Origin of the sequence: Ferribacterium limneticum, assembly GCF_020510565.1 — a bacterium.
Classification (GTDB): Bacteria; Pseudomonadota; Gammaproteobacteria; order Burkholderiales; family Rhodocyclaceae; genus Azonexus; species Azonexus limneticus_B.
The window spans coordinates 1-115,343 of sequence record NZ_CP075189.1 but is presented as its reverse complement, the minus strand read 5'-3'; the positions used below and the strand labels follow the sequence as shown (position 1 = coordinate 115,343).

Genomic DNA, 115,343 nt, shown 5'->3' with positions numbered 1-115,343 from the left:
TGCACGAGCTGATGCGCGCCTTTCCGCTCGCCACGGTCGTCACGCAGGGTGCGGAGGGGCTGGAGGCTAACCACATCCCGTTGCATCTGGACGCGAGCGCTGGCCCGAACGGCACCTTGCGCGGCCACGTTGCGCGGGCCAATCCGCTGGCCGCTGATGCCACGGTCAACCGGAAAATTCTCGTTATTTTCAAAGGTCCGGATTGCTACATCAGCCCGTCCGGCTACGCCACCAAGGCCGAGCACGGCAAGGTGGTGCCAACCTGGAATTACACGGCGGTGCATGCCTACGGCGAGTTGCGCCTGATCGACGATGCTGAGTGGCTTTTGGCCCAGTTGCATGCGCTGACCGCTGAGCACGAAGCCGGGTTACCACGTCCGTGGGCGGTTGATGATGCGCCGGCTGATTACATCGGGAAGATGCTGGGGGCGATTGTCGGGATTGAGATTGCCATCGACCGCTTGGTCGGGAAATGGAAGGTTAGCCAGAATCAGCCGGCGGCTAATCAGGCGAGTTTGATTGCGGCGTTGGATGGGCAGCCGATGGCTGGGTTGATTCGGGGGAGGGGGGTTTCTAAATGATTGTTTCCTCGAATTGGCTTGGGGTTCCGTTGAATGAGCTTGGGGTTCCGCCTTGTTGGCGGGCGTACTTTCTTTTGCTTCGCCAAAAGAAAGTAGCCAAAGAAAAGGCGACCCCAGGGTCGGCGCCCTTCGGGTTCCTTGCGCTACTCGGCAGGCCGGGCGGCTTGCTAAACTCGCCTGCGGCTCAGACAACGCAAGCCGACTGCCCCCGGCCCGCCTGCGTTGCTCAGCGCCTTCCACGGGGGCCCCAAAAACGTCCATGTTCAAGCGTTTTGCCCCAAAAAACAGATTCCCACGGTCAACCGGAAAAAAAGCCCAAAAATGAAATCCACTGGCTCAGCGTGGACGCCTTACCGGGCCCCTTGAGAGGTGCCGAGCAACGCAGGGGCTGGCGGAAAAAGGGCGAGGACTGTCTGAGGGCGAAGCCCGAGTTCCGCAGCCCCCGCCAGTCCCGAGTAGCGCAGGGAACCGGCGTAGCCGGCACCGACCCAGGGTCGCCTTCTTCTTTGCTTACTTTCTTCTTGGCGAAGCAAGAAGAAAGTAAGACGCGCCTCAAGCGCGGAAAACAACGCCAATTCAGCAAAACCAAATAACAAAACCGAGACAAACAAAATGCCCTTCCAAGCCCTGGAAATACAACTCACCGGCCCGGTCGCCACCATCTGGATGAACCGCCCCGACCTCCACAATGCCTTCGACGAAACCCTCATCGCCGAACTCACCGCCGCCTGCATCGCCCTCGACGAAGACAAAGATGTCCGCGTCGTCATCCTGGCCGGCCGCGGCAAGAGCTTCTCCGCCGGCGCCGACCTCAACTGGATGAAGCGCGCCGCCAACAACGGCCTCGACGACAACCTCAACGACGCCCGCGCCCTCGCCCGCATGCTCCGCGTGCTGGCCGAGATGAAGAAGCCGACCATCGCCCGCGTCCAGGGTGCCGCGCTCGGTGGCGGCATGGGTCTGGCTGCCGCCTGCGACATCGCCGTCGCCTCGACCAAGGCCGTCTTCGCCACTTCCGAAGTCAAGTTCGGCATCATCCCCTCGGCCATTTCGCCGTACGTGCTGCGCGCCATCGGCGCCCGGCAGGCTTACCGCTACTTCCAGTCGGCCGAACGCATCGATGCCACCCGCGCCCGCGAAATCGGCCTCGTTCATGAAGCCGTCGAGCCGGAACAGCTCGATGCCAAGGTGCAGGAAATCGTCGCCTCGCTGCTGCAAGGTGGCCCGCTTTCCCACGCCGCCGCCAAGGACCTGATCCGCGCTGTCAACGGCCGGCCGATCAACGACACGCTGGTCGATGACACCGCCCACCGCATCGCCCACCTCCGCGCCACGCCGGAAGCCCGCGAAGGCATTGCCGCCTTTTTGGATAAACGTCAGCCCAACTGGATTGGGGAATAAGCCATGTTTAACAAGATCCTCATTGCTAACCGCGGAGAAATAGCCTGCCGCGTCATCAAGACCGCTCGCCGCATGGGCATCCGCACCGTCGCCGTCTATTCCGAAGCCGATGCCAACGCCCGCCATGTCCGCCTCGCCGACGAAGCTGTCTTGCTCGGCCCGGCCGCCGCCCGCGAGTCCTACCTCGTCGCCGACAAGATCGTCGACGCCTGCAAGCGCACCGGCGCCCAGGCTGTCCATCCCGGCTACGGTTTCCTGTCCGAAAACGCCGATTTTGCCGATGCGCTGGCCGCCAACGGCATCGCCTTCATCGGCCCGCCAGCCTCGGCCATTCGCGCCATGGGCTCGAAATCCGAAGCCAAGAAACTGATGGGCAAGGCCGCCGTACCGCTCACCCCGGGCTACCACGGCGACGACCAGACGCCGGAACTGCTGCACAAGGAAGCCGACGCCATCGGCTACCCGGTGCTGATCAAGGCGGCAGCGGGCGGCGGCGGCAAGGGCATGCGCCTCGTCGAAAAGAGCGAGGATTTCCCCGACTCCCTCGCCTCGTGCAAACGCGAAGCCGCCTCCAGCTTCGGCAACGAGCACGTGCTCATCGAGAAATACATCACCAAGCCGCGCCACATCGAAATCCAGGTCTTCGCCGACACGCAGGGCGATTGCGTCTATCTCTTCGAACGCGACTGCTCGGTGCAACGCCGCCACCAGAAGGTGCTCGAAGAAGCCCCCGCCCCCGGCATGACCGATGCGCGCCGCCATGAGATGGGCAAGGCCGCCGTCGCCGCCGCCAAAGCCGTCGGTTACGTCGGCGCCGGTACGGTCGAATTCATCGCCAATCAGGACGGTTCGTTCTATTTCATGGAAATGAACACCCGCCTGCAGGTCGAGCACCCGGTCACCGAAATGATCACCGGGCAGGACCTCGTCGAATGGCAATTGCGCGTCGCCGCCGGCCAGCCGCTACCGCTCGCCCAGGAACAGCTGCAGATTCGCGGCCACGCCCTCGAAGCCCGCATCTACGCAGAGGACACCAACAAGGGCTTCCTGCCGTCGACCGGCAAGCTCGTCCGTCTGTCGCCGCCGGCCGAAAGCCTCAATGTCCGCGTCGATACCGGCGTCGAGGAAGGCGACGAAATCACGCCTTTCTACGACCCGATGATCGCCAAGCTCATCGTCTGGGACGAGCATCGCGACGCCGCCCTGGCCCGCATGCGCAAGGCGCTGGCCGACTATCAGGTGGCCGGCGTCACCACCAACGTCGATTTCCTCTCCCGCCTCGTCGCCTGTCCGGCCTTTGCTAGTGCCGACCTCGACACCGGGCTGATCGAACGCCAGAAGGAATTCCTTTTCCCCGCCGCCCAGGCCGTGCCGCGCGATGCCCTGCTCGTCGCCACGGTCGGCGAACTACTCTGGGAACAGCACGAAGCCAAACAAGCAGCCAAAAACAGCGGCGACCCCTGCTCGCCGTGGCATGCCCGCGACGGCTGGCGCATGAACCTGTCGGCCGCCCGCCTGATCGGCTTCCGCGACGGCGACAGCCTGATCGAAGCCATGGTGCGCTACCAAGGCGACAAATGGCAGATCACCATCAACGGCCAGACCACGCTGGCCCGTGGCAAGAAACTCGAAGGCGACCGCTTTGCCGTCGAACTCGACGACCGTCGCCTGATGGCCAGCGTTGTCGCCGTCGATGAAAAACGCAGCATCTTCCTCAACGGAAGCACGTACTCACTTCTCCGCGACGATCCACTACACCTGGTCGAAGCCGGCGGTGCCCAAGGCGGCGGCCTGACCGCACCGATGCCCGGCAAGGTCGTCGCCCTGCTCGCCCAGCCCGGCCAGAAGGTCGAAAAAGGCGCACCGCTGCTCATCCTCGAAGCCATGAAAATGGAGCACACCATCACCGCCCCCGCCGCCGGAACCGTCAAGACTTTCTGCTACGCTGCCGGCGAGCAGGTGGCCGATGGAGCCGAACTGGTCGAATTCGAGCCGAACTAAACCAAGTTCCCTCCCCTTGAAGGGGAGGGAGTTAACGAGGTACCCCCATGAAGCTGCCCAGCAAGGTAAAAATCGTCGAAGTCGGCCCGCGCGACGGGTTGCAGAATGAGGCGCAGGTGGTCCCGACGGCGATCAAGATCGAACTGATCGAACGCCTGGCCGATGTCGGCCTGCGCGTCATCGAGTCGACCTCCTTCGTCTCGCCAAAATGGGTGCCGCAGATGGGCGACAACGCGGCGGTCATGCGCGGCATCAAACGCCACGCTGCTACGGTCTACCCGGTTTTAACGCCAAATTTGCAAGGTTTTGATGCGGCCATTGAAGCCGGCGCGACCGAAGTCGCCATTTTCGGCGCTGCCTCCGAGATTTTTTCCCAAAAAAACATCAATTGCTCGATTGCCGAGAGCCTGAAACGCTTCGAACCCATCGTTTCGGCTGCCTCGGCACTGGAAATTCCGGTCCGCGGCTACGTTTCCTGCGTCGTCGGCTGTCCGTATGAAGGCGCCATCGACCCGAAAAAAGCTGCCGAAGTCGCCAAAACCCTGTTCGACATGGGTTGTTACGAAGTCTCGCTCGGCGACACCATCGGCGTCGGCAATCCGGCTTCCATCAAACGCCTGATCGAAGCCTGCGCCAAACTCCTCCCCATCGAAAAACTGGCCGGCCATTACCACGACACCTACGGCATGGCTGTCGCCAACATCTACGCCTCACTGCAGATGGGCATGGCCGTCTTCGACAGCTCGATCGCCGGCCTCGGCGGCTGTCCCTACGCCAAAGGCGCCTCCGGCAACGTGGCGACTGAGGACGTTGTTTATCTATTGCAAGGCATGGGCATTGAAACCGGCATCGATCTGGCTAAACTGGCAATTGTCGGCGACTGGATTTCCAGCGCCATCAACCGCCCGAATGGCGCCAAAGCCGGCCGGGCCCTTTGTGCCAGGTCCGAGTGAGCCTTCTTTCCACCGTAGCCGATTTTCTCAAGCCCGCGCCGCCGCTCGACCCGTCCTTGCGCAAGGCGCTCGACCGGGTGGCCGAGATGGTGGACCCGATGCTCAAGGCTGCCCCCGGTTTCGAAAAGCACCTGAGCGGCCCGGTTGAATACGCGCTGGGTTACTGCGACGGGCTGGTCGCCTCGCTGCCCGGCCCGATCGACATCAACCGCAAGGCCTTCGCCAACGATCCGCTGGTGCACGCGCTGTTCGCCACGGCCGGCGACATCGACCAGATGCTCGGCCGCAGCCAGGCCGTGCGCGATTTTCTCGCCGAGCCATGCAGCTGGGAAAACGAGTATTTCTACGCCATGTTCGCCGCCCGCCGGCAACAGAAAAAGCAGCTCGGCATGGCGCAACAAGGCGATGTCATCCGCAACGACGTCCCCCAGCTCGTGCTCTTTTTCTCCGGCCAGACGCTGATCGAGCCGAGCTGCCAGCTCGACGCCACCCGACACGGCCTGCGCTGCAAGGCGCTCGAAAGCCTGCTCCATACCTTCCACGCCCATGTGAAAGCCCTGCGCGACGAGCGCGAAGGCCTGCGTGCCGATGTCTCGGTCGAACGCGCCCACCTCACCATCCTGCGCGGCACCTCGGGCGACCATGCCCTGGAAGTCGGCACCCGTCACCTCGCCGAGCTCGACACCAAACTGCGCCACACCGCCGAATCGCTGATGCCCGAGCATCTGGTCCACGCGCTGGCCGACTACCTCAAGTCGCCCGAAGAGGCCCTGCACCTGACGCCGGTCAGCATCACGGTCGACCGTCAGGGCATTGTTTCCGACGACGGCAACGAGGATATCAACGCCCATACGCTCAACTTCCCGGAACTAACTGCCCGTGACCGCCGTCTTCATCTGGCCATGCTGGCCAGAATCAGTCGCGACGAAGCCCTCGAAGCCGTTGAAATGGTCCGCGACCAGCAACACCGCTTCATGCTCATTTAAATGACCACCTCACCCTGCATCAACATCTGCAAGATGGATGCGAGCAACGGCCTGTGCCAAGGTTGCTTGCGCACTATCGATGAAATCACGGCCTGGTCGCGCCTCGACGACGCCGGGCAGCAGCACATCCTGGCCAACGTCGCCCGGCGACGCCACGAACAGGCTCCGCAGGAATGCAATAGTCGCAGCAACACCAACACAAAATGAACGACGAAGAACTCTACCAATGCGTCGGCATCTGCATGGCCGACCCCGATTCCGGCTATTGCCTCGGCTGCGGCCGGCCGCCGCTGAGCGCACCGGACATCGTCGCCGAGCTGGTCGTGCCAACGACAACGCAGCCGGCCAATCGTGATGGCAGCCCGGAAAAGCCGGAATGAACCCGGACCTCCCGGCCAGCCTGCTCGTCCTTGAGCGCGGCTGGCTGTCGGCCAACAACATCCTGTTTTTCGATGGCGATCAGGCCACCCTGGTCGATAGTGGCTACGTCACGCATGCCGAACAGACGGTCCAACTGGTCCATCACGCCCTGGCCGGCCGCCAACTGACTCGGCTGATCAACACCCACTCGCATTCCGACCACATCGGCGGCAATGCCGCGCTCAAGGCCGCCTTTGACTGCGAGATCATCGTCCCGGCCGGCCTGCACGCGGCCATTGCCGAGTGGGACAAGGATGCTCTGCTGCTCTCCCCTCTCGGCCAGCAAAGCGCCCGCTTCCAGCACGACAGCCTGATCGACGCCAACCACGAAATCGAAATGGGCGGCCTCAACTGGCAGGCACTGGCCGTTCCCGGCCACGACATGGAGGCGCTGGCCTATTACAACCCGGAAAAGCGCATCCTGATTTCCGGCGATGCCCTCTGGGAAAACGGCTTCGGCGTCATCTTCCCGGAACTGCTCGGCGAAGCCGACGGCCTGGCCAGCACGCAGGAAACCCTCGAAATGCTCGCCCGGCTGCCCATCGACATCGTCATTCCCGGCCACGGCAAGCCGTTTTCCACGGTGGACGCCGCTTTTGAACGGGCTTTCCGGCGCCTTGGCAACTTCCGCAGCAATATCGGGCAACTGGCCTGGCATGCCATCAAGGTCATCGTCTCCTTCGCGATGATGGAAAAACGCCAGTTGCCGAAAGCCGACTTTCCCGCCTTCGTGCTCTCGCTACCGTTCGCCGTCGACGTCAACGCCCGCTTTCTGAATCTCTCCGACGAGCGCCTGGTCGCCGGCCTCGAACGCGAACTGCTGCTGGTCAATGCCCTCAGGCTCAACGATGGAATGATCACCGCCGGCTAAACTGGCTGGCTGTTGCAAAACGGTGGCCGTACAATGAAACCCTAATATTACAAAAGGGGTAGGGCCATGAGTTTCCGTAACCGACTGTTGCTTGGCATGGCCTTGATCATGGCCGCTTTCATTGCCGCCGTTGTTGTCGCCAACAGCGGCCTGCGCAGCACATCGGCCCGCTTCGGCAGCTTCCTCGATGGCATCGGTGCCCTGCAGCACGGCTATCAGGATATGTACAGCCAGGGGCTGCAAATGGGCCAGGCGTTGCGCAACATTGTCCTCGACCCGAGCAATCCCAAGGCTTTCGACAATCTCGAAAAAGCCCGCAAGGACTTCGCCGCGGCGCGCGAACGCGCCACCAGCGCCGCCGCGTCCGTCGACGGCTTCAGCACTTCGCTGGCCCGCCTCGGACCCCTCGCCAAAGCCCAGGCCGATGCCCAGACTGAAGTTCTCGCCGCCATCAAGGCGGGCCGCACGGATGACGCGAAGACCCTGATCAACAGCAAGGAAACGCCCGCCTGGCGGGCCTTGAAGAAGGCCCTGCTTGATGACCTCGAGGTCATCGACAAGGCCACCGATGCCCAGCGCCACGAAGTGGCCGCCAAGGCCGAACAGGCCGGCAACATCGTGCTGGCGCTGTCGGCGTTGGCCATTCTGGTCGGCATCGCCAGCGTCATCACCACGCTGGCCTATGTTCGCCGCCAACTCGGCGGCGAGCCGGGCTACGCCCGTCAGGTGGCCAACGCGATCGCCACCGGCGACCTGACGCAACCGATCGCCATTGCCGATGACGACCGTAACAGTCTGCTGGCCGGGTTGGCTGCCATGCAGGTGCACCTGCGCGAACTGGTCAGCACGCTGGCCAGGCATGCGAGCGACGTCGCCCAGACGGCGACCCAGATGGCGTCGGCCACCTCGCAGGTAGCCAGCGGCAGCGATCAGCAACTGGATGTCGCCCGCAACATGGTCAGCAATGGCGAAGTGCTCTCCGAAAGCCTCGGCCAGGTGATGAATGCCGTCAGGGAAGCCGAGCAGATCGTTCAGGGGTCGAGCAAAATCTCGGGCAGCGGCGCGGCGCTAGCCAGCAAGGCCGCCGAAGAAACCAAATCGATGGCCAGTTCGGTGCAGGTCACGGCCACCCACATCCGCGAACTGGGCACGCTGTCCGCCCAGATCAATTCGATCCTCGGCGTCATCTCCGACATCGCCAGCCAGACCAACCTGCTCGCCCTCAATGCCGCCATCGAAGCGGCACGCGCCGGCGAACAGGGGCGCGGCTTTGCCGTGGTCGCCGACGAAGTGCGCAAGCTGGCCGAACGCACGACAAAATCGACCGCCGAAATTTCCGCCATGGTCGATAGCATCCACACCGGCACGGCACGCGCCGTCGATGCCATGGAATCCGGCATGCGGCAGGTCGATGGCAGTGTCCAGCTATCCAACCAGGCGCGCGACGCCTTCGACCAGATGAACACCAGTTCGCTCGAGGTGACACAGGTGGTGGCGCGCATCACCGATGCCATCAGCGTCGAGTATCAGAACGAAGGAACGATGCAGACCCACATTGGCGTAGTGCGCAACCTGATCGAAGAAGGGGCCCGCGCCATGCGCGACGTCGTCGCTTCGGCCGAACGCCTGAAAGGCATGGCCGGCGAGTTGAACCAGCAGGTTTCCCGCTTCAAGCTCTAGACGGGGCGGCGCCCATTGCTAAAAAGCGGCGTTGAACGCCGCTTTTTTTCGCCTGCAAAACCGGCTCAGGCCGCTGGTTTTACCGGCAGATAACGCTGAACGAGGCGCACCCAGTAGCTGGCGCCCAGCGTCAGCAACTCGTCGTTGAAATCGTAGTGCGGGTTGTGCAGCGTGCAGCCGCCGGTGCCCGGGCCGTTGCCGAGCCAGACGTAGCAACCCGGCTTTTCGTTGAGCATGTAAGCGAAATCCTCGGCGCCCATCGAAGGCAGGATGTCGGTCAGCACACGTTCCGGTTTGAAGACTTCGCCGGCGACTTCGCGGCAGAATTTGGCCTCGTTGACGCTGTTGACCGTAGGTGGATAGCGGTGGTCGAACTGGACGCTGATCTGCGCCCCGTTGGCCGCCGCGATGCCGCTGCACAGCCGTTCGACGGCGCGTTCGATGTTTTCCTGGACCTCCGGCTTGAAGCTGCGGATGGTGCCGCGCAAAATCACCTCTTCGGGAATGATGTTCCACGCCTCGCCGGCATGAAATTGCGTGACGCTGACGACGGCCGATTCGCACGGGTGCAGCGTACGGCTGACCACGGTTTGCAGGGCCAGCACCAACTGCGAGCCGGCGACGATGGAATCGACACCCTGATGCGGCATGGCGGCGTGGCAGCCGTGGCCGCGTACGATGATCTCGAAGGCGCAGGTGCCGGCCATGACCGGCCCGGGCATAACAGCCATTTCGCCGACCGGGATGCCCGGCCAGTTGTGCAGGCCGAACACCGCCTCGACCGGGAAACGCTCGAACAGGCCATCCTCGATCATCACCGCGGCGCCACCTTCGGATTCCTCGGCCGGCTGGAAGATGAAGACCGCGACGCCATCGAAATCGGGGTGCTGCGCCAGGTGGCGGGCGGCACCGAGCAGCATGGCGGTGTGGCCGTCATGGCCGCAGGCGTGCATCTTTCCGGCGTGCTTGGAGTGATGCGGAAATTCGTTCATTTCGGCCAGCGGCAGCGCATCCATGTCGGCGCGCAGGCCGACCATCTTGGACGAGGTACCGGCGCGCAAGACGCCAACGACGCCGGTTTTGGCGATGCCGCGATGGACTTCGAGGCCGTAGCGCTCGAGTTCGCGGGCGACGATGTCGGCCGTCCGGTTCTCGTTGAAAGCCAGCTCGGGATGGGCGTGAATGTCGCGGCGCAGCGCCGTCAGTTCAGCCAGGAATGGCAGGTCGAGCAATGGAATTGTCGGGGTCATGTTGATCTCCTGTTTTTCTGTTCGCCGGCAACCTGATTCGTCACGCCCGCGAAAGCGGGAGTCCATGCTTGAACCGGATTCCCGCTTCGCCCGCCGCGAAGCGGAGTCCCGGGTGTGTCGAGGCCGCGGGAATGACGTGCAGCTCGTACAAAGACTGCCGGCTTTATATTATGCCGCGGGTTGATACCGTGCGCCGCCTTGATTATGCTCTGCCTCCATGGAACTCATACTGATCAGCGGACTTTCCGGGTCCGGCAAGTCCGTCGCCCTGAACCTGCTCGAAGACGCCGGCTATTACTGCGTGGACAACCTGCCGGTGATCATGTTGACGGTCCTCGCCGGGATGCTCAAGGAAGAAAATGTCGGCAAGGTGGCTGTCGCCATCGACGCCCGCTCCGGCCACGGCATCGAGCTGCTGCCAGCCAAGCTCGACAAATTGAAGGAAGACGGCGTCAAAATCACCTTCCTCTTTCTCTTTTCGCACGAGGAAACGCTGCTCAAGCGCTATTCCGAATCGCGGCGCCGTCACCCGCTGGCCACCGCCGGACAGACGCTGGAAGAAGCGATCCGGGCCGAAAACAAATTGCTCGAGCCGATTTCCACCCTCGGCCACCGCATCGACACCAGCGGCATGAAAGCCAGCGGCCTGCGCGAATGGGTCCGCCAGTTCATCGAGGCCGAGCCGGGCCAGGGCCTGACCCTGATGTTCGAGTCCTTCGGCTTCAAGCACGGCATTCCGCTCGATGCCGATCTCGTCTTCGACGTCCGCTGCCTGCCCAACCCGCACTACGACCCCGAACTGCGCCCGCTGACCGGCCGCGACCAGCCAGTCGTCGATTTCCTCGAAGCCGAGGAAGAAGTCCGCCGCATGCGCGACGACATCTGCCGTTTCGTCGCCACCTGGCTGCCCTGCTACATCCGCGACAACCGCAATTACCTGACCGTCGCCATCGGCTGCACGGGCGGCCAGCACCGCTCGGTTTACATGGCCGAATGGCTGGCCAACGAATTCGCCACGCGGGCCCGGGTCCTGGTCCGCCATCGTACGCTGGCTGGCGGCTGAGGGTGCTGCAGGCAGCCAATTCCACGGTCAACCGGAAATAATGGCCAAAATCGAAATGCCCCGGCGCCGGGCAAGGCCATGAGCTGGCTGCCCTTGATCCGCCCCGGCGACTGGCTGATCATGCTGCTCAGCGCCGCCGCAGTCGGCGCCAGCATCCCGATTTTCTGGCAAGGCGGGCTGGCTGACCGCGCCATCATCCGGCAGGAAGGCAAGGTCTTCGCCGAAGTCGACCTCAAGGCCCGCAAGCAATACGCAGTCGCCGGCCCGCTCGGCACCACGCTGATCGCCGTCGAACCGGGCCGTGCCCGCGTCGTCTCCGACCCCAGCCCGCGCCAGTATTGCGTCAAGCAGGGCTGGCTCATGCGCCCCGGCGAAATCGCCATCTGCGCCCCGAATCGCGTCAGCGTCCAGATCGCCGGGCGGACCAAGGTCTATGACTCGATCAGTTATTGAACTCACCGTGACCGCCGAGGACCGCCGCGTCGCCTGGCTGGCCACGGCGGCGGTCGGCCTCTCGCTGGTCGACGCCGCCATCCCGTCGCCGCTGCCCGGCGTCAAGCCGGGGCTGGCCAACATCGTCACCCTCGTTGTCCTGGCCCGCTACGGCTGGGGCACGGCGGTCTGGGTCAGCGCCCTGCGGGTTTTGGCCGGCAGCCTGCTGCTCGGCTTCTTCCTCGCCCCCGGCTTCTTCCTGTCGCTCATCGGGACGACGCTCAGCCTGCTCACCCTCGGTCTCGCCCGTCATCTGCCTGCCCGCTGGTTCGGCCCGGTCAGCCTGTCCATCCTCGCCGCCTTCGCCCACATCGGCGGCCAGTTGCTGCTCGCCCGCGTCTGGCTCATTCCGCACGACGGGGTCTTTCTGCTCACCCCGGTTTTCGCCGCCGCGGCACTGGTTTTCGGCACCATCAACGGCCTGATCGCGGCTAAACTGCTGGCTGAACCTGCGCCTCCGGAAGTTTCCAATGCCTAAAACGATTTGCCTCGCGCTGACCGGTGCCTCTGGCATGCCCTACGGCCTGCGCCTGCTCGAATGCCTGCTTGACGCCGGCTGCAAGGTGCAGTTGCTCTATTCGCAGGCATCGCAAGTCGTCGCCAAACAGGAACTGGATTTCGAGCTGCCGTCGCGCCCGTCCGAGGCCAAAGCCGCCCTGCTCGCCCGCTTTCCCACGGTCAACCCGGAAAACCTCGCCGTTTTCGGCCGCGAAGAATGGTTCGCCCCGGTCGCCTCCGGCTCCAACCCGCCCGACGCCATGGTCGTCTGCCCGTGCTCGATGGGCACCCTGGCCGCCATCGCCCAGGGCCTGGCCGACAACCTCATCGAACGCGCTGCCGACGTCGTCATGAAAGAAGGCCGCAAGCTCGTGCTGGTGCCGCGCGAAACGCCGTTCTCGGCCATCCACCTCGAAAACATGCTGCGCCTCTCCCGCGCCGGCGTCGTCATCCTGCCACCCAGCCCGGGCTTCTACCACCATCCGCAAAACGTCCAGGACATCGTCAATTTCGTCGTCGCCCGCATCCTCGACCAGATCGGCGTGCCGCACACGCTGATGCAGCGCTGGGGCGAATGATGGGCTGGTTCGACTTCGTCCGCTCGCCGACCGGCAACGCCGTCGAAACGATGCGCATCCCGCTCTTCCCGCTCAACACCGTGCTTTTCCCGGGTAGCGTGCTGCCGCTCAAGATCTTCGAGCAACGCTACCTCGACATGGCCGCCGCCTGCATGAAAGACGGCTCGCCCTTCGGCGTCTGCCTCATCGAAAAAGGCAGCGAAGTCGGTGCCACCGCCGAACCGCACGCCGTCGGCACGCTGGCCACCATCGGCGACTGGGAGATGGAACAGCTCGGCATCCTGATGATCACCGCCCACGGCAGCCGCCGCTTCCGCATCATCGAAACCAGCGTCGGCGCCAACAACCAGCTTGAAGCCAGCGTGGAACTGCTCGCCGAAAGCGGCCCGACACCGCTACCGCCCGAACGCCAGCGCCTGGTCCCGCTGCTCCGCCGCGTCGTCGACGACCTCGGCAACGAACGCCTGCCCGAACCGCACCGCTACGACGAGGCCGAATGGGTCGGCTTTCGCATCACCGAAGTCCTGCCCATCCAGAACCTCGCCAAGCAAAAACTGCTCGAACTCGACGACCCGCTCGCCCGCCTCGAAATCCTCGAAAAATACCTCGACCAGCGGAAACTGCTCGGCTGAAAACCAATTGCTTTGGTTACACCCCCCGACAGCTTGCCGGGGGGGAATGTCTGAAATAAAAACTCAGCCCGGCATTCTCTCGAAGCTGGGAAGGCCCTCGGGAATCATGTGGAACGCTTGCTTGTCCACCGTAAAAATCGCGACCTTGGGGACAAAACGGGCCGGCTCATCCATCGTGCCAACCTTCACCGCCATCAACCCACCCGGAATCTCAGTGCCAATCGCCGTGCCACAGTTCGGGCAAAACCGGCGCGTCACCGCATTGGGCACATCGCTGCGCGTAAATGAGGCCGGATTGCCCTTGGTGTAGGCAAAGCCGCTCGACGGGACAGCGATGAACGTATTCGGCTCGCCCCCCGTGATGTACTGACACTGGCGACAGTGACACTGCCCCTCCAGGACCGGCTCGCCTTCGACCCGATAACGCACCTCGCCGCAATAGCAACCACCTTCAAAAATCATGATGTCTCCTTTTTATATGAAGAGAAAAGCCCCCTGAAATAGCTGGCTCCGGAACAACGCTGCCAGATCGCCTGAGCGACCATTTCGACCATTTCGACCATTCCAGGAAACCTCATTATTACCTCGAACCCTCCTGAATTTCGCTCGGCTAAACCATTGTCTAATCGCCAGTGACTCGCAAACAACCCCAGATGTGACAACAGTCGCCAGCCACAGACTTATCGTATGTTGAACAAACTTTGAACCCCCAATCGCTTTGAAAAAATTCGCCAAATTTCTTTCAAAGCATATAATCCGATACAAATATTTTTCAAATCCTTTTTCCGCTTTGAAAAAAAACACCCACTTTCTTTCAAAGCAAAAAATACTTTGAAAGAAACTTTCGGTTAACGGGGTAACACCGTGAATAAAAACGATTTTTCAGACAGACCTAGCGGCCGTTTGATCGATACCCCAAAGGGCTACACGGCCTTTGTTCCCAATCCACTTCCACCTCCTATCGAATTCGACATGGGCCTGGCCCTTGCCTTGTCGAAGGCCGATTCCGCGCTATCTGAACTTTCCGGGCTAGGAGGGCAACTACCGAACCCGCATCTGTTGATTTCACCCTACATCAAAAGGGAAGCGGTTCTATCGTCTCGAATCGAAGGGACCAAAGCCAGCCTCTCCGACCTCCTCATCGACGAAATCGAGGATGGCAACACCAAGCGCACGGCCACGGACGACATCAAGGAAGTCCGGAATTACGTTACTGCGCTGGAGCATGGCGTCAATCTACTGAACGAATTGCCGCTTTCCCTCCGGTTGATTCGCGAAATTCACGCCAAGTTGATGCAAGGCGTGCGCGGTGACAAGGCGACGCCTGGAGAATTCCGCAAAACGCAAAACTGGATAGGCCCCGCCGGTAGTACCCCGATGACCGCCGCGTTCGTCCCACCACCGGTTGACGACATGAATGATTGCCTTGGAGATTGGGAGAAATTCCTGCATCTCCACGACGTCATTCCTGATCTCATCCAGTGCGCGATGATGCATGTCCAGTTCGAGACCATCCACCCATTCCTGGATGGAAACGGCCGGGTAGGCCGTCTGCTCGTCACCTTCTTCCTTCTCGAAAGGAAACGGCTGTCCCAGCCCCTGCTCTATCTATCGGCATTCATCGACGCCCACAAAGGCGACTACTATGACTTGCTTCAGCGGGTTCGTACCCATGGCGAGTGGAATCCCTGGTTCCATTACTTCCTCCAGGGAGTAACCGAGATCGCAACGGAAGCCGGGCAGCAAGCAAAGGAACTGCACTCACTCAGGGAACAATACCGAGCCAGACTGCGGGATAAGCCGAACGCGCTAGGTTTGGTCGATGAACTGTTCGTTAACCCTTACATGACAATTGCCCGTGCCGTAAAAATCCTGGGCAAGACCCATCCAACGGCCAATGCAGCGATAAAGGCCCTTGAAGGCAATGGGATATTGAAAGAGGTCAGTGGGCGACAATGGGGACGGTACTATGTGTGTCCACCTATCCTGGAAGCATTGGAAAAGCCATTTGTTTGACCGAAGCAACCACCAGAAAACAAAAAGCCAACCTCTCTCGGTTGGCTTTTTTGCAGATAAACGACCTGTATGAATTCGATGTGGAGCGGGCGATGGGAATCGAACCCACGGCTCTAGCTTGGGAAGCTAGGGTATTACCATTATACGACGCCCGCTCAGGACAGCAGGCCGCCATTCTATGCGCAGAAGGCGGCCGGTTCAATGTTCCTGTGCGGGGTCGGTCGGGTTGCCTAGGCGGTCACTGAGAGCAGCGTGGCAATCCCGCTGTTTTCCTGATCCTGGCCGGGGCCGTAGGCGTGCATCAGTTGCATGATTTTCATCATCACCTCGGCATCGCTGTTGTTTGCCGTGGTCGTCGCGGTGGCCGTGCCGGTGTCGGAGGCGGAGGTCGACTCGGTTGATTTGTCGTAGGCCATGGCTTCCTTGAAGCTGACCTTGCCGTCGCTATCGGTGTCCGCTGCTTCAAAATTCTCGACGATCTTGTTGATCAGCTCGGTTCGTTTCGTATCGCTGCTGTCGACGGATTCGAGCTGGCTGGTCAGTTCTTCCTTGGTGAAGCCGGCGTCGTCGGCTGGCGGCGGGGGTGGCATGCCGCCGGGGCCTTGCATCGGGCCGCCGAACTGGCTGCTGACAGATTCCTGCAGCTTGGCGAGAACGGTGGCGAATTCGTCTTTGGTGACCTTGCCGTCGCTGTTGCTGTCGAGCGCCGTGAAGACGTCTTCGGCGCTCGTGCTGCTGGTGCTTTGACTGGCGTTGCTGGTGATCTGGCTGAAGGCTGCGGCCAGATCGCTTTTTTCGAGATAGCCCTGGCTCTTGGTGTCCAGCTTCGAGAACAGCATGCTTGCCATTTGAGATGCCTGGTTGATTCCGCTCAACATGATTCGCTCCTTGGATGAAATTGACGAGATGCCTGGCCTTTGGCCAAGTAGCTTTCCTAGTGCAAGTTATCGGCCTAAACCGAGGTGTTTTGACGGCGCTTTGGGTTAATCCGGGTAAAAGAATGTTAAGAAAAACTGTATTCGTGGCGTTTTATTAGGAATAACACCGGCAAAAGCCGGAATTTTTGGGCTATTGGCGGCAAAAACCGCTCGCCGGCAATATTTGCCGATCGTTACCCGACCAGAGCAATCGGGAATGAGGTAAATCTCTGTAAATCAAGCGCTCGCAGTCGCCACCCTTGGCTATGATTCAACCGGATAATTTTGTGGGTGAATAAGCGATGGCGGCAGTTTTGCTGGTGGACGACGACGTTGAACTGGCCGAGATGCTGGGCGACTACCTGGCCCAGGACGGCTTTGTGGTGACCACGTTGCACGATGGCCTGAGCGGTGCCGAGGCGGCGCTCTCGGGGCAGTACGCCATTGCCGTGCTCGATGTGATGATGCCGGGCCTTTCCGGTGTCGAGGTCTTGCGCCGGATTCGGGCGGTCAGCGCGATGCCGGTGCTCATGCTGACGGCCAAGGGTGACGACATGGATCGCATCGTTGGCCTTGAACTGGGCGCTGACGATTACGTCCCCAAGCCCTGCCAGCCGCGCGAGCTGGCCGCCCGCCTGCGCGCCATCCTGCGTCGCGCGGCGCCGTCGGCCGAGCCGAGCAACGTCCCACTGGTGGTTGGCGAACTGTGCATTCGGCCGGAACAACGTCTGGCCGAATGGTCTGGCGTCGCTGTGGACCTGACCAGCACGGAATTCAATTTGCTTGAAGTGCTGGCCCGCAATGCCGGGCGGCCGGTGAGCAAGAGCGATCTGTCGGAACAGGCGCTGGGCCGGGCGCTGGTCCGTTTTGACCGGAGCATCGACGTCCATTTGTCGAGCATTCGCCACAAGCTGGGCACGCTGGCCGACGGGCGCTCGTGCATCCAGACGGTTTATCGGCAGGGTTACCAGTTGATCCGGTCCTGAGATGGGACGCCTGTTCTGGAAGTTCTTTCTCTTCATCTGGCTCGGCCAGGTGGCAGCCGTGGTCGGCACCGGAACATTCTTCTGGTTCGAGCGCCAGCAGTCGCCGATGCGGGCTGATCGCCCACCTCCGCCGCGGCCTGATTTTGACGAGCACCGGCCGCCGCCGATGGAGTTCGATCGAGGCGGACCGCCCCATCGCCCGCCGTCGCCCGACGACAAGCGACCGGGTGGCCGGCTGCCGCTATTTCCCATGATCGCTGCCCTGATCGCCAGCCTGCTCTGTGCGGCCGGCGTGGCCTGGTATTTCGCCAAGCCGATTCGCCACCTGCGCAATGCCTTCGCCACGGCGGCCGAGGGTGATCTCGATACCCGGGTGGGCGGCGCCATGGGCGGCCGGCGCGACGAACTGGCCGATCTGGGCCAGGATTTCGACCGCATGGCCGAGCGCCTGCAGGCCTTGATGGCGGCTCAGAAACACCTGCTGCATGATGTTTCGCACGAAATGCGCTCGCCGCTGGCCCGCCTGCAGGCGGCCATTGGCCTGGCCCGCCAGCAGCCGGGGCGGGTTGAGGATACGCTGGCGCGCATCGAGCGCGAGGGCGAACGCATGAACGGGCTGATCGGCGAGTTGCTGACGCTGTCCCGGCTGGAGGCGGGCGTTTCAGGCCCGTTGGAGAAGCTTGATCTGGGCGAATTGCTGGCGGGGATCGTCGAGGATGCGCGCTTTGAGGGCGTGGCCGAGCAGGTTGGCGTCGACTTCGTGGCGGCGCCGGGGCTGTTCGTGCAGGCCAATCCGGAGTTGCTGCACCGGGCCATCGAGAACGTGGTGCGCAACGGGCTACGCTTTTCGCCGGCCGGAACAAGCCTGCAGATCGCGGCGAAACGGGAAGCTGACGGCTTGATCCACCTGGGCATCGCCGATCAGGGCATCGGTGTGCCGGAAGCCGAACTGGAGGCGATTTTCACCCCGTTTTATCGCGGGCGGAATCTGGCGACGGGCGACGGCTATGGTCTGGGGCTGGCGATTGCCCGGCAGGTGATTGCTACGGTCAACGGGAAAATTACTGCAAAAATGAAATCCGACGGCAGCCCCGGGCTGCTCGTCGAGATCGTTCTGCCGGCAGCCGGCTGAGGCGGGAACTCAGGCGAGTTCGGCCAATTCCCGGTAGCGGCCGGCGTGGAACAGCAGCGGCGCGAGGTCCGGCGTTTCGCTGAAGCGTTCGACGCTGCCGACGAAAATGGTGTGATCGCCGGCGGCGTGTTCGGTGACCTTGGCCATTTCAAAGGTCGCGCAGCATCCCGGAAACACCGGGGCGCCACCGGCTCCGGCGTGCCACGGCAGGCCGGCAAAGCGGTCGGCCGGCCAGGTAGCGAAGCGATTCGACAGATCCTGCTGGTCGGCGGCCAGCACGTTGATGGCGTGATGCGTGGCCTGGCGGAAGGCTTCGAGGTTGTGCGACTTGTTGTCGAGGCACCAGAGGACGAGCGCCGGCTCGAGCGAGACGGCGGCGAAGGAATTGACGGTCAGGCCGATGGGGTGGCCGTCCGGGTCGATGGCCGTGACGATGGTGACGCCGGTGGCATAGCGCCCCAGTGCGTTGCGCAGGGCGCGGCTGTCGTTTTGCGGTTGGGTCATCGGGCAGGGCCGGTAGGCCGGAAGAAAAAGAGGCCGTATTATCCGTGCTCCCGCAGCCCGCGTCGAGGCAGAATTTGGCCGCCCAAAACCGTTTTACCGCACACCTGATCGCCTGGCAGAAGACCGCCGGCCGCCACGACCTGCCCTGGCAGAAGACGCAAGACCCTTACCGTATCTGGCTGTCCGAGATCATGCTGCAGCAGACCCAGGTCAGCACGGTGATCCCCTATTACGCCCGCTTTCTGGCCAGTTTTCCTGATGTACTGGCCCTCGCCGCAGCGCCGATCGAGCTGGTCATCGAGCACTGGGCCGGCCTCGGCTATTACGCCCGGGCCCGCAATCTGCACCGCTGCGCGCAGCAGATTGCCACGGTCCACGCCGGAAAATTCCCGGAAACCGAAGCGCAACTGGAGGAATTGCCGGGCATTGGCCGGTCGACCGCGGCGGCTATTGCGGCCTTCGCCTTCGGGCGCCGGGCGGCGATTCTCGATGGCAACGTCAAGCGCGTGCTGTGCCGGCAATTCGGCATCGCGGGTTTTCCCGGCGCCAAGGCCGTGCATGACCGCCTTTGGCTGCTGGCCGAAAGCCTGCTGCCGGAGAACGACATCGAGGTTTACACGCAGGGGCTGATGGACCTTGGCGCCACGCTGTGCACACGCAGCCGGCCGCGCTGTGGCGACTGCCCGGTAGCGGACGGCTGCGTCGCCAAACGTGATGGCCGGCAGGGCGAATTGCCGGAAGCAAAACCGCGGGCGGCGGTGCCGGAACGCACCTCGACTTTTGTTCTGCTCACCGATGGCCAGCGCCTGCTGCTCGAACGACGCCCCCCTTCAGGGCTGTGGGGCGGCCTGCTGGTGCCGCCGGAAGGCGAGCCGGCTGCGGTGGCGGCGCGCTTCGGGCTGGCGCTCGGCGAAACGACGAAGTTGCCACCGTTCAAACATGTCTTCACGCATTTCCGGCTGACGCTGGAGCCCGTGCTGTGCCGGATCGACGCCCGGTTTCAGGCGGCCGAGCCGGGGCTGGAATGGGTGGATATCGAACGTGCAGCCGATGCCGGTGTGCCGGCGCCGATCAAGAAACTGATCAGGCAGGTTGCCAGCGCAAGGGGCTGATGCCCCAGCGCTCGAAGGTTTCGGCCCGGACGATCTGGCCGTAGTGGTTGCCGATCTTGCGTGAGAGGTCGACATCGACCGGCGTGGTGACGTATTGCTGCCGGCCGGTGTGGTAAATGACGCGGACGGTAGGCGTCAGCATATTGTCGGCGTGCAGTTGGCCGACCACGGCGAGATGCCCGCTTTCGAGCAGGACCAGCGTGCCGACCGGGTAGATGCCGACGGTCTTGACGAAGGCGGTCACGAGCGCCGGATCGTACTGAAAACCGGCCTCGTCGTAGAGCTGGCGCAGCGTGTGCGATGGCGACATGGCGGCCCGGTAGGGGCGGTCGGAAGTCATCGCGTCGTAGGTATCGACGATGGCCGCCATGCGCCCGGCCACGGAGATTTCGTCGCCAGCCATCCGGTACGGGTAGCCACAGCCGTTGTATCGCTCGTGGTGTTCGAGGACGACAGCGACTGAGGTTTCGGACAACCGCGTTGTCGCGTCGAGCACGGCCAGCCCTTCTTCGACATGGCTCTGCACAATCGAGAACTCGGCCTGGGAGAGCTGGCCCGGCTTGGCTGTCAGCTTGGCATCGAGAGCGGCGTGACCGATGTCCTTGACCATGGTGCCGAGTGCCAGCTTTTCGATTTCCGGCTCGGGCAGGCCTTGATGCCGACCGAAGGCGATGATCAGCGCCGCCGTCGCCACGGCGTGTTCGGTGGCGTAGGCGTCGAGGCGCTTGAGGCGGGCCAGCGGCACGAGGGCGTCGGGATTGCGGATGACCGAGGCGATCATCTTGCTGACGATCGGTTCAAGATAGGCGGCATCGACATTGCTGCCGGCCTTGGCGGCGAGCATCAACCCGCTCACCGTATTGCTCGCTTCATGCAGCAGCCGGCCGGCCCGCCGCCGCTCCTCGCCGAGCGACACCGTGGGCGGCGTGGCCGCCCGGATTTCGGCCAGCGACTTGAGTTTCTGTTCGATCTGGTTGATGCGCGCAATCGGCGTCGGCGGCAGATCGGCACCCTTGTCGGTATCGATGCTGATTTCGCTGATGCCTTCTTCCCTGATCTTCGAGACATGCGCCTCGTCGCGCACCTTGAATTTCGACTGCCACAGGGAATGGTCGAACCAGCGCTTGTGCAGGTCCACGACATACATGCCGGGCAACAACTGGTCGATGCTTATCTTGCGGATCATGCCGGTAGTTTCGCTTATTTTTTCTCGGCGGCCTCGGCGGCACGCTGCTCCGCTTCGCGCACTTTTTTGGCGACGCGGGCGTCGTGATCGGCTTGCTTCTTGCGCTGTTTTTCAGCCTCGGCGAGCTTGCGTTTTTCGCCTTCGGCCGCCTTGGCGGCCTTGGCGGCGCGCGTCGCGGCTATCTTGTCCTCGGCCACCTGACGGGCGTTCATCGATTCGGCCTGACGCAATTCGAGCTCGGCAGCACGCCGTGGCGCATCTTCGGCCTGCACCCGGTTCCGGTCGCCCAACTGCTCGCGCTTCACTTCGCGCTCGATCGCCTTGCCGTCAATTTCCAGCCGGCGGGCCTCGCGCGTCGTTTTGAGGTGCTCCCGGGCGGCGGCATTGCGGCAATCGTTGATGAGGAATTTGGTCGCGCACACCTCGTTCTTCTGCACCAGCAAGGCGTCGGCTTCATCCTGGCGCGCCCTGCTCTCGGCCTGCAGCGCCGCCGCCTTGTCGAGGCGCGTCTGCCAGGCCGCCTGGCGCTCGGCACTCACCTCGCCATCGGCCGCCAGCGCGGCAAACGGCAGGGCGAGCAGGACGATCAGGCCGGCAACCACTGGTAGGGATCGATTTTCCATTTTTCGTAACTCTCAAAACTGGCGATGCGGTCCGGCACCTTGGCGAGATCGACGATCTCGGGCGGAACGTAGTGTTGTTGGCCGGCATGGTAAAAAATGCGGACGACGGGTTCGAGCAGTTTGCCTTCATTTTGTTCGATGACGACGCCCATGCGACTGCTTTCGAGGCGAACCAGCGAGCCGGTCGGATAGATGCCGATGGCGCGGATGAAAGCCTGCACGAGTTGCGGATCGAAATGGTGATTGCTCCATTCGAGCAGCTTCTTGAGCGCCTGCGTCGGCGGCATGCCGCGGTTGTAGACCTTCTCCGAGGTGATGGCGTCGTAAACATCGACGATGGCGGCCATCTGGCCGTAGAGGGAAATGCCCTCGCCGACCCGCTTGTGCGGATAACCGGTGCCATCGAAGCGTTCGTGGTGTTCGCCGACCACCTGCAGTGTGGCGAGGCTGATCCCCGGCACGTCTTCGAGCAGGTGCAGGCTCTCGGCAACGTGCGACTGCATGCGGGCGAATTCGTCGTCGGTCAGCTTGGCCGGCTTGTTGAGGATGGAATCGGGAATCTGCGCCTTGCCGATATCGTGGAGCAGGCCGCCGAGGGCGACTTCCCGGATTGTTTCCCTGGGCAGCTTCATGCTGCGGCCGAAAGCGACGAGGAGGGCGCTGACGCCAACCGAATGTTCGAAGGTGTAGTCGTCGAGGTTCTTTAGGCGGGCCAGCGGCAACAGCGCATCCTGATTGCGGAAAACCGAATCGACCATGCTGTCGATGAGCGGCTCGACGCGCGCCACCTGGATTTTCTGGCCGAAGCGGATGTCGTCGAGCACATGCCGGATCACCTTGTTGGCCTCGCCATGCAGGCGCCGGGCGCGCACCGCTTCATTCTTGAGGTCGGCGACCACCGGCTTGTCGACGGGCTTTTCGGCAATCTCCTGCAGGCGGCGCTCGAGGTCGGCATTGACCTCGCTCTGCGGGCGCGCCTCGCGGACATCCGCCCCCTTGACCGTGTCGATGTAGAGCTCGCGGATGCCGATCTCGACGATCTTGTCCACGGTCGCCTGATCGCGCACATGGAAGGTGCTGGACATGAAGGGATGATCGAGCCAGCCGCAATTGAGGTCATGAATGAACATGCCCGGCTTGAGCTGGTCGGTGCGGATCTGCTTGATCATGCGGTGATTCTAGCAGGCTGTCGCAAAGCGTAGCCAAAATGACTGAAAGGCGCGGCAAGCCTTTGTAATGTTTCAAATTTTGCCGATTTTTCCGGTTGACCGTGGAATTCGGAAAATGTGCCGGAAAATCGGTATCTCGATCCCGCCTCGTTATAATCGTCCCCCTCATGATCGCCCTCCGCCAAGTCACCTTCGCCCGCGCCGGCCGTCCGCTCGTCATCGACGCCTCTGTTCAACTGCACCCCGGCTGGAAAGTCGGCGTTGTCGGCGCCAACGGCTGCGGCAAATCCAGCCTCTTCGCGCTGCTCGCCAACGAACTCCACGCCGAGTCGGGCAACGTCGAAATCCCGGCCAGCTGGCACATCGCCCGCGTCGCGCAGGAAACCCCGGCCCTGCCCGACGCCGCCATCGATTTCGTCCTCGACGGCGACGTCGAACTGCGCCGCATCGAGCGCGAACTGGTCGATGCCGAAGCCAGCGGCGACGGTGTCGCCATCGGCCACCTGCACGCTCGCTATGCCGACATCGGCGGCTACTCGGCCAAGGCCCGCGTCGCCGAAGTGCTGCACGGGCTGGGCTTCACCGACGCCGATTTTCAGCGTTCGGTCGCTGAATTCTCCGGCGGCTGGCGCGTCCGCCTCAATCTCGCCCGCGCCCTCTCCTGCCGCGCCGACCTCCTGCTGCTCGACGAACCGACCAACCACCTCGACCTCGACGCCGTCTTCTGGCTCGAAAACTGGCTCAAGAACACGCCGGCCACGCTGCTGTTGATCTCCCACGACCGCGACTTCCTCGACGCCGTTGTCGGCCAGATCATCGCCATCGACCTCCAGCGCCTGACGCTGACCAGCGGCGGCTACAGCGACTACGAACGCGCCCGCGCCGCCCGACTCGCCACCCAGCAGTCGTCCTACGAAGCCCAGCAGCGCGAAATCGCCCACCTGTCGAGCTTCATCGAACGCTTCAAAGCTAAAGCCACCAAGGCCCGCCAGGCGCAAAGCCGGATCAAGACGCTGGAGCGCATGGAAATGGTCGCCGCCGCCCACGTCGACTCGCCCTTCCATTTCGCCTTCCGCCAGCCGACCGCCCTGCCCGACCCGCTGCTGAGCATCGAAAAAGCCTCGGCCGGCTATGCCGATCACAAAATCATCGACCACGTCACCATGACGCTGCGCCCCGGCTGCCGGATCGGCCTCCTCGGCCGCAACGGCGCCGGAAAATCGACGCTGATCAAACTGCTGGCCAATTCAATTCCCCAGCAAGGCGGCGAGCGCAAGGAAGCCAAGGCCCTCAACATCGGCTACTTCGCCCAGCACCAGCTCGAACAACTGCGCCCCGACGAATCGCCGCTGCAACACCTCGTCCGCCTCGACCCGATGGCCACCGAACAGGAACTGCGCGACTACATCGGCGGCTTCGATTTCCGTGGCGACATGGCCACCCGCGCCATCGAACCCTTCTCCGGCGGCGAAAAATCCCGCCTGGCGCTGGCCCTGCTCATTCGCACCAAGCCCAACCTGCTGCTGCTCGACGAACCGACCAACCACCTCGACCTCGAAATGCGCGAAGCCCTGACCTTCGCCATGCAGGATTTCGAAGGCGGCGTCGTCTTCGTCTCGCACGACCGCCACCTGCTGCGCACCTGCGCCGACGAACTGCTGCTGGTTGCGGACGGCAAGGTCACGGAATTCGAAGGCGACCTCGACGACTACGCCGCCTGGCTGGCCGCCCAGCGCAATGCCGAAAAGGCGCCGGAGGCGGACGTTGCTGCCGAGAAGTCGGAACGACTGGCACTACGCGCCGATGCCAAAGCCAACCGGCAGGCCCTGCTGGCCCAACGCCGGCCGCTGATCAAGGAGATCGAGCAGCTGGAGCGCAAGCTGGCGAAGTGGAATGAGGAAAAAGCGGCGCTCGACGCGCAGTTCGCCGACCCGGACTTCTATGCCACGGTCGACCGGGTAAAAAGCGAGGAAATGCACAAGCAGGCCGGCCTGCTCGGCGAGCAGATCGACGAAGCCGAAATGCGCTGGCTCGAAGTGCATGAGGCGCTTGAGGCCTTGCCATCGGCCGATTGAGCCGAGCGCGAAAGCCTTCGGGGTTTTCCGGAAGCATCACCGCTTGGCAATGCTTCCGTCTGGCCGCCCTGGCCTATCTACGTCCGATCAGCATGCCGAGCACCAAGCCGACACTGGCCGCGATCCCGACCGACTGCCACGGATTCTTCCGAATACAGGCATCCGTCGCCGCGGCAGCAGCCTTGCTCTTTTCCAGAACAGCGGCCTCGGCATTCGCAACCCGCACCTTGGCGGCGCCCAGACGCTCGCTGATGCGCTGACGCACGTCGAGCATCTTGTCGCCAGCAACGCCGGCAGTCTCGCGAAAAATATCTTCCGCATCGGAGACAACCGCTTTCATGTCGGCAACAATTTTCTGGCTGTTGTTCAGATCAGTCACATTGGACATATTTCACCTCGGCAAATAAAAAGTAGTCAAACCTGCGCCGGCATGGCGCATCACACACCATGCAACGCCCCAGCCCACCAGTTGACGTTTTCGGCCTACCGGATCGCCGGTTTGGGTTGCGGTTTCTTACCCTTTGATTCCTTCTTCTTGTCTTTGCTGCCCATGAGCTTTTCTCCTGAACGGGTTGCCTGAAAATGAGTCAATTCACTCGTACATCCTAGTCCGGATATTCAATCTTGGCCAAAAGAAAGTAGTACCCCGGCTCAACAGCGGAATACATTGCCCTATCCCACGGTCAACCGGAAAAAATGCCCGAAAACAAAATCTCGGATCAGGCAAAATGGCATTTCCCCGCTCAGCCCCCCGGAGCCAAGCCGTGCACATCGACGCAGCGAAAATACGCTTCATGGAATTCCATGAAATCAAACAGCTACGGGCACGGCTCGCCACCTTTGCTCCTATAATGACCTTTTATCCACCAAGGTCTTGGAGCGGCATATGAAGATCCTTCATTTTCTGCTGTTGTCCTGCTGCCTGAGCGTGTTTTCGCCACTGGTGCCAGCCCAGGAAAAGACCACGGTCCGGCCGCTGACCGTCGGGCTCATGCCCTACCTCAGCACCCGCACGCTGCTGGCCAATTACCAGCCAATTGCCGTCGCCCTCGAACAGGAGCTGCAGCAGCCCGTCCAGCTGGTCACCGCCCCCGATTTCGACACTTACGTCAAGCGCGTGCTCGATGGCGAATACGACGTGGCGCTGCTCGCCCCCCACTTTGCCCGGCTGGCCATCCGCGATTTCGGCTATAGCGCCCTGCTCATGCACAAGGCGCCAATTCGCGGCGTCATCGTGACCGCCCGCAACAAGCCGCTGACCAGCGTTGACGAACTGCGCGGACAAAGCATCGCCATCGTCGACCGCAGCGCGCTGCTCGTCATCGTCGGCGCCGTCACGCTGGCCGATGAAGGGCTCAAGGAAGGCAGCGATTACACCTTTGTCGAGACCGTTTCTCATTCCAGCGCGCTGTACAACGCCGCCTCCGGCAAATCGCGGGCGGCGCTGATTTCCTATTCGACGCTGATCCTCGCCTCGCCGGAACTGCAGCGCGACGCCGTCATCTGGCGCGAATTGAGCAGCATCCCCGGACAGTTCTACATCGCCCATAACCGCGTGCCGGCGGCCCGGCAGAAGCAGGTCAAGGCGGCGCTGCTGGCTTTCGAAAAATCAGCGGACGGCCAACAGTTTTTCGAAAAAACCAAGCATGGCGGTTTCGCCGAACCGGGCCGCGCCGAGGCCGATTTCCTCGATCGTCTGCTGCCGGAGACCCGCCGCCAGCTCGGGGCAACCATCCGCTAAATGGGCTTCTTCCGTTTCCTGCAGTCCTTGCGCGGCCGGCTCATCACGCTGACGGTGGTGGCCGAGATCGTGATGATTTCGGCCATCCTGTGGAACAGCCAGCGCCTGGCCGAGGAACACCTGATCCGTCAGTTCGAACTGCGCCGCGCTGAAATCAGCAGCCTGCTCCAGGCCGCCCTGGCCCCGGCCATGGTCCAGCGCGACTACGCCGCGGTCAGCGAAATCCTGGACAGTGCGCAGCAGTTGCAAGGCATGACTTATCTGGTCATGTTCGATGAGGACAAGCAGCGGGTGGCCAGCAGCAATATCGACAGCGCCGGCGCGATACCTGCGGTCGACGCCGGAAACGAGCCGATTTTCCGCTTGCAGAACCTCAACGTCCGCATTCCGATCCGTCTTGAGCAGCGCAGTTACGGCGAATTGCAGATTGGCATCGATCTGCGTTTCCTCAATGAAGCCCGTCAAGAAATCCTGCTGCAAAACTTCGTGCTGGCGATACTCGGCATCCTGTTGTCGACCTTCGTCCTGATCGCCATCGCCCTCTGGCTGACCCGCCGTCTGGCCGCACTCAGCGCCGCCAGCAATGACCTGGCGGCCGGCCGCCCGTTCCAGCCGCTGCATGCCCCGGTAAATGACGACATTGGCGTCGTCGTCAATGCCTTCAATGGCATGGCTGCCGCGCTCGAACGACGGATGCTCGATCTCCAGCGTTCCGAATCCGAGCAACGCGCCCTGGCCGAAATCCTCGCCACCGAACGCGGCCGCCTCGACGCCCTGCTCGCCGCCATGCGCCTGGGCCTCGTCTTCGTTGCCGGTGACGGCCGGATTTCCTACCTCAACCCGGCTTTTCTCAAACTGTGGGGCATCACCCCGGCGCATCAACTGATCGACCAGCCGGTGAGCCAGCTCCGTCAGGAACTGCAACGACAGATGCCGGTTGCCGGTTCCCGGCAGTGTTTCGATGGCGACGGTTCGCTACGCGAATACGGCCTGCCGGATGGCCGGACGATTACCGAACACAGCGTCGCCGTGACCAGCCCGACTGCCGTCGAGGGCGGACGCTTGTGGATTTTCGAGGACATCACGAGCCAGCGCCAGATTGCCGAGCGCCTGGTTTTCATGGCCGAGCGCGACTCGCTGACCTCCCTCGCCAACCGCGCCCGCTTCGATGCCGAACTGGATCGCCTGCTGACCCAGGCCGGGCGCGACCCCGGCTTGTTCGGGGCGCTGATCTATTTCGATATCGACGAGTTCAAGACGATCAACGATACCTTTGGCCACCGGGCCGGGGACCACGTGCTGATCCGCACCGCCGATACGGTCAGCAAGCTGGTCCGCACCACCGAACTGTTCGCCCGCCTCGGTGGCGACGAGTTCGCCATCATCGCCCCCAACGCCAGCCTGGCTGGCGCCCAGAGCCTGGCTGAACGCCTGCTCAGCGCGGTTGCTGCCATGCAATTCGAGTTCGAGAACCGCCGGCTCAGCCTGACCATCAGCGTCGGTATCGCCCTTTTCCCCGAACATGCCGGCAGCGCTGAAGAGCTCGTTTCGCGCGCCGATGCGGCGATGTACCAGGCCAAGCGGGGCGGCAAGAACGGCTGGCGCCTCTACCGCCCTGATCTCGACCAGTCGGAAGCCATGCTGGTGCACCTCGGCTGGAACGAAAAAATTCAGGCGGCGTTGACGACCGGACGCTTCCTGCTGCATTTCCAGGGCATTCATTCGACCGGCAGCAGCGCGATTTCCCACTACGAAGCACTGGTCCGCATGCGCGACCCCGAGCATCCGGACGAACTGGTGCTGCCCGGCCGCTTCATTCCGGCGGCCGAACGGACCGGCCGGATTGTCGATATCGACCGCTGGGTGATGCGCGCGGCGATCGCCAAACTGGCCGAAAACCCGACGCTGCCCGCCCTGGCCATCAACATATCTGCCCGCTCCTTCGACGATCCGACCCTGGCGCGGAGCATCAGTTCGCTGCTCGCCGAGTTCCAGGTCGAACCGCGGCGCCTCATCGTCGAACTGACCGAAACCTCGGCACTGGCCAACATGCACGATTCCGAGCAGTTCATCCGCGATATCCGCGCCCTCGGCTGCACCGTCTGCCTCGATGATTTCGGCGTCGGCTTTTCGTCCTTCGCCTATCTCAAGCACCTGTCGGCCGATGTGCTGAAGATCGATGGCATGTTCATCAGCAACCTGCCGACCAGCCGCGAAGACCAGGTTTTCGTCCGCGCCATCGTCGACGTGGCGCGCGGCCTGGGCAAGAAAACCGTGGCCGAATTCGTCGGCGATGCCGAAACCCTGCGGCTGCTCGCCGAGATCGGCGTCGATTACGTGCAGGGCTACTATCTTTCGCGCCCTGAGGCCGATATAAGCGTGCCCTGATCGGGTAAAATCGCGATTTTCCCGAACGCCGCTGGAGCCAAACCGTGCAAATCGTCTGCCTAGACCTCGAAGGGGTCCTCGTCCCCGAAATCTGGATCGAATTCTCCAAGCGCACGGGCATTCCCGAGCTCATGCGCACGACGCGCGACGAGCCGGATTACGACAAGCTCATGACCTACCGCCTGAACATCCTGCGCGAGCACAAGCTCGGCCTGCCGGACATCCAGAAGGTGATCGGCGAAATGGGCCCGATGGCCGGCGCCCGCGCCTTCCTCGACAAACTGCGCGAGGATTACCAGGTCGTCATCCTGTCCGATACCTTCTACGAATTCGCTCATCCGCTGATGCGCCAACTGGGCTGGCCGACGCTGTTCTGCCATTCGCTCGAAGACGACGCCGACGGCATGCTGGTCAACTACCATTTGCGCATGCCGGACCAGAAGCGCGAGGCGGTCAAGCGCTTCAAGGAACTGAATTTCAAGATCGTCGCCGCCGGCGATTCGTACAACGATACAGCCATGCTCGGCGAAGCCCACGGCGGCATCCTGTTCCACCCGCCCGAGAACGTCATCCGCGAATTCCCGCAGTACCCGGTTGTGCTGAATTACGACGACTTGCGCAGCGAGATCGACAAGGCTTTCGCCAAGGCCGCCTAGGCCCAGGATCATGCATAGCGACCGTTTCTACACGCTGTCCGCTTCCTGTCCCGATCAGGTCGGCATCATCGCCCGCGTTTCCGGCTTCATCGCCGGCAACGGCGGCTGGATTCTCGAATCGAGTTTCCATTCGGACGTGCTGACCAGCCGCTATTTCATGCGCATCGAGATCAAGGCCGATTCGCTGCCTTTCCTGCTCGCCGAGTTCCGCGAACGTTTCCGCACCGAGGTTGCCGAACCGCTGGCCATGACCTGGCAGATCAACGACAGCGCGGTCAAGAAACGCGTCGTCGTCATGGTTTCCAAGCAGGAGCATTGCCTCTACGACCTGCTCGCACGCTGGCAGGCCAAGGAACTCGACATCGAAATTCCCTGCGTTATTTCCAACCACGATACTTTCCGCGGCTTCGTCGAATGGCACGGCATCCCCTTCCATCACGTGCCGGTGACTGCCGACAACAAGGCCGCCGCCTACGCCGAAATTCAGCGCATCTTCGACGATGTGCGCGGCGATACGATGGTCCTCGCCCGCTACATGCAGGTGCTGTCGCCGGAACTATGTGCGGCGCTGGCCGGCAAGATCATCAACATCCATCACAGCTTCCTGCCCAGCTTCGCCGGCGCCAAGCCTTACCACCAGGCTTACACGCGCGGCGTCAAACTGATCGGCGCGACCTGCCACTTCGTCACTGCTGAACTCGACGCCGGCCCGATCATCGAGCAGGACGTCATCCGCATCGACCATTCCGATTCGCCGGAAGACATGGTGCGCTACGGCAAGGACATCGAGAAAACCGTGCTCGCCCGCGGCCTGCGCTACCACCTTGAGGACCGGGTGTTGGTGCATGGCAACAAGACCGTGGTTTTCCGTTAAGCCATGTTGATCCGCCGCGCCGATTCGCTGCTCCTCATCGTCGATATCCAGCAAAAGCTGGCGCCGGCGATTCACGACAGCGAACGCGTCGTCGCCAATTCGGTTCGCCTGCTCGAAGGCGCCAAGCTGCTTGGCGTGCCGGCTTTCATTTCGGAGCAATACGTCAAGGGCCTCGGCCCCAGTCTCGACGTCATCCGGACGGCTGCGGTCGACGCCCAGTTTTTCGAAAAGACGCATTTTTCCTGCGCCGCCGAACCCGGCGTCATCGATCTGCTGCACGCCGCCAAGCGGCCGCAGATCGTGCTGACCGGTACCGAAACGCATGTTTGCGTCCTGCAGACCGCTTTCGGGTTGCAGGCTGCCGGCTTCGAGGTCTATCTCGTCGCCGATGCGGCCTCGTCACGGACGCCGGAAAACCGCAGCGCGGCCATCGAGCGCATGCGGGCGGCCGGTATCGGCATCGTAACGACTGAAATGGTGCTCTTCGAGTGGCTGCATCAGGCCGGCACCGATGACTTCCGCAAATTGCTGCCGCTGATCAAGTAAGCGACGGCCGGCTCCGCGTTGAGCCAAATCCCACGGTCAACCGGAAAAAACCGCCAAAACTGAAATGCCTCCCAAAAAAAACGGGCACCCGAAGGTGCCCGAAGGGAGAGAGACTACAGAGATTAATCTTAGTGGTGGTAGGCGGTTTCGCCGTGCGAGGTGAGGTCGAGACCTTCACGCTCTTCGTCTTCCGGTACACGCAGGCCGATGACGATATCCACCAGTTTGTAGGCCACCAGGGAAACCACGCCGGACCAGACAACCACGGTACCGACACCCCACAGCTGGCTGATCACCTGGGTGGTCATGTCGAACGGGGCAACAGCGTTGGCCACGTAGTCATAGACACCCGTGCCGCCAAGGGCCGGATCAACGAAGACACCGGTCAGGATGGCACCGGTGATACCACCGATACCATGGACGCCGAAGACGTCGAGGGAGTCGTCAGCACCGAGCATCTTCTTGAGGCCATTGACGCCCCACAGACAGATCACGCCAGCCACCAGGCCGATGATGATGCCGCCCATGACGCCGACGAAGCCGGCCGCCGGGGTGATCGCAACCAGACCGGCAACGGCGCCGGAAGCAGCGCCCAGCATGGAAGGCTTGCCCTTCAACATCCATTCGGCAAACATCCAGGACAGCGCGGCACAGGCCGTTGCAACCCAGGTATTGACCATGGCCAGAGCAGCGCCACCGGAGGCTTCGAGGGCGGAACCGGCGTTGAAGCCGAACCAGCCGAACCACAGCAGGGATGCACCGATCATCGTGAAGGTCAGGGAGTGCGGGGCCATCGAGACGTTACCGAGGCCGGTACGCTTGCCAACCATGTAGGCACCAACCAGACCAGCGATAGCGGCGTTGATATGCACAACGGTACCGCCGGCGAAGTCGAGCGCGCCCTTCTGGAACAGGAAGCCTGCCGTCTTGCCGGCAGCTTCGCCAGCAGCAGCATCGATGTAGGCGTCAGGACCGGCCCAGTACCAGACCATGTGTGCCATCGGGATGTAGGACAGCGTGAACCAGATGACCATGAAGACCAGGACTGCGGAGAACTTCGCACGCTCAGCGAAGGCACCGACGATCAGGCCGCAGGTGATGGCAGCGAAAGCGCCCTGGAAGATCACGAAGGCCAGTTCGGAGATGACGACACCCTTGGAGAAGGTCGCGCCAACCGATTCGATCGTGACACCCTTGAGGAAGAGCTTGTCGAGCACACCGAAGAATTCGTTACCCTCGGTGAAGGCGGCCGAGTAGCCGTAGATCACCCAGAGAACCGAAATCAGCGAGAAGGTCACGAAGACCTGCATGAGCACCGACAACATGTTCTTGGTGCGCACCAGACCGCCGTAGAACAGCGCCAGGCCGGGGATGGACATCAGGATGACGAGAGCGGCACAGACCATCACCCAGGCGTTGTCGGCCTTGTTGGCAACGAGCGGTGCAGCGGCCGGGGCAGCTTCAGCCGGAGCGGCTTCAACAGCAGCAGCGGGGGCGGCGGCCGGCGCGGTGGCAACGGCAGCTTCAGGGGCGGCAGCCTTTTCTTCGGCCCAGGCCGGAGCGCCGAAACCGACGGCACCGACCAGAGCCAGCAATGCAAATAGACGTTTCATGGTTTGTGGCTCCTTAGAGGGCATCGGTACCGGTTTCACCGGTCCGGATACGAATAACCTGCTCGACATCGAAAACGAAGATTTTGCCGTCACCGATCTTGCCGGTGCTGGCGGATTTTTCGATGGCTTCGATGATCTGATCCAGCTGCTCAGCCTTGACGGCAGCTTCGATCTTGACCTTGGGCAGGAAATCGACGACATACTCGGCGCCCCGATAGAGCTCGGTATGGCCCTTCTGCCGGCCGAAACCTTTCACTTCAGTGACCGTGATGCCTTGCACGCCGATGGCGGACAACGCTTCACGCACTTCGTCAAGCTTGAACGGCTTGATGATGGCGGTAACGAATTTCATGATGAGTGTTCCCCTGGTAGTTGAGACTTTTAATTCCCCCGCCGGCGCCGGCCGGTGCACAAGCGGGGGAGGTTTTAAGCTTGCTTAGAAGGACTTGGATACGGAGAGGACGGCAGTTGCCTTGCCAGCGTAGATCTGCTTGCCAGTAGTCGGCTTGGTCCAGGTGTAGGAGCTCTTGGCAGCATCGGTGTCGATATAGGCCAGACCAAATACGTAGCCGCCGATGTCCTTGGTCACGCCCAGTTTCCAGTCGGTGTAATCCAGATCATCACGGTTTTTAACATCGGTGTAACCGACGTGGCCATTGACGCCCCAGCCACCGCCCAGGTCATAGCTGGCAGCCAGATCGAAATACCCGGTGTTCTTGGTATCAGCGATATCAAAATAGTTGGACAGTGCATGTGAGTACTTGAAGGTCACAAACTTCCAGCTGGCGCCCAGATAAACTTCGAAGTTGTCGACAGCCTTACCAAAGCCATTGGTCGAACCCGGGTAGTAGTAATACAGGGCACCAACATCAATACCGAAGTCACCGAAAGCGTGTTTGTAACCGCCGTAGACGTCCATTTCGAGGTTGCCCTCCGGGAACCCGGCGTACTCGCTAACGTTCGAGTTCCAGTTGCCGAGATAAACGCCGCTCGAATGTGAGTAATCGAAGCCGCCTTGCAGGGCCGGCTTGCCGAAGGTCTGGTCGATACCACGGAAACGGTAGCTGGAGAACAGACCAATGTTACCGGTCAGGGTGTGATCGCTGGCCGGAGCTGCTTCTTCGGCAAAAGCCGGAGCGGTAAAGGCGCTAACAAGAGCCAGAGCGATTAGTGACTTCTTCATGTTTTCTCTCCTACGGATTGATTAAAGTAAAAAAAGAATTTTGTGCAGTACAGCAATAGCAGAAGGCGTGCCAGGGTGTTTTTTTGATCGGAATCAAAGGATTGCCCGCTGCTAGCCAGATGATGCACCAACTTGTCGCACCATTACAGTGCAGTTACAGAACGTTACGCACCACGGGTGAGCGGCTAGCCAAAACCCTAATAATTCCGCTGTGTTAAACTCAAAACCTCCACGGAGGACAACATGCTCGACCCCAAGACACTCGAAGAATTCGGCGCCAAGATCAGCGCCCTGCTGGCCAACTCCCCGGCCAAGGACATCGAAAAGAACGCCAAGATGGTGATGAGCGGCTTTTTCTCGAAGCTCGATCTCGTGACTCGCGAAGAATTCGACGTTCAGGCGCAAGTGCTGGCCCGTACCCGCGAAAAGCTCAAGGATCTCGAAGCCCGCGTCGACGCGCTGGAAAAATCCCGCTCGGGCGTGTAGCCGAGTGGCACTGGCCATCGCGCACAGTCGAGGACTGGATGGCCTGAACGCGCCGCCGGTGACTGTCGAGGCTCATCTGGCCAGTGGCCTGCCCAGCTTCACCCTCGTCGGCTTGCCGGATACCGAAGTCAAGGAAGCGCGTGACCGCGTTCGCGCCGCCATCGTCAATTCCGGCTTCGAGTTTCCGTCCAAACGAATTACGGTAAATCTGGCACCAGCCGACCTACCGAAAGAATCCGGCCGTTTTGACCTGCCCATCGCCCTCGGCATCCTCGCTGCCAGCGGGCAGATTCCCGGCAAGCATCTGGCCGATTATGAATTTGCCGGCGAGTTGTCGCTGTCCGGCGAACTGCGCCCGATTCGCGGTGCACTCGCCATGGCCTTGCAAACGGCAGGGCACGGCAAGCATTTCATCCTGCCCGAAGCCAGCGCCCGCGAAGCTGCGCTGATCGGCAGCAATGAAATACTCTCCGCCCGCTCGCTGCTCGATGTCTGCGCCCACCTCGCCGAGCGTGAGTCGTTGCCGCAGGCGATTGCCACGGTCAACCCGGAAAATCAGCCAATTTTCGCAGACCTTGCTGAGGTTCGCGGCCAGTCGCAGGCCAAGCGGGCGCTGGAAATCGCTGCCGCTGGCAACCATTCCTTATTGATGGTCGGCCCGCCCGGCTCCGGCAAATCCATGCTCGCCGCCCGTCTGCCCGGCCTCATGCCGGCCTTGCAGGGCGAAGCGGCCAAATCGTCGGCTGCCGTGCTGTCGCTGGTCGGCCAGTTCCGACCGGAAGCCTTCGGCGTTCGCCCTTACCGCCAGCCGCACCACACCGCCTCCGCCGTAGCGCTGGTCGGTGGCGGCAACCCGCCACGGCCCGGCGAAATCAGCCTGGCGCATCAAGGCATTCTGTTTTTGGATGAACTGCCCGAGTTTGACCGGAAAGTCCTCGAAACCCTGCGCGAACCGCTCGAATCCGGGCGCGTCCATATCGCCCGCGCCGCCCGGCAGGCCGAGTTTCCGGCCGAATTCCAGCTCATCGCGGCAATGAATCCGTGTCCATGTGGGCATCATGGATCGTCGAAAGGCAAATGCCGCTGCTCGCCGGACCAGATTGCCCGCTATCGCGGCAAGCTCTCCGGACCCTTCCTCGACCGCATCGACCTGATCATCGAAGTTCCCGCGCTGCTTGCCGAAAGCCTCGCCGGCAAGGCCGATGGCGAATCGTCAGCGACCGTTCGCGCCCGCGTCGAGCATGCCCAGAATCGCCAGCAGGCCCGGCAACAGAAACCAAACGCCCGGCTGAGCACCAAGGAAGTCGATGCCGACTGCCAACCCGACGCAACCGGCAACAAGTTGCTGCAACAGGCAACGACCCAGCTCGACCTGTCGGCCCGCGCCTGGCACCGCATCCTCAAAGTCGCGCGAACCATTGCCGACCTGGCCGCCTGCGACGACATTCGCGCCGCCCACGTCGCCGAAGCCATCCAGTATCGACGTTTCGCCCGTGGGTGAGCACCAGACCCGGCGCGAGACGCGCGGCATCGCCATTCTGCTCGCCTCGCTGGCGGCGCTCGGGCCGTTTTCGATCGACACCTACCTGCCGTCTTTCCCTGAAATAGCCGAGAAGCTGCACGCCACGCCGCTCGAAGTTCAGCAGACGCTGTCCATTTACCTGCTCTCGTTCGCCGTCATGACGCTATGGCACGGCGCGATTGCCGACCGCTTCGGCCGGCGCAACGTGATTCTCGTCGCCGTTGGCCTGTTCGCCGTCGCCTCTGCCGGCTGCACGCTGGCGACGCGCATCGAGCACCTGTGGTTCTGGCGGGCCATGCAGGGCATGACGGCTGGTGCCGGCATCGTCATCAGTCGCGCCATCGTCCGCGATCTGTACGACGGCGCCCCGGCCCAGCGCCTGATGTCGCAGATCACCATGATGTTCGCGCTGGCGCCGGCCATCGCGCCAGTCATCGGCGGCTGGCTGCAAAGCTGGTTTGGCTGGCGTTCGGTTTTTGCCTTTTTGGTCGTGTCGACCGCAGCATTGTGGCTGGCCTGCTGGAAACTGCTGCCCGAAACCCTGCCCCCGGAAAAACGCCAGTCGCTACGCCCGGCCTACCTCGGCGCCACCTACCTGAAGGTCATGACCTCGCCGCCCTTCCTGTTTGCCTGCGCCGCGGTGTCGCTCAATTTCGGTGGATTTTTCATCTACGTGCTGTCGGCACCGGTCTTTCTGATGACCCATCTCGGCGTCCCGGAAACCGGCTTTCTCTGGCTGTTCGGTCCTGCCATGGCCGGCATGGTAGTCGGGGCCGGGCTATCCGGCCGGCTGGCCGGCAAGATCACGCCGAGCCGGACGATATTGCTCGGCTACCTGGTCATGGGCAGCGCCGCCTGCTTCAACCTGATCCTCAACCTGACGCTGCCACCGGGGTTGCCATGGAGCGTCATGCCGATCTTTGTCTACACGACCGGCATGTCGCTGGCCATGCCAAGTCTGACCCTGTTTGCCCTCGACCCTTTTCCTGCCCAGCGCGGCCTCGCTGCCTCCTGCCAGACTTTCTTCCAGTCCGGCTTCAACAGCCTGTCCGCCGCACTGATCGTCCCGGCCCTGTGGGGTTCGACCCTGACCATGGCGTTCGGCATGGCAGGTCTGCTCCTGCTTGGCGGCCTGGCCGCCCTGCTCCACCAGCGTTTACGTTTGAAACCAAGGTAGTCCGCGGAAGCGCCAGCCGCCCAGCGTGCCGCGGTGATAGTCCTCGTCGAGCGGCCCTTCGAAACCTTCAAGAACGTTGATGACTTGGGTAAAACCAGCCGTTTCGAGCGCGTCACCGGCATGGATGGAACGCTGGCCGCTGCGGCAGATGATCAATACCGGCCGGTCCAGGTCGTTGCGCACGAGATGTTTGACCTTGTCGGTGAATTCCGGATCGATCTCCCAGTCCGGACCTTCCTGCCAGGCGACATGCTCGGCACCGGCCGGGTGGCCGACGTACATGTGCTCGATTTCCGTCCGGCAATCGACGAGCACGGCTTGCGGGTTTTCCTGAAGCAGGGCGTGGGCGGCGAGAGGATCGAGATGCAGCATCGGCATATCCGAAAATTAGGGTAGTCCGATATTATGAAAGCAAGCAGCGCAAAGCGACAACTTGATCGAACCGTTCTATCGGAGCCCGCATGAAACTTCCCGCCTGGATCACCACGGCCACGACGGCCATCATCGCTGCCCTGCCCGGCTGCGACTACGTCAACATGCAGGAAATGAAGCCGGGCATCACGACCCAGGCCGAAGTTCGCACCCGCATGGGCGAACCGGGTTTCGTTCATCACAACGACGACGGCACGGCGACCTGGGAATACGCCCGGCAGCCGAACGGCACCCACTGCTACATGATCACCTTCGGCAGCAATCTGGTGATCAGCAAGATCGAACAGGTGCTCAACGAAGCCAACTACGGCAAGGTCCGCGTCGGCATGAGCAAGGACGACATCCGCCGCCTGTTCGGCGCCCCGGCCACCAAGCAGGTTTTTGCCAACCTGCGCGAGGAAATCTGGGAATGGCGCGTCGAGGGCATCCCGTCGACCGAGGAAACCTATTTCATGGTGCATTTCGATACCGAAAACGGCGGCGTCAAGAAAACCTCCAGCCGCATCCAGCCCAAGGGCTGATTCAGGTTCAGTAAGTCAGCGTCCGCCACGCGGGATCAAGCCCGCGGACGACAAACGCCGTCGCCCCGGCGTGACGGCAGCCAACCAGCAGGCTTTCCCCTGCATTCACCCACTGCGCCTGCGCCATGCCGCAGGCGTAGAGCGTGACGCCTTCCTGCTGCACTTCACGCAGAAAATCGCCGATCGACTTTTCCTTGTCACGGGTGGCGTAAGCGGCATCGGCGACGCCATCGACCAGCCAGCGCACGGCCGGCCCGGCAAAGTGGATTTCGACCTCGGCATCGAGCGCCCGCGCCGCCAGCGCGTGGATCAGCGGCGTAACGACCAGTTCGGGATGATCGGGCGTCGCCGCCCAGATCAGGAGCGCCAGTTTGTCAGCCAAAGCTCGCCTCCGGTTCGATCTTGAGAATGTGCTGGCGATAGGTAGCCGCATCGATCAGCGTCAGCTTCTCCTCGGCCCAGCGCGTCGGTCGGGCCCGCGCCATCCAGCCGGCGCCGTAGGGATCTACGTTGACCAGCTTCGGCCGCTCCTCGGCCTCGTCGTTGCCTTCGAGCAAGACAAAAGACACCGGTGCATGCACCGCGAGCACCGTCTTGCGGCACTCCACCGTACCCATTCCCCGCCCGATCTCCACCTCCGCCCCCTTCGGCTTGCTGGTGAAGGCGATGATCTCGCCAGCCAGAAAAATGCCAAAACTGGTGGCGCCGATCAGCACTTCGCCGTCCGCGGTTTCCTGAACCCACATGTCGTAGCGCAGGCAGTAGAGGCGGTCGTCGGGGATGGTACCGGTGAAGGGGGTGTGGGCCATGTCGAACGTTTGAGAAATGGGCTACGTTTGCATTGCATTCAGGACGCGAAGACGAGCCGAAGGCAGTGCTATTGCACGACGAGGCGAAGTCGACAAAGTCATGGATGCAATGCAAACGATAGCTGGCGGAAGGAAGCAGGAGTCGAACCTACCCAAACCTGTTTGACAGGTCCTGACGGTTTTGAAGACCGTCCGTCCCACCGGGGAACGATTCCTTCCGTTGTTCATGAGCCGAATTGCTCCGGAGACCCGCGCAAAACATGGGTATCGCGCACGCGGCGAGTGTAGCCGATGCGGTCGAAGAATTCGAGGATGTGGATGGCGACTTTGCGGCCGCCGCCAATCCCGTCGCGCAGGCTGGCAGCGCGGGCGCAGCCGTCGCGCTCATTGAGGGCGGCGACCTTCCGGGCCAGTTCGGCGACGGCTTCGGCGGTGAAAAAATGGTCGTGCGCCACCGGCCAGGCGTCGCCGTGGCGGGCGATGCGTTTGAACAGGTTGCGCACGCTGTCTTCGCCGACGCCGCTGGCCTTGGCGATATCGCGGACGCGGGGTGGGGCGTAGGGTTCGGCGGCGAGCAAGGGCTTGAGCGTTTGCCATAGCTCGCGGTCGGCGGCGGCGAGTTGGACGCGATGTTCGGGCAGGTGCAGCCAGGCGTTGGTCTGGGCGATGCGGCCATCGGCCAGCGGTGCGGCGAGCAGCGCGTCGAAGGCCGGGCGGGAGAGCGTTGGCAAGGTCAGGCGGCGCAAGCGGTCGCGTTCGACGCCGGTGAGGTCCGGGGCGCGCTCGTGTTCGGCGGCGATGGCGGCGAGCAGGCGGACTTCGAGTTCCTGCCAGCGGCTCGGGGCGAAGGCGGTGGCGCCGACAACTTTGAGCTTCAGTTGCTGGCACAGCGTTTTGAGCGTGCTGGCGTCGAGATTGCGGTTCAGGGCGTGGGTAGCGAGGTCAACACCGGCCGGCTGTTGCTCGGCGGCCAATTGCAGTGCCGTCGCCGGGTTGGCGTCGGCCAGCGCGGCAAGCATGGCCAGGCGTTCCGGGCTGCTTTTCTTGCGGCTGGGCGGGAAGATGTCGAGGACGATACCGCCGCCGATGGTGTGGCGGGCGCCGGCGTCGCGCAGGATGAAGCGGTCGCCGGCCAGCGCGCCGATCTCACGGTCAACGGCAATTTGCGCCCAATTTTCAAATCCCGGGGCGATCTCGTCGGCGCCGAGCAGGGCGATGCGGGCCGGGACATCTTCGGCGCCAAGGTGGAGGTGGACCTGCGTCCAGTGCTTGAGCGCCGGCTGGCCGGAGAGGACGCGGATTCTGGCATCGAAGCGGCGGGCCGGGGCGTGCAGACCGGGCGCGACGATCCACTGGCCGCGTTCGACCTCGGCCTTTTCGACGCCACTCAACGCCAGCGCGATGCGCTGCCCGGCGTGGCCGGATTCGGCCGGGGCATCCTGGACGCGCAGGCTGCGCACGCGGACGGGCTTGTTGGGCGGCGAGAGAATTAACTGATCGCCGACTTTGACGGCGCCGGCGAAGGCCGTGCCGGTGACGACGGTGCCGGCGCCGGACAGCGTGAAGCAACGGTCGATGGCGAGGCGGAAGCCGCCGGCTGCTAGGCGCTCGCCCTGCTCCGCCGCGGCGGCTTCGAGGTGGGCGCGCAACTCGGCGATGCCGTCGCCGCTGACGGCAGCGACCGGGAAGATCGGTGCATCAGCCAGCGCGGTACCAGCGAGCAGTTCGGCAATTTCCGTTTTTGCCTCATTTTTCCGGTTGACCGTAGCAACGTCGATTTTGGTCAGCGCCACCGCGCCACGCCGGATACCGAGCAGTTCGATGATTTCCAGATGCTCGCGGGTCTGCGGCATCGGGCCGTCGTCGGCGGCGATGACGAGCAGGGCGAAATCGATGCCGGTGGCGCCAGCCAGCATGTTGTGGATGAGCTTTTCATGACCGGGGACGTCGATGAAACCGAGCTTTTCGGTGTAGGCGTAGCCGAGGTCGACGGTGATGCCGCGCGCCTTCTCTTCCTTCAGGCGGTCGCAGTCGACGCCGGTCAGGGCTTTGACCAGCGTGGTTTTGCCGTGGTCGATGTGGCCGGCGGTGCCGATGATCATGGAGCGCCTTCCCCGGCTTCGATCAGGGTCAGCGTATCGCCACAGGCCACATGGCCGGAAATGAGCACATTGGCGCGCAGCCCGCCGCGACCGAGCCAGTATTTGACGACCTCGGGCGCTGACAGGGTTTCGTTGGCCAGCCGCCGGCCCAGTGTGCGGCAGGGTTCACAGGTTTCGACGCCGACCAGCAAGCAGGCGCCGAGGCGGAACTGACGGCCGACCAGCTGGTTCAGCCGGATGCCGCGCGTCACGACATTGCGGCGGGTGAGCGACAGGTCGTCGGGGCGTCCGGTGTGGGCGCAGAAACGCTCGATTTCCTCGGCCTCGACCAGCGTCAATTGCTGACCGGCCCAGCTCTCCTTGGCGAAATGCCGGTCGCCAAGCACGCCCTGCCCGGCCAGCAACTCAAGCTGCCGGCATTCGCGCTGTGTTTCACCGCGAGCGGGGCTGAGGAAAAGGCGTTCGACGACCATCTACGCTGGCAGACCCGAAAAATAGCCGACCGCCGCGGCCAGCGCCTCGCCATCGGCGAGCACCGCATCCGGCGCCCCGCCCTTGCCCCACAGCGGGGTCTGCCATTGCATGCCGAGGAATTCGGCGCACAGGCGATAGCTGTCCAACATCGGCTGAGCCTTTTCGCGGTTGCCGCTGGTGGCGATGACCCACAGGCGCTTGCCGACCATCGCTTCCTTGAAATCGAGGCCTGGAACGCGCAACCAGGCGCTCCAGTTGTCGAGATAGGTTTTCAATGGCGACGGGATCGAGAACCAGTAAACGGGCGAGACGAAGACCAGGTCGGTGGCGGCCAGCGTGGCGTCGAGCATGGACTTGGCGTCGGCCATCGGCATCGGGTAGGTGCCGGCGGTATGGCGCAGATCGACGAAGGGCGGCAGTTCCAGATCGGCCAGTTTGCACCAGGTTTGCTTGGTGTCGGCGGGCAGGCCGGCGGCAGCACGACGGGCCAGGGTTTCACTGTTGCCGATATGTCCCGGTTCGCGGGTACTGGCATTGAGGAAGAGGAAGTGGGACATGGCAGGAGTCTGATTGGATAACGGGCCTATTCTGGCATGCCCGACCCGGGATGCGGGCCGGGTAATTGCCGATCAACCGAACATGTCCTCATACATTCTTCCGGCCCATGCGAAGTCTTCGGTGACGACTTCCTCGCGGCGCAGGTTGTCGTCGTCCTGGTCCTGGACGATGACGCCCTTGTCGTTGACCCAGTACTTGAAGCGCACGGCGATGTCTTCGCGCGGCTCGGTGTTGACCATCATGAAGCACAGGTTGTCGGGCAGCGCGTACTTCGGCTCGCGGCCCTTGACCCGCTCGCTGATGTATTTGGCGACGATCTTGGCGTGCGCGTTGGCGACGTGACCGGCCTTCGGATAGAAGCGGAAAAGCGGCGAGACCATGCCGACCGAGTCGCCGATCACGTAGGTGTCCGGGTCGTCCTTCATGTTCAGCATGAAGGGATCGACGCCGGCCCAACCGGTCGGCTTTCCTTCCTCGTTCTTGCCGATCACCCCGGCCTTCCAGGCCATGTCGCCGGCCTGATGCGGGGCCATCAGGATGGAGTGGTCGAAGGTGAAATCGCCGGCGGCGGTCTTGATCTTCTTGTTGAACGGGTCGACTTCCTGGATGACCGCCTTCGGCACGTAGACGATCTGGTCCTTGTACAGATTGGCGAAGGCTTCCTGGAAACCACCGGTGATTGGCGCCGGACTCGGTTTCGGGTCGAGGATGATGACCTTGCCCTTGATCTTGCGCTGCTTGAAGAGGCCGGCGATCAGGCAGGCGCGCTCGTACGGCGACGGCGGGCAGCGGTGCGGCGGCGGCGGCAGGGTCATGACCAGGTCGCCGCCCCTGAAATTCTGGATGCTCTGCTTGAGGCGGAAATGCTCGGCGTTCGGGATGTAGGCGGCCGGGAACATGGCCTTGGTGTAGTCGGCGGCCTTGCGGTCATTGCCGAACCAGGCCTCGTAGTTGTAGCGGATGCCCGAGCCGATGATCAGGTAGTCATAATCGAGCCAGCCCTGGGCGGTGATGACACGTTTCCTGTCGCGCTCGAAGGCGGTGACTTCGGTCTGGATGAATTTGTAGTCGTATTTCTGGGCAACTTCGAGGTAGCTGAAAGTCAGGAAGTTGGTGTCGACGACATCAACCAGCCACTTGTTGCTCATCGGGCACGAGAAAAAGACCGGGTTGCGTTCGAGGACAACCACCTCGAGGCTGGCATCGAGCTTCTTCAGATGCTTGGCGGCGCTGATACCGCCCCAGCCGCCACCACAGATAACGACGCGCTTGCCAGTCGCCTTGGGCAACAGGGGATCAGACTGCATGTTGATGAGGAAAGGCAGCGGGCTGGTCGGCTGGGCGATGGCCGTCGTGGCCCCCAGCGCTGCGCCAGCCGCCAGGAATTGCCGGCGATTGAAGGTCATGCTCTCTTCTCCATTATGTGAACCACCCGGACACGGAGATGCCCGGATTTACAGGGGCGCCCTGACGGGCGCGGAAGAAAACAGCAGGCGGTACGCAGACCGCCCAGCGAGGCTGTTTTCAAAATTTCAGATACTGCAATTGCTCGACGAAGCGGGCTTCATCCTTCGCTTCGAGACAGCGCAGATCGAGATGATAGGCATCGTCGCGGATGTAGCCGATGACCGGCGTCGGCAGGCTGCGGAAGGCGGCTTCCACGGTCAACAGGAATTTTCCGGCTTTTTTGAAATTGGGCCGGATGACCAGCGCCGCCGAGGGCAGGCGTTCGACCGGCAAGGCGCCGCTGCCGATCTGGCTGCTGCACGCTTCGACGCTGACCGTGGCCTGTTGGCCGATGACGGCTTGCACGGCGGGCTGGATGCGCTCGGCCAGCGCGGTGATCTCGGCGACGGAACGGGTCAGCAGGCGCAAGGTCGGCAGGCGTTCGGCCAGGCGGTCCGGGTCGCGGTACAGGCGCAAGGTCGCTTCGAGCGCCGCCAGCGTCGTCTTGCCGACACGCAGGGCGCGTTTGAGCGGGTTCTTCTTGATCTTCGCGATCAAGTCCTTGCGGCCGACGATGAGCCCGGCCTGCGGGCCGCCGAGCAGCTTGTCGCCGGAGAAGGTAACGATGTCGGCGCCGGCGGCCAGTGCCTGCTGCGGCGTCGGCTCGGCCGGCAGACCGTGAGCGGCGAAATCGCACAGCGTGCCGCTGCCGAGGTCGATGACGAAAGGCAGGCCGGCGGCGTGGGCGATGTCGGCGATGACTTTCTCGTCGACTGCCGCCGTGAAGCCGGTGACGGCGTAATTGCTGGTGTGGATCTTCATGAGCAGCGCGGTTTTGGCGTTGATCGCTTCCTGAAAATCCTTGGCGTGGGTGCGGTTGGTCGTGCCGATTTCGTGGAGCTTGACCTGCGCCCGACGCATTACGTCAGGAATGCGGAAAGCGCCGCCGATCTCGACGAGTTCACCGCGGGAAACGACAGCCTCCTTGCCCTGGGCCAGCGCGTTGAGGGTCAGCAGCACGGCGGCGGCGTTGTTGTTGACGATGGTGGCGGCGACATTCGGATCACCGCCAGCGATCAACTCGGCGAGCAGACCGGACACCAGATCATCGCGGTCGCCGCGCCCGCCGGAGGCCAGGTCGTATTCCAGCGCACACGGTGAGCGGGCGGCTTCGACCATGGCGGCGATGGCCTCTTCGGCCAGTTGGGCGCGGCCGAGGTTGGTGTGCAGGACCGTGCCGGTCAGGTTGAAGACGGCGCGCAAATTGGCCCGGCCGGCATCGTCGGCACGGCGGCGGATAGCCGCAAGCAGGGCTGCTTCTTCCGGCAATGGCAGGCCATGTTTCAAGCCTTCACGGGCGGCGGCCAGTTCGGCGCGAACGCAGCCGGTGACAAGCTGACGGCCGTAGATTTCAATGGCTGCGGAAAGTTGCTGCAGGACGCGGTCGACCGCGGGAAGTCGTTTGTTTTCGTTCATGGCTTTCACCCGGACCGGGCAGAAAGGTTGATCAAAGGCGGTTAGCCGCTATACGCGCCAATTAAAAGCAGATTCGGGCCGGAGCGCTCGTAACCGGCTTCGTCGACCAGCATGTCGAGGGCCAGCGTGGCGAGGTCGTCGGCCACCGGGTCAACGCGCGGGTCTTTCTCCTGATAGACGATTTTCAGGTAGCTCTTGCAGGCATCGCAGGTCTCGGCGCGGACGGCGCCTTTCGAGCCGTCGACTTCATGCAACGCAACCTCCTTGTCGGTATCGCAGGCCGTGCAGGTGGCGCGCGGCACGTTCCATTCGCTGTTGCACAGGCTGCAATGCAGGTAGCGCAGGTTGTTGATGGCAGCGCCGAGACGAACGACGCTGGCCACCGCCGGGCTGCCGCAGCACGGGCAAATGCCGTGGGCGTCGAGTTTTTGCAGCTGGCTAGCGTCGAGCTGGCTGGCCAGCTTGGTGAAAACCACCTGCAGGGCGGCGGCGATGAAGGGCAGTTCGGCCGCATCGCCGGCTTCGAGTTCGCCGCTCAGCAGCGTGTCGGCGAGCTTGTCGAGCCAGGCGTCGTCGGCGGCAAGCAGCGCATCGAGTGCCTGGCGGGCGCCATCGGGCGATGTCTTGCCCAGTTCGTGGGCGATCTGGCGCAGCACGCCACGCCAGGCAGCCGGGCGAAGCGCTAGATTCAGCGGCGGCATGCCGTGCGCGCGCGCCTGTTCCAGCCTCGTCGCATCGGGCAGTGGCAGCGCCTGCAGGGTTTTCAGGGCTTCGTGCTGGGCCCGGCTCAACTGGCCGAGAAACGCCAGCCAGTCGCCAAGGCTGTGGCCGGTGGCCAGCGCAGCGAAGCGGTCGGCGCGGTCGGCGAACAACGTGGCGGTTACCGGCAGCAGAATCGGTGCGGCTTCTTCGACTGGCGGATGGAAATCGATCACTTGGGATTGCATGCGGGGTGTCTCGTCTGTTGTTTTGACCCGGATGAGCATTGCTATCCCCCAAGGGGACTTCCTTCGGGGCGCGCTCAACCGGAAATTTTGCCCAAAATTGAAAAAACGGGGGTTGCAGAATGTTCTCTGCAGAGCCCCCTAAACGCAAGGTAAAACGGTTGTTGCCATCACCCCGGCCGAAACCCGGGTGGTGGCATTGCTTCAATTACTTCCCAGTCACCTGACGGTACCAGCCACGATGATGCTGCTTGGCCCAGCCGCGGGTCACCGTGCCGTACCACATGGCGCGGATGGTGCCCTTGACCCAGATGGCGGCATAAACGTGGACCATGATCAGGCCGATGATGACAGCGCCCGCCGCGGCGTGCACCACGGCGCCCATGCGGACGAGCGTGATGTCAAAGCCGAACCAGGCGCGCCAGATGAACAAGCCCGACACCGTCATGAGCAGCATGCAGATGGCCATCGCCCAGAACATGACTTTCTGGCCACCGTTGTACTTGCCCTGCTCCGGCATGTTGTGGTCGTCGCCATCCACCATCTGCCCGACCTTGTTCAGCCAGTCCTTGTCCGCCGGCGTCATCTTGTTGAGATGCTTGAAGCGGAAGAACATGGCCAGGAAGGACAGCGCCATCAACACCCCGAGGTAGGGGTGAATGATGCGCGTCCAGGTCGGCCCGCCGAACAGCTGCGTCAGCGGGAAGAACGCCGGGTGGAAGAAGGCCAGACCGGAGAGGGCGAGCAGGATGAAGCTGATGCCCACCACCCAGTGATTGGCCCGTTCCTGGGGCTCGTAGCGCTTGAGGTCTTTCGGATCGCGGATCATTTTGCGTCCTCCTTTTCGATCTCGTCCTCGATCTCTTTCGAGACCTCGTTCGGACCCTTGGTCACGTAATGGAACAGGCTGCCCAGTGCGACGCCAGCCAGAGCCAGCGTGGCGAGCGGCTTGGCGAAGCCCTTCCACAGCGAGACCAGCGGGCTGATCGACGGATTGGCCGGCAGGCCGGCGTAGAGATCGGGCTTGTCGGCATGGTGCAGCACGTACATGACGTGCGTGCCGCCAACGCCTTGCGGGTCGTACAGCCCGGCCTGATCGTAGCCACGTTCCTTGAGGTCGGTGACGCGCTTGGCCGCGTAGTCCTTCATGTCCTCCTTGCTACCGAACTGGATCGCTCCGGTCGGGCAGGATTTCACGCAGGCCGGCGCCTGGTTGACAGCCACGCGGTCGGAACACAACGAGCACTTGTAAGCCTTGTTGTCTTCCTTCGACATGCGCGGAACGTCGAACGGGCAGCCGGTGACGCAGTAGCCGCAGCCGATGCAGTTTTCCTGATGGAAATCGACGATGCCGTTGCTGTACTGGATGATCGCGCCCGGAGCCGGACAGGCCTTCAGGCAACCGGGGTCGGCGCAGTGCATGCACCCGTCCTTGCGGATCAGCCATTCGAGCTTGTTGTTCTGCTCGACCTCGGTGAAGCGCATCACCGTCCACGACTTCGCCGTCAGATCCATCGGGTTGTCGTAGACGCCATGGCAGTTGCCGACTTCGTCGCGGATGTCATTCCACTCCGAGCAGGCCACCTGACACGCCTTGCAGCCGATGCAGGCGGATACGTCGATAAGCTTGGCGATTTCGATGGTTTCCCGCACTTGCGTGGAGGGCGTCGTCGTCGCGGAGCGCTGTTTGATGTCTAGCGATTGCAGTGCCATATCAGCTCTCCTTTACGCTTTCTCGATGTTGACCAGGAACGCCTTGTACTCCGGCGTCTGCGTATTGGCGTCACCGACGAACGGGGTCAGGGTGTTGGTGATGAAGCCAGGCTTCGTCGCCCCCTTGAATCCGTAGTGGATCGGGATGCCGATGGTGTGCACCTTCTTGCCGTCGATGTCGAAAGCCTTGATGCGCTTGGTCACCACCGCCACGGCCTTGATGAAGCCTCGGTTGGAGCGGACCTTGACCTTGTCGCCGAGCGAAATGCCCTTCTCCTTGGCCAGTTCCTCGCCGATTTCCACGAACTGTTCCGGCTGCGTGATCGCGTTGATCTTGGAGTACTTGGTCCAGTAGTGGAAATGCTCGGTCAGACGGTAGGTCGTCGCCACATACGGGAAATCCTTGGCCTTGCCGAACGCCTCCATGTCGCCCTTGTACACGCGGGCGGCCGGGTTGCTGGTCGCCTTCGGGTTCTTCGGGTGCATCGGATTGTTGTCGAGCGGGGTTTCGAACGGCTCGTAGTGCTCGGGGAACGGACCTTCGGCCATCAGCTCGCGGCTGAACAGACGGGCCACACCTTCCGGATTCATGATGAAAGGCATGACGTTCTGATCAGGCGCCGCATCCGGACGCATGTCGGGCACGTCGTTGCCGCCCCACTTGTCGCCCACCCACTTCAACACGGTCCGCTTCGGATCCCACGGTTTACCCGCGAGGTCGGCCGAGGCCCGGTTGTAGATGATGCGGCGATTGACCGGCCAGGCGAAGCCCCAGTTCAGGGTTTGACCGAGACCGGACGGATCGGCGTTGTCACGCCGCGCCGAGTTGTTGCCGGCCTGCGACCAGACACCGCAGTAGATCCAGTTGCCGCAGGTGGTCGACCCGTCGTCGCGTAGCTGGGCAAAGGAAGCCAGTTGCTCGCCGGCCTTGACCAGCACCTTGGTCGGGTCTTTCGGATCGAGCACGTCAGCCAGCGCCTTGCCGTTGATTTCGCGCAGCAGTTCTTCCGGCGACGGCTTGGTCGGCTGGTTGTAGGCCCAGGTGAGCTTCAAGATCGGATCGGGGAAAGCACCGCCGTCCTTGGCGTACATTTCCTTGAGCTTCAGGAAAAGCGCCGCCATGATTTCGGTGTCGTCCTTGGCATCGCCCGGACCATCCGCTGCCTTCCAGCGCCATTGAATAACGCGGCCGGAGTTGGTGAAGGTACCGGCGGTTTCGGCGAACAGCGTGGTCGGCAGGCGGAAGACCTCAGTCGGGATCTTGGCCGGATCGACTTCGTTGAACTCGCCGTGCGGTTTCCAGTACTCGGAGGTATCGGTTGCCAGCGGGTCCATGACGACCATGTACTTGAGCTTGGACAGGCCGTCGCTGACCTTCTTCTTGTTGGCTACGGAAGCCAACGGGTTGAAGCCCTGACAGAAGAAGCCGTTAACCTTGCCTTCGTACATCGCGTTGAAGATCGACAGCACGTCCGACGCCCCACCCAGTTTCGGGAAGTAGTCGTAGGCGAAGTCGTTGTCCTTGTTCGCCGCGTCGCCCCACCAAGCTTTCGCCAGGCTGGTATGCCATTTCGGGAAGTTCTGCGCGAAGTTCATCTGGCCCGGGCGCAGTGCCTTGGGCGTGCGCTTGCCCAGATAAGTCGTGCGGTCCGGATCGGCATCGGTCGGCGCCGAAACGTAGCCCGGCAGGTTCTGCGCGTAGAGGGCGAAGTCGGTGATGCCCTGAACGTTGGCGTGACCGCGCAGCGCGTTGATGCCGCCCCCGGCCATGCCCATGTTGCCGAGCAATTGCTGGATGATCGCCATGCAGCGGATGTTCTGGGAGCCGACAGAGTGCTCGGTCCAGCCCAGCGCGTAGAGGCTGGTCATCGTCTTGTTCGGCGCCGCGGTCTCGGCAATCATCTCGCAAACCTTGATGAATGCATCCTTCGGCGTGCCGCAGACCTTGCTCACCATTTCCGGCGTGTAGCGCGAATAGTGGGTCTTCATGAGTTGCCAGACGCAGTTCGGATCCTGCATGGTCTCGTCGACCTTGGCGAAACCGTCTTCGCCCATCTGGTACTTCCAGGTCGTCTTGTCGTAACTGCGCTTCTCCTCGTTGTAGCCGGAGAAAATGCCGTCGTCGAACTTGAAGTTCGGGTCGATCAGGAAGGTCGAATTGGTGTACGACTTGACGTATTCGTGATGAATCTTGTCGCTCGAAACGAGGTAATTGATGACGCCGCCGAGGAAGGCGATGTCGGTACCGGAACGTAGCGGGGTATAGAAATCGGCCACGGAAGCGGTGCGGTTGAAGCGCGGGTCAACGACCACGAGCTTGGCCTTGCGCGTCTTCTTGGCTTCGATCACCCACTTGAAGCCGCACGGGTGCGCTTCGGCGGGGTTGCCGCCCATTACCAGAATCAGATCAGCGTTCTTGATGTCCACCCAGTGGTTGGTCATCGCACCACGCCCAAAACTCGGAGCCAGACTGGCCACCGTGGGAGCGTGTCAAATACGTGCCTGGGTATCGATCGAGGTCATGCCCATCGCGCGAATCGTCTTCACGGTCAGGTAGCCGGCCTCATTCGGTGCTGCCGATGATGCAAGGAATCCAGTAGTCGTCCAGCGATTGACGGTCACGCCGTCCTTGTTCTGCGCCATGAAGTTCGCGTCGCGGTCGGCCTTCATGTGCTTGGCGATACGCTCGATGGCTTCCTGCCAGGAAATCTTCTTCCATTCATTCGTGCCGGCTTCACGCACTTCCGGCCACTTCAGGCGATTGGTGCTCTGCACCATGTCGCGCAGGCCGGCGCCCTTCGGGCACAAGGTGCCGCGATTGACCGGATTATCCGGGTCGCCTTCGATGTGGATGATCTCGGCCTGCGAATTCTTGGATTTATCGCCGGTCGAGTAGATCAGCACGCCGCAGGACACCGAGCAGTACGGACAAATATTCCGTGTCTCGGTGGCGCGGGCGAGCTTGAAGGTGCGTACTTCCGCCTGGGCTGCAGTCGGTGAGAAACCCATCAACGCGATGGATGACCCACTGAGCCCGGCGGAGCAGACCTTGAAGAACTGCCGCCTGTTCATGTTCATTTGAGTTTTTCCCTCTTATATGCGACCCCGTGTCGCAAGGGGGAAACAGTGCAATGAATGTGCCATTCGGCATAAGTCATTGAACGATGAGGAATCAGGGTTTGGGGGCGGGGTGAAAAACCGGGACATTTTGTCCATGGTCGGCGAAGGTGGGACATTTTGTCCCACCGAAACATCCCGAAAAGCCCTTCCTGCCAGCAGATTGGACGGCTACGAAAGCGAGGCTATTCCCACGGTCAACCGGAAAAAACGCCAAAAAATGAAATGCTCGCCCAGGAGAAATCAGAAGGTGATCACCTTGTCCGCCGCCAGCGTCGCCTCGGCCAGCTCGACCAACGTGCCGATGGAAGTACCGGGAATCAACGGCAACTCGCCAAGACCACGGGCCAGCGCGCAGGTCCGGCACAGACGGATGTCGACGCCCTGCCCGACCAGCCCTTCGACCATACCCTGCAGCCCATTGCCGGCGCCGTCGATCTGGTTCGGCAAACCAAGCACCGTGGCGTCGGACATCAGAAAAATGCGCACCGCCGGCTTGGCGTCGCTACCGGCCAAGGCCGTGGCCAGACGCAGGGCGGACAGACAGCGTTCGCTGCCATAGGGGGCGGCGTTGATGATGATCAGGATGTTTTGCATGATAAATCTCCGAGGTTCAGTGCATTTTTCGCCGCAACCACGCACTGGCCTGATCGACGGCAATCGACAGCAGCAACATGGCGATGATCACCGTCGATGCCTGGGCGTGGTGGAACAGCGAGAGTTCGAAATAAAGCAGTTGGCCGAGCCCGCCGGCGCCGACGAAGCCGAGGATGGCGGCCATGCGGATGTTCATTTCCCAGCGGTAGAGCGTGTAGGCGATGAGCTGCGGGGCGGCGCCGGGCAAGGTGCCGTAGAGGAAGGCGAAGCCGCCCGGAGCGCCGGCCAGACGCAGGGCCAGGCCGGGGGTCGGCGGGGCGTTGTCGAGGGCTTCGGCGTAGAGGCGACCGAGGACGCCGGTTGTGTGCAGGGCCAAGGCCAGCGCGCCGGCGAAAGGGCCGAGGCCGACGGCCAGCGCGGTGATGGTGGCCCAGACGAGTTCCGGCACCGAGCGCAGGGTGTTGAGCAGGAAGCTGAACGGCGCCCGCCATTTCGGTAGCGCCAGCAGCAGGCCGGCGACGGCGGCGAGCAAGGTGCCGACAACCGAGATGGCAAGCGTTTCCCAGATGCCCTTGCCGACCTTGGCCAGCCACTCGGCCGACAAATCGGGCGGAAAGAAGCCGGCGACGAATTCGCCAATGCTGCGGGCGGCTTCCACGGTCAACAGGGATTTCAGGCCAATTTCCAAATAATTGAAGCTGGCGACGATGCTGACGACCAGCACCAGCCCGAGCCCGCCGCTACGCCAGCCGAAGGGCGAGGCGCGGTTGGCCGGCGGTGTGTCGAGGGCCCGGCGCAGCCAGCCCGAGAAACCGTCGGCGGCGAAAACGAGGACCATGAAGGCAAACAGGATGGTCGCCGCTTCGCCGCCGTTGAGCATTTTCATGGCCTGATCCATGAGCTGGCCGAGGCCGCCGGCGCCGACGAAGCCCATCACCACCGAGGCGCGGATGGCGCATTCCCAGCGATAGACCGTATACGAGGCCAGCTCCTTCGAGGCCTGCGGGATCAGCCCATAGAGGATGGCCAGCGGCCGGCCGGCGCCGTTGTGGCGGAGCGCCCGGGCTGGGGCGGCATCGACCGATTCGAGAATTTCGGCATAGACCTTGGCCAGCATGCCGCCGTAAGTCAGGCCCAGCGCCAGCACGCCGGCCGCCGGGCCGAGGCCGAAGACGCGGACGAAAACGAGGGCCCAGACCAGCTCGGGGATGCCGCGCAGGATAGTCAGCAGGCTGCGCGTGACGGGGTTGAGCGTCGGCTGCTCGCGCCCGGCGCCGGTCGCCAGATAGCCCATCGGCACGGCGATCAGGAAGGCCAGCGCCATGCCGGCCGTGGCGATGGCCAGGGTTTCGAGCGTTGCCTTGGCCAGATAGCCCATGAACTCGGCGCCGGTTTCGGGCGGCAGGAAGCCGGCCAGGAAGTTGCCGATGACCTTGAGGTTGCCCGGATCGAACAACACACCGGGCTTGACCTCGGCAGCCTGAAAGAGCGGCCAGAGGACGACCAGCGTGGCCAGCGCGCCGATCAGGCGGCTGCGGGCGGCGGGGTCGCGCTCGGCAGGGTTCAACAACATGCGGCGCGCGTCGCCGCGTCGTTGGCGGCAGATTGCGACAGGAAATGCGGTTCGTGCGCCTGCACCGGCAGTTCATCGCCTTCGCTGGCGTAGAGGTAATGCAGCAGCGGCACGCTGACGTCGCCGGCCGGCAGGTCGAAGGCAATCTGCCCGGCCCTGACACCGACGATGCGCGAGAAATTGCCGAGCGCCAGATCGACGGCGTGCAGGCTGGCGACCAGCGTTGCGCCGCGCGCTGCGGCGTCGGCGATGAGCAAGCGGATGGTGGCCAGGGCCAGCGTCGGGTCGAGGGCGGAGACCGGTTCGTCGGCGAGGATCAGTTCAGGCTGCTGGTAGAGCACGCGGGCGATGCCAACGCGCTGCAACTGGCCGCCGGAGAGCTGGTCGCAACGGGCGAACAGCTTGTCGGCGAGGTCGACGCGTTCGAGCGCGGCGCGGGCTCCCGGGATGTCGAGCGGGTAGAGCAGCGAGGCCAGCGACTTCCAGGCCGGCCATTGGCCGAGCTTGCCGGCCAGTACGGCGGTCACGACGCGTTGCCGGCCGGGAATCGGCGGCGCTTGATGGACGGTGCCGATGCGGGCGCGCAGTTTGGCGGTTGCTACGGTCAACCCGAAATTTTGGCCAAATTCCAAAATGTCGGCCGTGCCAGCCGTCGGCGCCAGCGCCGTGCCGAGCACCGAGAGCAGCGAGGTCTTGCCAGCGCCTGAGGGGCCGATCAGGGCGATGCGCTCGCCCTTTTCCGCCTTGAGCGTGATGCCATCCAGCGCGGCAAAGCCATTGGCGTGGGTCAGCCCCACGCCGTTCAAGCAAAAACTCACTTCAACAAGCCGGCAGCGTGGGCTGCCTTTTCGATACCGTCGTAGTTCTCCTTTTTGGTCGGAATGAACTTGGCGGCGCGTTGCAGGGCGAGGATTTCCTTGTGTTCCGGGTTGGCCGGGTCGAGTTTGAGGAAGGCGTCGGTCAGCTTCTTGACGACGACCGGATCGAGATCGCCGCGCACCGTCCAGTTGTAATCGAAGTAAGGCGGCGTCGTCGAGAAGACGCGAACCTTGTCGGTATCGACCTTCTTCGCTTCAACCAGCTTGTCCCAGACCGAGGCGTTGAGCACGCCAGCTTCGGCCTTGCCGGCGGCGACGAAGGCGACGGTCGCGTCATGGGCGCCCGAGTAGGCGACGTTCTTGAAATCCTTTTCCGGATTGAGGCCGGCTTGCTGCAGGAAGAAACGCGGCATCAGGCTGCCCGAGGTCGACGACGGCGCGCCGAAGGCGAAGGTCTTGCCCTTGAGGTCGGCCACCGTCTTGATGCTCGGGTCGGCGGTGATGAACTTGGAAGTGAAGCGGGCATCCTCCTCGCGCTGGGCGATGGGGATGGCCGTGCCGTTGGTGCGGATCTTGGCCTGCACGAAGGTGAAGCCGCCGAGCCAGGCGAGGTCGATCTTCCTGGTGGCCAGCGATTCGACGACGGCGGCGTAGTCGGTCACCGGGGTGAACACGACCTTCATGCCGGTCTGCGCTTCGAGGTATTTGCCGAGCGGAGCGAACTTGCGTTGCAGCTCGGTCGGTGCTTCGTCGGGAATGGCCGAGACGCGCAGGATGGCTTCGTCGGCAAAGGCCGGCAAGCCGGCGGTAAGTGAGGCAGCGAAAGCGCAGGCGACCGCGCCCTTGAGCGCCGCGCGGCGCAGTGGGGAAAAGCTCATGTTGTACTCCGATTTATACAGCAACCGCCGCCGTGCGGATGTCACGGCAGCTTACAAGGCACCGGGGTGCCACCATTTCAATGCGGTACGCAGACCGCGCGCCGGCATTATAGCCGGCGCTTGGTCGCAGCAATTTCGGTGCCTGCTACGGTCGACCGGAAAAAACGGCCAAAATCGAAATAGCCGGCCCGGCATTGCGACATTTCGGCGCACCGGGCAGACAAAATGACCCGCCACCCGGCTGCCGAGGCATGCGAAAATCAGCCGGAAATCACCAAAATAACGATCATGGACGAGACAAATCCAAGCCATCACGACGCCCCCTGGCAGCAATATTCGGTGCTCATCGTCGACGACGAGCCGGGCATGCAGAGCTTCATGCAGCGGGCGCTCAGCACGCGTTGCGGCGTTGCCGACTGCGCCGGCAGCGTCGAGCAGGCGCGGCCGATGGTCAGCCGCAGCCATTACGACCTGATCGTCCTCGACATCGCCCTGCCCGGCCTGTCCGGTATCGACTGGCTGCATGAGCTGCGCGACGAAGGCTATGTCGGCGACGTCGTGCTGATGACCGCCTACGCCGACCTCGACACCGCCATCGACGCCCTGCGCGCCGGCGCCGCCGACTTCCTGCTCAAGCCGTTCTCGCTGGCCCAGGTGCTCAATGCCATCCAGCGCTGTTTCGAACGTTCCAGCCTGGCCCGCGAAAACTTCGTTCTGCGCCGCGAAGTAAGCACTAACTCGGCTGACATCGAAGGCGTCATCGGTCAGTCGGAAGCCATGTTCAGAGTCTGCGAACGCCTCAAGCGCATCGCCCCGACGCCGGCCACCGTGCTGCTCAGCGGCGAATCCGGCACGGGCAAGGAAGTCGCCGCCCGCGCCCTGCACCGCATGAGCCCGCGCGCCGGCGGCCCCTTCGTGCCGGTCAATTGCGCGGCGATTTCGGCCGAACTCATCGAGTCCGAACTGTTCGGCCACGTCAAGGGCGCCTACACCGGCGCCGCGCAAAGCCGCGAAGGCCTCTTCTACTACGCCCGCGGCGGCACGCTGTTCCTCGATGAAATCTCCGAACTGCCGCTTGCCGCGCAGGCCAAGCTGCTCCGCGCGCTGGAGGAAAGACGCATCCGGCCGGTCGGCTCGGAACAGGAAATCGCCGTCGACGTGCGCGTCATCGCCGCCACCAACCGCGACCTCAAAGCCGAAGTCGCCGCCCAGCGCTTCCGGCCCGATCTCTACTACCGGCTGCAGGTGCTCGAAGTCACGCTGCCGCCGCTGCGCGACCGGCCGGAGGACATCCCGCTGCTCGTCGAGCATTTCATGGCCCTGCTTACCCCCAGCCTCGGCGTCCCGCCGCTCAGCCTCGACCCGCGCACCCAGGCCCGGATGGCCGATTACGACTGGCCGGGCAATGTGCGCGAACTGCGCAATCTGGTCGAACGCTCACTGATCCTCGGCTGGTTTGACATCGGCAGCGAACCGGAAATTGGCATCACGGCCATTTCGAGCAATGCCGAAACCCTCGAAGCCGTCGAAAAACGCCACATTCTCGCCGTGCTCGCCGCCAGCGACGGCAACAAGTCCGAAGCCAGCCGCCGGCTCGGCATCTCGCGCAAAACGATGGACCGCAAGTGCCAGGCCTGGGGGATCTGACCCCCCCGGAGACCCCGCCGATCCGGCGCTCCATCCGCGCCCGGCTCCTGCTGCTGGCACTGATCCCGCTCGGCATCGTGCTGCCGCTGACGATGGCCGCGCTGGCCTATTGGGGTGGAGACTATCTCGACCGTCTGCTCGTCACCAAAGTGCGCTCCGACCTCGCCGTCGCCCACGGCTATTTCGAACGGGTGACCGATGGCGTCGGCCGTTCGGTGGCCAGCCTGGCCGCCTCCGAACGGCTGGCGCGGGCGCTGCGCAACACCGCCAGCCGCCAGGAAATGGCCGTGGCCAAGCTGCTCGACTCGACGCAGCTCGAATACAAACTTGATTTTTTGCACTTTTTTGACGTTGACCGTAGCAAACAGGATGCCGCTACCTGGTCAGTCATCGCCGCGGCGCTGGCCGGCAAGGCGAGCACCGAAACGGAAGTCTTCTCCGCCGCGCAACTGATTTCGATCAAACCCGAACTGGCGGCCCGCGCCCACACCACCATCGTTACCACGGCGAATGCCCGGCCCGACCCGCGTACAGCCGAAACGCGCGGCCTGGTCATCCACTCGGCCGCTCCGGTGCACGATGCCAATGGCCGACTGGTCGGCGTGCTGGCTGGCGGCGTGCTACTCAACAAGAATCTCGATTTCATCGACCACCTCAACGCCATCGTTTACCCCGAGGGGGCCCTGCCCTTCGGCAGTCTCGGCACGGCAACGCTGTTCCTCGGCGACGTGCGCGTCGCCACCAACGTCCGGCTGTTTGGCGACACCCGGGCCATCGGCACTCGCGTTTCCCAAGCGGTCTACGACACCGTGCTCGGCGCCGGCCAGACCTGGCTCGATCGCGCCTTCGTCGTCAGCGACTGGTACGTCTCGGCCTACGAACCGCTGCTCGACAGCCGCCAGCAACGCATCGGCATGCTCTATGTCGGCTTCCTCGAAGGCCCCTTCGTCGATGCCCGCAAACAGGCCTTCGCCGGCCTAATCGTGCTCTTCGCGCTGGCCATGCTGATCGCCGGCATCTTTGCCGTGCTTTGGGCGCGCCGCGTCTTCAAGCCGATCGAGCGCATGCACGCCACCATGCATGCCATCGAAAACGGCCAGGACGAAGCCCGCGTCGGCGCAGTGGCCAGCCAGGATGAGCTCGGCGTCGTCGCCGCCCACTTCGACCGCATGCTCGACCGCCTGCAGGCCCAGGCCACCTCGCTCAAGCGCTGGGGCGCCTCGCTCGACGCCAAGGTGGCGGAACGCACGGCCGAATTGGAGCAGGCCGTGGCGGACCTCAAGGCCGCCCAGTCGCAACTTGTCATGAATGAAAAACTCGCCGCCATCGGCCAGCTGACGGCCGGCATCGCCCACGAAATCAACAACCCGATCGCCGTCATCCAGGGCAACCTCGACGTCCTGCGCGACCTGCTCGGCCCGCAGGCCGAACCCGTCGCGCCGGAAATCAGGCTGATCCACGAGCAGGTCCAGCGCATCCGGCTGATTGTCGCCAAACTACTGCAATTCGCCCGGCCGCAGGATTACGTCGGCTATCTCGAACCGACCGATCCGGCCCAGCTGATCCAGGACAGCCTGCTCCTCGTTCGTCACCTGTTGAAGACCGGCAACATCGCCATCGAACAGCACGTCGAGTCGACCCGCCAGATCATCTGCAACAAGAACGAGCTGCAGCAGGTCGTCATCAACCTGCTGGTCAACGCCATCCAGGCCATGCCCGAGGGCGGCGTATTGAGAATTACCGTCGACGACTGGGACGAGGCCGACATGCCGGTCGGCATCCAGCTCTATGTCGAGGACTCCGGCCCGGGCATCAGCAAGGCCGACCTCGAGCACCTGTTCGAACCCTTCTTCACGGCCAAGAAACCCGGCGGCAACGGCCTCGGCCTGTGGGTCAGCAAGAACCTCATCGAACGCTACGGCGGCCACCTGACGGCAAGCAGCGCCCCCGGCGCCGGCGCCCGTTTTACCGTCTGGCTGCGCTGCGAACCGCTGGCTTGAGCCGTGCCGCCTGCGATCCGACAGGCCCTAGGGTAATCCAGAGGGGATATTTACAGCGCCGAAGGTCAATGAGACATTCGAGAAAATTGCGGATTTCATCATGTCTCGCCCACGCTTTCGCCCCACACTTCTGATCCTGCTCGCCGCCTGGCTGGGCACCATCGCCATCGTCACGCACACGCTGTTGTCGGCGGAAATCAACCGCTGGGAGGCGAAATTCGACGTCGATGCCAGGCTGCTGGTCAGCGACATCAAACACAAGCTCGATACCAACGAAGCCGTTCTCGCCGGGTTTTCGGCGTTTCTGCAGGCGGTGGACCGCAGCGATACTGACGCAACCATGCGCTACGCCGCCTCGGCCGCCTCCGCCTATCCCCACATTTACATGATCGAAGTCGCCCGCAAGCTCGACCTCGACGACGAAGCGGCTTTTCAGGCCTCGTTGCGCAAAATATGGCGAGCCGATTTCTCGATCAAGGATTTCGCCGAAATCACCGGACGAACGTTTCAGGAAGATCCCCGGAAGAGGGTGACCTGGCCCATCCTCTTCATGTATCCGGCGCTCCCCGAAGCCCGGGCGATTTACGGCGTACGCCTCGAAACGGTCGACTATTTGTCGCGGACGGTGGCCCTTGCCCAGCGCAACATCAAGCCCGTCGTCTCGCCTGTGTTCAGCCTGTACGAAGGCGGCGGCGCCTACATCCTGCTCCAGGAAGTGAATCGCCCCGCCGGCAAGGTGCCGTCCGAACTCAATTTCTTCGGCGACACGATGATGGCCTTGCTACTCGTCAAGACCCAGGCCCTGATCCCGGCCAGAAGCAGGGAGCCCGATTACGCCAACATCAGCATTTCGGCCTCCATCGTTTCACCCGGTAATCCGGAAACGCTTCTCTTCGAGCAAAACGCCCCGGAAGCCGGCGGTCTCGAGCACCTGATCCTGCCGAATTTCGCGCGCCAGCTGGGCATCGACAATTCGTCGCAGCCGACGCAGATACGCTTTGCCCGCCAGTTGTTGTGGGGCGATTTCCTGCAGCCCGAGAAGCTCATGATCCTGCTCCTGCTCGGCGGTGCCCTGCTCGTCGTCCCCTGGGTCACCATCCGCCACTACCTGAGCCTCGACCGCGCCGAAGTCGAGCAGGAGCGCTCGGCCTACCTGGCCACGCATGACCTGCTGACCAGCCTGCCCAACCGTTTCCTTTTCACCGATCGATTCGAACACGCCTTGCGCAACTGGCAACGCAACGGCCATTCGTTTGCCCTGATGCTGGCCGATCTCGACTACTTCAAGGAAATCAACGACCGGCACGGCCACGACGTCGGCGACCAGGTGCTGGTTGCCTGCGCCAGCCGGATGGCCGGCGAACTCCGTAGCTGCGACACGGTGGCGCGCCATGGCGGGGACGAATTCGTCATCCTGCTGGCCAACGTGCAAAGTCCGGAAGATGCCGAAAATGTCGGCAAGAAAGTGCTGGCCGCCGTTTCAGAGCCCATCGAGACGACAGCCGGCGTGGTCCGCCTATCGTGCAGCATCGGCATTGCCATTTGCCCGACGCACGGCACCAATCTCGACGTGCTACGCAAGGCAGCGGACATCGCCATGTATGAGGGAAAGGATCACGGGCGCAGCACAGTGTCCGTCTTTTCCGGCAAAGTGACCTGAGTTGCCAGGCCGATAGCCGCCAGTGATGCGGGCCTTTTCCACTAAATCAGTCGCTTAACTTGGCATCCGGCAGCATGGCCGGTAAACTGTGCACTCTGCCGAGGAGCGCTGCGACCCTTTTCACGCTGTTTGTGAATTACGGGGCCAGGCTCGGCAATGTTCAACGGCGCTCGCAAACCTTACTCCCAAGCCGGTTTGCGACGCCGTTTGTCTTTTGCGGCGTCCCTGGTGTTATTTGCTTTGCCGAGGTGATCCATGCAGCCTGACCGTACCGCCGAACTTTCCGCCCTGCTCGCTCAAAAAATGCTCGTCCTCGACGGCGCCATGGGCACCATGATCCAGCGCCACGGATTGCAGGAAGCCGACTATCGCGGCGAACGCTTCAAGGATCACGGACATGATCTCAAGGGCAACAACGACCTGCTGGTCCTCACCCAGCCCGACATCATCGCCGGCATTCACCGCGAATACCTCGAGGCCGGAGCCGACATTCTCGAGACCTGCACCTTCAACTCGACCGCCCTGTCGCAGGCCGACTACAAGCTCGAATCCATCGTCTATGAACTGAACCATGCCGGCGCCACGCTGGCCCGCGAGCTGTGCGACGAATTCACTGCCGCCAACCGGGCCAAGCCGCGCTTCGTCGCCGGCGTTCTCGGCCCGACGAGCCGCACGGCATCGATCTCGCCGGACGTCAACGACCCCGGCTACCGCAACGTCAGCTTCGACGCCCTGGTCACCGATTACCTTGAGGCCATCCGTGGCCTGACCGACGGCGGTGTCGACATCCTGCTCGTCGAAACCGTCTTCGACACGCTCAACGCCAAGGCCGCGCTGTTCGCCATCGAAAAGTTCTTCGACGCCACCGGCCGTCGCTGGCCGGTGATGATTTCCGGCACGATTACCGACGCCTCCGGCCGCACGCTGTCCGGCCAGACCGCCGAAGCCTTCTGGAACTCGCTGTCGCACATCAAGCCCGTGTCGTTCGGCCTTAACTGTGCGCTCGGCGCCAAGGAACTGCGCCAGTACGTCGAGGAACTGTCGCGCGTCTGCGACTGCTACGTCTCGGCCCACCCCAACGCCGGCCTGCCCAACGCATTCGGCGGCTACGACGAGACGGCCGACATGCTGGCCGATGAAATCGAGAGCTGGGCCAAGGCCGGCATCGTCAATATCGTCGGCGGCTGCTGCGGCACCTCGCCCGAGCACATCAAGGCCATCGCCGAACGGGTTGCTACGGTCAACCCGAGAAAAGTGCCGAAAATCGAAAAGAAGCTGCGCCTTTCCGGGCTGGAGCCGTTCAACGTCGGCGCCGATTCGCTCTACGTAAACGTCGGCGAGCGGACCAACGTCACTGGCTCGAAGGCTTTCGCGCGCATGATTTTGGAGGGACGCTTCGACGACGCGCTGGCCGTCGCCCGCCAGCAGGTCGAAAACGGTGCGCAGGTCATCGACATCAACATGGACGAGGCGATGCTTGATTCCATCGCCGCCATGGATCGCTTCCTCAAACTGATCGCCTCGGAACCGGACATTTCGCGCGTGCCGATCATGATCGACTCGTCGAAATGGGAAGTCATCGAAGCCGGCCTCAAGTGCATCCAGGGCAAGGGCATCGTCAATTCGATCTCGATGAAGGAAGGCGAAGCCAAGTTCATCGAACACGCCCGCCTCGCCCGCCGCTACGGCGCCGCGGTCATCGTCATGGCCTTCGACGAAAAGGGTCAGGCCGATACCTTTGCCCGCAAGACCGAGATTTCGAAGCGCGCCTACGACCTGCTGCTGGGCATCGGCTTCCCGGCCGAAGACATCATTTTCGACCCGAACATTTTCGCCATCGCCACCGGCATTCCGGAACACGACAACTACGCCGTCGATTTCATCAATTCGGTGCGCTGGATCAAGCAGAATCTGCCGCACGCCCACATTTCCGGCGGCGTTTCCAACGTCTCGTTTTCTTTCCGCGGCAACGATGCCGTGCGCGAAGCGATCCACACCGTCTTCCTCTACCACGCCATCAAGGCCGGCATGACCATGGGCATCGTCAATGCCGGCATGCTCGGCATCTACGACGATCTCGAGCCGGAACTGCGCCAGAAGGTCGAGGACGTGGTGCTCAACCGCAATCCTGAAGCCGGTGAAGCGCTGGTCGATTTCGCCCAGACCGTGAAAGAAGGCAAGGCCAAGGACACCGGCCCCGACCTGAGCTGGCGCGAGCAGTCCGTGGAAAAACGTCTGGAACACGCCTTGATCAAGGGCATCACCGATTTCGTCGTGGCCGATACCGAAGAAGTGCGCGCCCAGCTCGAAGCCGAAGGCAAGCCGCCGCTTTCCGTCATCGAAGGCCCGCTCATGAACGGCATGAACCACGTCGGCGACCTGTTCGGCGCCGGCAAGATGTTCCTGCCGCAGGTCGTCAAATCGGCCCGCGTCATGAAACAGGCGGTTGCCCACCTGCTGCCCTACATCGAAGCGGAAAAGACCCGCACCGGCCTGGGCAGCAAGGGCAAGATCCTCATGGCGACGGTCAAGGGCGACGTGCACGACATCGGCAAAAACATCGTCGGCGTCGTCCTCGGTTGCAACGGCTACGACGTGGTCGACCTCGGCGTCATGGTCTCCTGCGACAACATCCTGAAAGCGGCGCTTGAGCATCGCGTCGACATCATCGGCCTGTCCGGCCTGATCACGCCATCGCTCGAAGAAATGGCCCACGTCGCCAGCGAAATGCAGCGCCTGAACATGAAGCAGCCGCTGTTGATCGGCGGCGCGACGACCAGCCGCGCCCACACCGCAATCAAAATCGCCCCCAACACCGATGGCGCCGTCGTTTACGTGCCGGACGCCTCGCGTGCCGTCGGCGTCGCCACCAAGCTGCTCTCGGTCGATCAGCGCGACGGCTACATCGCCGAAATCGTTGCCGAGTACAAGGCCGTGCGTAGCGAACACGCCGGCCGCAAGGGCGCCACCATGGTGACGCTGGAAGAAGCCCGCGCCAACCGTTTCACGTGGAACCTGCCGTTCACGCCGACCATTCCGAAACAGCTCGGGCTGCAAACGCTCAACCCGAGTCTGGCCGACCTGGCGCTGCTCATCGACTGGACGCCGTTCTTCCAGAGCTGGGATCTGGCCGGCCGCTATCCGGCCATCCTCGAAAACGAAACGGTCGGTGAAACGGCCCGCCAGTTGTTCGACGACGCCAAGAAAATGCTGGCCAGAATCGTCAGTGAAAACTGGCTGTCGGCCCGTGCCGTCTTCGGCCTCTACCCGGCCAGCAGCGAAAATGAAGACATCATCATCTACGCTGACGAATCACGGACCACCGAACTCACCCGCTGGGTTGGCCTGCGTCAGCAGCACAAACAGCCGAAGGGCCGCTTCAACGTCGCGCTGGCCGATTACATCGGCGAACGCGACTACGTCGGCGCCTTTGCCGTCACCGCCGGCCATCGCATCGAAGAGCGCGTCGCCGCCTTCGAGGCAGCCAACGACGACTACTCGGCGATCATGCTCAAGTCGCTGGCCGACCGTCTGGCCGAAGCCGCTGCCGAATGGCTGCATCTGCAAATCCGCACCCAATACTGGGGCTATGCCAATGATGAATCGCTCACCAACAATGAGCTGATCAACGAGCAATACCAAGGCATCCGCCCCGCCCCCGGCTACCCGGCCTGCCCGGACCACACCGCCAAGCGCGAACTGTTCGCCCTGCTCGACGCACCGGCCAACGCCGGCATGGAACTAACCGAATCCTGCGCCATGACACCGGCCGCCGCGGTATCCGGGTTCTACATCGGGCATCCGGGCGCGGCATATTTCGCCATTCCGAAGATCGGGCGCGACCAGCTCGAAGACTGGGCCAAGCGCAAGAACATGTCGATCAAGGATGCCGAGTACTGGCTGGCGCCGCTGCTGTAATTCTCAAACGGACGACGCCTGGTTATCGGTGTCGTCCGCCTTGAAACAATAGGCTTCGGCTTCGTAGAACTGCCATTGGCTATCGCCCACCAGCTCCAGCACCTGCTTGTGGTACTGGAGGATGGCCGGACGATGGGCGACGCTGATCAGCGTCGTGTTCATCTGCTGCAGTTGCTGGTAAAGCGCCGTCTCATTGGCGCTGTCGAGGGCGCTGGTCGCTTCGTCGAGAATGGCGAAGCGCGGTTTGCTGAGCAGGATGCGGGCAAAGGCCAGGCGCTGCTGCTCGCCGACCGAGAGCACTTTCTGCCAGTCCATCTCGGTATCGAGCCCGCCAAAACGGGTGGCCAGATCCGGCAGGTTCACCCTTTCCAGCACCTTGAGCAGTTGGGCGTCGGGAAACGAGCGCCCTTTGTGCGGGTAGAGCAACTGGCTGCGCAGCGTGCCGAGCAGCATGTAGGGCTGCTGGGGCAGGAACAGGATGTCGTTGGGCTGCGGCCGGAAAATGGTGCCGCTGCCGGCGTACCAGATGCCGGCAATGGCGCGCAGCAGCGAGCTCTTGCCGCTGCCACTCTGGCCGACGATCATCAGGTTTTGCCCGGGCCGGATGTCAATGGACAGATTCCGGATCAAGGTTCGCTCGTAATTCGGCGTCTGCAGGGTGACGTTGTCGAGGGTCACGTGAGCGGCATCGACCGACAGGATGGTATTGGCACTGCCGACGTGCCCGGCCGGATGGCCGGGAAGGAAACGAGCCAGGGCATCGAGCCGGTCGATGCCGGCGGCGAAGCGGCTCAGGGTTTCGAAATTCTCGACGATCAGCGAGAAGGCAGCGAGCACGGCGGCAAAGGCGCCAGCCGCCTGGATAGCCCGGCCGACTTCGAGCTCGCCCGAAATCACCCGGGAGGCGATGATGGCGCTGGGCAAAACGATGGTCAGCAAACCGTAGGCGTGCTGGAAGAAATTGAGCCCGAGCTGGCTGCGGATCAGGCGCTTGAAATTCTTGAAGGCGGCGGCGAAACGTTGCCTGACCTGTTGCAACTCCTGCGCCTCGCCGCGATACAGGGCAATCGATTCGGCGTTCTCGCGGATGCGGACGAGGCTGAAACGAAAATCGGCCTCGCGGCGTAACTGGTGAAAATTCAGAGTCATGAGCCGGTTGCCGAAGACGAAAATGGTCACCAGCGTGCCGGCCGTGGCGTAGAAAACCAGGAAATAGACCAGTTCCCGCGAAATCGACCAGAGAACGGTGCTGAAGGCGACCAGTTGCAGCACCGAGCCAATGAAAATGAGCAGGAAATAGAGCGAACGCTGGGTGAAGGTGTTGATGTCTTCGGCGACGCGCTGATCAGGATTGTCGATGCCGGCATTGGCATTCAGTTCGTAGAAATGCCGGTGACTGAAATAGCTATCGAGAAAGCGGTGGGTCAGCCAGCGCCGCCAGTGGATGCCGAGCGTGTCGCGAACGAAATAATAAAGGGCGTAGATCGGTACGGCAGCGATCAGCAACCACAGACAAAACTTGATCGACGTCCAGAAACGCTCCTCGTCGCGCGCCGCCAGCGCCGAGGTGAATTCCCCGGTCTGCTCGTTAAAGAGCACGGCAAAACGGGTCTGGCCAAGCAGCAGCAGAACAAGCAGGGTGAGCAAACCCCATGCCTTGAACTTTTCGTCCAGACGCCAATAAGGCGAGGCTATGGCCCAGAATCGTTGCCAGAGATGCCGGTCAGGAGGCTTCATTTTGATCGCCGCGGTCTGTCCAGGCGGGCCGGAAATCGGTCCCCATCTGTTGATCCTGTTTTACTCTCAGGAAGATGTCGGGGTCAAGCCGGCAAGCAAACTTCAACCGGGGCGCGAAATCGACGAAAATCCCGCCTATGAATTCCGTCCACAACGTCGACCTGACCCCCTTCAACACGCTGGCCCTGCCCGGCAAGGCGGCCGCCTACCGAAAAATCACCGCCCCCGAACAATTGACGGCGCCGGAGCTGGCCGGCCAAACCCGCTTCATCCTCGGCGGTGGCAGCAACCTCGTGCTGACCGGCGATTTCGCCGGCCTCGTCCTGCACATGGCGATCCCCGGCAAGCGCTTGTTGAAGGAAGACAGCGAGGCTTTCTACATCGAAGCCGGGGCCGGCGAGAACTGGCATGACTTCGTGCAATGGACCTTGCAGCAGGGCTGGCCAGGGCTGGAAAACCTGAGCCTGATTCCCGGCACGGTCGGCGCGGCACCGATCCAGAATATCGGCGCCTACGGGCTGGAAGTCGGGGAATGCTTCCATTCGCTGACGGCCTGGGACTTTGAAAAACAGGCGTTTTTTCCGGTTGACCGTGACAACTGCCGTTTCGGCTACCGCGACAGCGTTTTCAAGCAGGAAGGCTGGCATTTGAACGGGCGAATGGCGATCACCTCAGTCATTTTCCGACACCCGAAAGCATGGACGCCCAACCTACGTTATGCCGACGTCAATCAGGAACTGGCGGCACAAAACATCACCACGCCGACGGCGCAGGATGTCGCCAAGGCCATCGTCGCCGTGCGCCAGCGCAAGTTGCCGGACCCGGTGGTGATTCCGAACACGGGCAGTTTTTTCCACAATCCGGTGGTCGAAGCGGCGCAGGCCGAAGCGCTCAAGGCCAGTCACCCAACCCTGCCCTGCTACCCGCAGCCCGATGGCCGGGTCAAACTGGCGGCCGGCTGGCTCATCGAACAGGCTGGCTGGAAAGGGAAAAACCTCGGCCCGGTCGGCATGTATGAAAAGCAGGCGCTCGTGCTGGTCAATCGCGGCGGGGCAACGGGTGACGACGTGAAACGCACGATGGCTGCGGTTCAGGCCGATGTGCAGGCCAGGTTCGGCGTGGCCCTCACTCCGGAGCCGATTTTCCTGTAACGAACAGGCAGCCGGCGATGCCGGTCGCCAACGCGTCGGCCATGCGGGCCTGGCGCTCGGGGTCGGCCAGTTCGATTTCCTCATCCCGATGTTTGATGACACCGGCCTCGAAGAGCACGGCCGGCAGGGTCGTCCGGTAGAGCACAACGAGGTTGTCGTAATACCAGACGCCGTTTTCGGCATCGGCCGCCAGATGCTTGCGACCATGCCAGGTCGACGGCACGAATCCGGCCCGACGCAGCATGGCGCCGATGCTCGATGCACAACGCAAACTGGTTTCCGGATCGGGATTCTGGGCCGAGACGAAGATCCCGTAGCCGCGCTTGACCTCGGTGTAGGTCTGCTCGGTTCCTTCCCAGAGCCACGGTTTGAGCCAGGCTTCGCCGATCGAGTCGTGGTGGATGGAGATGAAAAAGTCGCTGCCCGCCGCCGCCACTGGCCGGGCGATCAGGCTGCCGATGTCGCCGGCAAAATTTATTTCACGGACGTCCTGGCCGCGCTCGCGCATGACCCCGGCGAGTACCCCGGCAAATTCCTGGTTGAAAGCGAATTCGGGAAGGCCACGGGCGCTCGTCGCCCCGCCGTCTTTCCCGCCATGGCCGACATCGATGGCGATCAGCGGCGGCGCAGCGATTGCTACGGTCAACCGGAAAAACAGGGCAAAAATGAAAACGTTCTTGTACGCCATGGCGCGAATTATCGCGCCAAGTCGCCTGTCCGGGCGGGAAAGCAGCGCTAACCGTGGAACCTCCGACATGATTTGCGCTATAGTTTCCGGCCAGCAAGGGGAATAAAACAATGAACAAAGAGCCACTCCATCCGCGCGGTACCAGCGCCCACATGCCTGACCTGAACTGGAGTCAGGTCCGCGAAACGGTGCTGATGCTTGAACTCTCCGCCGTGCAAATCGAAGCCGCGATGAAGGATAGCGACAGTTCGGTCGAGGTGCTCACCGACTCCTTCACGACCATGGCCAGCTACATGCGGACGATTTCCGACACCATCCAGACCCTGCCCGACCACGGCGAAGTCGGTGTCGCCAAGCAGAATTTAAGCGGTGTCTCCGAACACGTCTCCGGCATGGTTCATCAGGCCATCATCGCCTTCCAGTTCTACGACAAGCTGGTCCAGCGGCTGGCCCACGTCGGCATCAGTCTGGGCGACCTGAGCGACCTGGTGGCCGACGGGCGGCGTCTGTACAACCCGAGCGAATGGGTTTCGCTGCAGGACAAGATCCGGACCAAATACACGACGCGCGAGGAAATCGCCATGTTCGAAGCCGTCATGCAGGGCATGCCGGTGCAGGAAGCCGTCGACAAGTTCATGGCCGAAATGAAGGAAAAGAGCGACGACATCGAGCTTTTCTAGCAAAACGCACTTTCGCATTGAAGGATGCACGCGATGACGCTAACATGAGGATGTCGAACTCAGGATATCCGGATACCCGAAATGATTGCTCAGGAAGCCACCGCCGATACCGAAGAGCAAGCTCATGACTGCCGATGACGGCTTACCGGACCTGCCCGGCATCGACAAGGCCGACGGCCTCAGGCGCATGCTCAACAAGCCGGCGCTTTACGAAAAAATCCTGCGCGATTTTCACGCCCGCCTGATCGATGCACCGCAACTCATTCGCACCACGCTGGCCAGCGGTGATTTCGAGAGTGCCGAAAGGCACGCTCACAGCGCCAAGGGACTGGCCGGAACAATCGGCGCCCTCGACCTGCAAAACGCCGCCAAAGACCTCGAACAAGCACTACGCGATGGCCAGACTCCATCCGCTGTCGTGTTCGCCAGATTTGAGCAGGATCTGCGCACGGTCATCGACGGCATAGCGGTCGGCTTCGACATCGAATCGGCCAACTGAGCCAATTCTCAGAAATCGGCTGACGCTTCCCAGACGATATTTGCCTTCGCCCCACCCTTGCTGGTCCGCTCGAGCATATCGATCAACGGCCAGGCGCGCTGGCTCATCGCGACGACCGGCTCCTTCTTTTTCCCCGTCTCGTCCCGCTCGTCCTCATCCGGCGGCGGTGGCGGTGCCTCGGCCCGTTTGACCGCTTCACGCAAGGTGTTCGCGGCCGGCGCCATCTCGGCCACAGTAAAGGTTCCCCGCGCCGTCGTTGCCTTGCCCAGCACCTGCAGCAACGGTCGGGCCGCCTCGGCGAACATCAGCAATTCCCCCGTTTCACTGGAATAAAAGCGGACTAACATTGTTTTTCCTTTCCCTGCATGGATTCCCGGTTGTCACGCCGCCCCGCCTTGGGCACAATGAACCGGAGGGAGGCAACGATCATGACAACAAATATTACCGCCAATCCATGGGAGACAGGGATCGACGAACTTGAGCGCTATGCGCTGGAGGAATGCGTCAAACGGCGGCGCGTCGATCGTTCGGTTTCGGTCCTGATCCTGCCCGACAAGCATGGCGAAATGGCCATCAAATTTGCCCGCCTCGGCATTCAAACTGTCGTCGCCGACAGCCCGAATCACAAGAACGACATCGAGGGCCGCATTTTGGCGGCCGGTTTGCAGAATGAAGTTTGCTATACCGCCTGCACCTTGCCCGAGCTCCCGGAGTTTTCGCAGGGCGAGCCGTTTGACATCATCGTCATCCGCCGCGGCCTATGCAGCCTGCCCTATGAAGAGGCCCGCCGGGTGGTCCGGCAACTGCTGCTCAGACTCAAGATCGGCGGCAAGCTCTACATCTCCGTCCTCGGTCTGCATTCCGAACTCAGCGAAGGTTATGCCGCCAGCGAATCGACCATTGATCAGCGTTTTGCCATGCTATCGCCGATGCTCGCCGGCAAATACGACATCCAGCATCCGGTTTGCCTGTACACCGAACGCAATCTCTTCATGCTGCTGCTCGAAGCCGGCGCCAGCGTCCTGCGCACGCTGACGACGACCTACGGCAACGTCAAGGGCATCGGCGTTCGCGTCTGATGCGCCTAGGTGTCGACCTCGGCGGGACCAAAACCGAGATCATCGCACTGGCCGACGACGGCCGCGAATTGCTGCGCCAGCGCATCGCGACGCCGCAGGGCGACTACATGGCAACGCTCTTGGCCATCGCCGGGCTGGTCGAAAGTGTCGAGAACACACTCGGCCAACGGGGCAGCGTCGGCATTGGCATCCCCGGCGCCGAATCGCTGGCCACCGGCCTGATCAAGAATGCCAACTCCACCTGCCTGATTGGCCAGCCACTCAAGCGTGACCTGCAGGCCCTGCTCCAGCGTGAAATACGGCTGGCCAACGACGCCAACTGCTTTGCGCTGTCCGAAGCGGTTGACGGTAGCGGGCAGGATGCAGAGGTCGTTTTCGGCATCATCCTCGGCACCGGCGTCGGTGGCGGCATCGTCATCAACCGCCAGGTGCTGACCGGCGCCAACGCCATCGCAGGAGAATGGGGACACAATCCGCTGCCCCTGCCGAGCGGCGACGACCTGCCCTTGCCGCCCTGCTACTGCGGCCGCGCCGGCTGCACCGAGGCCTATCTTTCCGGCCCGGCGCTGGCTGCCGACCATCGCCGCTACACCGGACAAACCCTGAGCGCGAGCCAGATCGACCACCTTGCTGCCAGGGGCGACGCCGCCTGCGAAGCCTCGCTGCGCCGTTACGAAGAACGCCTCGGCCGCGCCCTGGCTAGCGTCATCAACCTTCTCGACCCGCAGGTCATCGTCATAGGCGGTGGGCTGTCGAACATGCAGCGGCTGTATCGAAACCTGACCGACACTTGCCGTCCCCACGTTTTTTCGGATGCATTCAGCACAAAATTCCTGCCGCCGAAACATGGGGATTCCTCGGGGGTACGCGGCGCAGCATGGTTGTGGGATTGATGGCAAAATCCGGCGACCATGGCCCACGTTTCCCTCTTCATCGGCGGCATACGCCCGCTTCCTGAATCCGGTCGGCCGACCGGCATGTACAAGCAGCCGGCCGGCGGCCCGCTCGAACTCGGCCGCGAAGGCTTCATCGGCGACGAGCAGGCCGACCGACGCGTGCACGGCGGCCCGGAAAAAGCCGTCCATCTCTACCCGGCACGCCATTACGCCAAGCTGGCCGAACGCTTCCCGGAGGCCGCGCCACAGCTCGTCATCGGCAGCCTCGGCGAAAACATCTCGACGGCCGAACTCGACGAAAACGATGTCCGGATCGGTGACATCTGGCGCCTGGGCAGCGCCGAGCTGCAGGTTTGCCAGCCGCGCAACCCGTGCTGGAAAATTGATGAACGCTTCGCCAGCGATGGCATGGCCGCCTTCATCGCCGAGCATCGCCTGACCGGCTGGTACTGGCGGGTCGTCAAACCCGGCCTCGTGGCGCCGGGCGATACGCTTGAACTCCTGCAAGCGGCGGAAGGCAGCTTCACGCTGGCCGAAGCGATGCAGTGCTGGCAGGCCCACCGCCCCACCCTCGCCGACCTTGAAAAACTCGCCGCCAGTCCCGGCATCGCCAAAAACTGGCAACAAAAGATCGTTTCGCGGGTCGAATGGCTCCGAAAAAATCCAGAAAAGACGTCGCCCATGCCGGTGGCGTTCCACGTGAAACCCGAGAACCAATGAACGATACGGACGCTCGCCGCCTGTGGATCAGGCTATTCCTGCCCTTTGCCGCCGGTTATTTCCTGTCCTACCTCTACCGGACGGCCAATGCCGTCATCGGGCCGGTTCTCGCCCGCGAACTCAACCTCGGCGACAACGCGCTCGGCCTGCTAACCAGCACCTATTTTCTTGCCTTCGGCGCCGCCCAGTTGCCGCTCGGCATGCTGCTCGACCGCTTTGGTCCGCGTCGCGTCGAGGCCGGCCTGCTCCTGATCGCCGCCGCCGGAGCCGCCGTCTTCGCACTCTCCGATGCCCTTGGCGGCCTGGCCATTGGCCGCGCCATGATCGGCCTTGGCGTTTCGGCCTGCCTGATGGCTTCGTTCAAAGCCTTTGCCCAGTGGTTCCCGCCCGAACGGCAGGCCTCGCTGACCGGCTGGGTCATGGCCTCGGGCGGCCTCGGCGCGCTGGCCGCCTCGAAACCGCTGGAAATGGCGCTCGGCTTTGCCTCCTGGCAGGAAATCGCTTTCGGCCTGGCCGCCGCGACCCTGGCCGTCGCCGCGACGCTCTGGTTCGTCGCCCCCGACAAGCCCGGCGAGGAAGGCGGGACTGGCTTCGCCGCCCAGATGGCCGGGGTAAAAAGCATTTTTTCCAGCCCTCACTTCTGGCGCTACGCCCCGATGGGCTTCTGGTTCACCGGCGGTTTCATGGCTGTGCAGGGCCTGTGGGTAGCGCGCTGGATGACGGTCATGGAAGGGCTCGAAGGCGCAGCGATTGCCGCCCGCCTGACCTGGATGAGCGGCGCCATGCTGGCCGGCTTCCTGTTCATGGGCTTCTTCGCCACCGGGCTGGTGCGGCGAGGGATCAAGCTCGACACCATCTATCGCACTTCCATGATCGTCGCCATCAGCCTGCTCGCCCTGATCAGCTGCCTGCCAGGCTTCGCCGGCAACCTGCTGTGGCCTGTCCTCGGCGCCTGTTTTTCGCTCTCCAACGTTTCCTATTCGCTGGTCGCCCAGGCCTTCCCATCGGCGCTCTCCGGACGGGCGAACACTGCCCTCAATCTGCTGGTTTTCGCCGGTGCCTTCGGCCTGCAATGGGGCATCGGCATACTCGTCGATGCCCTGCAGGCTCAAGGCTGGGCTGGCGATGCGGCTTTCCGCACCGCCTTCTTCACGCTCTTAGGCGGCCAGTTTCTCGCCCTGCTCTGGATGCTCAGACCCCGCCGGCAAATCTGAGACAATGAGGTCGACCTGCTGCATGTGGCCGACCTCCCCCGCCTCGGAAAGGTAAAGACCGGCCGCCCGAATCTGTCCGAGCAATTCGTTGGATTTCGTTTTTAGCGAAAATTCCGCGTTGACCGTGGCAGTGCATAACGCGCCGACCCCCTGCTGCTTGAGCGAGCCGAAACCGTCGCCCGACCATACGCCGAGCTGGCTGAAAGCGGCGTCGGCCTCATCGATCCAGCCGTTGTGGTCGTCGTCGAGTTTGGCCAGATCGGCGAAACCATTGCCACTGGCCACGCCGAACAATTCGCTGCCATCGTCGGCCTTGCCATTGCCGTTCCGGTCGAGAACCAGATAGCCGCTACCCTTGCCGATACCGGGAATCTGCTCGGCAGTACCATCGGCGTTCAGATCGAAGCTGATGCAATCCTCGGTCAGTTCGCAAGCCATGCCGTTAAAACTCAGCATCAACGGATCGCTCAATTTAACGGTGCCGCTCTCTTCCTCGACCTTTTCGCTCGTGTAATTGCGCTCCATGGCCAGCGCGTAGTCGAATTCAATCACTTTGCCATCGCAGGTCGTCACCTTGCCGTTGCCGCACACCGTCGTCTTTTCCGATTCGGTGACCGTTTCCCGGATGGTGCGCTGCCAGCTGATTTCCGCGCCGCGCCGCGCGACCGCCGGCTGAGCCGACAAGGCCTCGCCGGCGGCAAACTTTTCCCCGACTTTCTTGCCATCCATTGCCGCCATGATGGCATCGAGCAGGGATTGCAGCATTTTCTGAATTTCCTGCCGCTCGGATTTCCGCGCCTCGGCCGGGCTCAGCGAGAGATCGTCGAATATGCGCCGAAACTGCCGCTCGCTGGAGACCTCCAGCGCCTGGCTGCGACTCGCTTCGTGAGTGGACGACAGCTGAACGTTCGAATCCTGAATTTTCATGATCGACTCCTTGCGTGATTGGGCTTACTCCAGTGCAAGGGTCGTGCCGAACACATCGACCGCCGGGAAGTCAAAACTCTAGGGGATCAACCTCGATGTGCCAGCGCAATTTCGACGGCGCCTTGATGGTTTCGATCGCCTCCCGCCAGCGCGGCAGGAAATTCTGCAAGGCCGGGCGCGAACAGGATTCGGCGAGCAACTGGCCACGCTCCAGATTGGCCAGCCGGGCCAGCTTCATCGGCACCGGGTCATAGATCATGACGTTTTCGTGCTCGCCGATCAGCGGCAAGGCGGCAGCCGTGTTCAGGAAGGCAATGGAATCGGCCATTTCCGGCGCCTCAGCGCGCAACACGGCCTGGAAGGCATAGGGCGGGAAGCCGGCCTGCTCGCGCTCCTTGAGTTGCTGGGCGGCGAATCCCGGGTAGTCGTGCTCGGCCAGCGCGGCAAACAGCGGATGATCCGGATACTCGGTCTGGATCAGCACTTCGCCCTTCAGTTCGGCCCGCCCGGCCCGCCCGGCTACCTGCATCAACTGGGCGAACAGGCGTTCCGGCGCCCGCCAGTCGGCAGCGTAGAGGGCGGCATCGGCGCCGAGCGTGCCAACCAGTGTCAGCTTGGGAAAATCGTGGCCCTTGGCCAGCATCTGGGTGCCGACCAGAATGTCGGCCAGACCGCCATGAATGAGATCCAGCATGGCCTCCCACTGCTTGCGACTCTTCACCGAATCACGGTCGACGCGCAGGACGCGCGCTTCGGGAAACTGCTCCTGCAGCCACGCCTCAAGACGCTGCGTACCGCGCCCAAACGGGTGGATGTCCTGATTGCCGCAGGTCGGGCAGGCCTTCGGTACGCGGTGTTCGCAACCGCAGTGATGGCAGCGCAGACGACGGTCGGCGAGGTGCAAGACCATGTTGGCCGCACAGCGCGTACACCGTGAAATCCATCCGCAGGCCGGGCAAGCCAGCACGGGGGCGTAACCACGGCGGTTGAGGAAGACGAGGCTCTGCTCGCCACGCGCCAGACGCTCCTTGATGGCGGCAATCAACGGCTCGCTGACACCCTCCTTCAAGACCATTTTGCGCGTATTGATGATGTGCACAGCCGGCAGCGTTGCTTCCGGATTGGCCCGCTGATTCAGCGTCAGCAGGCCATATCGCCCGCCCTGCGCATTCGCCCATGACTCGAGCGACGGCGTCGCCGAGCCGAGCAGAATGGGTATGCCCAGCTGGTGGGCCCGGAAAACCCCGACATCACGCGCCGAATAACGCATGCCGTCCTGCTGCTTGAATGATGGGTCGTGCTCTTCATCAATGACGATCAAGCCAAGCCGGGGCATGGGTGTGAAGATCGATAGCCGGGTGCCAAGAATGATGCTCGCCTCGCCGGCAAAGGCCGCCCGCCAGTTGCGCTCACGCGCTGCCTCAGCCAGTTCGCTATGCAGGGAAACGACACCCGCCTCGGGAAAGCGGGCGCGAACCCGGCCCTCCAGCTGTGGCGTCAAGTTGATTTCCGGGACCAAAATCAGGGCTTGTCGTCCAGCCTCCAAGGCTTGCTCGACCAGGCGCAGATAGACCTCGGTTTTGCCGCTGCCGGTCACGCCATGCAACAGATGAACGGAAAAACCGGCGGCCGGGTCGATGGCAGCCAAAGCTGTGGCTTGTTCGTCGGTCAGGGCTGGCGGCTGAATCGGCTCCGGCTTTCGCGTGGCGCGTCCGCTGCGTCGGTCCGGCGGATCAAGGCGTTTGAGTCCAACCGGCAAGGCCTGCAGCACAACTTCGCCATATGCAGCCTGATAGTAAGTACTTGCGAATTCGCAAAGCCGAAAGAAATCGGCCGGCAGTGGCGGCAAGTCGCGCAAAATTTCGACTGCCTGCTTCAGCTGATCCAGCGGCCAGTCGCTTTCGCCAACCACGTCGACGATAACGCCGAGTTTCTCGCCGCGACCGAATGGAACGCGAGCCCTGTAGCCGATATCTGCGGTCGACGCCGTTTCAGCCAGATAATCAAAAAGGCGATGTAACGGCAAATCGAGGGCGACGCGTAAAACGGGCATGGATTTACCGGCCAAAGCCGTTATTTCTCCAAAAATTCGGATTTATTGCGACCCAAAACCAGGGTTTTTGAGTTGTCCACAAAAACTGTGGATAACTTTGTGGATTTCTTTTTGACTTTGGCGCCAGGTAACGGTTTGGTAAGGATTCCGTCACTCTGCCGAAATATTGAGCAACATCATTATTCGTTTAAATTCAATAATTTAAATAAACAATGCTGAGTCAATGGTTTTTCGGAGTTTATTTTTAGTGAGGGGCAAAACTCTGTGCATAAGTCAAGCCTTGCCCCTCATTTATAGCTATTACTTACGTAATACGCGGCTGTATGAATGCACCGTCTCGACGAGTGCGGTAACGCTATCCGGCGGAGTGAATTGGGAAATGCCGTGACCCAAGTTGAAAACGTGGCCGGTATTGGCCGGGCCGAAGCTGTCGAGCACTTTTTTCGCTTCGGCAGCGACAATTTCCGGCTGCGCGAACAGCACATTCGGATCGAGATTCCCCTGCAGCGCCACTTTGTCGCCAACGCGACGGCGGGCTTCGCCGATGTCGATAGTCCAGTCGAGGCCAACGGCATCGCAACCGATGTCGGCGATCTTTTCCAGCCACAGGCCGCCGTTTTTGGTAAACACGATGCTCGGAATGCGCTGGCCGTCTTTTTCCTTTTTGAGGCCGGCCACGATGCGACGCATGTATTGCAAGGAAAACTCTTCGTAGGCCGCATTGGAAAGCGAGCCGCCCCAGGTGTCGAAGATCATCACGGCCTGGGCGCCACAATCGATCTGGGCGTTCAGGTAGGCAATCACGGAATCTGCCGTCACCGACAGGATGCGGTGCAGCAGGTCCGGGCGGTTGTAGAGCATGCCCTTGATATTGCGGAAATCGCTCGAGCCCTCGCCTTCGACCATATAACAAGCCAGCGTGTAGGGGCTGCCAGAGAAACCGATGAGCGGCACCGAGTTATCCAGGGCGCGGCGAATTTCCGAAACGGCATCCATGACGTAGCCGAGGTGTTCGTAGGGATCGGTCACTGTCAGGTTGTTGATAGCCCATTCTTCACGCAGCGGGCGCTCGAACTTGGGGCCCTCGCCTTCGGCGAAGTACAGGCCGAGGCCCATGGCGTCCGGCACGGTCAGGATGTCGGAGAACAGGATGGCGGCGTCGAGGTTGTAGCGAGCCAACGGCTGCAGCGTGACCTCGCAGGCCATGCTCGGCGACTTGCACAGGTTCAGGAAGTTGCCGGCCCGTTTGCGGGTTTCGCAGTATTCGGGCAGGTAACGTCCGGCCTGGCGCATCAGCCACAGCGGGGTGTATTCGGTCGGCTCTTTGAGAAGGGCGCGCAGGAAAGTATCGTTCTTGGGTCGGCTCACGTCGGACTCCGCCAGAAAATCGGAAAGGCGGAATTATCCGCCTTTCCGCGGCTCAGGTCACTTACGCCAGAAGGCGGGGGTGAACAGCACGACCAGCGAGAAAATTTCCAGGCGCCCGGCAAGCATGGCCAGCGCGCAGATCCAGGTCTGGAAATCGGTCAGCGCCTGATAGTTCTGGGCCGGCCCGACGACATTCAGCCCGGGCCCGGCGTTGTTGATGCAGGCGATGATGGCGGTGAATGCCGAAATGAAATCGAGGCCACTGGCGACCAGGAAGAAAGTCAGTTCGCCAACGGTCAGGGCATACAGGAAAATGAATCCCATCACGGCATTGGCGATGGTCGGGGGAATGACGCTGCCGCCGATGCGCATCGGATTGACGACGTTCGGATGAATCAATTTTTCCAGTTCCCGCGTCGCCTGCCGGGTAAGGATCAGCGTGCGGATCATCTTGATGCCGCCACCTGTGGACCCGGACGAGACCGCGACGCAGGACAGGAACAGCATCCACAGCGGGACAAAGATCGGCCACTTGTCGTAGTCGACGCTGGCAAAGCCACAGTCGGTGGCAATCGATACCAGATTGAAGGCGACATGGCGCAGCGCGACGCCGAGATCGTCATAGACGTCGGTTTTCCAGAGATACAGCGAGCAGACCAGGATGCTCGATGCAATCAGGGCAACGAAGGCCTTGGCCTCGGTATCCCGCCAGTAGCAAAGCAGCGAGCGCCCGCGCCAGGCCAGGAAGTGGGTGGCGAAATTCATGCCGGCGACCATCATGAAGAAGATCAGCACGCCTTCGATCAGCGGTGAATTGAACTGCCCGACGCTGGCGTCATAGGTCGAAAAGCCACCCAAGGAAAGTGCCGCGAAGGCATGGCAGATTGCGTCCAGCCAATTCATCCCGGCCAGCTTGAGCGCTGCGATGCAGGCTGCTGTAATGCCGAAATAGACCAGCCACAATGCCTTCGCCGTCCCGGCAATGCGCGGCGTCAATTTCGAATCCTTCATCGGCCCCGGCGTTTCCGCCTTGTACAGCTGCATGCCGCCCACGCCGAGCAAGGGCAGGATGGCCACGGCCAGCACGATGATGCCCATGCCGCCCAGCCAGTTGAGTTCATGGCGCCACAGATTGACCGACGGCGGGAGTTTCTCGATACCGGTCAGCACTGTGGCCCCGGTTGTCGTCAGGCCGGACATCGATTCGAAGAAGGCATCGGTAAACGACAGATTCTCGATGTTCAGCATCAACGGCACCGTGGCGATGGCCGCCATCAGCACCCAGGCCAGCGTAACCAGCAGGAAGCCGTCGCGCGGCCGCAGTTCCCGCTTGTAGCGCCGGGTAGCAAAAACCAGCCCGGCGCCGCAGGCCAGGCAGGCCAGCAGGGCATCGAGAAACTCGCCGGTGGTGCCGTCGGCGTAGATCAACGAACTGGCAATCGGCATCACGTAGGTCGCTGCGAAGAAGAGCAGCATCATCCCCATCACGTGCAGTACGGGCAGCAGGGTATTCATGACTTCCTCCGCTCAGAGAAACCCGACACTGACCTGGAACAGCGCTTCGATCTTGCGGACCAGTTTTTTCGACAGGCAGAAGACGATGACATGATCGCCCGCCTCGATGACGGTATCGCCATGGGCGATCACGACGTGGCCAGCCCGCCGGTCGACGGTACCGTCGTCGCGTACCTGCAGCATCTCCACCTGATCGAAATTGCGGACCAGCGCCGCCACGGTCACGCCCGGAGGGAAGGCAATCTGGTCAATGCGTCGGCCGACTACCTGGGAATTCTTGGCATCGCCGTGGGCGACAATCTCCAGCGCTTCGGCTGCGCCGCGGCGCAGGGAATGCACGGCGACCACGTCGCCCTTGCGCAGATGGGCGAGCAGGCTGCCGATCGATACCTGGGCCGGCGAAATGGCGATATCGATCGGACCGCCCTGGATCATCTCGGCATAGGCCCGTCGGTTGACGATGGCAACCACCCGCTTGCAGCCCATCCGCTTGGCCAGCGACGCCGACATGATGTTGTTTTCGTCGTCGTTGGTCAGCGCCAGGAAGAGGTCCATGTCCTGGATGTTTTCCTGCTCCAGCAAATCCTCGTCGGTACTGTCGCCAAACAGGACCAGCGCATCCTTCAGCGAATTGGCTGCCTGTTCGGCGCGATCCTGCCGATTCTCGATCAGCTTGACTTCATAACGGGACTCGAGCGCCCGGGCAACGCGCAAGCCGATATTGCCAGCCCCGCCGATCACAATTCGCTGCACCCTGGTCATCATGCGCCGCAACTCGCGCAGAACCGGCCGAATATTCTCGGTCGCCGCCAGCACGAAAACTTCGTCGCCGGCCCTGATCAGGGTATCGCCTTCCGGAGAAATGGGCTGCTCGTCACGGAAAATGGCGGCGATCCGTGCATCCATGCCCAGCGGCAAATGCTTGCGCATGTCGCAGATCGGTTTATCGACCAGCAAGCCCCCTTCGTAAGCCCTAACCGCTACGAGACAGACTCGCCCCGATGCGAACTGCATGACCTGTAGCGCCTCAGGAAACTCGATCAAGCGCTGGATATATTCCGAGATCACCATTTCCGGGCAAATCGCATGGTCGACCGCGAAATTCTCGTCGGTTAACAGCTGCGGATCGTCGAGAAAATCCTGCGCGCGCAGGCGGGCGATCCGTGTCGGCACGTTGAAAATACTGTGCGCCAGTTTGCAGGCGACCAGATTGGTTTGGTCGCTTTGCGTCACCGCAATGACCAGATCTGCATCGTCTGCGCCCGCCGCACGCAATATCGACGGATGGGCGGCATTGCCCACCACCGTCCGCAGGTCCAGCTTGTCCTGCAGCGCCATCAGGCGGACGCCGTCGCTATCGACGACGGTGATGTCGTTTTCTTCCGAAACCAGCCCTTCGGCCACGCTGGCGCCGACCTGCCCGGCACCGAGAATGATGACTTTCATGTCTCCCCCTTAACCCGTACCCCCGGGTGCTTATTCTTCGTTGCGCTTGCCGAGCTTGACGTCCAGTTGCTTCAGTTTTCGATAAAGATGGGTGCGCTCCAGCCCGGAACGTTCAGCCAATTTCGTCATATTGCCACCTTCAAGACGCAGGTGATGTTCGAAGTACATTTTTTCGAAGGCATCGCGCGCCTCGCGCAGGGGCTGATCGAAGAGCGGCAGCAACGATAGAATTTCCGGGCTGCCACCGACGTCGGCCGGCATGACGCGAGCCACATCCTCGGCGCTGATCTCTTCTTCGAGGGAAGTGATCGCCAGATTGCGCACCAGCGCGTAAAGATCGTTCCAGCTTGATTCCGGGTTGGCTTTCCAGGACAAGGTACGCAGTGCATTGAGCGCCCCGCTCGACAAGCGACGGGCCGGCACCTCGCCGCGCTCGACGAAATTGGTCAGCAACAGACTGGCGATTTCCGGCAGCTCATCTCCATGCCCGGCCAGCGACGGCACGGCCACCCAGATTTCACCAAGGCGGGCCAGCAGTTTGCTGTCCCAACCGGCTTCACTGAGCGCGCTGGCGCTGCTCGCCGTGGCGGCGATCATTTGCAAATTGAGCTTTTCCAGACGGTCGACCGCAAAAGCCATGTTCATTTGCTGCATTTTGCCGAGCCCGGCCATATCCGGCACGAACAGGATCCCTCCGGTCACCTTTTCGAGCATTTCCTGCGTCAACGCGCTGCTCACGCCGGACAGATCGAGCCATGGTGCGCGCGGCGGTTGCAGGGTCCGGGCGCAAATTTCTGCCATCCCGCCGTTGGCGCCCTTGATCAGCAAAATGGGCGACTTGGCCGCCGCCTGCTCGAGACGCCGCTTGAATTCCTTGACGAAGGAAATACGGCTGAACGCCTCCAGCGTCAGCGCCAGACGCGCCGGTGGCTTGTCGTGCTTGAGGGCTTTCTGAACCGTAGAAAGCAGTTTTTGCAGCGCGATGGGCTTTTCGAGGAAATCGAAGGCACCGAAGCGCGTCGCCTCGACCGCCGTATCGATCGTGCCATGCCCCGACATCATGACGACCGGCATGTTGAGATGCCCGGCCGCGTGCCACTCCTTGAGCAGCGTGATGCCGTCGGTGTCGGGCATCCAGATGTCGAGCAGCACAAGGTCCGGACGTGTTTCGTTGCGGATCAGGCGGGCAGCCGTCGCGTTTTCTGCGACGCGCACGTCGTAGCCTTCGTCGATCAGAATTTCCGACAACAGTTCGCGTATACCAACTTCGTCGTCAACGACCAGAATGATTGCCATTTTTGGCTTCCTCCGCTTTCACCAGGGGCAGGCGAATATCGATCCGCGCACCGCCCTCGGGTGCATTGCTTATTTCGATGGTACCGAGGTGTTCTTCGACTATTTTTTTGACGATGGGCAAGCCGAGGCCGGTGCCACGGGCCTTGGTGGTGACATAGGGTTCGAAGATGCGCGGCAACAGCTCGACCGGGAAGCCGGGACCGTTGTCGGCGATGGTCAGCCGGGCTTGGCGACCAGCCATTTCAGTCTGAATCAGGATGCACGTGCCGTCACGGCCTTCCAGCGCATCTTCGGCATTGCGCAGCAGGTTGTGAATGATCTGTCGCAACTGGGTGGCGTCGCCGAGAATGGGCGGCAGATCGGCGGCCAGTCTGGTTTCGATCGTCGCTGACGAGCTTTCGTAGAGTCCCAGCACTTCGCCGATCAGTTCGTTGAGGTCGAGTTCGGCCACTTCCGGTGCCGGCATCCGGGCGTAATCGCGGAAATCATCAACCATGCGCTTCATGGCCTGAACCTGGTTGATGATCGTCTGCGTGCCGCGCGCCAGCATGTCGGCGTCGCCGTTGGAAAGCTTGTCGGCGAGCTTGAATTGCAGGCGCTCAGCAGAAAGCTGGATCGGTGTCAGCGGATTCTTGATTTCATGGGCCAGACGACGCGCCACTTCGCCCCAGGCGGCGCTACGCTGGGCGGCGATCAGGCGGGTCACATCGTCGAATACGACGACATCGCCGCCACCACTGGCTTCCGGCAGACGCGACCCGCGCAGCAGGAGCACCTGCGGCATGCCGTTCGGCCGTTCCATTTCGAGCTGGGCCTGCCATTCGGCTTCCTCGGTGGCAGAAAATTGCTCCCGGATGAAAGTACCGAGCGCCTGCTGGCGTGGCCAATCCTCGGCAGCAGAACCAACCAGGCCCATGAAGTCGTCGTTCAAAATAGTCAGGGCACCCTCGTTGACCGTGCGCAGGACGAAATGGCGATCGAACACGAGTACGCCGGTCGACAGATTGGCGAGGATCGATTCGAGATAGCCGCGGGCCGATTCAAGCTCTGCCCGGTGACGCTCGGTTTCGCGGCGGGCGTCATCGAGCTGGCGGGTCATCCTGTTAAAGGATTGGGTCAGGACGCCGAGTTCGTCACCACTGTAGATGGCCTGACGGGGAGAAAAGTCGCCCTGCGCGACGGCCTGCGTGCCTTCGGCCAGAATGTAGAGCGGCGCCGCCAGCCGACGGGCCATCACGTAGGCCAGGGCAAAGGCGCCGAAGAGCGCCACGAGCACGGTCAGCGTCAGCGTCAGGGCATAAATGCGGGTCAGGCCTTCACGCGCCAGATGCAATTCCTGATAGTCGCGGTAAACCCCCTGCACGGCGTCGGCATCATGGGCGAGGCCCGGTGGCACGGGCTGCGTCAGTTGCAGGATGCGCGGCTCCTCGAACATTTCCCGGGCGCTGACCGGCACGAGCACACGCAGGTAGAGTTTGCCGCCTTCACCTTCGATGGTGCTCACCATCTGCGTGCTGCGCGCCTGTTTCAACTGGGCCTGGCTGGGCAAATCGGGGAGCAGGCTGGACAGCTCAGTAGTCGCGCTCGACAGCAATTGGCCACCGACCGAGAACAAGGCTATCGACTGGACGCCCTTTTCTTCGCGCAGGCGCAACAGGGCTGAACGGCGCGATGACTCCTGGATGTCCGACAGTTCGACGGCCACGCTACGCGCCTTTTCGCCAAGATCGAGCAGTAGCGAATCGAGGGCCGAGCGGCCCAGTTGCAGGCCGGATTCGAGGGCCTTCTCGACGCGTACATCGAACCAGCTTTCGATGGAGCGGGTGACGAACTGCACAGAAACGCCGTAGACGAGCGCCCCGGGCAACACGGCAATGACGCCGAACATCAGCATCAGGCGCAACTTGAGGCGAGCACCGAAAACCTGGGCCTGATAATCCCGCCACAGCGTGCGCAACTGCCAGCCGACCAAGCCGAGCATGCCGAGCGCCAGCGCGACGTTGAGGGCAATGAGCAGCGGATAGTTGCGGGAGAAAAGCACGGTGTCCGCCGCCGTCGACATCAGCAGCAAGAACCACAGGATGCCGCCGATGGCTGCCGCGAAAGCGCCGCCCGCCGCGACGATACGCTTCATTTGGCCTCCGCCGGCAGCGCTGCCGGAAGGACGTTGGCAGGCCAGATTTTCCAGTCGGAACTGAGGCTCCAGTCCTTGTTGCCCAGTGCGCTGATCTGGAAGGGGCGCGGCAGCTGGGTAACGTCGAGCCGCATGCGCAGCGATGCGTCGTAGGGTTCGCCGGGACGAACTGCTTTATCGTTCTTGTCGATGACGGTCCAGCTGCGCAGTCGGGAAAGCACCAGCATGGCGTCGGACAAGGTCTGAAACGACTGATGCAGGCCACCGGTGGTCAGCCGGTACTGCCGGGTCAGCGCGTGGTAGGACAGGCGGTAGGTCTGGCTGCGACTGACCAGTTTTTCATCGAGCCAGTACCAGCGTGCTTTGCTCAGCTCGAAGTCGGCGACGAAATAGAGCACGACGCCCTTGGTCACCGCTTCTTCGAGGCGGGGATTTAATTCGAACTTGAAATCGGCCGAGAGAACATAACCGTCTTCGCTGGCTGAAAGCTGCGGATTGCTGATGTCGATTTCTGCGGTCCACGCCAACACGGGCACCAATAGCAGCAACAGCAGCCATCGGCGCAGAGGGTCAAGCACGCTTTTCGAGCAAGCAATAGAAAAAGCCATCGTGTTCAGCGGTCGGTAAGAGCTGTTCTTCGTGACAACGGTGAGCCTGCGGCTGGCGCGCCAGGAAGCGCGAAATCTGCCCGCCGTTTTCGGCCGGGAAAACCGAGCAGGTCACGTAGAGCAGTTTACCGCCCGGCCGCACGACCTGCCACAAGGCATCGAGAATTCGCGCCTGCGCTGTGGCAAAACTGGCGATGTCGGCCTCGCGGCGCAACCACTTGGCGTCCGGATTGCGGCGCACGACGCCGCTGGCTGTGCATGGGACGTCAGCGAGTACCGCGTCGAAAGGCCGGCCATCCCACCAGCTCGTCAATTTGGCGCAGTCGGCATCCTGAATCTCGGCGCTCAGGCCAAGGCGCGACAATGTTTCGGCGACGCGCCGGCAACGGGAGGGTTTCAGATCGAGGGCGAGCAGGTCGATTTCGCTTCGTTCGAGCAGGTGCGCGGTCTTGCCGCCCGGAGCGGCGCAGGCGTCGAGCACACGGCTGCCCGGCGCTGGATCGAGCAGCGTGGCAGCCATTTGTGCTCCGGGGTCCTGCACCGAAACGAAGCCGTCGGCGAAACCCGGCAACGCGTCGACCGGCACCGGCTTGTCGAGAGCCAGCCCGCATTCGCCGACCGGTTTGGCGGGAATGCCTTCAGCCGCCAGCTTCATGATGTAATCGTCGCGCGAAACGCGACGATTATTGACGCGCAGGCCCATCGGCGGCGGCAAATTGCCGGCGGCGACGATGGCTGGCCAGTCCTGAGGGTAAGCAGCCTGCAACTGGGCCAGCCACCAGTCCGGATGCATGGCCGATGCAACGGGGTCGGCGGCAAATTCGGCGGTCAATACCGCTTGTTGACGCAGAAAGTTGCGCAACACACCATTAACCAACGCTTTGAAATTTCCGCCAGCTACCTCGGCGGCCGCCGAAACGGCCTGATCAACAACGGTGTGCGCCGCATCCGGCCGGGTTTCGAGGCGATAGATGGCAACCAGCAACAGGGCGCGCACTTCGTCGCTGGCCAGCGGCTTTTGGAGCAGCCTGGATAGATAGAAATCGCCGCGCCCATAGGCGCGCAGGCTGCCGTAGACGAGTTCCTGCACGGCCGGTCGGGCTTCCGGCTCGACCCGGCCAAGCAGGCCGTCGGCCAGACTCTGCCCGCCGAAAACGGCAGTATCGATGCGGGACGCCTGCAACAGGGCGTAAGCGAGTGAATTGAGCGGCAAACTGGACATAGGCGGGCATTATCGCACGCGGCATAATGGCCGAATGCGGCAAATCCTCCTCGCCCTGCTTTTCTTTGCCGTAGCCGCTCCGGCCAGTGCCTGGAATGCGGCCGGCCACCGGCTGACCGCGGTCATTGCGTGGCAGCAACTATCGACGCCAAGCCAGGCGGCAATCGCCGAGGCGCTGTCCCGCCACCCCGACTACGAGCGGTGGATGGAAAAATCGCGTTCGAGCAAAGACGTCGATATCTTCGCCGAAGCCTCGACTTGGCCGGACGACATTCGCAACGACCCGCGCTTTTACGACGAAGACCGAGACCCCGCCACGCCAGCGCTTCCCGGACTCTCCGACACGGCGCGTCACAAACGCTGGCACTACGTGGACCTTAACGCTGCCGGCCAGACGAAATCAGGCGAACTGGACGCTCAAATCGAGCGCCTGAGCCGAATCCTACGGTCAACCGGAAAAAAGGCCGAAATTTCAAATGCCCTGCCCTGGCTCATCCACCTCGTAGGCGACATCCACCAGCCGCTGCACGTCGGCCGCCATGGCGACGAAGGTGGCAACGAGGTCGAAATCGAAAATCCGTACAACAAGCGCCTGCCGTTCAGCAGCCTGCATGTTTACTGGGACGATCTGCCCGGCCCGCCCTGGCTGCGCGGCAAGCGCCTGCAACAAAACGCAGCGCGCCTGCTGGAAAACCATCCGCCGCCAGCGCAAGGCAATGTCGGGCTGTGGCGCAACGAAAGCCATCGCCTGCTCACCGAGGCCTACCCGAAGGCCAGCGGTAGCCTGCTGCCGATCATCACCGAGGATTTCCGCCGGCGCAGCCGGGAAATCGTCGACCGTCGCATCGTCGAGGCCGGCTACCGGCTAGGCGGTCTGCTCGGAGCCATTTTCGAGCAGCGCGTTTCACGTGAAACGCCATAAAATCGTCATATGAACGGCCTGCACCTGATCGCTGACCTCCACGACTGCCGCTGCGCCCCGTGCTTTCTGCTCGACGCATCAGGGCTCGAATCGTTCTGCGTTGACGCCTGCCAGCGCCACGGCCTGACTGTCGTCGGCCGGCTGTTCCATACCTTCCACGACGCCGCCGGTCAGCCGGCCGGCGTCACCGGCACCGTCGTCCTCGCCGAATCCCACCTCGCCGTGCACACCTGGCCCGAGATCGCCAGCGTCACGCTCGATGTTTACGTCTGCAACTTTAGTGGCGACAACAGCTCCAAGGCTAGTGCCCTGTTCGACGAAGTCATCGAGCGTTTCGCACCGAAAAGCCGGCAGTGCACGAGCGTCGGACGCGGCCGTCTGGCACCGGTAAAGTAGCAGCCGGCTGCTACCCGCCAGCCGGAAAATCCTCCGACAATGTTTCTGCCCGCCGACCATCTTGCCGGCGGCATGACAAAGGAGACAAACATGGCTGCCAAAAAAATTCTCATGCTGACCGGTGATTACACCGAAGATTACGAAACCATGGTGCCCTTCCAGGCGCTGCTCATGGTCGGCCACACCGTCCATGCCGCATGCCCCGGCAAGAAGGCCGGCGAATCGGTACGCACCGCCATCCACGACTTCGAAGGCGACCAGACCTACAGCGAAAAGCCCGGCCACAACTTCACGCTGAACGCCAGCTTTGCCGACATCCGCGCTGAAGACTACGATGCACTGGTCGTTCCGGGCGGTCGCGCCCCCGAATACCTGCGCCTGAACCCTGAAGTCCTGGCCATGGTTCGCCACTTTGCCGACACCGGAAAGCCGATTGCGGCGATCTGCCACGGGGCACAATTACTAGCCGCAGCGGGCGTTCTGAATGGTCGTTCGTGCAGCGCCTATCCGGCCTGCGGCCCTGAAGTTCGTTTGGCCGGCGGACAATATGCCGACATTCCGGTCGATCAGGCCCACGTTGATGGCAATCTGGTCACCGCCCCGGCCTGGCCCGCGCACCCGGCCTGGCTGGCCAAATTCCTGCCGCTACTTGGTTCCCAAATCACCCTTTGACCGCCGGCCCGGGCAACGTCACGCCGACGTTGCCCGATCCGACCAGGAGGCTGCATGTGTGAAATCTACGTCAAGGCCGACCCGATGCTCTATGAGTCGCGGGCCCGCTCGCTGCGCATTCATGGCTTCGTCACCAAGATCCGGTTGGAAAACCTGTTCTGGGACATCCTGGCCGAACTGGCTGCCAACGAAGGCATGACGACCAACCAGCTCATCGCCAAGCTCTACGATGAAATCGAGGCCTACCGCGGCGAAGTCGAAAACTTCGCCTCCTTCCTACGCGTCACCTGCCTGCGTTATCTGACGCTGCGCCACCAGAAGCCAGGCGAAAGGCCCAGTCTGGCGGTCGTCGGAACGCTGCCGCCAACCACTCGCGAACAGCCGATCCGCGTCGCGACGGGCTGACACCGCTCAGCGGCAATCAGGCCGGAAGATCGAAGTGGTCGCCAACCTTCAGCGGGTGCCCGGCCAGAAATTGTTGCACCGGTAAACGCTTGCCGCCGGCCTTCTGCAATTCGCTGACCGCCAGCGCGCCTGCACCACAGGCCACGACAACACTGCCCCGGTCGACCGCCAAAATGGTACCAATTTCACCCTCACCGGCGACCGGCGTCGCCTGCCACAATTTCACCGTCTGGCCGCCAAACAAGGCCTGCGCACCGGGAAAGGGGTTGAAGGCGCGGATGTGGCGATCCAGTTCCGCCGCGCTCTTCGACCAATCGATCAGCGCCTCCACCTTCTCGATCTTGTGCGCGTAAGTCACTCCCTCAGCCGGTTGCTGCTCGGCAGGCAGCGGCAACTTACCCAGCGCCTCGACGGCCAGCTTCGCGCCCAGTTCGGCCAATCGATCATGCAACGTGGCCGTGGTATCGCTGGCCTCGATGGGAAAAGCACCGCGCAGCAGTACCGGCCCGGTATCCAGACCGGCCTCCATCTGCATGATGCAAACACCCGTCTCGGCATCGCCGGCCAGCAAGGCCCGCTGAATCGGCGCCGCACCACGCCAACGCGGCAGCAACGAGCCATGAATATTGATACAGCCGAAACGCGGCATGTCGAGCACGACCTGCGGCAGGATCAGACCATAGGCCGCAACGACCATGACCTCGGCGCCAATCGCAGCAATCTTCGCCTGCGCCTCGGCGTCCCGGAGCGTCAGTGGCTGGAAGACCTCAATGCCATTGTCCAGTGCCACCTTCTTGACCGCCGAAGGCTGCAAACTCATGCCCCGCCCGGCCGGCCGATCTGGCTGCGTCAGCACCAGCGCCACATCATGGCCCGCGGCAACAATGGCCCGCAAAGCCTGCGCGGCAAATTCCGGTGTCCCTGCGAAAATCAGCTTCATGCCGTGACGCGCGCCTGTTTGGCCATCTTGTTCTTGATCCGTGTCTGTTTAAGCAGCGACAGGTGGTCGACGAAGACCGTCCCGTTGAGATGGTCGATTTCGTGCTGGATGCACACCGCCAGCAAGCCCTCAGCCTCCAGCGTGTGCTGCTTGCCGTCGAGATCGAGATAGGTCACCGACACCCGTTCGGCACGCTCGACCTTGTCGTAGATGCCAGGCACCGACAGGCAGCCCTCCTCGCCGATCTGCGAGCCCTCGCACCGACCAAGCGTCGGATTGATGAAAACCTGCAGTTCGCTCTTGTCTTCGGACACATCGATCACGACGATGCGCTTGTGTACGTCGACCTGCGTCGCCGCCAAGCCGATTCCCGGAGCCTCGTACATAGTTTCAGCCATATCGGCGACCAGTTTTCGGGTGCTGTCATCGACCTTGGTAACAAGTGCTGCGACCTTTTTCAGACGCGGGTCGGGGAAACGCAAAATGGGTAAGAGGGCCATATGAAAATAGGAATAAAAGCTTGCTCGATTAGGTTATTACGTGCAGAATCTAAAGCAATTCCCGAGATATGGAACGCAAATTGATCGCCGCTGTATTGAGACTGCGACGACGGTAATGCGTTCCGCCGGCACGTGAGGTTACGACTATGGTTCGCATTATATCCGCGCTCATCCTGGCCGTGACGGCCGCCTGCGCATCGGCCGCCGAGCCGCTAACGCTCGTCGACAACCCTCCCGACCGGCACATCGTCGTCAAAGGCGACACCCTGTGGGACATTTCGGGCAAATTCCTCAAGCAACCTTGGCGCTGGCCGGAAATCTGGCAGATGAACAAGGAAGAAATCAAGAACCCGCACTGGATTTACCCGGGCGACATCATTCTGCTTGACACATCAAGTGGGTCGCCGCGCCTCAAAATGGCCAAGCGGGTCACCGGCCAGGACGGCAGGATCCAGCCGACGGTACATAGCTCTCCGTCGCAGCTAGTCATCCCGAGCATCCCGCCCAACGTTATCGAGCCATTTATTTCCCAACCACTGATTGCTCAAACGAGCGACAGTAACAGTGGCGTGAAAATCACTGCCGCCCAAGAGGACCGCATGCTGCTCGGTAGCGGCGACTCCTTCTACGCCAGCGGCATTCCCGATGCCAGCGTTGAAAAATGGCACGTGTTCCGCAGGGGCAAGCCGCTCAAGGATCCGGAAACGGGTGCAACCATTGCCTACGAAGCTTTCTTCCTGGGCAACGCTCGCCTGCTCAAACCCGGAGAGCCAGCTTCCTTGCGCGTCACAATGGCCAAGGAAGAAATGGCTCGCGGTGACGAACTCATCCCAGCCCCACCCCCCGATATCATTTCCTACGTCCCGCATCGCCCCGATCAGGAAGTAGCAGCAAAGGTCATGTCGATCTATGGTGGGGTGCAGGAAGGCGGTACGACATCCGTCGTTTCGCTAACGCGCGGCAAGCGCGACGGGCTGGAAGTAGGCCACGTCCTTGCCCTGTTCCGCAAGCGCGTCTCGATCAACACTGATGATCAAGGCATCCGCACCTTGACGCCGGTTCCGGAAGAACGTTATGGCCTCGCCTTCGTCTTCCGCGTATTCGATAACGTCGCTTACGCACTGGTCGTCGACTCCTCCAAATCCGTCATCATCGGAGACTCGGCAAGAAACCCGTGATCATCACCGAAGGCCTGGCCGCTTGGTTGCGGCTGACGCTTATCCCCGGTATCGGCGGCGAGTCGCAACGAAAGCTACTCGCCGCTTTCGGTTTACCCGAGGCTGTTTTCGCCGCCGGGAGACTGGCTGCACGCAGCGTTATTGGCGACCGGGCCGACCTGCTTTTTGATTTTGACCCTGCGGCAGAGGTCGACCGCAGCATCGAGTGGGCCAGTCAGCCGGGACAGCATATCCTGACCCTCTCTGATGACGCCTACCCTAAGGCCCTGCTCGAAATCGCCGACCCGCCCAGCCTGCTTTACGTGCGAGGCAATCCCGCCTTGCTCCAGAAGCGCGGGCTGGCCATGGTCGGTAGCCGCAATGCGACACCGCAGGGCCTGCAAACGGCTGAGAACTTTGCCAAGACACTGGCCGGCAAAGGCCTCTGCATCATCAGCGGCCTGGCGCTGGGAATCGATGCCGCCGCCCACCGTGGCGCGTTAGCGGCGGGTGGCGACACGATTGCGATCATCGGCACCGGTGCCGACCGCATCTACCCGGCCCGCAACAAGGAACTGGCGCTGGCCATTGTCGAACACGGCGCCGTCATTTCCGAATTTCCGCTCGGAACGCCCTCCATTGCCGCCAACTTCCCGCGGCGCAACCGCATCATTTCCGGCCTGTCGCGCGGGGTGCTGGTCGTTGAAGCCGCGCCGGAAAGCGGCTCGCTGATCACCGCCCGCCTCGCTGGCGAACAGGGGCGGGAGGTTTTCGCCATCCCCGGCTCCATTCACTCGCCCGTGGCTCGCGGTTGCCACAAACTGATCAAGCAGGGCGCAAAACTGGTTGAAACCGCCAACGATGTTCTGGAAGAACTGGGCAACTTCACTTCTCCGGACCAACAAGCGGAAATCACCCCGGCGGACGACGAACACCCTGTACTCGCCGCCCTCGGCCACGATCCATGCGGTCTCGACGACCTCGTCGACTACACCGGCCAGAGCGCCGAACAATTACTCCCCGAACTCCTGATGCTCGAACTCTCGGGCAAAATCGCCCCCCTGCCCGGCAACCGCTACCAGCGTCTGAGCTAGGCTCCCTATATATAGAGACGGCTTGCCAAGCCGCGCACCGGGCACTTATCATGCCCCGGACTCCACAGGCCCCAACATGACCAAAAAGCTGATAATTGCCGAGAAACCTTCCGTCGCTGCCGACATCGCCAAAGCGTTGGGGGGCTTCACCAAGCACGACGACTATTTCGAAAGTGACACCCACGTCATTTCCTCGGCCGTCGGTCACCTGCTGGAACTCGCCTGCCCCGAGGAATTCGAGGTCAAGCGGGGCAAATGGTCGTTTGCCCATCTCCCGGTCATCCCACCGCACTTTGCATTGAAGCCGATCGAGAAGACCGAATCCCGCCTCAAGGTGCTGGCCAAGCTGATCAAGCGCAAGGATGTCAGCGCCCTGATCAACGCCTGTGACGCGGGGCGCGAAGGCGAATTGATCTTCAATTACATCGCCCAGCACACCAAGTCCGGCAAGCCGGTACAGCGGCTGTGGCTGCAATCGATGACGCAGGGTGCGATCCGCGACGGTTTCTCGCGCCTGCGCAACGGCAACGAAATGCAGGGTCTTGGCGACGCCGCTGTTTGCCGCTCCGAATCGGACTGGCTAGTCGGCATCAACGGCACGCGGGCGATGACCGCCTTCAATTCGAAGACCGGTGGCTTCCACCTGACCACCGTCGGTCGCGTGCAGACACCGACGCTGGCCATCGTCGTCGAGCGCGAAAAACGCATCCGTGAATTCAAGCCACGCGATTACTGGGAAGTCGAAGCCGAATTCACCGCCAAAGCCGGCAGTTACAAAGGCAAGTGGTTCGACGAAGGTTTCAAGGGCAAGAACGAAGACGAACACGCCCGCGCCGACCGACTCTGGGAGCAAGCCAAAGCGGACGCGATTCGCGCCGCCACCCTTGGCAAGCCTGGAGAAGTAACCGAAGAAGCCAAGCCGGAAACCCGAATGTCACCGGGCCTCTTCGATCTGACCACCCTGCAGCGCGAAGCCAACAGCCGTTTCGGCTTCTCGGCCAAGACCACGCTGTCGCTGGCCCAGGCGCTGTACGAAAAGCACAAGGTCCTGACCTACCCGCGGACCGACTCGCGCTGCCTGCCGGAAGACTACCTGCCTACCGTCAAGGAAACGCTGGCCGTGCTGACCGGCGAAGGCGCCGGCAAGGGTCACGACGAGGTGCTGCTCGCCCGCTATTCGCCGTTTGCCCACCAGATCCTGGCCCGCAACTGGGTGCTGCCCAACAAGCGCATCTTCAACAACGCCAAGATCAGCGATCACTTCGCCATCATTCCGACGCCGCAGGCCCCGAAAAGCCTCAACGAGCTCGAACAGAAGCTCTACGACTTCGTCGTCCGCCGCTTCCTGTCCGTCTTCTTCCCGGCCGCCGAATACATGGTGACCACCCGCATCACCCGCGTCGAAGGCCACCCTTTCAAGACCGAGGGCAAGGTGCTGGTCAATCCGGGCTGGCTCGCCGTGCATGGCAAGGAAGGTCAGGATGGCGACGAGGGCAATCTCGTTGCGGTCGATGCCAAGGAAAAGGTCAAAGCAGAAGAAGTTACCGTCAAGGCCAACGCCACCAAGCCGCCGCCGCGCTACTCTGAAGCTACGCTGCTCTCCGCCATGGAAGGCGCCGGCAAGATGGTCGACGACGAAGAACTCAAGGCCGCGATGGCCGGCCGCGGCCTCGGCACCCCGGCAACGCGCGCCCAGATCATCGAAAACCTGCTCGGTGAGCAATACATGCACCGCGAAGGCCGCGAACTGATCCCGACGGCCAAGGCCTTCTCGCTCATGACCCTTTTGAACGGCTTAGGCGTCAACGAATTGACCCAGCCCGAGCTGACCGGCGACTGGGAATGGAAGCTCGGCCGCATCGAAAAAGGTGAATTCACGCGTGAAGAATTCATGCGCGAAATTGCCGAAATGACCCGGCACATGGTCGAGCGCGCCAAGCACTATGAAGCCGACACCATTCCCGGCGACTTCGGCGTGCTGACCGCGAAATGCCCGCGCTGCGGTGGCGAGATTCGCGAAACCTACAAGAAATTCCAGTGCGGTGGTTGCGACTACTCGCTATGGAAGATCGTCGCCGGCCGCCAGTTCGAACCGGCCGAAATCGACACCCTGATCAACGAAGGCATGATCGGCCCGCTGACCGGCTTCCGCAACAAGATGGGCCGCACCTTCGCGGCTGCCATCAAGCTCAACGACGACAAATTGCCGGAATTCGACTTCGGCCAGGACAAGGCCGACGCCGCCGATGCCGAGCCGGTCGACTTCTCGGCGCAGGAAAGCATCGGCAAATGCCCGAAATGCGCCGGCAGCGTTTTCGAGCACGGCAACTCCTACGTCTGCGAAAAATCGGTCGGGCCGGACAAGACCTGCGATTTCCGCTCAGGCAAGATCATTCTTCAGCAACCGATTGATCTCGGCCAGATGAAGAAATTGCTGGCCGAAGGCAAGACCGACCTGCTCAAGGAATTCGTCTCCAACCGGACCCGCCGCAAGTTCTCGGCTTATCTGGTCGCCAAGGATGGCAAGGTCGGTTTCGAGTTCGAGAAGAAGGTAGCCAAACCCAAGGCACCGCCCAAGAAAAAGGCCGAAGCAGCAAGCTGATCCTGCCCCACAACAAAAAGCCCCTGGCGTAACGACCAGGGGCTTTTGTTTGGTGTCGAAGCAAGCCGTTTATTTCGATACGGCTTCCGACAACTCGTGGATCACCTCGACCACTCGGGTCGCGCCGTTGCGCATCTGCTGGATCGCGTCACCGGCGTTGCTGGCCAATTCGACACCTTCCGAGACCGCACTCAGGCCGCTACTCATGCTGCTGCTCACCGAAGCAGTTTCGGCCTGAATGCCCTGGATCATCTGGCCAATCTCGCCGGTCGATTTGCTCGTTCGCTCGGCCAGTTTGCGGACTTCGTCGGCCACAACGGCAAAGCCGCGCCCGCTTTCGCCGGCCCGCGCTGCTTCGATAGCTGCATTGAGGGCCAGCAGATTGGTCTGGTCGGCGATTTCCTTGATGGTATTGACGATGGAGGTGATGCGCGTCGTTTGTTCGCCCAGAGCCTCGACCAGACCGGCCGACTGCTCGACGATGGCAGCGATGGACTGCATCTTGGTCACCGTTTCCAGAATGATGCCCTCGCCCTTTTGCGAGATTTCCCGGGTTTCGAGTGCAACTTCGTAGGCGGTGGCGGCACTCTGCTTTTCGGCGTGATGGCGCTGGACCTGCTCGGTGACATCGGAAGCAAACTTGACGATTTTCTGGACCTTTCCATCCGGCCCGAAAACGGGGTTGTAGCTGGCTTCCAGCCAGATTTCGCGGCCCTGCCTGTCGACCCGGGCAAACTGCCCGGCGAGAAACTCGCCGCGCCCGAGCGTTGCCCAGAAGCTCGCGTACTCGGCCCCGGAAGCCAATTCGGGCGCGCAGAACAAGCGGTGATGACGGCCGGCAATGTCGTTGAGCGAATAACCCATGGTCCGCAGGAAATTGTCGTTGGCGCGCAGGATGATGCCGTCGAGGCCGAATTCGATGACCGCCATCGAACGCTCGATGGCCTGGACCATGGCGCGCATTTTTGCGGCTTCCTCGATCTGCTGCGTCACGTCCGCGGCAAATTTGACGACCTTACGAACCTGCCCGCGCTCGTCGAGCACCGGGTTGTAGCTTGCTTCCAGCCAGATGTCGCGACCGCTTTTGTGGCGGCGCTTGATGGTGCCGCGGAAAAACTCCCCGGCCCTCAGACGTACCCAGAAATCCGAATATTCGGGGCTGCGGGCAAAGCCTTCATCGCAGAGCAGGCGATGCTGCTGGCCGACCAGTTCTGCCGAAGAGTAGCCCATGGTGGAACAGAAGTTGTCGTTGACCGCGATGACCTGGCCATCGACGCCTAGTTCGATGACCGCCGTCGAGCGGTCGAGGGCGCGCTGTACCGCCCTGGCGTCCTTGAGTTCGTTTTCGAGTGTTGAAATTTGTTGGATATATTTACCGCAAAACATCCGAAGCCCCTTGGTCAGCACATGAAAGCGCATTGTATGGCAACAGGCAACCAAACCGCCCTCATGTCATAACGCGAACTCTGGCCAGGGCAAGCGTTCCACGTGAAACCTCAGCGAACAGCCGAGGCTCCCGGTAGCTGGCAGGAAAGCAGCGCGGCGCGGACAGCGTCGATGGCTTGCGACCGGGGGAAGGTGATGCGCCAGACGAGGCCGACGGTGCGTTTGGGCTGAATGCCGGCAAAAGGCAGCACCTTGACCATCGGTTCCTTGCTGATCAGCGGATCAGCCGCCGTGCTCGGCATCACCGCGACGCCTGCGCCGCTGGCGACCATGTAGCGGATGGTTTCGAGCGAGCTGCCTTCGAGCGAATGTTCGAGGGCATCCGGCGCACTGAGGCGGGGACAGGACTCGAGGACCTGATCGCGGAAGCAGTTTCCCTGGCCGAGCAGAAGCAGGTTCTGGCCATCCAGCTCATTGCCATTGACGTCCGAACGGGAAGCCCACGGATGGCTGGCCGGGACGACGACGCGGAAAGGCTCGTCGTACACCGGCTGGGCGACCAGACCGGGTTCGGAGAAAGGCAAGGCGATGACGATGACGTCGAGTTCGCCGGCCTTGAGCGCGGGAATCAGGTTGGCCGTGAAGTCTTCCTTGAGGAAGAGCGGCATGTTCGGCGCCTGTTTGCTCAGCGCGGGAATCAACTGGGGCAGCAAGTAGGGCGCAATGGTGTAGATGATGCCGACGCGGAGCTGGCCGCTCAGCGGTTCGCCGGTCGCTTCGGCAATTTCTTCGAGCTTGACGGCTTCCTCGAGCACGCGTGTGGCCTGGGCGACGATACGCTCTCCGAGCGGCGTGATGCGGACATCGCTGGCGCCCCGTTCGAAAAGCGGCGAGCCGAGTTGGCCTTCGACCTTCTTGAGCGCCACCGACAGCGTCGGCTGGCTGACGTGGCAGGCGTCGGCTGCCTTGCCGAAATGCCGCTCGCGGGCGAGAGCCACGATGTAGCGCATTTCGGTCAGGGTCATTGCGTGTAGCCCAGTTTTTCCAGGTCGACCGCAGAAAGCCAGCGCCACTCGCCGGGCTTGAGATCGGGCGGCAGGGTCAGTTCGCCGACAGCTTCGCGATGCAACGCCTCGACGCGATTACTGACGGCAGCGACCATGCGTTTGACCTGATGGTATTTGCCTTCGGTCAAGGTCAGGCGCAGCAGCTTTTCGCCAACGATTTCGGCGGCGGCAGCGGCAATCGTTTCGTACTCATCGGCGAGCAGAACGCCGGCCAGCAGTTGGTCGATCTGCGCCTGATCAAGCGGGTGCTTGGTCGTCGCCAGATAGACTTTCGGCACCTTGCGCTTGGCCGAGGAGAGCTGGTGATTGAGCTGGCCGTCGTCGGTGATCAGCAGCAGGCCGGTCGTGTCTTCGTCGAGACGGCCGATCGGCTGCACATCGCGTTCGCGCAGGGGCACCGGCAGCAGTTCGAGGACGCTGGCGTGATGTTTCGGCTTGCGCGAGCATTCGTAGCCGGCTGGTTTGTTGAGCATCAGCGTGGCGAATTCGGCGTAGGGCCAATCGACGCCATCGACGGTGAAAACCAGACCTTCGGTGTCGAGTTCGACGAAAGGATCGTCGCAAACCTGGCCATTGATCGCCACACGTTCGCGGCGGATAAGGCCCCGGCATTCCCGACGGGAGCCAAAACCGTGTTTTTGGAGGATACGTTCTAGTTGCATGGCCGAGATGTTAACATCCGCCCCATGAATTTCGAACATCTCATACAAATCAACGACCCGGAAAACCCGCTGGTCGAGACCATGACCCGCGATCAGCTATGGCAGGGCCTGCTCCATCGCGTCGAAAATGCCGTTCCTTTCCTGCCCGGACTGGAATCCTGCACCATTCTTGAACGCCAGGCCGACACCCTGCTCCGCGAGCTCGATTTCGGCCCGGCCGTCATCCATGACCGCGTCACGCTGGTCGACATGGTGTCCGTGCGTTTCGACATTCAGCCGTCCGAGGTCCATCCCGGCGGCAGTCTGATGATCACTATCGAGGAGCCCGAAGCAGGCTTCCTGTTCTTGCGCTTTGCCTACCAGACGACGCTGGCGACCGATCCGAATTCCGAGGAACGGGCCTATATCGAGTACGTCAAATCGGCCTACCACCAGTCCGACGTCGATTGCGTGCGCATCATCCGCACGCTGGCCGCCGGCGGCAAGATTCAATAGAAAAAAAGGCCGAAACGCACAGCGTTTCGGCCTTTGTCGGTCAAACCGGGCATTCCCACGGTCAACCGGAAAAAACAGCCAAAAATGAAATGGCTGTTTCCGGCTTATTCGACGCCCTGCGAAGCCAGGTAATCCTCATAGCCGCCGAGGTAATCGATGATCCGGCCATCGTTCTTCACTTCCAACACGCGGGTGGACAGCGACGAAACGAACTCGCGGTCGTGTGAGACGAAAACCAGCGTACCGGGGAATTTTTCCAGACCGCTGTTGAGCGATTCGATCGATTCCATGTCGAGGTGGTTGGTCGGCTCGTCCATGAGCAGCACGTTGTGCTTCGACAGCATGAGCTTGCCGAACAGCATGCGGCCCTGCTCGCCGCCGGAAATGACGTTGACCGACTTCTTCACTTCGTCGCCGGAGAACAGCAGGCGACCGAGCGTGCCGCGGATCAGCGTTTCGAGGTCGCCGCCGTCTTCGATGGTGGCGCGGGCGTAGCCGGCGATCCATTCGGTCAGGCTCTCGGTGCCGGCGAACTGGGCGCTGTGGTCCTGCGCGTAGTAGCCGGGGAAAGCCTTTTCGGCCCACTTGATCGTGCCGAACTGCGGCGTCACTTCGCCCATCAGTAGCTTGAGGAAAGTTGTCTTGCCGACGCCGTTTTCACCGATGACGGCGATGCGTTCACCGGCGTTGATGGTCAGCGTCAGATTGTTGAAGATCTTGCGTTCGCCGCCTTCGTAGGTGAAGGAAACATTCTCGATCTCGACCGCCTGACGGTGCAGCTTCTGCTTCTCGTCGTAGTCGAAGCGAATCCACGGGTACTGGCGGGACGACGGCTTCATGTCTTCCGGCTTGAGTTTTTCGATCAGCTTGACGCGACTGGTCGCCTGCTTGGCCTTGGAGGCATTGGCCGAGAAGCGGCGGACGAAGGTCTGCAGTTCGGCGATGCGTTCCTTGGCCTTGGCATTGGCGTTCTGCAGGCGCTCGCGGGCGGCCTGGGCGGCTTCCATGAAGTCGTCGTAGTTGCCGGCGTAGGTCGTGATCTTGCCGTAATCAAGGTCGGCCATGTGGGTACAGACCTGATTCAGGAAGTGACGATCGTGGGAGATGATGATCATCGTCGAATCACGGGCATTCAGGGTGTCTTCGAGCCAGCGAATGGTGTTGATGTCGAGGTTGTTGGTCGGTTCGTCGAGCAACAGGATGTCGGGGTTGGCGAACAGGGCCTGACAGAGCAGGACGCGCAGCTTCCAGCCGGGCGCGACCTGGCTCATCGGGCCGTTGTGCTGGTCGATAGGAATGCCGACACCGAGGAGCAGTTCGCCGGCGCGCGATTCAGCCGTGTAACCGTCGTATTCGCCGAACTGATGCTCGAGATCGGCCGCCTTCATGTAGTCGTCTTCGATTGCTTCGGGGTTGGCGTAGATGGCGTCGCGCTCGCTCATGCAGGCCCACATTTCCTCGTGGCCCATGAGCACGACGTCGAGGACGCGCATGTCTTCGTAAGCGAACTGGTCCTGCTTCAGGTAGGCCATGCGCTCGTGCTTGTCTTTCGAGACATTGCCGGCCGAAGGCTCGAGTGCGCCGCACAGGATCTTCATGAAGGTCGACTTGCCGGCGCCGTTGGCGCCGATCAGGCCGTAGCGATAGCCCTCGCCGAATTTGACATTGACGTTCTCGAACAGGGGTTTGACCCCGAACTGCATGGTGATGTTGGCGGCGACGAGCACTACGATTCCTATCTCAAAAAAGCGGCAAAACGAAGGGGTGAATTTTACCTGTTTTCAAGGGGTTGACCGCAGCAAGGGCGCACATTTGCTGCACTGCGGTGTAAGATTTGCAGCCAAAATAAAAACCCCGGGATTGAGAGACAGCACATGGTTCCACACCTCACCACCGCCCTCACCGGCCCCCTGCTCGAGCTCGAGCGTCGCTTCCTCGCGGCCAGCCCGCAGATCGAGCAGTGGCTGCGCAGCCAGTGGCTGGAGCACACGCCGCCCTTCTACTCATCGGTCGATCTACGCAATTCGGGTTTCAAGCTGGCGCCGGTCGACACCAATTTGTTCCCGGGCGGCTTCAACAACCTGAACCCCGCCTTCCTGCCGCTCTGCGTGCAGGCGGCGATGAGCGCCATCGAAAAATTCTGCCCGGAAGCGCGCAGCCTGCTGCTCATTCCCGAGAACCACACGCGCAACCAGTTCTACCTGCAGAACGTCGCCCAGATCGCCGCCATCCTCAAGCAGACCGGCCTCAACGTGCGCCTTGGTTCGCTCAACCCGGAGATCACCCAGCCGACGACAGTCGAATTGCCCAACGGCCAGAGCCTGCTGCTCGAACCGCTCGTGCGCACCCAACACCGCCTCGGCCTCGACGGCTTCGACCCCTGCGCCATCCTGCTCAACAACGACCTGTCGGCCGGCATTCCGGCCATCCTGCAGGGCCTCCACGAGCAGGTCGTGCTGCCGCCGGTGCATGCCGGCTGGGCCGTGCGCCGCAAGTCCAACCACTTCGCCGCCTACGACCAGGTCGCCAACGATTTCGCCAAGGCCATCGGCATCGACCCGTGGCGCATCAATCCGGCCTTCTCGGTCTGCCGCAGCGTCAATTTCCACGAGCGGCAGGGCGAGGAATGCCTGGCCGCCAACGTCTCGGCCGTGCTCGACATCGTCAAGGAAAAGTACCGCGAATACGACATCGAAGAGACGCCCTACGTCGTCGTCAAGGCCGATGCCGGCACCTACGGCATGGGCATCATGACGGTGCGCAATGTCGACGAAGTCATCGCCCTCAACCGCAAGCAGCGCAACAAGATGAGCGTCGTCAAGGAAGGTTTGGAAGTCTCCGAAGTGCTCATTCAGGAAGGCGTGCATTCGTTCGAGACGCTCAACGAGGCGGTCGCCGAGCCGGTCATTTACATGGTCGACCGTTATGTCGTCGGCGGCTTCTACCGCGTGCACACCGGGCGCGGCAAGGACGAAAACCTCAACGCGCCGGGCATGCATTTCGAGCCGCTGGCCTTCGAGACCGGCTGCAACATGCCCGACTACGGCTGCAACAACCCGGACGCCGCGCCCAACCGCTTCTACGCCTACGGCGTCGTCGGCCGGCTGGCCTGCCTGGCGGCGGCCATCGAACTTGAGCGCACGGCGCCGGAAAACGACTGAGCGCCGTGGCTCAGCAACTACATTTCGAAAAACACCTGCTCGGCGGCAGTGCACAGTCACTGAAGATCGCCTTCATCGTCGATCCGCTCGAGCATCTCAAGGCGTGGAAGGATTCGTCGGTGGCCATGATGCGCGCCGCCGAAAACCACGGCCACGATGTTTATGCCATCGACGCCGCGACGCTCGGCTGGCGCAAGCCGGAGGCCGGTCACCCCGGCGGCGTGGTCGGCGAGGCGACGCACCTGCTGCTGCGCCCGGACGACCACGACTGGTACCGCGAAACCGGCCGCGAATGGATGCCGCTGACCGCCTTCGACGCGGTCATCATGCGCAAGGATCCGCCCTTCGACTTCGAATACCTCACCGCAACCTGGCTGCTCGAACGGGCCGAGGCGGATGGCGTCAAGGTTTTCAACCGGCCGCGGGCGCTGCGCGATCATTCGGAAAAGCTGGCGCTCATGGAGTTCGCCCACTTTGCCCCGACCACCGCGATCAGCCGCGACATGGCGCAAATCCACCATTTCATCGACGAGCAGCGCGACGTCATCCTCAAGCCGCTCGACGGCATGGGCGGCAGCCAGATTTTCCGCGTCCATCGCAACGACCCAAACCGCAACGTCATCGTCGAAACGCTGACCCACGAAGGCGCGCGGACGATCATGGCGCAGCGCTACGTGCCCGAGATCAGCCACGGCGACAAGCGCATCCTGATCATCGCCGGCAAGCCGGTGCCCTTTTGCCTGGCGCGCATCCCCAAGGCCGGCGAAACGCGCGGCAACCTCGCCACCGGCGGCACCGGCGTCGCCCAGGAACTCTCGGCCCGCGACCGGGAAATCGCCGAAGCCCTCGGCCCCGTCCTTTTCAAGCGCGGGCTCATGCTCGTCGGCATCGATGTCATCGGCGACCACCTGACCGAAATCAACGTAACCAGCCCGACCTGCATGGTCGAAATCCGCCAGCAGTCGGGGTTCGATGCGGCCGGCGCTTTCATCACCGCCATCGAACACGCATGCGGCCTCAGCTGACACCTGTCCTGAAGCTTTTTCTGACGGCGCTGTGCGCCCTCCTCCTCACCGCCTGCGGCCGCACGCCATTGCAGGAACAGCAGGCCTACGTCTTCGGCACCCGCGTCGAAGTGCTGGTCGTCAGCGAAGATCCCGAACAGGGCCGCAAGGCCGTCGCCGCCGTGTTGCGTGAATTCGACCGCCTGCACCGCAGCTATCACGCCTGGCAGGCGTCCGAACTGACCATTTTGAATTCGGCCATTTTTTCCGGTCGACCGTCGGAATCGTCGCCGGAACTCGCCGAATTCGTCCGCGAAGCCCAAGCGCTTTCGAAACAGGGCGACTACCTGTTCGACCCCGGCATTGGCCAGCTCATCAAGCTGTGGGGCTTTCAGGCCGATGAATTCAAGGCCGAACTGCCGTCTCCGGCCGACATCAAGGCCTGGCTGGCCAGCCAGCCGTCGATTGCCGACATCGCCATCGACGGCCAGACGATCAGCAGCCGCAACCGCAACGTCGCCCTCGATTTCGGCGGCTACCTCAAAGGCGTCGCCCTCGACCGCGCCGCCGCCATCCTGCGCCAGCAAGGCATCAACAACGCGCTGATCAACATCGGCGGCAACGTAATGGCACTCGGCAGCAAGCAAGGCAAGCCGTGGCGCGTCGGCATCCAGCACCCGCGCCAACCCGGGCCGCTGGCCACCGTGACGCTGGCCGATGGTGAAGCCATCGGTACCTCGGGCGACTACCAGCGCTTCTTCGAAGTCGACGGCCAACGCTACGCCCACCTGCTCGACCCGCGTAGCGGCTACCCGGCCGACCACACGCAGGCCGTCACCGTGCTCATTCCGGCCGGACCGAAGGCTGGCACGCTGTCCGATGCAGCCTCCAAGCCGATCTTCATCGCCGGCCCGGATGGCTGGCGTGACATGGCACGCAAGATGGAAATCGGCCTCGTTTTGCGCGTCGACCGCGACAACCGGATTTTCGTCACCGAAGCCCTGCGCCAGCGCCTCGAGTTCATCGGCCAGCCGCCCGAAATCACCGTCCTGCCCTAAAAAAATCATTCGGCTGACATGTATACGCGCGAGGCGTATATCTCGTAACATTGGTGCTGAAAATAAAATAATAATTCGTCGCTAGGGGAACGTTGGCATTCACAAACAGGGGACAGAATGCTGCGGGATGGTTTCTTCAACAAGCCGGGGTTCGCCAACAGTCTGGTACTGCGTATCGGCCTGCTTATCCTGCTGTCTGTCGCCGTCTTCGCTTTCGCCCTGTATCAGCTGATCGGCCGACCCACGGTAGACCGGCTGGCCGAATCCCAGATGCGGCTCGCCGCCGAACAGCTCGAAGCCCGCGTCACGCGGCTGTTCAAGACCGTCGAAGTCACCTTGCGCAGCAGCCACGGCTGGGGCGTCAATAGTGATATCGATCAGGCGCAACTGCTGCGTTTCAACGAATTCTTCTTCCCCATCATCGCCAATCACGGCGAAATCACCTCGGTCATCTTCGCCCACGAATCAGGCCGCGAAATCCTCCTCCTGATGACCGACGAAGGCCGCTGGCTCAACCGCATCAGCAACCCGGCCGAATGGGGCAACCAGACCTACTGGATCACCTGGAACAAGAACCGCGAGATCGAAAATGTCGAGATGCGCGAACGCAACTACGACGCCCGGGAACGTCCGTGGTTCAAGGGCGCCATGGCACTGACCGAGGCGCAGGCGGTGCACTGGACCGAGCCCTACATCTTCTTCACCACCAAGGAACCCGGCATCACGGCCGCCATGCGGTGGACGGCCAGCGATGGCTCGACCTACGTCATCGCCCACGACGTGCGGCTCATCGACATTGCCGAATTCACCACCCGCATGGTCTTCGGCTCGCAGGGCATGGCCGCGCTTTTCCTCAAGGAAGGCAAGCTCATTGCCCCGCCACGCGACCCCCGTTTCAACGACCGCCACGCCATTAACCAGGCGCTGCTCAAAACCTCCGAAGAACTCGAACTGCCCGAGTTCGCCGATGCTTTCCGCCAATGGCAGGCGATGCCTTCGGCCGCCCAGGGCGTGCACCGATTCGACCGCCCGGACGGGCAATGGGTCAGCCTCTTCCGTCCGCTCGAAGGCAACGCCAGCGGCATCCTGCTCGGCGTCGTCGCCCCGGAAACCGATTTCGTCCCGATTTCCCGCGAAGACCTGCTGCTGCTCGCCCTCATCACCCTCTCGGCCCTCGCCCTCGGCATGGCCGTCGCCATCCACATCGCCCGGCGCTTTGGCGCGCCGCTGCATGCCCTGGCCGAAGACAGCACGCGCATCGGTCGCCTCGAGCTCGACCGGCCGGTCACCACCGATGCCCCCTGGCGCGAAGTCACCCAGCTCGCCGCCGCCCTCGAAGGCATGCGCGAGCACTTGCGCAGCGCCCGCCGGGCCCAGGAAGACGCCCAGATCGAGCTGGAACTCAAGGTCGCCAAACGCACGCAGGCGCTGCGCCAGAGCCAGGACATCCTGCAAAAGCGCGAAGCCTTCTTCCGCGCCATTTTCGACAACGCCGCGGTCGGCATCGTCAGCCTCAGCCCGGCGCGCAAGCCGACGCTGGTCAATCCGGCCTTTGCCCGCTTTGTCGGTCAGCCGATCGATGTGCTGCTGGCGCATCCCGAAGACATCGTTTTCCCGGCCGAGATTCAGGCCCGGATGAACGAAGTCCTGCCCCAGATCGCCTCCGGGCAAAGCAAGGCCGTCCGCCACGAATTCGAGTTCGTCGATGCGCATGGCAAAACCTGCTGGGGTGACGTCCAGATCGCCCCGATCCGCGACGAGGATGGCCAGCTCGACTCGCTGCTGGTGACTGTCCTCGATATCAGCGACCGGCGCGAAATCGAAGGCGAGCTGATCCGCCAGTTCGCCTTCATGCAGGCCCTCATCGACACCATTCCCAACGCCATTTTCTACAAGGGCGAACACACGCGTTTCCTCGGCTGCAACCGGGCCTACGAGGTATTTTTTGGCATAGACCGTCAGCAGTTAATCGGCAAGCGAGTGCTCGATCTCGAGTACCTGCCAGAAGAAGCGCGGCTGGCCTATCAGGCCGAAGACGAAAGGGTGATTGCCGAGTGCGGCTGGACCACGCGCGAGGTGCAAATGGTCAATGCCAACGGGGAACTGCGTGACACCCTCTACTCGATCAGCGGCTTCCTCTCACCCGACGGTACCCCGGGCGGGCTGATCGGCATCATTGTCGATATCTCGGCGCTCAAGGAGGCCAATCGCATCGCCGAAAAAGCACAGGCCGCCGCCGAATCGGCCGCCGCCGCCAAGGCCGACTTCCTGGCCAACATGAGCCACGAAATCCGCACGCCGATGAACGCCATCATCGGCATGACCCACCTCGCCTTGCAGACCGAACTGACTTCGCGCCAGAAGAACTACCTGAGCAAGGTCGATAACGCCGCCAAGGGGCTGCTCGGCATCATCAACGACATTCTCGACCTGTCGAAGATCGAGGCCGGCATGATGCATTTCGAGCAGGCGCCATTCAGTCTCGACGCCAGCCTGCGCCACCTCGGCGACCTGTGCGCCCAGAAAGCCCGCGAACGCGGGCTGGAGCTTCTCTACGCCGTGGCCCCCGATGTACCAGACCGCCTGATCGGCGATTCGCTGCGCCTTGGCCAGGTCCTGCTCAATCTGGTCGGCAACGCCATCAAATTTACCGAAGCCGGCGAAATCACGGTGGTCGTGCACCGGCTGGCGGGCAACGACGACAAGGTCGAGCTCGGCTTCGAGGTGCGCGATACCGGCATCGGCATGAGCCCGGAGCAGCAGGCGCAACTGTTCTCGGCCTTCACCCAGGCCGACACTTCGACGACACGAAAATACGGCGGCACCGGGTTGGGCCTGTCGATCTGCAAGCGCATCGTGGACCTGCAGGGCGGCAGCATCAGCGTCACCAGTCAGCTCGGCGCCGGCAGTTGCTTCAGCTTCCGCCTTGGCTTCGGGCTCGCTGTCGGTGAAGAAACGGGGCAGCGACGCATCGGACTGCCCGACGACCTGCGCGCCCTGGTCGTCGATGACAGCGCCGGGGCCTGCGAGATCTTCACGCAGATGCTGACGGCGCTGGGTATCTCCAGCCATGCCGTGGCCAGCGGCAGCGCGGCGCTGGACGAACTGGCGGTGGCCGGCCAGGCAGGCCAGCCCTACGGACTGCTCATCATCGACTGGAAGATGCCGGGCATGGATGGCGTCGAGCTGATCAAGCGGATCAGCCAGTCGGCGCCGGCCGACAAGGCCGCCACCGTGATGGCCACCGCCTTCGACCACGAAGAGTTGCAGGCGGCGCTCGGCAGCCAGACGGTTGGCGCCATCCTGAGCAAGCCGGCGACGCCGTCGTCGCTGTTCGACAGCATCATGGTCGCGTTGCATCGTGAAACGGCCCTCGCCGCCGTCCCGACGGTGACGCCGGCCAATCTGTCCCGCCACTTCTCGGGCCGGCGCGTGCTGCTCGTCGAGGACAACGAGGTCAATCGCGAACTGGCCGAGGAAATGTTGCGCAATATCGGACTGACCGTCGATACGGCGGAAAATGGCCAGCAGGCCGTCGACGCCGTGCAGCAGGCGACCTACGATCTGGTCCTGATGGATTGCCAGATGCCGGTCATGGACGGCTACGCGGCGACCGGCAAGATCCGCGACGAACTGCACATGCGCCAGCTGCCGATCGTCGCCATGACCGCCAACGCCCTGGCCAGCGACCGCGAACGCTGTCTGACGGCCGGCATGAACGATCATATTCCCAAGCCCATCGACGTTGCCGTTCTTTACGCCACGCTGGCGCACTGGCTCAAGCTGCGCGAGGGCGAAAGCCTGGCGCCGACTCCGGTCATTCCCGCCGGCACCGGGGATGCGCCGGAAATCGATAGCGCCGCCGCCCTGGCGCGGATGGGCGGCAATCACAGCATGTACGACCGGCTGGTCATCCGTTTCCGCGAAAATCAGGGCGATGTCGTCGACCGGCTGCTGGCCGACCGGCAACAGGGCGACAGCGCCGCCATGATCCTGCGGGCCCATACCTTGCGCGGCCTGGCCGGCAATATCGGCGCCGTCACCCTCTCCCGGCTGGCCGGCGAACTGGAAGAAAAGCTCAGAAAAGGGACGCCCGTCGGCGACGAGGAGATCGGCGCGCTGCTGCTCAAACTGGCGGCGACGCTGCCGACCGCCCTGGCCATTCCGGCCACCCTGCCGACGGCGGCGCGGCCATTGGCACCGGTGCCGCCACCGGAAGCGCAGGCCAAGGCGCTGTCCACACTGCGCCAGCTTCTCGACAATGCCGATGCGGCAGCCGTCCACCAATTCGAAGAAATTTCCGCCTGGCTCGGGCAGCAATGCGACCCGCAGCGGGTCGAGCAACTGGCTCGCCAGATCGGGCAGTATGATTTCGAAGAAGCATCCATCACCCTGCAACAGCTCGGCCCGCACCAGGGCACCCCTTGAGTCATCCGACGAGAACCCATAGCTCATGTCCCCACTTCTCCCCAAACAATGCATCCTGGTCGTCGACGACAGCCCGGAAAACATCGATCTGCTCAGCGAAGTGCTGCGTGACGACTATCGAATCCGCATCGCCACCTCAGGCGAGAAGGCGCTCAAGATCGTCTATTCCGACGAGCCGCCCGACCTCATCCTGCTCGACATCATGATGCCCGGCCTCAGTGGTCTGGAAATCTGCCGACGCCTCAAATCGAACCCCGACCGCCGACGGATTCCGATCATTTTCGTCACCGCCATGACCAGCACCGAGGATGAGCAGCGCGGACTGGAAACGGGGGCCGTCGATTACATCACCAAGCCGATCAGCCCGCCCATCGTCAAAGCCCGGGTGCGCACCCATCTGGCGCTCTACGACCAGTCGCGCGAACTCGAACGGATGGTCCGCCAGCGCACCCACGAGCTGCTCACGACACGCCAGCAGATCATCCGCCGTCTTGGCCGGGCGGCCGAATTCAAGGACAACGAGACCGGCAACCACGTCCTGCGCATGAGCCATTACGCCCGCATCATCGCGCTCGCCCACGGCCTCGGCGACGAAGCGGCCAACATCATCTTCAACACGGCGCCAATGCACGACATCGGCAAGATTGGCATCCCCGACGCCATCCTGCTCAAGCCGGGAAAACTCGATGCCGCGGAATGGGAAGTCATGCACCAGCACCCGATCATGGGCGCCGAAATCATCGGCAAGCACGATAACGAGCTGCTCGAAACTTCGCGCATCATCGCCCTGACCCACCACGAAAAATGGGATGGCAGCGGCTATCCGCAACAACTCAAGGGCGAGGAGATCCCGCTCGAAGGGCGGATTGTCGCCATCGCTGACGTTTTCGATGCCCTCGTCTCGGTTCGCCCGTACAAAGGCGCGGTGCCCGTCGAGGAAGCGTTGCAATACCTCTACGAGCAATCCGGCAAGCATTTCGACCCGACGCTGATCGACGCCTTCCGCAGCGCCCTGCCGGAAGTCCTGCGCATCAAGGAAATCTACGCCGACGAACACGGCGCCCTCACCGACCTCGAGTTCCAGATCAACGAAATCTTTCACCACAAGGACGATCCGACGGGCTATCCGGGCGTGCTGTCGAGTACCGAAGGCGGCCTTGACTGAGGCGGAATGATTTCAAATTTCGGCCTTTTTTCCGGTTGACCGTGGGAATGAGCGAAAAAGGCCGTGCCTGACCGGCAGCCAGCCACCAACATCGCCCGGGCAGCCGACTGGTTGCAGCAAGCCGATGGCCTGCTGATCACCGCTGGGGCCGGCATGGGCATAGATTCCGGGCTGCCCGACTTTCGCGGGCCGGGCGGTTTCTGGTCGGTCTATCCGGCACTCGGCAGGGCTAGGATCGCCTTTGAATCGATCGCCAATCCGGCCGCCTTCGAAACTGACCCGCGCCTCGCCTGGGGCTTCTACGGCCATCGCCTTGATCTCTACCGAAAAACCGCACCGCACGCCGGCTTTGCGATGCTCCTCGACCTGGCGAAAGACATGGCGCACGGTATCCTCGCCTTCACCAGCAACGTCGATGGCCAATTCCAGAAAGCCGGCTTCGCCACCGACCAGGTCTGTGAAATCCACGGCTGCATCCACCACCTGCAATGCGCCGCCGGTTGCGGCGAGCAGATCTGGCCGGCCGATGCCTTTCAGCCCGAAATCGATGCCGCCAACTGCCGCCTGCTCGGTGAATTACCGCATTGCACGCACTGTGGCGCCCTCGCCCGGCCCAACATTTTGATGTTCGGCGACTGGGGCTGGGTGCAGCGACGCACGAAGCTGCAATACCAGCGCCTGCAACAATGGCTAACCACGGTCGAACGTCTGGTTTGCATCGAAATCGGCGCCGGGACGAACATCCCGACAGTCCGCCATTTTTCCGAGAACTGCGGCGGCCAACTCATCCGCATCAATCCCGGCGAACCGGAAGTGCCCGACCCGGCAAACGGCATCGGGCTGGCCATCGGCGGCCTCGACGGCATCAGCCGCCTGCACGCGGCCGTCGCCAGCGCTTGAACCGCCTACTCCGGCGCCTTCGAATCGATAGTCAGGGTCACCGGGCCGTCGTTGATCAGGCTGACCTCCATGTCTGCCCCGAACACCCCGGTCGGCACCGGCTTGCCGAGTTCAGCTGCCAGCCTGACGACAAATTGCTCGAACAGCGGCTGCGATACATCACCGCACGCCGCCCGGCTCCACGACGGCCGATTGCCCTTCTTGACCGAGGCATAAAGCGTGAATTGGGAGACGGCAAGGATCTCCCCGCCAGCCTCGACGACGCTGCGATTCATCACGCCATCGGCGTCGGCAAACAGCCGCAGGCGAACGATCTTGCCGGCCATCCAGGCCAGATCGGCAGCGGTATCGGACTCTTCAAACCCGGCCAGCACGAGCAGGCCCGATTCTATTTTTCCGCAAATTTTCCGGTTGACCGTGACACTGGCCGCCTTGACCCGTTGAATCACTACCCGCATACCGAATTCCTTGTCAAAATGAACCAAGCCCTGCAAATACCAGCGTCACCGCCTCGATGAACGAAACCCTCAGCACCGCACTTTCCCGCCCCATCGTCACCAACGCCATCCGCATTGCGCTCGTCGTCGGCAGCCTACTGAACGCGATCAATCAGGGCGAGGCACTCATTTCATGGTCTGGAATTTCCTGGCACCACGTCGCGCTCAATTTCATCGTGCCCTACTGCGTCGCCAGCTACAGTGCCGCCAAAAACCAGTTGAATAATCGCCGGAATTAAGCGGCGTTGAAGCAAATCCGGAGATAAAGGAAAGGCCCCGAATCGGGGCCTTTCTGTCCTCGGAACAACGAGCGTCTTTCCGAAAAATTTTAGATCAGATATCGACCCGGGCGCTCAAGGCGTTGGTTTCGATGAAGGCCCGACGCGGCTCGACATCCTCGCCCATGAGGGTCGTGAAGATTTCGTCGGCGGCGATGGCATCGTCGATCTGCACACGCAGCAGGCGGCGGACTTTTGGGTCCATCGTCGTTTCCCAAAGCTGCGACGGGTTCATTTCGCCCAGACCTTTGTAGCGCTGCTTGGCGATGCCGCGTTCGACTTCGTTGAGCAACCACTTCATGGCGTCGCCGAAGTTGGTCACGACCTGTTTTTTCTCGCCACGCGCCATGATGGCGCCGGCGCCGAACATATCAGCCAGCGTTTCGGCCGTGCGGCGCAACTGCATGAAATCGCCGGAGAGCAGCAGATCTTCGTCGATCAGGCCGACCTTGAGGTTGCCGTGGTGCATGCGTTCGACGCGCAGGGTCCAGCGTTCCTGGATGTCGTCGTATTTCGGCACCATGCGCGTGCCAGCCGGGATGAAGGAAGCGATCAGTTCGGCACTGGCCCGCGTTTTTTCTTCGCTCGACAGGTCGACCGCCAGATTGTGACGAACGATGGACTGCAGCACTTCCGGATTGATCAGGTGCGACAGGCGATCGATGACGGCTTCGGTGGCCAGCCACGAACGGGCCAGACCTTCAAGGGCCGGGCCGGTAATCGGCTCGGCCCCGACACGCGGTGTCAGGACAGCTTCGTCGAGCGCCATGTTGAGCAGGAACTGGTTGTATTCGAGATCGTCCTTGAGGTAACGCTCGGTCTTGCCATGCTTGACCTTGTAGAGCGGCGGCTGGGCGATGTAGACGTAGCCGCGGTCGATCAGCTCCGGCATCTGGCGATAGAGCAGCGTCAGCAGCAGAGTGCGGATGTGCGCGCCGTCGACGTCCGCGTCGGTCATGATGATGATGCGGTGGTAGCGCAACTTCTCGACGTTGAAATCGTCCTTGCCGATGCCGGTACCGAGCGCGGTGATCAGCGTGACGATCTGTTCGGACGAGATCAGCTTGTCGAAACGCGCCTTCTCGACGTTGAGCACCTTGCCGCGCAGCGGCAGGATGGCCTGGAACTTCCGGTCGCGGCCCTGCTTGGCGGAGCCGCCAGCGGAGTCGCCCTCGACGATGTAGATTTCGCACAGCGCCGGGTCTTTTTCCTGACAGTCAGCGAGCTTGCCGGGCAAGCCAACGCCGTCGAGAACGCCCTTGCGGCGCGTCATTTCACGGGCGCGACGAGCGGCCTCACGGGCCCGCGAGGCTTCGACGATCTTGCCGCAAATCATCTTGGCATCGACCGGACGCTCAAGCAGGAAATCAGCGAGCTTCTGGGCGACAACTTCTTCAACGGCAGCACGGGCTTCCGACGAGACCAGCTTCATCTTGGTCTGCGAGGCGAACTTCGGATCAGGCATCTTGACCGACAGCACGCAGGCCAGGCCTTCGCGCATGTCGTCACCGGCGATGTCGACCTTGGCCTTCTTGGCGATCTCGTTTTCGTCGATGTACTTGTTGATGACGCGGGTCATCGCGGCGCGCAAACCAGTCAGGTGGGTGCCACCGTCCGATTGCGGAATGTTGTTGGTAAAGCAGAGCACCTGTTCCTGGTAGGAGTCGTTCCACTGCATCGCCACTTCGACGCCGATGGTGATGGCGGAATCGGCGGCGCCCTGACCCACCTTGGCGTCGCCGGACGAATAGAAAATGTTTGGATGGAGGACCGACTTGGTGCGGTTGATGTACTCAACAAAGCTCTGCACGCCACCGGCAAAGGCGAAAAGCTCTTCCTTGCCGGCGCGCTGGTCGACCAGTTTGATCGATACGCCGTTGTTCAGGAAAGACAGTTCGCGCAGGCGCTTGGCGAGGATTTCGTAGTGGAATTCGACGTGACCGAAGATTTCGTCATCGGCCAGGAAGTGCACTTCGGTACCGCGTTTTTCAGTATCGCCGATCACCTTGAGCGGCGAGACTTCAAAACCGTCGCGGACCTCGATGCTGCGGTCAACCGGCACACCACGGCAAAATTCCATGAAATGCTTCTTGCCATCGCGGCGGATGGTCAGGCGCAGGAACTTGGACAGCGCATTGACGCAGGACACGCCAACGCCGTGCAGACCGCCCGATACCTTGTAGGAATTCTGGTTGAACTTGCCGCCAGCGTGCAGTTCGGTCAGCGCGATTTCAGCTGCCGAGCGCTTCGGCTCGTGCTTGTCATCCATCTTGACGCCGGTCGGGATGCCCCGGCCGTTGTCGATGACGGAAATCGAGTTGTCGGTATGAATGGTGACGATGATGTCGTCGCAATGCCCAGCCAGCGCTTCGTCGATCGAGTTGTCGACGACTTCGAAGACCAGATGATGCAGGCCGGTACCGTCGGAGGTATCGCCGATGTACATGCCCGGGCGCTTGCGGACGGCCTCCAGGCCTTCGAGGATCTGGATACTGGCTTCGCCGTAGGCGGGCGACTCGGATTGCGGGACGTTCTCTTCACTCATTGTTTTGGTTCCACGTGAAACTGCAAAAGGCCTGCCCGGCTGGGCAGGCCTTCTTGGGTTGTTGCCTGGTCGGTCAGATGCGCATCGGCATCACGACGTACTTGAAGCGGTCGATGCCGGGGACAGTAATCAGCGCGCTGGAATTGGCGTCGTTGAAACTCCACTGAATTTCTTCAGTGTGGATGTTGTTGAGCACGTCGAGCAGATAACCGACGTTGAATCCGACGTCGATAACATCGCCGGTGTAGTCGACTTCGATTTCTTCGACGGCCTCTTCCTGCTCGGCGTTGGCAGCGATCAGTTTCAGGCTGTTTTCACCCAGAACGACGCGAACACCACGGAATTTTTCGTTGGTCAAAATGGCGGCGCGTTGCATGGCCTGCATCAACGTCTGACGACCAACCTTCATGTGGTTCTTCAGGGTGGCCGGAACGACGCGCTCGTAATCGGGGAACTTGCCGTCGATCAGCTTGGAAACCAGCACCACGGAGCCGAAGGAGAAGCGCACCTGGTTCGGCGTCAGCGTGATGTTCAGCGCATCGTCGTTGTCAAGCAGCAGGCGGTTCAGTTCAAGCACGGTCTTGCGCGGCAGAATCATTTCCTGACGCGGCAGGTCGGTGTCGATCTCGACGCTGGCGTAGGCCAGACGGTGACCGTCGGTGGCCACGGCACGCAGCTCCTTGCCTTCGACCAACAACAAAAGACCGTTCAGGTAGTAACGCACATCCTGCGCTGCCATCGAGTACTGGGTCTTGCTGATCAGCTGGCGGAAAGCCTTCTGCGACATAGAAAACTGCTTGGTTTCGCCGTCATTGACCGTCATGCGCGGGAAATCGTCGGCCGGCAGGGTCTGCAGGCTGAACCGGCTCTTGCCGCCACGAACCAGCAGGCGCTTGTCTTCGAGAACCAGGCTGACTTCGGTGGTATCCGGCAGGGAACGCAGGATTTCCTGCAGCTTGCGGGCACCCACTGTCACCGCACCATCACCATCACCGCCAGCACCTTCGGTACTCGTCGTGATCTGGATTTCGATGTCGGTGGCTAGCAAGGTCAGGCGATCACCCTTCTTTTCCAGCAATACGTTGGACAGGATAGGCAGCGTGTGACGACGCTCGACAATTCCCGATACCGACTGCAGCGGGGCCAGAAGCGTGTCTCTTTGGGTTTTGATAAGAACCATAAATTAAATTCCTAAGTAGACTATATCGGGAACAATTCTGTGAATAACTGAAAAAATACGTTTAATTTCAGATGATTGAATCAAATTTTACGGTCTGCGCAAACGACTGAATTGCCTGTGGGTGAAATCCGGACAATTTTCCCACAAAGTGGGTAATTCCATATGATCCACAATTGACACACAGCTTTTCCACAGACTTATCGACAGCCTCATCCTTTCAACACCTGCAGCAACACATGCAGGTCGTGGTTGAGTTCATTTTCCTTGATGCGCAGGGCATCGATGGTCTTGACGGCATGAATGACCGTCGTGTGATCGCGACCGCCAAAGGCATCGCCGATTTCCGGAAAACTGTGTGAAGTCACTTCCCGGCAAAGCCACATGGCGACCTGACGCGGCCGGGCAATAGCGCGGGTACGCTTTTTCGAGAACAGCTCGGCAACCTTCATCTTGTAATAATCGGCAACGGTCTTCTGGATGTTGTCGATGCCGACATTTCGGGCCGAACCGATGACGTCCTTGAGCGCCTCCTTGGTCAGATCCAGCGCGATGGCACGACCATGGAAGGACGAGTAGGCCAGAACCTTTTTCAGGGCACCTTCGAGTTCGCGCACATTGGAACGCAAATGCTTGGCAATGAAGAATGGCACCTCGTCATCGAGATGGATGCCTTCCGCTTCTGCCTTCTTCTTCAGAATGGCAACGCGCATTTCCAGTTCCGGCGGCTCGATCTGGACAGTCAGGCCCCAGTCGAAGCGGGTGACCAGACGATCATCCAACCCGTTGATATCTTTCGGATAGGTATCGCAGGTGATGATTATCTGCTTGCGCGCTTCAATCAGCGCATTGAACAGGAAGAAAAACTCTTCCTGCGAACGGTTTTTGCCGTTGAAGAACTGGACATCATCGAGCAACAGCACATCGAGTGAACGATAGGTGCGCTTGAAACTGTCGAAGGATTTTTGCTGATAGGCGCGCACCACGTCCGAGTAGTAATCCTCGGCATGAACGTAACGAACAATTTTTTCCGGGTTTTCAGCGACGATGGCGTTACCGATAGCGTGAATCAGGTGGGTCTTGCCGAGGCCGGCACCGCCGTAGATGAACAGCGGGTTGTAGGCGCCACCAGGGTTGTTGGCCACCTGGACGGCCGCCGCACGTGCCAGGTCATTCGCCTTGCCGACCACCAGATTGTCGAAGGTGAAGGACTGAAACAGCCGGGATTTTTCGTAATTGCCGCTCTTGGTGCGCGGTTTTTCCGGCGCCGGGGCCTTCTTTTCACCGCTAGCTGCTGTTTTGGTGACTGGTTTTTCACCCACCTCGCCGCCGGTTTCAACCCGGCTGGCTGTTTTTCCACTGCCAATGACCAGCGCGATGCTGACCGGGCCGGAGAAAAAGCTGCGGCTGTATTCTTCAATCCGGGTCAGGTAGCGGTCACGGACCCACTTCAAGATGAAAGTGTTCGGTGCGATAAGGCGCAAGCCGTCGTCCAGAGCCGTGGTTTCGCCTTCGAGCCGCAAGGGCCTGATCCAGGTGTTGAATTGCTGCGCGGGCAATTCCTGCTCGAAGCGCTGCAAACAGGATTCCCAGAAACCGGCCAT

Annotated in this window: 103 protein-coding genes, 2 tRNA genes and 1 riboswitch (1 of these 106 running past the window's edge); of the genes, 54 read left to right on the top strand and 51 right to left on the bottom strand. The window is 62.2% G+C overall.

The genetic code is table 11. The features are described from left to right. The 9 genes from KI610_RS00525 to KI610_RS00485 form a co-directional block, all read left to right on the top strand. Positions 1 to 581 carry the 3' portion of an FMN-binding negative transcriptional regulator gene (locus tag KI610_RS00525; protein ID WP_226496784.1) on the top strand. 43 nt of this gene lie to the left of the window's left edge, so the window shows 581 of its 624 coding nt (coding positions 44-624); the start codon falls outside the window, past its left edge; it ends in the stop codon at positions 579 to 581. 612 nt (positions 582 to 1,193) lie between these two features. Then, complete coding sequence (locus KI610_RS00520) at positions 1,194 to 1,982, top strand: enoyl-CoA hydratase/isomerase family protein (RefSeq protein ID WP_226496783.1); 789 nt, start codon at positions 1,194 to 1,196, stop codon at positions 1,980 to 1,982. Between the two features lie 3 nt (positions 1,983 to 1,985). After that, the gene (locus tag KI610_RS00515) at positions 1,986 to 3,983 is read left to right on the top strand and encodes an acetyl/propionyl/methylcrotonyl-CoA carboxylase subunit alpha (protein ID WP_226496782.1); all 1,998 of its coding nucleotides are present in this window, start codon (positions 1,986 to 1,988) and stop codon (positions 3,981 to 3,983) included. A 47-nt stretch (positions 3,984 to 4,030) separates the two neighbouring features. Then, positions 4,031 to 4,936 carry a hydroxymethylglutaryl-CoA lyase gene (locus KI610_RS00510; RefSeq protein ID WP_226496781.1) on the top strand — a complete coding sequence of 302 codons (906 nt, stop codon included), beginning with the start codon at positions 4,031 to 4,033 and terminating at the stop codon, positions 4,934 to 4,936. Further along, entirely contained in the window at positions 4,933 to 5,922 is a 990-nt protein-coding gene (locus KI610_RS00505) for a hypothetical protein (RefSeq protein WP_226496780.1), read from the top strand. Before KI610_RS00510 ends, KI610_RS00505 begins: the two co-directional genes overlap by 4 nt. Further along, positions 5,923 to 6,129, top strand: coding sequence for a DUF1289 domain-containing protein (locus KI610_RS00500; RefSeq protein WP_226496779.1), 207 nt, complete (start codon positions 5,923 to 5,925; stop codon positions 6,127 to 6,129). Then, positions 6,126 to 6,302 (top strand): DUF1289 domain-containing protein, encoded by a 177-nt coding sequence (locus tag KI610_RS00495; RefSeq protein ID WP_226496778.1) that lies wholly within the window; start codon positions 6,126 to 6,128, stop codon positions 6,300 to 6,302. The genes KI610_RS00500 and KI610_RS00495 overlap by 4 nt, the downstream gene beginning before the upstream one ends. Further along, positions 6,299 to 7,213 (top strand): MBL fold metallo-hydrolase, encoded by a 915-nt coding sequence (locus tag KI610_RS00490; RefSeq protein ID WP_226496777.1) that lies wholly within the window; start codon positions 6,299 to 6,301, stop codon positions 7,211 to 7,213. The genes KI610_RS00495 and KI610_RS00490 overlap by 4 nt, the downstream gene beginning before the upstream one ends. A gap of 66 nt (positions 7,214 to 7,279) precedes the next feature. Continuing rightward, positions 7,280 to 8,893, top strand: a complete 1,614-nt coding sequence (locus KI610_RS00485) for a methyl-accepting chemotaxis protein (RefSeq protein ID WP_226496776.1) — start codon at positions 7,280 to 7,282, stop codon at positions 8,891 to 8,893. 65 nt (positions 8,894 to 8,958) lie between these two features. Here KI610_RS00485 and KI610_RS00480 read toward each other — a convergent pair whose 3' ends face one another. After that, positions 8,959 to 10,143, bottom strand: a complete 1,185-nt coding sequence (locus KI610_RS00480) for a M20 aminoacylase family protein (RefSeq protein ID WP_226496775.1) — start codon at positions 10,141 to 10,143, stop codon at positions 8,959 to 8,961. Positions 10,144 to 10,360: 217 nt separating this feature from the next. Between KI610_RS00480 and rapZ the strand changes: the two genes are divergently transcribed. The 5 genes from rapZ (at position 10,361) to KI610_RS00455 (ending at position 13,406) form a co-directional block, all read left to right on the top strand. Then, complete coding sequence (rapZ, locus tag KI610_RS00475; protein WP_226496774.1) at positions 10,361 to 11,206, top strand: RNase adapter RapZ; 846 nt, start codon at positions 10,361 to 10,363, stop codon at positions 11,204 to 11,206. Between the two features lie 78 nt (positions 11,207 to 11,284). Next, a complete protein-coding gene (locus KI610_RS00470) occupies positions 11,285 to 11,659 on the top strand; it encodes a NusG domain II-containing protein (RefSeq protein WP_226496773.1) in 375 nt (124 codons plus the stop codon). Further along, the gene (locus KI610_RS00465) at positions 11,640 to 12,176 is read left to right on the top strand and encodes a Gx transporter family protein (RefSeq protein WP_226496772.1); all 537 of its coding nucleotides are present in this window, start codon (positions 11,640 to 11,642) and stop codon (positions 12,174 to 12,176) included. The genes KI610_RS00470 and KI610_RS00465 overlap by 20 nt, the downstream gene beginning before the upstream one ends. Then, positions 12,169 to 12,774 (top strand): flavin prenyltransferase UbiX, encoded by a 606-nt coding sequence (locus KI610_RS00460; protein ID WP_226496771.1) that lies wholly within the window; start codon positions 12,169 to 12,171, stop codon positions 12,772 to 12,774. The genes KI610_RS00465 and KI610_RS00460 overlap by 8 nt, the downstream gene beginning before the upstream one ends. Further along, a complete protein-coding gene (locus KI610_RS00455; protein WP_319004199.1) occupies positions 12,771 to 13,406 on the top strand; it encodes an LON peptidase substrate-binding domain-containing protein in 636 nt (211 codons plus the stop codon). Before KI610_RS00460 ends, KI610_RS00455 begins: the two co-directional genes overlap by 4 nt. Before the next feature lie 63 nt (positions 13,407 to 13,469). Here KI610_RS00455 and KI610_RS00450 read toward each other — a convergent pair whose 3' ends face one another. Then, the gene (locus KI610_RS00450) at positions 13,470 to 13,868 is read right to left on the bottom strand and encodes a GFA family protein (protein WP_226496770.1); all 399 of its coding nucleotides are present in this window, start codon (positions 13,866 to 13,868) and stop codon (positions 13,470 to 13,472) included. A gap of 402 nt (positions 13,869 to 14,270) precedes the next feature. Here KI610_RS00450 and KI610_RS00445 point away from each other — a divergent pair, with 402 nt between their 5' ends. Beyond that, positions 14,271 to 15,422 (top strand): Fic family protein, encoded by a 1,152-nt coding sequence (locus KI610_RS00445; protein ID WP_226496769.1) that lies wholly within the window; start codon positions 14,271 to 14,273, stop codon positions 15,420 to 15,422. Positions 15,423 to 15,503: 81 nt separating this feature from the next. On the opposite strand, the gene KI610_RS00440 is transcribed toward KI610_RS00445, so the two are convergent. Both KI610_RS00440 and KI610_RS00435 read right to left on the bottom strand, forming a co-directional pair. Further along, positions 15,504 to 15,577, bottom strand: a tRNA-Gly gene (locus KI610_RS00440). A 75-nt stretch (positions 15,578 to 15,652) separates the two neighbouring features. Continuing rightward, on the bottom strand, positions 15,653 to 16,300 hold the full coding sequence (locus KI610_RS00435; protein WP_226496768.1) for an EF-hand domain-containing protein: 648 nt from the start codon (positions 16,298 to 16,300) through the stop codon (positions 15,653 to 15,655). A gap of 341 nt (positions 16,301 to 16,641) precedes the next feature. On the opposite strand from KI610_RS00435, the gene KI610_RS00430 reads away from it, so the two are divergent. Both KI610_RS00430 and KI610_RS00425 read left to right on the top strand, forming a co-directional pair. Then, on the top strand, positions 16,642 to 17,325 hold the full coding sequence (locus KI610_RS00430; RefSeq protein WP_226496767.1) for a response regulator transcription factor: 684 nt from the start codon (positions 16,642 to 16,644) through the stop codon (positions 17,323 to 17,325). A 1-nt stretch (position 17,326) separates the two neighbouring features. Continuing rightward, complete coding sequence (locus KI610_RS00425; RefSeq protein ID WP_226496766.1) at positions 17,327 to 18,457, top strand: HAMP domain-containing sensor histidine kinase; 1,131 nt, start codon at positions 17,327 to 17,329, stop codon at positions 18,455 to 18,457. Positions 18,458 to 18,466: 9 nt separating this feature from the next. Here the strand turns inward: KI610_RS00425 and KI610_RS00420 are convergent, their stop codons facing one another. After that, positions 18,467 to 18,961 (bottom strand): flavin reductase family protein, encoded by a 495-nt coding sequence (locus tag KI610_RS00420; RefSeq protein WP_226496765.1) that lies wholly within the window; start codon positions 18,959 to 18,961, stop codon positions 18,467 to 18,469. A gap of 74 nt (positions 18,962 to 19,035) precedes the next feature. Between KI610_RS00420 and mutY the strand changes: the two genes are divergently transcribed. After that, the gene (gene mutY, locus KI610_RS00415; protein WP_226496764.1) at positions 19,036 to 20,073 is read left to right on the top strand and encodes an A/G-specific adenine glycosylase; all 1,038 of its coding nucleotides are present in this window, start codon (positions 19,036 to 19,038) and stop codon (positions 20,071 to 20,073) included. Here the strand turns inward: mutY and KI610_RS00410 are convergent. The 3 genes from KI610_RS00410 to KI610_RS00400 are packed head-to-tail and all read right to left on the bottom strand — an operon-like array spanning position 20,045 to position 23,051. Beyond that, a complete protein-coding gene (locus tag KI610_RS00410; RefSeq protein WP_226496763.1) occupies positions 20,045 to 21,259 on the bottom strand; it encodes an HD-GYP domain-containing protein in 1,215 nt (404 codons plus the stop codon). The two genes, mutY and KI610_RS00410, sit on opposite strands and share 29 nt — an antisense overlap. Before the next feature lie 14 nt (positions 21,260 to 21,273). Then, positions 21,274 to 21,882 carry a hypothetical protein gene (locus tag KI610_RS00405; RefSeq protein WP_226496762.1) on the bottom strand — a complete coding sequence of 203 codons (609 nt, stop codon included), beginning with the start codon at positions 21,880 to 21,882 and terminating at the stop codon, positions 21,274 to 21,276. Further along, positions 21,846 to 23,051, bottom strand: a complete 1,206-nt coding sequence (locus KI610_RS00400) for an HD-GYP domain-containing protein (protein WP_226496761.1) — start codon at positions 23,049 to 23,051, stop codon at positions 21,846 to 21,848. Before KI610_RS00400 ends, KI610_RS00405 begins: the two co-directional genes overlap by 37 nt. 167 nt (positions 23,052 to 23,218) lie before the next feature. Here KI610_RS00400 and KI610_RS00395 point away from each other — a divergent pair, with 167 nt between their 5' ends. After that, the gene (locus KI610_RS00395; protein ID WP_226496760.1) at positions 23,219 to 25,126 is read left to right on the top strand and encodes an ATP-binding cassette domain-containing protein; all 1,908 of its coding nucleotides are present in this window, start codon (positions 23,219 to 23,221) and stop codon (positions 25,124 to 25,126) included. 73 nt (positions 25,127 to 25,199) lie between these two features. Here KI610_RS00395 and KI610_RS00390 read toward each other — a convergent pair whose 3' ends face one another. Beyond that, positions 25,200 to 25,514: a DUF883 family protein gene (locus KI610_RS00390; protein ID WP_226496759.1), complete on the bottom strand. Its 315-nt coding sequence runs from the start codon at positions 25,512 to 25,514 to the stop codon at positions 25,200 to 25,202. A 498-nt stretch (positions 25,515 to 26,012) separates the two neighbouring features. Here KI610_RS00390 and KI610_RS00385 point away from each other — a divergent pair, with 498 nt between their 5' ends. From KI610_RS00385 to KI610_RS00365, 5 genes are read left to right on the top strand one after another with little or no spacing between them, the layout of a single operon-like run. Beyond that, on the top strand, positions 26,013 to 26,867 hold the full coding sequence (locus KI610_RS00385) for a phosphate/phosphite/phosphonate ABC transporter substrate-binding protein (protein ID WP_226496758.1): 855 nt from the start codon (positions 26,013 to 26,015) through the stop codon (positions 26,865 to 26,867). Beyond that, a complete protein-coding gene (locus KI610_RS00380; RefSeq protein ID WP_226496757.1) occupies positions 26,868 to 29,255 on the top strand; it encodes an EAL domain-containing protein in 2,388 nt (795 codons plus the stop codon). Between the two features lie 44 nt (positions 29,256 to 29,299). Then, positions 29,300 to 29,911, top strand: a complete 612-nt coding sequence (gene thrH / locus KI610_RS00375) for a bifunctional phosphoserine phosphatase/homoserine phosphotransferase ThrH (RefSeq protein WP_226496756.1) — start codon at positions 29,300 to 29,302, stop codon at positions 29,909 to 29,911. A gap of 10 nt (positions 29,912 to 29,921) precedes the next feature. Further along, complete coding sequence (gene purU, locus KI610_RS00370) at positions 29,922 to 30,785, top strand: formyltetrahydrofolate deformylase (protein ID WP_226496755.1); 864 nt, start codon at positions 29,922 to 29,924, stop codon at positions 30,783 to 30,785. Between the two features lie 3 nt (positions 30,786 to 30,788). Further along, the gene (locus tag KI610_RS00365; protein ID WP_226496754.1) at positions 30,789 to 31,331 is read left to right on the top strand and encodes a hydrolase; all 543 of its coding nucleotides are present in this window, start codon (positions 30,789 to 30,791) and stop codon (positions 31,329 to 31,331) included. A gap of 128 nt (positions 31,332 to 31,459) precedes the next feature. On the opposite strand, the gene KI610_RS00360 is transcribed toward KI610_RS00365, so the two are convergent. From KI610_RS00360 to KI610_RS00350, 3 genes are all read right to left on the bottom strand, one after another. Further along, a complete protein-coding gene (locus tag KI610_RS00360) occupies positions 31,460 to 32,944 on the bottom strand; it encodes an ammonium transporter (RefSeq protein WP_226496753.1) in 1,485 nt (494 codons plus the stop codon). Positions 32,945 to 32,957: 13 nt separating this feature from the next. Further along, entirely contained in the window at positions 32,958 to 33,296 is a 339-nt protein-coding gene (gene glnK, locus KI610_RS00355; RefSeq protein ID WP_226403271.1) for a P-II family nitrogen regulator, read from the bottom strand. 84 nt (positions 33,297 to 33,380) lie between these two features. Beyond that, on the bottom strand, positions 33,381 to 34,127 hold the full coding sequence (locus KI610_RS00350) for a TorF family putative porin (RefSeq protein WP_226496752.1): 747 nt from the start codon (positions 34,125 to 34,127) through the stop codon (positions 33,381 to 33,383). 243 nt (positions 34,128 to 34,370) lie between these two features. Here KI610_RS00350 and KI610_RS00345 point away from each other — a divergent pair, with 243 nt between their 5' ends. Genes KI610_RS00345 through KI610_RS00335 form a run of 3 tightly spaced genes read left to right on the top strand, consistent with a single transcriptional unit; the run spans position 34,371 to position 37,312 of the window. Then, positions 34,371 to 34,613 carry an accessory factor UbiK family protein gene (locus KI610_RS00345; protein ID WP_226496751.1) on the top strand — a complete coding sequence of 81 codons (243 nt, stop codon included), beginning with the start codon at positions 34,371 to 34,373 and terminating at the stop codon, positions 34,611 to 34,613. A 4-nt stretch (positions 34,614 to 34,617) separates the two neighbouring features. Continuing rightward, on the top strand, positions 34,618 to 36,114 hold the full coding sequence (locus KI610_RS00340; RefSeq protein ID WP_226496750.1) for a YifB family Mg chelatase-like AAA ATPase: 1,497 nt from the start codon (positions 34,618 to 34,620) through the stop codon (positions 36,112 to 36,114). Then, the gene (locus tag KI610_RS00335; protein ID WP_226496749.1) at positions 36,107 to 37,312 is read left to right on the top strand and encodes a multidrug effflux MFS transporter; all 1,206 of its coding nucleotides are present in this window, start codon (positions 36,107 to 36,109) and stop codon (positions 37,310 to 37,312) included. Before KI610_RS00340 ends, KI610_RS00335 begins: the two co-directional genes overlap by 8 nt. Here KI610_RS00335 and KI610_RS00330 read toward each other — a convergent pair. Further along, complete coding sequence (locus tag KI610_RS00330; RefSeq protein ID WP_226496748.1) at positions 37,292 to 37,684, bottom strand: rhodanese-like domain-containing protein; 393 nt, start codon at positions 37,682 to 37,684, stop codon at positions 37,292 to 37,294. The two genes, KI610_RS00335 and KI610_RS00330, sit on opposite strands and share 21 nt — an antisense overlap. An 89-nt stretch (positions 37,685 to 37,773) precedes the next feature. Between KI610_RS00330 and bamE the strand changes: the two genes are divergently transcribed. Continuing rightward, complete coding sequence (bamE, locus tag KI610_RS00325; protein WP_226496747.1) at positions 37,774 to 38,265, top strand: outer membrane protein assembly factor BamE domain-containing protein; 492 nt, start codon at positions 37,774 to 37,776, stop codon at positions 38,263 to 38,265. Positions 38,266 to 38,272: 7 nt separating this feature from the next. On the opposite strand, the gene KI610_RS00320 is transcribed toward bamE, so the two are convergent. The 16 genes from KI610_RS00320 to KI610_RS00245 form a co-directional block, all read right to left on the bottom strand. Further along, positions 38,273 to 38,647, bottom strand: a complete 375-nt coding sequence (locus KI610_RS00320; protein ID WP_226496746.1) for a DsrE family protein — start codon at positions 38,645 to 38,647, stop codon at positions 38,273 to 38,275. Further along, entirely contained in the window at positions 38,640 to 39,074 is a 435-nt protein-coding gene (locus KI610_RS00315; RefSeq protein ID WP_226496745.1) for a glycine cleavage system protein H, read from the bottom strand. The genes KI610_RS00320 and KI610_RS00315 overlap by 8 nt, the downstream gene beginning before the upstream one ends. Positions 39,075 to 39,197: 123 nt before the next feature. After that, positions 39,198 to 39,293, bottom strand: a tRNA-Sec gene (locus KI610_RS00310). Positions 39,294 to 39,298: 5 nt separating this feature from the next. Further along, on the bottom strand, positions 39,299 to 41,176 hold the full coding sequence (gene selB, locus KI610_RS00305) for a selenocysteine-specific translation elongation factor (RefSeq protein ID WP_226496744.1): 1,878 nt from the start codon (positions 41,174 to 41,176) through the stop codon (positions 39,299 to 39,301). Then, positions 41,173 to 41,649 carry an MOSC domain-containing protein gene (locus tag KI610_RS00300; RefSeq protein ID WP_226496743.1) on the bottom strand — a complete coding sequence of 159 codons (477 nt, stop codon included), beginning with the start codon at positions 41,647 to 41,649 and terminating at the stop codon, positions 41,173 to 41,175. The genes selB and KI610_RS00300 overlap by 4 nt, the downstream gene beginning before the upstream one ends. Further along, positions 41,650 to 42,207, bottom strand: coding sequence for a flavodoxin family protein (locus tag KI610_RS00295; RefSeq protein ID WP_226496742.1), 558 nt, complete (start codon positions 42,205 to 42,207; stop codon positions 41,650 to 41,652). It lies immediately after the preceding gene. Positions 42,208 to 42,279: 72 nt separating this feature from the next. Beyond that, positions 42,280 to 43,614, bottom strand: a complete 1,335-nt coding sequence (locus tag KI610_RS00290) for an FAD-dependent oxidoreductase (protein ID WP_226496741.1) — start codon at positions 43,612 to 43,614, stop codon at positions 42,280 to 42,282. Positions 43,615 to 43,732: 118 nt separating this feature from the next. Beyond that, positions 43,733 to 45,130 (bottom strand): L-seryl-tRNA(Sec) selenium transferase, encoded by a 1,398-nt coding sequence (gene selA, locus KI610_RS00285; protein WP_226496740.1) that lies wholly within the window; start codon positions 45,128 to 45,130, stop codon positions 43,733 to 43,735. A 41-nt stretch (positions 45,131 to 45,171) separates the two neighbouring features. Then, complete coding sequence (gene fdhE / locus KI610_RS00280; RefSeq protein ID WP_226496739.1) at positions 45,172 to 46,077, bottom strand: formate dehydrogenase accessory protein FdhE; 906 nt, start codon at positions 46,075 to 46,077, stop codon at positions 45,172 to 45,174. A 205-nt stretch (positions 46,078 to 46,282) separates the two neighbouring features. Then, positions 46,283 to 46,903: a formate dehydrogenase subunit gamma gene (locus KI610_RS00275; protein WP_226496738.1), complete on the bottom strand. Its 621-nt coding sequence runs from the start codon at positions 46,901 to 46,903 to the stop codon at positions 46,283 to 46,285. Continuing rightward, the gene (fdxH, locus tag KI610_RS00270; protein WP_226496737.1) at positions 46,900 to 47,787 is read right to left on the bottom strand and encodes a formate dehydrogenase subunit beta; all 888 of its coding nucleotides are present in this window, start codon (positions 47,785 to 47,787) and stop codon (positions 46,900 to 46,902) included. Before fdxH ends, KI610_RS00275 begins: the two co-directional genes overlap by 4 nt. A gap of 12 nt (positions 47,788 to 47,799) precedes the next feature. Beyond that, positions 47,800 to 50,865, bottom strand: coding sequence for a formate dehydrogenase-N subunit alpha (fdnG, locus tag KI610_RS00265; RefSeq protein WP_226496736.1), 3,066 nt, complete (start codon positions 50,863 to 50,865; stop codon positions 47,800 to 47,802). Between the two features lie 282 nt (positions 50,866 to 51,147). Beyond that, positions 51,148 to 51,501: a DsrE/DsrF/TusD sulfur relay family protein gene (locus KI610_RS00260; RefSeq protein ID WP_226496735.1), complete on the bottom strand. Its 354-nt coding sequence runs from the start codon at positions 51,499 to 51,501 to the stop codon at positions 51,148 to 51,150. 16 nt (positions 51,502 to 51,517) lie between these two features. Continuing rightward, entirely contained in the window at positions 51,518 to 53,074 is a 1,557-nt protein-coding gene (gene phnE, locus KI610_RS00255) for a phosphonate ABC transporter, permease protein PhnE (protein ID WP_226496734.1), read from the bottom strand. Beyond that, the gene (locus tag KI610_RS00250) at positions 53,065 to 53,892 is read right to left on the bottom strand and encodes a phosphonate ABC transporter ATP-binding protein (RefSeq protein ID WP_226496733.1); all 828 of its coding nucleotides are present in this window, start codon (positions 53,890 to 53,892) and stop codon (positions 53,065 to 53,067) included. The genes phnE and KI610_RS00250 overlap by 10 nt, the downstream gene beginning before the upstream one ends. Further along, positions 53,889 to 54,770: a putative selenate ABC transporter substrate-binding protein gene (locus KI610_RS00245; RefSeq protein ID WP_226496732.1), complete on the bottom strand. Its 882-nt coding sequence runs from the start codon at positions 54,768 to 54,770 to the stop codon at positions 53,889 to 53,891. The genes KI610_RS00250 and KI610_RS00245 overlap by 4 nt, the downstream gene beginning before the upstream one ends. A 288-nt stretch (positions 54,771 to 55,058) precedes the next feature. On the opposite strand from KI610_RS00245, the gene KI610_RS00240 reads away from it, so the two are divergent. The 4 genes from KI610_RS00240 to metH all read left to right on the top strand — a co-directional run bounded on the left by KI610_RS00240 (position 55,059) and on the right by metH (position 63,995). Beyond that, positions 55,059 to 56,417 carry a sigma-54-dependent transcriptional regulator gene (locus tag KI610_RS00240; protein WP_226498590.1) on the top strand — a complete coding sequence of 453 codons (1,359 nt, stop codon included), beginning with the start codon at positions 55,059 to 55,061 and terminating at the stop codon, positions 56,415 to 56,417. After that, complete coding sequence (locus KI610_RS00235; protein WP_226496731.1) at positions 56,396 to 58,417, top strand: sensor histidine kinase; 2,022 nt, start codon at positions 56,396 to 56,398, stop codon at positions 58,415 to 58,417. The genes KI610_RS00240 and KI610_RS00235 overlap by 22 nt, the downstream gene beginning before the upstream one ends. A gap of 100 nt (positions 58,418 to 58,517) precedes the next feature. Next, complete coding sequence (locus KI610_RS00230) at positions 58,518 to 60,077, top strand: sensor domain-containing diguanylate cyclase (RefSeq protein WP_226496730.1); 1,560 nt, start codon at positions 58,518 to 58,520, stop codon at positions 60,075 to 60,077. A 94-nt stretch (positions 60,078 to 60,171) separates the two neighbouring features. Next, a riboswitch (S-adenosyl-L-homocysteine riboswitch) is annotated at positions 60,172 to 60,256 on the top strand. A 76-nt stretch (positions 60,257 to 60,332) separates the two neighbouring features. Next, the gene (gene metH / locus KI610_RS00225; protein WP_226496729.1) at positions 60,333 to 63,995 is read left to right on the top strand and encodes a methionine synthase; all 3,663 of its coding nucleotides are present in this window, start codon (positions 60,333 to 60,335) and stop codon (positions 63,993 to 63,995) included. A gap of 3 nt (positions 63,996 to 63,998) precedes the next feature. Here the strand turns inward: metH and KI610_RS00220 are convergent, their stop codons facing one another. Continuing rightward, positions 63,999 to 65,732, bottom strand: coding sequence for an ABC transporter ATP-binding protein/permease (locus tag KI610_RS00220; RefSeq protein WP_226496728.1), 1,734 nt, complete (start codon positions 65,730 to 65,732; stop codon positions 63,999 to 64,001). 137 nt (positions 65,733 to 65,869) lie between these two features. Between KI610_RS00220 and murB the strand changes: the two genes are divergently transcribed. Beyond that, positions 65,870 to 66,883, top strand: a complete 1,014-nt coding sequence (gene murB / locus KI610_RS00215; RefSeq protein WP_226496727.1) for a UDP-N-acetylmuramate dehydrogenase — start codon at positions 65,870 to 65,872, stop codon at positions 66,881 to 66,883. Here murB and KI610_RS00210 read toward each other — a convergent pair. Further along, entirely contained in the window at positions 66,858 to 67,640 is a 783-nt protein-coding gene (locus KI610_RS00210; RefSeq protein WP_226496726.1) for an N-acetylmuramoyl-L-alanine amidase family protein, read from the bottom strand. The genes murB and KI610_RS00210 overlap by 26 nt on opposite strands. Positions 67,641 to 67,681: 41 nt before the next feature. Between KI610_RS00210 and KI610_RS00205 the strand changes: the two genes are divergently transcribed. Further along, complete coding sequence (locus KI610_RS00205) at positions 67,682 to 68,251, top strand: hypothetical protein (RefSeq protein WP_226496725.1); 570 nt, start codon at positions 67,682 to 67,684, stop codon at positions 68,249 to 68,251. A gap of 124 nt (positions 68,252 to 68,375) precedes the next feature. Next, complete coding sequence (locus tag KI610_RS00200) at positions 68,376 to 68,750, top strand: Hpt domain-containing protein (RefSeq protein WP_226496724.1); 375 nt, start codon at positions 68,376 to 68,378, stop codon at positions 68,748 to 68,750. 8 nt (positions 68,751 to 68,758) lie between these two features. On the opposite strand, the gene KI610_RS00195 is transcribed toward KI610_RS00200, so the two are convergent. Continuing rightward, the gene (locus tag KI610_RS00195) at positions 68,759 to 69,097 is read right to left on the bottom strand and encodes a DUF1840 family protein (protein ID WP_226496723.1); all 339 of its coding nucleotides are present in this window, start codon (positions 69,095 to 69,097) and stop codon (positions 68,759 to 68,761) included. Between the two features lie 81 nt (positions 69,098 to 69,178). Here KI610_RS00195 and KI610_RS00190 point away from each other — a divergent pair, with 81 nt between their 5' ends. Genes KI610_RS00190 through KI610_RS00175 form a run of 4 tightly spaced genes read left to right on the top strand, consistent with a single transcriptional unit; the run spans position 69,179 to position 72,659 of the window. Next, positions 69,179 to 69,829, top strand: a complete 651-nt coding sequence (locus KI610_RS00190) for a hypothetical protein (protein WP_226496722.1) — start codon at positions 69,179 to 69,181, stop codon at positions 69,827 to 69,829. Continuing rightward, positions 69,829 to 70,722, top strand: coding sequence for an ROK family protein (locus KI610_RS00185; protein ID WP_226496721.1), 894 nt, complete (start codon positions 69,829 to 69,831; stop codon positions 70,720 to 70,722). Before KI610_RS00190 ends, KI610_RS00185 begins: the two co-directional genes overlap by 1 nt. An 18-nt stretch (positions 70,723 to 70,740) precedes the next feature. Continuing rightward, positions 70,741 to 71,445: an MOSC domain-containing protein gene (locus tag KI610_RS00180; RefSeq protein ID WP_226496720.1), complete on the top strand. Its 705-nt coding sequence runs from the start codon at positions 70,741 to 70,743 to the stop codon at positions 71,443 to 71,445. Then, the gene (locus KI610_RS00175; protein ID WP_226496719.1) at positions 71,442 to 72,659 is read left to right on the top strand and encodes an MFS transporter; all 1,218 of its coding nucleotides are present in this window, start codon (positions 71,442 to 71,444) and stop codon (positions 72,657 to 72,659) included. The genes KI610_RS00180 and KI610_RS00175 overlap by 4 nt, the downstream gene beginning before the upstream one ends. Here KI610_RS00175 and KI610_RS00170 read toward each other — a convergent pair. From KI610_RS00170 to rsmB, 9 genes are all read right to left on the bottom strand, one after another. Continuing rightward, a complete protein-coding gene (locus KI610_RS00170) occupies positions 72,603 to 73,586 on the bottom strand; it encodes a VCBS repeat-containing protein (protein WP_226496718.1) in 984 nt (327 codons plus the stop codon). The genes KI610_RS00175 and KI610_RS00170 overlap by 57 nt on opposite strands. Positions 73,587 to 73,656: 70 nt before the next feature. Continuing rightward, a complete protein-coding gene (locus tag KI610_RS00165) occupies positions 73,657 to 75,639 on the bottom strand; it encodes a primosomal protein N' (protein WP_226496717.1) in 1,983 nt (660 codons plus the stop codon). 300 nt (positions 75,640 to 75,939) lie between these two features. Next, entirely contained in the window at positions 75,940 to 77,007 is a 1,068-nt protein-coding gene (gene hemE / locus KI610_RS00160; RefSeq protein WP_226496716.1) for a uroporphyrinogen decarboxylase, read from the bottom strand. A gap of 57 nt (positions 77,008 to 77,064) precedes the next feature. After that, entirely contained in the window at positions 77,065 to 78,522 is a 1,458-nt protein-coding gene (locus tag KI610_RS00155) for a TrkH family potassium uptake protein (RefSeq protein WP_226496715.1), read from the bottom strand. A gap of 12 nt (positions 78,523 to 78,534) precedes the next feature. After that, the gene (gene trkA / locus KI610_RS00150) at positions 78,535 to 79,968 is read right to left on the bottom strand and encodes a Trk system potassium transporter TrkA (RefSeq protein ID WP_226496714.1); all 1,434 of its coding nucleotides are present in this window, start codon (positions 79,966 to 79,968) and stop codon (positions 78,535 to 78,537) included. Between the two features lie 30 nt (positions 79,969 to 79,998). After that, entirely contained in the window at positions 79,999 to 81,264 is a 1,266-nt protein-coding gene (locus KI610_RS00145) for a sigma-54-dependent transcriptional regulator (protein ID WP_226496713.1), read from the bottom strand. Further along, the gene (locus KI610_RS00140; protein WP_226496712.1) at positions 81,242 to 83,398 is read right to left on the bottom strand and encodes a sensor histidine kinase; all 2,157 of its coding nucleotides are present in this window, start codon (positions 83,396 to 83,398) and stop codon (positions 81,242 to 81,244) included. The genes KI610_RS00145 and KI610_RS00140 overlap by 23 nt, the downstream gene beginning before the upstream one ends. Continuing rightward, positions 83,395 to 83,928: a DUF4390 domain-containing protein gene (locus KI610_RS00135; RefSeq protein ID WP_226496711.1), complete on the bottom strand. Its 534-nt coding sequence runs from the start codon at positions 83,926 to 83,928 to the stop codon at positions 83,395 to 83,397. Before KI610_RS00135 ends, KI610_RS00140 begins: the two co-directional genes overlap by 4 nt. Before the next feature lie 40 nt (positions 83,929 to 83,968). Then, complete coding sequence (gene rsmB / locus KI610_RS00130; RefSeq protein ID WP_226496710.1) at positions 83,969 to 85,228, bottom strand: 16S rRNA (cytosine(967)-C(5))-methyltransferase RsmB; 1,260 nt, start codon at positions 85,226 to 85,228, stop codon at positions 83,969 to 83,971. Between the two features lie 34 nt (positions 85,229 to 85,262). Here rsmB and KI610_RS00125 point away from each other — a divergent pair, with 34 nt between their 5' ends. From KI610_RS00125 to KI610_RS00110, 4 genes are all read left to right on the top strand, one after another. Continuing rightward, a complete protein-coding gene (locus KI610_RS00125) occupies positions 85,263 to 86,150 on the top strand; it encodes a S1/P1 nuclease (RefSeq protein WP_226496709.1) in 888 nt (295 codons plus the stop codon). A 9-nt stretch (positions 86,151 to 86,159) separates the two neighbouring features. Beyond that, the gene (speD, locus tag KI610_RS00120; protein WP_226496708.1) at positions 86,160 to 86,546 is read left to right on the top strand and encodes an adenosylmethionine decarboxylase; all 387 of its coding nucleotides are present in this window, start codon (positions 86,160 to 86,162) and stop codon (positions 86,544 to 86,546) included. A gap of 90 nt (positions 86,547 to 86,636) precedes the next feature. Then, a complete protein-coding gene (locus KI610_RS00115; protein ID WP_226496707.1) occupies positions 86,637 to 87,218 on the top strand; it encodes a DJ-1/PfpI family protein in 582 nt (193 codons plus the stop codon). Between the two features lie 54 nt (positions 87,219 to 87,272). Next, on the top strand, positions 87,273 to 87,623 hold the full coding sequence (locus tag KI610_RS00110; RefSeq protein ID WP_226496706.1) for a ribbon-helix-helix domain-containing protein: 351 nt from the start codon (positions 87,273 to 87,275) through the stop codon (positions 87,621 to 87,623). Positions 87,624 to 87,639: 16 nt separating this feature from the next. Here the strand turns inward: KI610_RS00110 and fmt are convergent, their stop codons facing one another. Beyond that, positions 87,640 to 88,563 carry a methionyl-tRNA formyltransferase gene (fmt, locus tag KI610_RS00105; RefSeq protein WP_226496705.1) on the bottom strand — a complete coding sequence of 308 codons (924 nt, stop codon included), beginning with the start codon at positions 88,561 to 88,563 and terminating at the stop codon, positions 87,640 to 87,642. Beyond that, positions 88,560 to 89,063 carry a peptide deformylase gene (gene def / locus KI610_RS00100; RefSeq protein ID WP_226496704.1) on the bottom strand — a complete coding sequence of 168 codons (504 nt, stop codon included), beginning with the start codon at positions 89,061 to 89,063 and terminating at the stop codon, positions 88,560 to 88,562. Before def ends, fmt begins: the two co-directional genes overlap by 4 nt. Before the next feature lie 146 nt (positions 89,064 to 89,209). Between def and KI610_RS00095 the strand changes: the two genes are divergently transcribed. From KI610_RS00095 to KI610_RS00085, 3 genes are all read left to right on the top strand, one after another. Next, positions 89,210 to 90,241 (top strand): LysM peptidoglycan-binding domain-containing protein, encoded by a 1,032-nt coding sequence (locus tag KI610_RS00095; protein WP_226496703.1) that lies wholly within the window; start codon positions 89,210 to 89,212, stop codon positions 90,239 to 90,241. After that, positions 90,241 to 91,314 (top strand): DNA-processing protein DprA, encoded by a 1,074-nt coding sequence (dprA, locus tag KI610_RS00090; protein WP_404827512.1) that lies wholly within the window; start codon positions 90,241 to 90,243, stop codon positions 91,312 to 91,314. Before KI610_RS00095 ends, dprA begins: the two co-directional genes overlap by 1 nt. 76 nt (positions 91,315 to 91,390) lie before the next feature. Continuing rightward, positions 91,391 to 93,916, top strand: a complete 2,526-nt coding sequence (locus tag KI610_RS00085) for a DNA topoisomerase III (protein ID WP_226496701.1) — start codon at positions 91,391 to 91,393, stop codon at positions 93,914 to 93,916. A gap of 69 nt (positions 93,917 to 93,985) precedes the next feature. Here the strand turns inward: KI610_RS00085 and KI610_RS00080 are convergent, their stop codons facing one another. From KI610_RS00080 to KI610_RS00070, 3 genes are all read right to left on the bottom strand, one after another. Then, positions 93,986 to 95,302: a methyl-accepting chemotaxis protein gene (locus KI610_RS00080; protein WP_226496700.1), complete on the bottom strand. Its 1,317-nt coding sequence runs from the start codon at positions 95,300 to 95,302 to the stop codon at positions 93,986 to 93,988. Positions 95,303 to 95,412: 110 nt separating this feature from the next. Then, entirely contained in the window at positions 95,413 to 96,327 is a 915-nt protein-coding gene (locus tag KI610_RS00075) for a hydrogen peroxide-inducible genes activator (RefSeq protein WP_226496699.1), read from the bottom strand. Beyond that, entirely contained in the window at positions 96,324 to 97,031 is a 708-nt protein-coding gene (locus tag KI610_RS00070) for a pseudouridine synthase (protein WP_226496698.1), read from the bottom strand. Before KI610_RS00070 ends, KI610_RS00075 begins: the two co-directional genes overlap by 4 nt. A 24-nt stretch (positions 97,032 to 97,055) precedes the next feature. Between KI610_RS00070 and KI610_RS00065 the strand changes: the two genes are divergently transcribed. Beyond that, on the top strand, positions 97,056 to 97,526 hold the full coding sequence (locus KI610_RS00065; RefSeq protein WP_226496697.1) for an SRPBCC family protein: 471 nt from the start codon (positions 97,056 to 97,058) through the stop codon (positions 97,524 to 97,526). Between the two features lie 104 nt (positions 97,527 to 97,630). Here the strand turns inward: KI610_RS00065 and KI610_RS00060 are convergent, their stop codons facing one another. Beyond that, positions 97,631 to 99,253, bottom strand: coding sequence for an ABC-F family ATPase (locus KI610_RS00060; RefSeq protein ID WP_226496696.1), 1,623 nt, complete (start codon positions 99,251 to 99,253; stop codon positions 97,631 to 97,633). Positions 99,254 to 99,400: 147 nt separating this feature from the next. Here KI610_RS00060 and gshA point away from each other — a divergent pair, with 147 nt between their 5' ends. From gshA to KI610_RS00030, 6 genes are all read left to right on the top strand, one after another. Then, complete coding sequence (gshA, locus tag KI610_RS00055; RefSeq protein WP_226496695.1) at positions 99,401 to 100,687, top strand: glutamate--cysteine ligase; 1,287 nt, start codon at positions 99,401 to 99,403, stop codon at positions 100,685 to 100,687. Positions 100,688 to 100,692: 5 nt separating this feature from the next. Beyond that, positions 100,693 to 101,712: a glutathione synthase gene (gene gshB, locus KI610_RS00050; protein WP_226496694.1), complete on the top strand. Its 1,020-nt coding sequence runs from the start codon at positions 100,693 to 100,695 to the stop codon at positions 101,710 to 101,712. After that, positions 101,697 to 102,749, top strand: a complete 1,053-nt coding sequence (locus tag KI610_RS00045; protein ID WP_226496693.1) for an FAD:protein FMN transferase — start codon at positions 101,697 to 101,699, stop codon at positions 102,747 to 102,749. The genes gshB and KI610_RS00045 overlap by 16 nt, the downstream gene beginning before the upstream one ends. Positions 102,750 to 102,866: 117 nt before the next feature. Continuing rightward, positions 102,867 to 107,177 (top strand): response regulator, encoded by a 4,311-nt coding sequence (locus tag KI610_RS00040; protein WP_226496692.1) that lies wholly within the window; start codon positions 102,867 to 102,869, stop codon positions 107,175 to 107,177. Positions 107,178 to 107,202: 25 nt separating this feature from the next. Beyond that, a complete protein-coding gene (locus tag KI610_RS00035) occupies positions 107,203 to 108,342 on the top strand; it encodes a response regulator (protein ID WP_226496691.1) in 1,140 nt (379 codons plus the stop codon). 63 nt (positions 108,343 to 108,405) lie between these two features. Beyond that, positions 108,406 to 109,242 carry an SIR2 family NAD-dependent protein deacylase gene (locus KI610_RS00030; RefSeq protein WP_226496690.1) on the top strand — a complete coding sequence of 279 codons (837 nt, stop codon included), beginning with the start codon at positions 108,406 to 108,408 and terminating at the stop codon, positions 109,240 to 109,242. A gap of 5 nt (positions 109,243 to 109,247) precedes the next feature. Here the strand turns inward: KI610_RS00030 and dtd are convergent, their stop codons facing one another. Continuing rightward, a complete protein-coding gene (gene dtd / locus KI610_RS00025; protein ID WP_226496689.1) occupies positions 109,248 to 109,700 on the bottom strand; it encodes a D-aminoacyl-tRNA deacylase in 453 nt (150 codons plus the stop codon). 56 nt (positions 109,701 to 109,756) lie between these two features. Here dtd and nrtS point away from each other — a divergent pair, with 56 nt between their 5' ends. Beyond that, the gene (gene nrtS / locus KI610_RS00020; protein ID WP_226496688.1) at positions 109,757 to 109,978 is read left to right on the top strand and encodes a nitrate/nitrite transporter NrtS; all 222 of its coding nucleotides are present in this window, start codon (positions 109,757 to 109,759) and stop codon (positions 109,976 to 109,978) included. 94 nt (positions 109,979 to 110,072) lie between these two features. On the opposite strand, the gene gyrB is transcribed toward nrtS, so the two are convergent. From gyrB to dnaA, 3 genes are all read right to left on the bottom strand, one after another. Next, a complete protein-coding gene (gyrB, locus tag KI610_RS00015) occupies positions 110,073 to 112,562 on the bottom strand; it encodes a DNA topoisomerase (ATP-hydrolyzing) subunit B (protein ID WP_226496687.1) in 2,490 nt (829 codons plus the stop codon). A gap of 73 nt (positions 112,563 to 112,635) precedes the next feature. Further along, on the bottom strand, positions 112,636 to 113,742 hold the full coding sequence (dnaN, locus tag KI610_RS00010) for a DNA polymerase III subunit beta (RefSeq protein WP_226496686.1): 1,107 nt from the start codon (positions 113,740 to 113,742) through the stop codon (positions 112,636 to 112,638). 209 nt (positions 113,743 to 113,951) lie between these two features. Then, the gene (gene dnaA / locus KI610_RS00005; RefSeq protein ID WP_226496685.1) at positions 113,952 to 115,343 is read right to left on the bottom strand and encodes a chromosomal replication initiator protein DnaA; all 1,392 of its coding nucleotides are present in this window, start codon (positions 115,341 to 115,343) and stop codon (positions 113,952 to 113,954) included.

Coding starts and splice junctions, on each gene's coding strand:
- KI610_RS00520 (WP_226496783.1), top strand. CDS start 1,194: ATGCCCTTCCAAGCCCTGGAAATACAACTCACCGGCCCGGTCGCCACC.
- KI610_RS00515 (WP_226496782.1), top strand. CDS start 1,986: ATGTTTAACAAGATCCTCATTGCTAACCGCGGAGAAATAGCCTGCCGC.
- KI610_RS00510 (WP_226496781.1), top strand. CDS start 4,031: ATGAAGCTGCCCAGCAAGGTAAAAATCGTCGAAGTCGGCCCGCGCGAC.
- KI610_RS00500 (WP_226496779.1), top strand. CDS start 5,923: ATGACCACCTCACCCTGCATCAACATCTGCAAGATGGATGCGAGCAAC.
- KI610_RS00495 (WP_226496778.1), top strand. CDS start 6,126: ATGAACGACGAAGAACTCTACCAATGCGTCGGCATCTGCATGGCCGAC.
- KI610_RS00490 (WP_226496777.1), top strand. CDS start 6,299: ATGAACCCGGACCTCCCGGCCAGCCTGCTCGTCCTTGAGCGCGGCTGG.
- KI610_RS00485 (WP_226496776.1), top strand. CDS start 7,280: ATGAGTTTCCGTAACCGACTGTTGCTTGGCATGGCCTTGATCATGGCC.
- KI610_RS00480 (WP_226496775.1), bottom strand. CDS start 10,143: ATGACCCCGACAATTCCATTGCTCGACCTGCCATTCCTGGCTGAACTG.
- rapZ (WP_226496774.1), top strand. CDS start 10,361: ATGGAACTCATACTGATCAGCGGACTTTCCGGGTCCGGCAAGTCCGTC.
- KI610_RS00470 (WP_226496773.1), top strand. CDS start 11,285: ATGAGCTGGCTGCCCTTGATCCGCCCCGGCGACTGGCTGATCATGCTG.
- KI610_RS00465 (WP_226496772.1), top strand. CDS start 11,640: ATGACTCGATCAGTTATTGAACTCACCGTGACCGCCGAGGACCGCCGC.
- KI610_RS00460 (WP_226496771.1), top strand. CDS start 12,169: ATGCCTAAAACGATTTGCCTCGCGCTGACCGGTGCCTCTGGCATGCCC.
- KI610_RS00455 (WP_319004199.1), top strand. CDS start 12,771: ATGATGGGCTGGTTCGACTTCGTCCGCTCGCCGACCGGCAACGCCGTC.
- KI610_RS00450 (WP_226496770.1), bottom strand. CDS start 13,868: ATGATTTTTGAAGGTGGTTGCTATTGCGGCGAGGTGCGTTATCGGGTC.
- KI610_RS00435 (WP_226496768.1), bottom strand. CDS start 16,300: ATGTTGAGCGGAATCAACCAGGCATCTCAAATGGCAAGCATGCTGTTC.
- KI610_RS00430 (WP_226496767.1), top strand. CDS start 16,642: ATGGCGGCAGTTTTGCTGGTGGACGACGACGTTGAACTGGCCGAGATG.
- KI610_RS00425 (WP_226496766.1), top strand. CDS start 17,327: ATGGGACGCCTGTTCTGGAAGTTCTTTCTCTTCATCTGGCTCGGCCAG.
- KI610_RS00420 (WP_226496765.1), bottom strand. CDS start 18,961: ATGACCCAACCGCAAAACGACAGCCGCGCCCTGCGCAACGCACTGGGG.
- KI610_RS00410 (WP_226496763.1), bottom strand. CDS start 21,259: ATGATCCGCAAGATAAGCATCGACCAGTTGTTGCCCGGCATGTATGTC.
- KI610_RS00405 (WP_226496762.1), bottom strand. CDS start 21,882: ATGGAAAATCGATCCCTACCAGTGGTTGCCGGCCTGATCGTCCTGCTC.
- KI610_RS00400 (WP_226496761.1), bottom strand. CDS start 23,051: ATGATCAAGCAGATCCGCACCGACCAGCTCAAGCCGGGCATGTTCATT.
- KI610_RS00395 (WP_226496760.1), top strand. CDS start 23,219: ATGATCGCCCTCCGCCAAGTCACCTTCGCCCGCGCCGGCCGTCCGCTC.
- KI610_RS00390 (WP_226496759.1), bottom strand. CDS start 25,514: ATGTCCAATGTGACTGATCTGAACAACAGCCAGAAAATTGTTGCCGAC.
- KI610_RS00385 (WP_226496758.1), top strand. CDS start 26,013: ATGAAGATCCTTCATTTTCTGCTGTTGTCCTGCTGCCTGAGCGTGTTT.
- KI610_RS00380 (WP_226496757.1), top strand. CDS start 26,868: ATGGGCTTCTTCCGTTTCCTGCAGTCCTTGCGCGGCCGGCTCATCACG.
- purU (WP_226496755.1), top strand. CDS start 29,922: ATGCATAGCGACCGTTTCTACACGCTGTCCGCTTCCTGTCCCGATCAG.
- KI610_RS00365 (WP_226496754.1), top strand. CDS start 30,789: ATGTTGATCCGCCGCGCCGATTCGCTGCTCCTCATCGTCGATATCCAG.
- KI610_RS00360 (WP_226496753.1), bottom strand. CDS start 32,944: ATGAAACGTCTATTTGCATTGCTGGCTCTGGTCGGTGCCGTCGGTTTC.
- glnK (WP_226403271.1), bottom strand. CDS start 33,296: ATGAAATTCGTTACCGCCATCATCAAGCCGTTCAAGCTTGACGAAGTG.
- KI610_RS00350 (WP_226496752.1), bottom strand. CDS start 34,127: ATGAAGAAGTCACTAATCGCTCTGGCTCTTGTTAGCGCCTTTACCGCT.
- KI610_RS00345 (WP_226496751.1), top strand. CDS start 34,371: ATGCTCGACCCCAAGACACTCGAAGAATTCGGCGCCAAGATCAGCGCC.
- KI610_RS00330 (WP_226496748.1), bottom strand. CDS start 37,684: ATGCTGCATCTCGATCCTCTCGCCGCCCACGCCCTGCTTCAGGAAAAC.
- bamE (WP_226496747.1), top strand. CDS start 37,774: ATGAAACTTCCCGCCTGGATCACCACGGCCACGACGGCCATCATCGCT.
- KI610_RS00315 (WP_226496745.1), bottom strand. CDS start 39,074: ATGGCCCACACCCCCTTCACCGGTACCATCCCCGACGACCGCCTCTAC.
- selB (WP_226496744.1), bottom strand. CDS start 41,176: ATGATCATCGGCACCGCCGGCCACATCGACCACGGCAAAACCACGCTG.
- KI610_RS00300 (WP_226496743.1), bottom strand. CDS start 41,649: ATGGTCGTCGAACGCCTTTTCCTCAGCCCCGCTCGCGGTGAAACACAG.
- KI610_RS00295 (WP_226496742.1), bottom strand. CDS start 42,207: ATGTCCCACTTCCTCTTCCTCAATGCCAGTACCCGCGAACCGGGACAT.
- KI610_RS00290 (WP_226496741.1), bottom strand. CDS start 43,614: ATGACCTTCAATCGCCGGCAATTCCTGGCGGCTGGCGCAGCGCTGGGG.
- selA (WP_226496740.1), bottom strand. CDS start 45,130: ATGAACGAAAACAAACGACTTCCCGCGGTCGACCGCGTCCTGCAGCAA.
- fdhE (WP_226496739.1), bottom strand. CDS start 46,077: ATGCAATCCCAAGTGATCGATTTCCATCCGCCAGTCGAAGAAGCCGCA.
- KI610_RS00275 (WP_226496738.1), bottom strand. CDS start 46,903: ATGATCCGCGATCCGAAAGACCTCAAGCGCTACGAGCCCCAGGAACGG.
- fdxH (WP_226496737.1), bottom strand. CDS start 47,787: ATGGCACTGCAATCGCTAGACATCAAACAGCGCTCCGCGACGACGACG.
- KI610_RS00260 (WP_226496735.1), bottom strand. CDS start 51,501: ATGCAAAACATCCTGATCATCATCAACGCCGCCCCCTATGGCAGCGAA.
- phnE (WP_226496734.1), bottom strand. CDS start 53,074: ATGTTGTTGAACCCTGCCGAGCGCGACCCCGCCGCCCGCAGCCGCCTG.
- KI610_RS00245 (WP_226496732.1), bottom strand. CDS start 54,770: ATGAGCTTTTCCCCACTGCGCCGCGCGGCGCTCAAGGGCGCGGTCGCC.
- KI610_RS00240 (WP_226498590.1), top strand. CDS start 55,059: ATGGACGAGACAAATCCAAGCCATCACGACGCCCCCTGGCAGCAATAT.
- KI610_RS00230 (WP_226496730.1), top strand. CDS start 58,518: ATGTCTCGCCCACGCTTTCGCCCCACACTTCTGATCCTGCTCGCCGCC.
- metH (WP_226496729.1), top strand. CDS start 60,333: ATGCAGCCTGACCGTACCGCCGAACTTTCCGCCCTGCTCGCTCAAAAA.
- KI610_RS00220 (WP_226496728.1), bottom strand. CDS start 65,732: ATGAAGCCTCCTGACCGGCATCTCTGGCAACGATTCTGGGCCATAGCC.
- murB (WP_226496727.1), top strand. CDS start 65,870: ATGAATTCCGTCCACAACGTCGACCTGACCCCCTTCAACACGCTGGCC.
- KI610_RS00210 (WP_226496726.1), bottom strand. CDS start 67,640: ATGTCGGAGGTTCCACGGTTAGCGCTGCTTTCCCGCCCGGACAGGCGA.
- KI610_RS00205 (WP_226496725.1), top strand. CDS start 67,682: ATGAACAAAGAGCCACTCCATCCGCGCGGTACCAGCGCCCACATGCCT.
- KI610_RS00200 (WP_226496724.1), top strand. CDS start 68,376: ATGACTGCCGATGACGGCTTACCGGACCTGCCCGGCATCGACAAGGCC.
- KI610_RS00195 (WP_226496723.1), bottom strand. CDS start 69,097: ATGTTAGTCCGCTTTTATTCCAGTGAAACGGGGGAATTGCTGATGTTC.
- KI610_RS00190 (WP_226496722.1), top strand. CDS start 69,179: ATGACAACAAATATTACCGCCAATCCATGGGAGACAGGGATCGACGAA.
- KI610_RS00185 (WP_226496721.1), top strand. CDS start 69,829: ATGCGCCTAGGTGTCGACCTCGGCGGGACCAAAACCGAGATCATCGCA.
- KI610_RS00180 (WP_226496720.1), top strand. CDS start 70,741: ATGGCCCACGTTTCCCTCTTCATCGGCGGCATACGCCCGCTTCCTGAA.
- KI610_RS00175 (WP_226496719.1), top strand. CDS start 71,442: ATGAACGATACGGACGCTCGCCGCCTGTGGATCAGGCTATTCCTGCCC.
- KI610_RS00170 (WP_226496718.1), bottom strand. CDS start 73,586: ATGAAAATTCAGGATTCGAACGTTCAGCTGTCGTCCACTCACGAAGCG.
- KI610_RS00165 (WP_226496717.1), bottom strand. CDS start 75,639: ATGCCCGTTTTACGCGTCGCCCTCGATTTGCCGTTACATCGCCTTTTT.
- KI610_RS00155 (WP_226496715.1), bottom strand. CDS start 78,522: ATGAATACCCTGCTGCCCGTACTGCACGTGATGGGGATGATGCTGCTC.
- trkA (WP_226496714.1), bottom strand. CDS start 79,968: ATGAAAGTCATCATTCTCGGTGCCGGGCAGGTCGGCGCCAGCGTGGCC.
- KI610_RS00145 (WP_226496713.1), bottom strand. CDS start 81,264: ATGGCAATCATTCTGGTCGTTGACGACGAAGTTGGTATACGCGAACTG.
- KI610_RS00140 (WP_226496712.1), bottom strand. CDS start 83,398: ATGAAGCGTATCGTCGCGGCGGGCGGCGCTTTCGCGGCAGCCATCGGC.
- rsmB (WP_226496710.1), bottom strand. CDS start 85,228: ATGTCCAGTTTGCCGCTCAATTCACTCGCTTACGCCCTGTTGCAGGCG.
- KI610_RS00125 (WP_226496709.1), top strand. CDS start 85,263: ATGCGGCAAATCCTCCTCGCCCTGCTTTTCTTTGCCGTAGCCGCTCCG.
- speD (WP_226496708.1), top strand. CDS start 86,160: ATGAACGGCCTGCACCTGATCGCTGACCTCCACGACTGCCGCTGCGCC.
- KI610_RS00115 (WP_226496707.1), top strand. CDS start 86,637: ATGGCTGCCAAAAAAATTCTCATGCTGACCGGTGATTACACCGAAGAT.
- KI610_RS00110 (WP_226496706.1), top strand. CDS start 87,273: ATGTGTGAAATCTACGTCAAGGCCGACCCGATGCTCTATGAGTCGCGG.
- fmt (WP_226496705.1), bottom strand. CDS start 88,563: ATGAAGCTGATTTTCGCAGGGACACCGGAATTTGCCGCGCAGGCTTTG.
- def (WP_226496704.1), bottom strand. CDS start 89,063: ATGGCCCTCTTACCCATTTTGCGTTTCCCCGACCCGCGTCTGAAAAAG.
- KI610_RS00095 (WP_226496703.1), top strand. CDS start 89,210: ATGGTTCGCATTATATCCGCGCTCATCCTGGCCGTGACGGCCGCCTGC.
- KI610_RS00085 (WP_226496701.1), top strand. CDS start 91,391: ATGACCAAAAAGCTGATAATTGCCGAGAAACCTTCCGTCGCTGCCGAC.
- KI610_RS00080 (WP_226496700.1), bottom strand. CDS start 95,302: ATGTTTTGCGGTAAATATATCCAACAAATTTCAACACTCGAAAACGAA.
- KI610_RS00075 (WP_226496699.1), bottom strand. CDS start 96,327: ATGACCCTGACCGAAATGCGCTACATCGTGGCTCTCGCCCGCGAGCGG.
- KI610_RS00070 (WP_226496698.1), bottom strand. CDS start 97,031: ATGCAACTAGAACGTATCCTCCAAAAACACGGTTTTGGCTCCCGTCGG.
- KI610_RS00065 (WP_226496697.1), top strand. CDS start 97,056: ATGAATTTCGAACATCTCATACAAATCAACGACCCGGAAAACCCGCTG.
- gshA (WP_226496695.1), top strand. CDS start 99,401: ATGGTTCCACACCTCACCACCGCCCTCACCGGCCCCCTGCTCGAGCTC.
- KI610_RS00045 (WP_226496693.1), top strand. CDS start 101,697: ATGCGGCCTCAGCTGACACCTGTCCTGAAGCTTTTTCTGACGGCGCTG.
- KI610_RS00040 (WP_226496692.1), top strand. CDS start 102,867: ATGCTGCGGGATGGTTTCTTCAACAAGCCGGGGTTCGCCAACAGTCTG.
- KI610_RS00035 (WP_226496691.1), top strand. CDS start 107,203: ATGTCCCCACTTCTCCCCAAACAATGCATCCTGGTCGTCGACGACAGC.
- dtd (WP_226496689.1), bottom strand. CDS start 109,700: ATGCGGGTAGTGATTCAACGGGTCAAGGCGGCCAGTGTCACGGTCAAC.
- nrtS (WP_226496688.1), top strand. CDS start 109,757: ATGAACGAAACCCTCAGCACCGCACTTTCCCGCCCCATCGTCACCAAC.
- gyrB (WP_226496687.1), bottom strand. CDS start 112,562: ATGAGTGAAGAGAACGTCCCGCAATCCGAGTCGCCCGCCTACGGCGAA.
- dnaN (WP_226496686.1), bottom strand. CDS start 113,742: ATGGTTCTTATCAAAACCCAAAGAGACACGCTTCTGGCCCCGCTGCAG.
- dnaA (WP_226496685.1), bottom strand. CDS start 115,343: ATGGCCGGTTTCTGGGAATCCTGTTTGCAGCGCTTCGAGCAGGAATTG.